This is a genomic window from Rummeliibacillus sp. TYF-LIM-RU47 (genome assembly GCF_008638315.1).
Taxonomy (GTDB): Bacteria; Bacillota; Bacilli; order Bacillales_A; family Planococcaceae; genus Rummeliibacillus; species Rummeliibacillus stabekisii.
Window position 1 is genome coordinate 115344 of the sequence record NZ_VVIR01000002.1, and the last position, 115343, is coordinate 230686.

Annotated in this window: 116 protein-coding genes, 1 other RNA gene and 1 riboswitch (2 of these 118 cut by a window edge); of the genes, 86 read left to right on the forward strand and 31 right to left on the reverse strand. The window is 37.4% G+C overall.

Going from position 1 to position 115343, the window contains the following annotated elements:
* From gpmI to ssrA, 11 genes are all read left to right on the forward strand, one after another.
* A protein-coding gene (gene gpmI / locus F0527_RS11945) for a 2,3-bisphosphoglycerate-independent phosphoglycerate mutase (RefSeq protein WP_150285042.1) crosses the window boundary here: on the forward strand, positions 1-592 show its end. Its footprint begins 935 nt before the window's first position; 592 of the gene's 1527 nt are visible here — the last part of the coding sequence; its start codon lies beyond the left edge, outside the window; it ends in the stop codon at positions 590-592.
* Positions 593-611: 19 nt separating this feature from the next.
* Positions 612-1907, forward strand: coding sequence for a phosphopyruvate hydratase (gene eno, locus F0527_RS11950; protein WP_150285043.1), 1296 nt, complete (start codon positions 612-614; stop codon positions 1905-1907).
* Positions 1908-2045: 138 nt separating this feature from the next.
* On the forward strand, positions 2046-2447 hold the full coding sequence (locus F0527_RS11955; protein ID WP_150285044.1) for a VOC family protein: 402 nt from the start codon (positions 2046-2048) through the stop codon (positions 2445-2447).
* A 199-nt stretch (positions 2448-2646) separates the two neighbouring features.
* On the forward strand, positions 2647-2931 hold the full coding sequence (locus tag F0527_RS11960; RefSeq protein ID WP_150285045.1) for a DUF3219 family protein: 285 nt from the start codon (positions 2647-2649) through the stop codon (positions 2929-2931).
* A 6-nt stretch (positions 2932-2937) separates the two neighbouring features.
* Positions 2938-3960 carry an LLM class flavin-dependent oxidoreductase gene (locus tag F0527_RS11965; protein WP_150285046.1) on the forward strand — a complete coding sequence of 341 codons (1023 nt, stop codon included), beginning with the start codon at positions 2938-2940 and terminating at the stop codon, positions 3958-3960.
* A gap of 518 nt (positions 3961-4478) precedes the next feature.
* Positions 4479-5759 (forward strand): hypothetical protein, encoded by a 1281-nt coding sequence (locus F0527_RS11970; RefSeq protein ID WP_150285047.1) that lies wholly within the window; start codon positions 4479-4481, stop codon positions 5757-5759.
* A gap of 323 nt (positions 5760-6082) precedes the next feature.
* On the forward strand, positions 6083-6307 hold the full coding sequence (gene secG / locus F0527_RS11975) for a preprotein translocase subunit SecG (protein ID WP_066789434.1): 225 nt from the start codon (positions 6083-6085) through the stop codon (positions 6305-6307).
* A 118-nt stretch (positions 6308-6425) separates the two neighbouring features.
* Positions 6426-7172: an alpha/beta hydrolase gene (locus F0527_RS11980; RefSeq protein WP_150285048.1), complete on the forward strand. Its 747-nt coding sequence runs from the start codon at positions 6426-6428 to the stop codon at positions 7170-7172.
* Positions 7173-7214: 42 nt separating this feature from the next.
* Positions 7215-9593: a ribonuclease R gene (gene rnr / locus F0527_RS11985; RefSeq protein ID WP_150285049.1), complete on the forward strand. Its 2379-nt coding sequence runs from the start codon at positions 7215-7217 to the stop codon at positions 9591-9593.
* 52 nt (positions 9594-9645) lie between these two features.
* On the forward strand, positions 9646-10113 hold the full coding sequence (smpB, locus tag F0527_RS11990; protein ID WP_066789429.1) for an SsrA-binding protein SmpB: 468 nt from the start codon (positions 9646-9648) through the stop codon (positions 10111-10113).
* A 249-nt stretch (positions 10114-10362) separates the two neighbouring features.
* Positions 10363-10722, forward strand: a transfer-messenger RNA (tmRNA) gene (gene ssrA / locus F0527_RS11995).
* 127 nt (positions 10723-10849) lie between these two features.
* Here the strand turns inward: ssrA and F0527_RS12000 are convergent.
* Positions 10850-12016: a site-specific integrase gene (locus tag F0527_RS12000; RefSeq protein ID WP_150285050.1), complete on the reverse strand. Its 1167-nt coding sequence runs from the start codon at positions 12014-12016 to the stop codon at positions 10850-10852.
* Between the two features lie 1182 nt (positions 12017-13198).
* Between F0527_RS12000 and F0527_RS12005 the strand changes: the two genes are divergently transcribed.
* The 3 genes from F0527_RS12005 to F0527_RS12015 are packed head-to-tail and all read left to right on the forward strand — an operon-like array spanning position 13199 to position 15626.
* Positions 13199-14116 (forward strand): MvdC/MvdD family ATP grasp protein, encoded by a 918-nt coding sequence (locus F0527_RS12005; RefSeq protein WP_223823595.1) that lies wholly within the window; start codon positions 13199-13201, stop codon positions 14114-14116.
* Positions 14117-14120: 4 nt separating this feature from the next.
* The gene (locus F0527_RS12010) at positions 14121-15176 is read left to right on the forward strand and encodes a hypothetical protein (protein WP_150285051.1); all 1056 of its coding nucleotides are present in this window, start codon (positions 14121-14123) and stop codon (positions 15174-15176) included.
* Positions 15177-15182: 6 nt separating this feature from the next.
* The gene (locus F0527_RS12015) at positions 15183-15626 is read left to right on the forward strand and encodes a hypothetical protein (protein ID WP_150285052.1); all 444 of its coding nucleotides are present in this window, start codon (positions 15183-15185) and stop codon (positions 15624-15626) included.
* 768 nt (positions 15627-16394) lie between these two features.
* On the opposite strand, the gene F0527_RS12020 is transcribed toward F0527_RS12015, so the two are convergent.
* The 3 genes from F0527_RS12020 to F0527_RS12030 all read right to left on the reverse strand — a co-directional run bounded on the left by F0527_RS12020 (position 16395) and on the right by F0527_RS12030 (position 19291).
* On the reverse strand, positions 16395-17534 hold the full coding sequence (locus tag F0527_RS12020; RefSeq protein ID WP_190323462.1) for a tyrosine-type recombinase/integrase: 1140 nt from the start codon (positions 17532-17534) through the stop codon (positions 16395-16397).
* A gap of 24 nt (positions 17535-17558) precedes the next feature.
* Entirely contained in the window at positions 17559-17804 is a 246-nt protein-coding gene (locus tag F0527_RS12025) for a DNA-binding protein (RefSeq protein WP_223823596.1), read from the reverse strand.
* Between the two features lie 1205 nt (positions 17805-19009).
* On the reverse strand, positions 19010-19291 hold the full coding sequence (locus tag F0527_RS12030) for a hypothetical protein (protein WP_150285054.1): 282 nt from the start codon (positions 19289-19291) through the stop codon (positions 19010-19012).
* Positions 19292-19851: 560 nt separating this feature from the next.
* On the opposite strand from F0527_RS12030, the gene F0527_RS12035 reads away from it, so the two are divergent.
* Positions 19852-21873 (forward strand): S8 family peptidase, encoded by a 2022-nt coding sequence (locus tag F0527_RS12035; protein WP_190323464.1) that lies wholly within the window; start codon positions 19852-19854, stop codon positions 21871-21873.
* A gap of 1634 nt (positions 21874-23507) precedes the next feature.
* On the opposite strand, the gene F0527_RS17095 is transcribed toward F0527_RS12035, so the two are convergent.
* Both F0527_RS17095 and F0527_RS12040 read right to left on the reverse strand, forming a co-directional pair.
* Positions 23508-23660 (reverse strand): hypothetical protein, encoded by a 153-nt coding sequence (locus F0527_RS17095; RefSeq protein WP_190323466.1) that lies wholly within the window; start codon positions 23658-23660, stop codon positions 23508-23510.
* Between the two features lie 252 nt (positions 23661-23912).
* Entirely contained in the window at positions 23913-25514 is a 1602-nt protein-coding gene (locus F0527_RS12040) for a YfjI family protein (RefSeq protein WP_150285056.1), read from the reverse strand.
* A gap of 471 nt (positions 25515-25985) precedes the next feature.
* Here F0527_RS12040 and F0527_RS12045 point away from each other — a divergent pair, with 471 nt between their 5' ends.
* Both F0527_RS12045 and F0527_RS12050 read left to right on the forward strand, forming a co-directional pair.
* The gene (locus F0527_RS12045; RefSeq protein WP_150285057.1) at positions 25986-26198 is read left to right on the forward strand and encodes a helix-turn-helix domain-containing protein; all 213 of its coding nucleotides are present in this window, start codon (positions 25986-25988) and stop codon (positions 26196-26198) included.
* 171 nt (positions 26199-26369) lie between these two features.
* Entirely contained in the window at positions 26370-28145 is a 1776-nt protein-coding gene (locus F0527_RS12050) for a hypothetical protein (RefSeq protein WP_150285058.1), read from the forward strand.
* 273 nt (positions 28146-28418) lie between these two features.
* On the opposite strand, the gene F0527_RS17100 is transcribed toward F0527_RS12050, so the two are convergent.
* Entirely contained in the window at positions 28419-28595 is a 177-nt protein-coding gene (locus F0527_RS17100; RefSeq protein WP_190323468.1) for a hypothetical protein, read from the reverse strand.
* 988 nt (positions 28596-29583) lie between these two features.
* Between F0527_RS17100 and F0527_RS12055 the strand changes: the two genes are divergently transcribed.
* From F0527_RS12055 to F0527_RS12070, 4 genes are all read left to right on the forward strand, one after another.
* Positions 29584-31173, forward strand: coding sequence for a type I restriction-modification system subunit M (locus tag F0527_RS12055; RefSeq protein WP_150285059.1), 1590 nt, complete (start codon positions 29584-29586; stop codon positions 31171-31173).
* The gene (locus tag F0527_RS12060) at positions 31166-32416 is read left to right on the forward strand and encodes a restriction endonuclease subunit S (protein ID WP_150285060.1); all 1251 of its coding nucleotides are present in this window, start codon (positions 31166-31168) and stop codon (positions 32414-32416) included. The genes F0527_RS12055 and F0527_RS12060 overlap by 8 nt, the downstream gene beginning before the upstream one ends.
* Positions 32417-32439: 23 nt before the next feature.
* Complete coding sequence (locus tag F0527_RS12065; RefSeq protein ID WP_150285061.1) at positions 32440-35604, forward strand: type I restriction endonuclease subunit R; 3165 nt, start codon at positions 32440-32442, stop codon at positions 35602-35604.
* Between the two features lie 482 nt (positions 35605-36086).
* Positions 36087-37202, forward strand: a complete 1116-nt coding sequence (locus F0527_RS12070; RefSeq protein WP_150285062.1) for an RES family NAD+ phosphorylase — start codon at positions 36087-36089, stop codon at positions 37200-37202.
* Between the two features lie 434 nt (positions 37203-37636).
* Here the strand turns inward: F0527_RS12070 and F0527_RS17335 are convergent, their stop codons facing one another.
* Positions 37637-37858 (reverse strand): SMI1/KNR4 family protein, encoded by a 222-nt coding sequence (locus F0527_RS17335; RefSeq protein WP_370454680.1) that lies wholly within the window; start codon positions 37856-37858, stop codon positions 37637-37639.
* Positions 37807-38112, reverse strand: a complete 306-nt coding sequence (locus F0527_RS17340) for an SMI1/KNR4 family protein (protein WP_255476107.1) — start codon at positions 38110-38112, stop codon at positions 37807-37809. Before F0527_RS17340 ends, F0527_RS17335 begins: the two co-directional genes overlap by 52 nt.
* Positions 38113-38683: 571 nt before the next feature.
* Here F0527_RS17340 and F0527_RS12080 point away from each other — a divergent pair.
* Complete coding sequence (locus F0527_RS12080; protein ID WP_150285063.1) at positions 38684-40372, forward strand: hypothetical protein; 1689 nt, start codon at positions 38684-38686, stop codon at positions 40370-40372.
* A gap of 116 nt (positions 40373-40488) precedes the next feature.
* Here F0527_RS12080 and F0527_RS12085 read toward each other — a convergent pair whose 3' ends face one another.
* Together F0527_RS12085 and F0527_RS12090 are read right to left on the reverse strand one after the other, a co-directional pair.
* Positions 40489-41970 (reverse strand): PH domain-containing protein, encoded by a 1482-nt coding sequence (locus F0527_RS12085; protein WP_150285064.1) that lies wholly within the window; start codon positions 41968-41970, stop codon positions 40489-40491.
* Positions 41970-42467, reverse strand: coding sequence for a PH domain-containing protein (locus F0527_RS12090; RefSeq protein ID WP_150285065.1), 498 nt, complete (start codon positions 42465-42467; stop codon positions 41970-41972). Before F0527_RS12090 ends, F0527_RS12085 begins: the two co-directional genes overlap by 1 nt.
* 343 nt (positions 42468-42810) lie before the next feature.
* Between F0527_RS12090 and F0527_RS12095 the strand changes: the two genes are divergently transcribed.
* Entirely contained in the window at positions 42811-44601 is a 1791-nt protein-coding gene (locus F0527_RS12095) for a M3 family oligoendopeptidase (RefSeq protein WP_150285066.1), read from the forward strand.
* A 251-nt stretch (positions 44602-44852) separates the two neighbouring features.
* Positions 44853-45806 (forward strand): restriction endonuclease, encoded by a 954-nt coding sequence (locus F0527_RS12100; RefSeq protein ID WP_150285067.1) that lies wholly within the window; start codon positions 44853-44855, stop codon positions 45804-45806.
* A gap of 120 nt (positions 45807-45926) precedes the next feature.
* Here the strand turns inward: F0527_RS12100 and F0527_RS12105 are convergent, their stop codons facing one another.
* A complete protein-coding gene (locus tag F0527_RS12105; protein WP_150285068.1) occupies positions 45927-46115 on the reverse strand; it encodes a hypothetical protein in 189 nt (62 codons plus the stop codon).
* Positions 46116-46286: 171 nt separating this feature from the next.
* Here F0527_RS12105 and F0527_RS12110 point away from each other — a divergent pair, with 171 nt between their 5' ends.
* Both F0527_RS12110 and F0527_RS12115 read left to right on the forward strand, forming a co-directional pair.
* Entirely contained in the window at positions 46287-46808 is a 522-nt protein-coding gene (locus F0527_RS12110) for a hypothetical protein (RefSeq protein WP_150285069.1), read from the forward strand.
* 53 nt (positions 46809-46861) lie between these two features.
* A complete protein-coding gene (locus tag F0527_RS12115; protein ID WP_150285070.1) occupies positions 46862-47053 on the forward strand; it encodes an acetyltransferase in 192 nt (63 codons plus the stop codon).
* A 43-nt stretch (positions 47054-47096) separates the two neighbouring features.
* Here F0527_RS12115 and gdh read toward each other — a convergent pair whose 3' ends face one another.
* The 3 genes from gdh to F0527_RS12130 form a co-directional block, all read right to left on the reverse strand.
* Positions 47097-47882 carry a glucose 1-dehydrogenase gene (gdh, locus tag F0527_RS12120; RefSeq protein WP_147196344.1) on the reverse strand — a complete coding sequence of 262 codons (786 nt, stop codon included), beginning with the start codon at positions 47880-47882 and terminating at the stop codon, positions 47097-47099.
* A 40-nt stretch (positions 47883-47922) separates the two neighbouring features.
* On the reverse strand, positions 47923-48774 hold the full coding sequence (locus F0527_RS12125) for a GRP family sugar transporter (protein ID WP_147196346.1): 852 nt from the start codon (positions 48772-48774) through the stop codon (positions 47923-47925).
* Between the two features lie 306 nt (positions 48775-49080).
* Positions 49081-49344 (reverse strand): hypothetical protein, encoded by a 264-nt coding sequence (locus tag F0527_RS12130; protein WP_066789349.1) that lies wholly within the window; start codon positions 49342-49344, stop codon positions 49081-49083.
* A gap of 205 nt (positions 49345-49549) precedes the next feature.
* On the opposite strand from F0527_RS12130, the gene F0527_RS12135 reads away from it, so the two are divergent.
* Both F0527_RS12135 and F0527_RS12140 read left to right on the forward strand, forming a co-directional pair.
* Complete coding sequence (locus tag F0527_RS12135) at positions 49550-50275, forward strand: gamma-glutamyl-gamma-aminobutyrate hydrolase family protein (RefSeq protein WP_150285071.1); 726 nt, start codon at positions 49550-49552, stop codon at positions 50273-50275.
* Between the two features lie 369 nt (positions 50276-50644).
* Positions 50645-51784: a zinc-dependent alcohol dehydrogenase gene (locus F0527_RS12140; protein WP_150285072.1), complete on the forward strand. Its 1140-nt coding sequence runs from the start codon at positions 50645-50647 to the stop codon at positions 51782-51784.
* Between the two features lie 18 nt (positions 51785-51802).
* Here F0527_RS12140 and F0527_RS12145 read toward each other — a convergent pair whose 3' ends face one another.
* Positions 51803-52432, reverse strand: coding sequence for a DUF2238 domain-containing protein (locus F0527_RS12145; RefSeq protein ID WP_223823597.1), 630 nt, complete (start codon positions 52430-52432; stop codon positions 51803-51805).
* Between the two features lie 172 nt (positions 52433-52604).
* On the opposite strand from F0527_RS12145, the gene F0527_RS12150 reads away from it, so the two are divergent.
* The 9 genes from F0527_RS12150 (at position 52605) to F0527_RS12185 (ending at position 60736) form a co-directional block, all read left to right on the forward strand.
* Positions 52605-53066, forward strand: a complete 462-nt coding sequence (locus F0527_RS12150; RefSeq protein ID WP_066789338.1) for a hypothetical protein — start codon at positions 52605-52607, stop codon at positions 53064-53066.
* A gap of 20 nt (positions 53067-53086) precedes the next feature.
* Positions 53087-53536 carry an OsmC family protein gene (locus F0527_RS12155; protein WP_150285073.1) on the forward strand — a complete coding sequence of 150 codons (450 nt, stop codon included), beginning with the start codon at positions 53087-53089 and terminating at the stop codon, positions 53534-53536.
* 453 nt (positions 53537-53989) lie between these two features.
* Complete coding sequence (gene hutU, locus F0527_RS12160) at positions 53990-55666, forward strand: urocanate hydratase (protein WP_150285074.1); 1677 nt, start codon at positions 53990-53992, stop codon at positions 55664-55666.
* Positions 55659-56921 carry an imidazolonepropionase gene (gene hutI, locus F0527_RS12165; protein ID WP_150285075.1) on the forward strand — a complete coding sequence of 421 codons (1263 nt, stop codon included), beginning with the start codon at positions 55659-55661 and terminating at the stop codon, positions 56919-56921. Before hutU ends, hutI begins: the two co-directional genes overlap by 8 nt.
* Before the next feature lie 158 nt (positions 56922-57079).
* The gene (gene hutH / locus F0527_RS12170) at positions 57080-58570 is read left to right on the forward strand and encodes a histidine ammonia-lyase (protein WP_150285076.1); all 1491 of its coding nucleotides are present in this window, start codon (positions 57080-57082) and stop codon (positions 58568-58570) included.
* Positions 58571-58858: 288 nt separating this feature from the next.
* Entirely contained in the window at positions 58859-59029 is a 171-nt protein-coding gene (locus tag F0527_RS17105; protein WP_158512595.1) for a hypothetical protein, read from the forward strand.
* Between the two features lie 60 nt (positions 59030-59089).
* Entirely contained in the window at positions 59090-59305 is a 216-nt protein-coding gene (locus F0527_RS12175) for a hypothetical protein (protein WP_150285077.1), read from the forward strand.
* 73 nt (positions 59306-59378) lie between these two features.
* Positions 59379-59687 carry a DUF3784 domain-containing protein gene (locus F0527_RS12180; protein WP_066789320.1) on the forward strand — a complete coding sequence of 103 codons (309 nt, stop codon included), beginning with the start codon at positions 59379-59381 and terminating at the stop codon, positions 59685-59687.
* 152 nt (positions 59688-59839) lie between these two features.
* Positions 59840-60736, forward strand: coding sequence for a 5'-3' exonuclease (locus tag F0527_RS12185; RefSeq protein WP_150285078.1), 897 nt, complete (start codon positions 59840-59842; stop codon positions 60734-60736).
* Here F0527_RS12185 and F0527_RS12190 read toward each other — a convergent pair.
* The 5 genes from F0527_RS12190 to F0527_RS12210 all read right to left on the reverse strand — a co-directional run bounded on the left by F0527_RS12190 (position 60698) and on the right by F0527_RS12210 (position 64418).
* Positions 60698-61237 (reverse strand): C39 family peptidase, encoded by a 540-nt coding sequence (locus tag F0527_RS12190; protein WP_150285079.1) that lies wholly within the window; start codon positions 61235-61237, stop codon positions 60698-60700. The genes F0527_RS12185 and F0527_RS12190 overlap by 39 nt on opposite strands.
* A gap of 76 nt (positions 61238-61313) precedes the next feature.
* The gene (locus F0527_RS12195) at positions 61314-61634 is read right to left on the reverse strand and encodes a thioredoxin family protein (RefSeq protein ID WP_147196371.1); all 321 of its coding nucleotides are present in this window, start codon (positions 61632-61634) and stop codon (positions 61314-61316) included.
* Positions 61635-61833: 199 nt separating this feature from the next.
* Positions 61834-62199, reverse strand: a complete 366-nt coding sequence (locus F0527_RS12200) for a DUF2188 domain-containing protein (protein WP_150285080.1) — start codon at positions 62197-62199, stop codon at positions 61834-61836.
* 84 nt (positions 62200-62283) lie between these two features.
* Positions 62284-63645 carry a magnesium transporter gene (gene mgtE / locus F0527_RS12205; RefSeq protein ID WP_370454677.1) on the reverse strand — a complete coding sequence of 454 codons (1362 nt, stop codon included), beginning with the start codon at positions 63643-63645 and terminating at the stop codon, positions 62284-62286.
* 167 nt (positions 63646-63812) lie between these two features.
* On the reverse strand, positions 63813-64418 hold the full coding sequence (locus tag F0527_RS12210; RefSeq protein WP_150285082.1) for a general stress protein: 606 nt from the start codon (positions 64416-64418) through the stop codon (positions 63813-63815).
* A 451-nt stretch (positions 64419-64869) separates the two neighbouring features.
* Between F0527_RS12210 and F0527_RS12215 the strand changes: the two genes are divergently transcribed.
* The 10 genes from F0527_RS12215 to F0527_RS12260 all read left to right on the forward strand — a co-directional run bounded on the left by F0527_RS12215 (position 64870) and on the right by F0527_RS12260 (position 74798).
* On the forward strand, positions 64870-67260 hold the full coding sequence (locus F0527_RS12215; RefSeq protein WP_150285083.1) for a 3-hydroxyacyl-CoA dehydrogenase/enoyl-CoA hydratase family protein: 2391 nt from the start codon (positions 64870-64872) through the stop codon (positions 67258-67260).
* Positions 67261-67289: 29 nt separating this feature from the next.
* Positions 67290-68462 carry an acetyl-CoA C-acetyltransferase gene (locus F0527_RS12220; RefSeq protein ID WP_150285084.1) on the forward strand — a complete coding sequence of 391 codons (1173 nt, stop codon included), beginning with the start codon at positions 67290-67292 and terminating at the stop codon, positions 68460-68462.
* Positions 68463-68517: 55 nt separating this feature from the next.
* Positions 68518-70302 (forward strand): acyl-CoA dehydrogenase family protein, encoded by a 1785-nt coding sequence (locus F0527_RS12225; protein WP_150285085.1) that lies wholly within the window; start codon positions 68518-68520, stop codon positions 70300-70302.
* A 119-nt stretch (positions 70303-70421) separates the two neighbouring features.
* A complete protein-coding gene (locus F0527_RS12230; protein ID WP_066789288.1) occupies positions 70422-70778 on the forward strand; it encodes an arsenate reductase family protein in 357 nt (118 codons plus the stop codon).
* Positions 70779-70856: 78 nt separating this feature from the next.
* A complete protein-coding gene (gene gcvH / locus F0527_RS12235) occupies positions 70857-71240 on the forward strand; it encodes a glycine cleavage system protein GcvH (protein ID WP_066789285.1) in 384 nt (127 codons plus the stop codon).
* Positions 71241-71328: 88 nt separating this feature from the next.
* The gene (locus tag F0527_RS12240; protein WP_066789282.1) at positions 71329-71670 is read left to right on the forward strand and encodes a toprim domain-containing protein; all 342 of its coding nucleotides are present in this window, start codon (positions 71329-71331) and stop codon (positions 71668-71670) included.
* 14 nt (positions 71671-71684) lie between these two features.
* The gene (locus F0527_RS12245; protein WP_150285086.1) at positions 71685-71993 is read left to right on the forward strand and encodes a thioredoxin family protein; all 309 of its coding nucleotides are present in this window, start codon (positions 71685-71687) and stop codon (positions 71991-71993) included.
* 56 nt (positions 71994-72049) lie between these two features.
* Positions 72050-72155, forward strand: a riboswitch (SAM riboswitch).
* Positions 72156-72244: 89 nt separating this feature from the next.
* A complete protein-coding gene (locus F0527_RS12250) occupies positions 72245-73270 on the forward strand; it encodes a methionine ABC transporter ATP-binding protein (RefSeq protein ID WP_066789276.1) in 1026 nt (341 codons plus the stop codon).
* A complete protein-coding gene (locus tag F0527_RS12255) occupies positions 73260-73928 on the forward strand; it encodes a methionine ABC transporter permease (RefSeq protein WP_147196379.1) in 669 nt (222 codons plus the stop codon). Before F0527_RS12250 ends, F0527_RS12255 begins: the two co-directional genes overlap by 11 nt.
* A gap of 51 nt (positions 73929-73979) precedes the next feature.
* Positions 73980-74798: a MetQ/NlpA family ABC transporter substrate-binding protein gene (locus F0527_RS12260; RefSeq protein ID WP_150285087.1), complete on the forward strand. Its 819-nt coding sequence runs from the start codon at positions 73980-73982 to the stop codon at positions 74796-74798.
* 37 nt (positions 74799-74835) lie between these two features.
* Here F0527_RS12260 and gltC read toward each other — a convergent pair whose 3' ends face one another.
* A complete protein-coding gene (gltC, locus tag F0527_RS12265) occupies positions 74836-75741 on the reverse strand; it encodes a glutamate biosynthesis transcriptional regulator GltC (protein WP_150285088.1) in 906 nt (301 codons plus the stop codon).
* Positions 75742-76243: 502 nt separating this feature from the next.
* On the opposite strand from gltC, the gene sufC reads away from it, so the two are divergent.
* The 5 genes from sufC (at position 76244) to sufB (ending at position 81590) form a co-directional block, all read left to right on the forward strand.
* Positions 76244-77029 carry a Fe-S cluster assembly ATPase SufC gene (gene sufC / locus F0527_RS12270; protein WP_066789265.1) on the forward strand — a complete coding sequence of 262 codons (786 nt, stop codon included), beginning with the start codon at positions 76244-76246 and terminating at the stop codon, positions 77027-77029.
* A gap of 18 nt (positions 77030-77047) precedes the next feature.
* Positions 77048-78355, forward strand: coding sequence for a Fe-S cluster assembly protein SufD (gene sufD / locus F0527_RS12275; RefSeq protein WP_066789262.1), 1308 nt, complete (start codon positions 77048-77050; stop codon positions 78353-78355).
* Positions 78355-79587 (forward strand): aminotransferase class V-fold PLP-dependent enzyme, encoded by a 1233-nt coding sequence (locus F0527_RS12280; protein ID WP_150285089.1) that lies wholly within the window; start codon positions 78355-78357, stop codon positions 79585-79587. The genes sufD and F0527_RS12280 overlap by 1 nt, the downstream gene beginning before the upstream one ends.
* Complete coding sequence (gene sufU / locus F0527_RS12285; RefSeq protein ID WP_173668481.1) at positions 79574-80011, forward strand: Fe-S cluster assembly sulfur transfer protein SufU; 438 nt, start codon at positions 79574-79576, stop codon at positions 80009-80011. The genes F0527_RS12280 and sufU overlap by 14 nt, the downstream gene beginning before the upstream one ends.
* A gap of 181 nt (positions 80012-80192) precedes the next feature.
* The gene (gene sufB, locus F0527_RS12290; RefSeq protein ID WP_066789257.1) at positions 80193-81590 is read left to right on the forward strand and encodes a Fe-S cluster assembly protein SufB; all 1398 of its coding nucleotides are present in this window, start codon (positions 80193-80195) and stop codon (positions 81588-81590) included.
* A gap of 316 nt (positions 81591-81906) precedes the next feature.
* On the opposite strand, the gene F0527_RS12295 is transcribed toward sufB, so the two are convergent.
* Complete coding sequence (locus tag F0527_RS12295) at positions 81907-82473, reverse strand: hypothetical protein (protein ID WP_150285090.1); 567 nt, start codon at positions 82471-82473, stop codon at positions 81907-81909.
* A 558-nt stretch (positions 82474-83031) separates the two neighbouring features.
* Between F0527_RS12295 and F0527_RS12300 the strand changes: the two genes are divergently transcribed.
* Positions 83032-83340 (forward strand): DUF1259 domain-containing protein, encoded by a 309-nt coding sequence (locus F0527_RS12300; protein WP_150285091.1) that lies wholly within the window; start codon positions 83032-83034, stop codon positions 83338-83340.
* Between the two features lie 99 nt (positions 83341-83439).
* Here F0527_RS12300 and F0527_RS12305 read toward each other — a convergent pair whose 3' ends face one another.
* Entirely contained in the window at positions 83440-83952 is a 513-nt protein-coding gene (locus tag F0527_RS12305; protein WP_150285092.1) for a GNAT family N-acetyltransferase, read from the reverse strand.
* Between the two features lie 240 nt (positions 83953-84192).
* Between F0527_RS12305 and F0527_RS12310 the strand changes: the two genes are divergently transcribed.
* The 4 genes from F0527_RS12310 (at position 84193) to F0527_RS12325 (ending at position 88032) form a co-directional block, all read left to right on the forward strand.
* A complete protein-coding gene (locus F0527_RS12310) occupies positions 84193-84657 on the forward strand; it encodes an SMI1/KNR4 family protein (RefSeq protein WP_190323472.1) in 465 nt (154 codons plus the stop codon).
* Between the two features lie 157 nt (positions 84658-84814).
* A complete protein-coding gene (locus F0527_RS12315) occupies positions 84815-86086 on the forward strand; it encodes a helix-turn-helix domain-containing protein (protein ID WP_150285094.1) in 1272 nt (423 codons plus the stop codon).
* Between the two features lie 202 nt (positions 86087-86288).
* Complete coding sequence (locus tag F0527_RS12320) at positions 86289-87305, forward strand: MFS transporter (RefSeq protein ID WP_223823598.1); 1017 nt, start codon at positions 86289-86291, stop codon at positions 87303-87305.
* A gap of 463 nt (positions 87306-87768) precedes the next feature.
* Positions 87769-88032 (forward strand): EamA family transporter, encoded by a 264-nt coding sequence (locus F0527_RS12325; protein WP_223823602.1) that lies wholly within the window; start codon positions 87769-87771, stop codon positions 88030-88032.
* A gap of 44 nt (positions 88033-88076) precedes the next feature.
* Here F0527_RS12325 and F0527_RS12330 read toward each other — a convergent pair whose 3' ends face one another.
* Both F0527_RS12330 and F0527_RS12335 read right to left on the reverse strand, forming a co-directional pair.
* Entirely contained in the window at positions 88077-88484 is a 408-nt protein-coding gene (locus tag F0527_RS12330; RefSeq protein ID WP_150285095.1) for a YndM family protein, read from the reverse strand.
* Between the two features lie 127 nt (positions 88485-88611).
* Complete coding sequence (locus F0527_RS12335; RefSeq protein ID WP_150285096.1) at positions 88612-89178, reverse strand: GNAT family N-acetyltransferase; 567 nt, start codon at positions 89176-89178, stop codon at positions 88612-88614.
* Positions 89179-89434: 256 nt separating this feature from the next.
* Between F0527_RS12335 and F0527_RS12340 the strand changes: the two genes are divergently transcribed.
* The 7 genes from F0527_RS12340 to F0527_RS12370 all read left to right on the forward strand — a co-directional run bounded on the left by F0527_RS12340 (position 89435) and on the right by F0527_RS12370 (position 95951).
* Positions 89435-90289 (forward strand): DUF72 domain-containing protein, encoded by an 855-nt coding sequence (locus tag F0527_RS12340; protein WP_150285097.1) that lies wholly within the window; start codon positions 89435-89437, stop codon positions 90287-90289.
* 3 nt (positions 90290-90292) lie between these two features.
* A complete protein-coding gene (locus F0527_RS12345) occupies positions 90293-91123 on the forward strand; it encodes a sulfite exporter TauE/SafE family protein (RefSeq protein WP_066789239.1) in 831 nt (276 codons plus the stop codon).
* Between the two features lie 12 nt (positions 91124-91135).
* Complete coding sequence (locus F0527_RS12350; RefSeq protein ID WP_150285098.1) at positions 91136-92497, forward strand: bifunctional metallophosphatase/5'-nucleotidase; 1362 nt, start codon at positions 91136-91138, stop codon at positions 92495-92497.
* A 45-nt stretch (positions 92498-92542) separates the two neighbouring features.
* Positions 92543-93646: an HD-GYP domain-containing protein gene (locus F0527_RS12355; protein ID WP_150285099.1), complete on the forward strand. Its 1104-nt coding sequence runs from the start codon at positions 92543-92545 to the stop codon at positions 93644-93646.
* 50 nt (positions 93647-93696) lie between these two features.
* The gene (gene yunB / locus F0527_RS12360) at positions 93697-94494 is read left to right on the forward strand and encodes a sporulation protein YunB (RefSeq protein WP_150285143.1); all 798 of its coding nucleotides are present in this window, start codon (positions 93697-93699) and stop codon (positions 94492-94494) included.
* A 143-nt stretch (positions 94495-94637) separates the two neighbouring features.
* Positions 94638-95555 carry a lipoyl synthase gene (gene lipA / locus F0527_RS12365; protein ID WP_066789228.1) on the forward strand — a complete coding sequence of 306 codons (918 nt, stop codon included), beginning with the start codon at positions 94638-94640 and terminating at the stop codon, positions 95553-95555.
* A 30-nt stretch (positions 95556-95585) separates the two neighbouring features.
* Positions 95586-95951, forward strand: coding sequence for a YutD family protein (locus tag F0527_RS12370; RefSeq protein ID WP_150285100.1), 366 nt, complete (start codon positions 95586-95588; stop codon positions 95949-95951).
* Between the two features lie 20 nt (positions 95952-95971).
* Here F0527_RS12370 and F0527_RS12375 read toward each other — a convergent pair whose 3' ends face one another.
* Entirely contained in the window at positions 95972-96238 is a 267-nt protein-coding gene (locus F0527_RS12375; protein ID WP_066789222.1) for a DUF3055 domain-containing protein, read from the reverse strand.
* A gap of 89 nt (positions 96239-96327) precedes the next feature.
* On the opposite strand from F0527_RS12375, the gene hepT reads away from it, so the two are divergent.
* Complete coding sequence (gene hepT, locus F0527_RS12380) at positions 96328-96780, forward strand: type VII toxin-antitoxin system HepT family RNase toxin (RefSeq protein WP_147196420.1); 453 nt, start codon at positions 96328-96330, stop codon at positions 96778-96780.
* Position 96781: 1 nt separating this feature from the next.
* Complete coding sequence (locus F0527_RS12385; RefSeq protein ID WP_066789219.1) at positions 96782-97549, forward strand: TIGR01457 family HAD-type hydrolase; 768 nt, start codon at positions 96782-96784, stop codon at positions 97547-97549.
* Between the two features lie 294 nt (positions 97550-97843).
* On the opposite strand, the gene F0527_RS12390 is transcribed toward F0527_RS12385, so the two are convergent.
* Positions 97844-98080, reverse strand: a complete 237-nt coding sequence (locus F0527_RS12390) for a YuzB family protein (protein ID WP_066789217.1) — start codon at positions 98078-98080, stop codon at positions 97844-97846.
* 262 nt (positions 98081-98342) lie between these two features.
* Between F0527_RS12390 and F0527_RS12395 the strand changes: the two genes are divergently transcribed.
* The 4 genes from F0527_RS12395 to F0527_RS12410 all read left to right on the forward strand — a co-directional run bounded on the left by F0527_RS12395 (position 98343) and on the right by F0527_RS12410 (position 102182).
* Complete coding sequence (locus F0527_RS12395) at positions 98343-99407, forward strand: NAD(P)/FAD-dependent oxidoreductase (RefSeq protein ID WP_066789215.1); 1065 nt, start codon at positions 98343-98345, stop codon at positions 99405-99407.
* 508 nt (positions 99408-99915) lie between these two features.
* Entirely contained in the window at positions 99916-100116 is a 201-nt protein-coding gene (locus F0527_RS12400; RefSeq protein ID WP_066788929.1) for a cold-shock protein, read from the forward strand.
* A 512-nt stretch (positions 100117-100628) separates the two neighbouring features.
* Positions 100629-101090 (forward strand): CarD family transcriptional regulator, encoded by a 462-nt coding sequence (locus tag F0527_RS12405; protein WP_190323475.1) that lies wholly within the window; start codon positions 100629-100631, stop codon positions 101088-101090.
* Between the two features lie 525 nt (positions 101091-101615).
* Entirely contained in the window at positions 101616-102182 is a 567-nt protein-coding gene (locus tag F0527_RS12410) for a dihydrofolate reductase family protein (RefSeq protein WP_150285145.1), read from the forward strand.
* A gap of 229 nt (positions 102183-102411) precedes the next feature.
* On the opposite strand, the gene F0527_RS12415 is transcribed toward F0527_RS12410, so the two are convergent.
* On the reverse strand, positions 102412-102738 hold the full coding sequence (locus F0527_RS12415) for a YuzD family protein (RefSeq protein WP_150285101.1): 327 nt from the start codon (positions 102736-102738) through the stop codon (positions 102412-102414).
* 82 nt (positions 102739-102820) lie between these two features.
* On the opposite strand from F0527_RS12415, the gene F0527_RS12420 reads away from it, so the two are divergent.
* Complete coding sequence (locus tag F0527_RS12420; protein ID WP_223823599.1) at positions 102821-103069, forward strand: NifU family protein; 249 nt, start codon at positions 102821-102823, stop codon at positions 103067-103069.
* Positions 103070-103130: 61 nt separating this feature from the next.
* Here the strand turns inward: F0527_RS12420 and F0527_RS12425 are convergent, their stop codons facing one another.
* Positions 103131-103814 (reverse strand): DUF2225 domain-containing protein, encoded by a 684-nt coding sequence (locus tag F0527_RS12425; RefSeq protein ID WP_150285102.1) that lies wholly within the window; start codon positions 103812-103814, stop codon positions 103131-103133.
* A 145-nt stretch (positions 103815-103959) separates the two neighbouring features.
* Here F0527_RS12425 and F0527_RS12430 point away from each other — a divergent pair, with 145 nt between their 5' ends.
* From F0527_RS12430 to F0527_RS12445, 4 genes are all read left to right on the forward strand, one after another.
* A complete protein-coding gene (locus F0527_RS12430; protein WP_066789200.1) occupies positions 103960-104322 on the forward strand; it encodes a HesB/IscA family protein in 363 nt (120 codons plus the stop codon).
* Between the two features lie 141 nt (positions 104323-104463).
* On the forward strand, positions 104464-105513 hold the full coding sequence (locus tag F0527_RS12435) for a tyrosine-type recombinase/integrase (protein ID WP_150285103.1): 1050 nt from the start codon (positions 104464-104466) through the stop codon (positions 105511-105513).
* 140 nt (positions 105514-105653) lie between these two features.
* Positions 105654-106568 (forward strand): hypothetical protein, encoded by a 915-nt coding sequence (locus F0527_RS12440; protein WP_150285104.1) that lies wholly within the window; start codon positions 105654-105656, stop codon positions 106566-106568.
* A 29-nt stretch (positions 106569-106597) separates the two neighbouring features.
* Complete coding sequence (locus tag F0527_RS12445; protein ID WP_150285105.1) at positions 106598-106921, forward strand: hypothetical protein; 324 nt, start codon at positions 106598-106600, stop codon at positions 106919-106921.
* Positions 106922-106986: 65 nt separating this feature from the next.
* Here the strand turns inward: F0527_RS12445 and F0527_RS12450 are convergent, their stop codons facing one another.
* A complete protein-coding gene (locus tag F0527_RS12450; protein ID WP_150285106.1) occupies positions 106987-107193 on the reverse strand; it encodes a helix-turn-helix domain-containing protein in 207 nt (68 codons plus the stop codon).
* A gap of 170 nt (positions 107194-107363) precedes the next feature.
* On the opposite strand from F0527_RS12450, the gene F0527_RS12455 reads away from it, so the two are divergent.
* The 11 genes from F0527_RS12455 to F0527_RS12505 all read left to right on the forward strand — a co-directional run.
* Positions 107364-107552: a hypothetical protein gene (locus F0527_RS12455; protein ID WP_150285107.1), complete on the forward strand. Its 189-nt coding sequence runs from the start codon at positions 107364-107366 to the stop codon at positions 107550-107552.
* Between the two features lie 18 nt (positions 107553-107570).
* Positions 107571-107861: a hypothetical protein gene (locus tag F0527_RS12460; protein WP_150285108.1), complete on the forward strand. Its 291-nt coding sequence runs from the start codon at positions 107571-107573 to the stop codon at positions 107859-107861.
* A 172-nt stretch (positions 107862-108033) separates the two neighbouring features.
* On the forward strand, positions 108034-109326 hold the full coding sequence (locus F0527_RS12465; RefSeq protein ID WP_150285109.1) for an FtsK/SpoIIIE domain-containing protein: 1293 nt from the start codon (positions 108034-108036) through the stop codon (positions 109324-109326).
* Complete coding sequence (locus F0527_RS12470; protein WP_223823600.1) at positions 109271-109867, forward strand: replication-relaxation family protein; 597 nt, start codon at positions 109271-109273, stop codon at positions 109865-109867. The genes F0527_RS12465 and F0527_RS12470 overlap by 56 nt, the downstream gene beginning before the upstream one ends.
* A gap of 15 nt (positions 109868-109882) precedes the next feature.
* The gene (locus F0527_RS12475) at positions 109883-110380 is read left to right on the forward strand and encodes a hypothetical protein (protein WP_150285111.1); all 498 of its coding nucleotides are present in this window, start codon (positions 109883-109885) and stop codon (positions 110378-110380) included.
* 384 nt (positions 110381-110764) lie between these two features.
* On the forward strand, positions 110765-111148 hold the full coding sequence (locus F0527_RS12480; protein WP_150285112.1) for a hypothetical protein: 384 nt from the start codon (positions 110765-110767) through the stop codon (positions 111146-111148).
* A gap of 63 nt (positions 111149-111211) precedes the next feature.
* Positions 111212-111754 carry a helix-turn-helix domain-containing protein gene (locus tag F0527_RS12485; RefSeq protein ID WP_150285113.1) on the forward strand — a complete coding sequence of 181 codons (543 nt, stop codon included), beginning with the start codon at positions 111212-111214 and terminating at the stop codon, positions 111752-111754.
* 192 nt (positions 111755-111946) lie between these two features.
* Positions 111947-112453: a hypothetical protein gene (locus F0527_RS12490; RefSeq protein ID WP_150285114.1), complete on the forward strand. Its 507-nt coding sequence runs from the start codon at positions 111947-111949 to the stop codon at positions 112451-112453.
* Between the two features lie 431 nt (positions 112454-112884).
* A complete protein-coding gene (locus tag F0527_RS12495) occupies positions 112885-113679 on the forward strand; it encodes a hypothetical protein (protein ID WP_150285115.1) in 795 nt (264 codons plus the stop codon).
* Between the two features lie 155 nt (positions 113680-113834).
* Positions 113835-114395, forward strand: coding sequence for an HNH endonuclease signature motif containing protein (locus tag F0527_RS12500; protein WP_150285116.1), 561 nt, complete (start codon positions 113835-113837; stop codon positions 114393-114395).
* A 351-nt stretch (positions 114396-114746) separates the two neighbouring features.
* A protein-coding gene (locus tag F0527_RS12505; RefSeq protein WP_150285117.1) for a hypothetical protein crosses the window boundary here: on the forward strand, positions 114747-115343 show its 5' portion. 27 nt of this gene lie beyond the right edge of the window; only the first 597 of its 624 coding nucleotides appear in the window; it begins with the start codon at positions 114747-114749; its stop codon lies beyond the right edge, outside the window.

Below are 115343 nucleotides of genomic sequence, written 5' to 3' on the forward strand. Positions count from 1 at the left end.
GAAAAATACGATTGGTGAAGTATTGTCTAACAACAACCTACGTCAATTGCGTATTGCGGAAACAGAGAAATATCCACATGTTACATTCTTTATGAGCGGCGGCCGGGAAGAGAAATTTGGCCTGGAAGAACGGATTTTAATCAACTCGCCAAAAGTAGCGACATATGATTTGAAACCTGAAATGAGCGCTTATGAGGTAACAGACGCGTTGGTAGAGGCGATTGAAGCTGATCGTTTTGACGGCATCATCTTGAATTTCGCCAATCCAGATATGGTCGGTCATAGTGGTATGCTTGAGCCGACAATCAAAGCGATTGAAGCAGTGGATGAATGCTTAGGACAAGTTGTGGATGCACTTCTTGCCAAAGGTGGCGCTGCGATTATCACAGCAGATCACGGTAATTCAGATGAAGTGGTGACGCTTGAAGGTATGCCAATGACAGCTCATACAACAAATCCAGTCCCTGTGATTGTGACAAAAGAAAATATTGTTGTAAGAAGTGGCGGAATTTTGGCAGATTTGGCTCCGACCATGTTAAAATTACTAGGAGTGGACCAACCACTTGAGATGACAGGAAAACCATTATTTTAAAACCAAGGAGAGTAAAAAAATGCCAATTATTACAGACGTACAAGCTCGTGAAGTATTAGATTCACGCGGTAACCCAACAGTAGAAGTAGAAGTATTTACAGAATCAGGCGCTTTCGGACGTGCAATCGTTCCATCTGGCGCATCTACAGGGGAATATGAAGCAGTAGAATTGCGCGATGGCGACAAAAGCCGCTACCTTGGCAAAGGTGTTTTAAAAGCTGTAGACAACGTAAACAACATCATTGCACCAGAACTAATCGGTAATTATTCAGTGCTTGACCAAGTATCTGTGGATGAGCACATGATCGCTGTAGACGGTACAGAAAATAAAGGTAAATTAGGCGCGAACGCAATCTTAGGCGTGTCTCTAGCTGTAGCACACGCAGCAGCAGATTACCTTGATATGCCTCTATACCAATACATCGGCGGCGTAAATGCAAAACAATTGCCAGTACCAATGATGAACATTGTAAACGGTGGAGAACACGCGGATAATAATGTGGATATTCAAGAATTCATGGTTATGCCTGTTGGCGCTGAATCATTCCGCCACGCATTACGCATGGGTGCTGAAATCTTCCATTCCTTGAAAGCAGTCTTGAAAGAATCAAACTACAGCACATCTGTAGGTGATGAAGGCGGCTTTGCACCAAACCTTTCTTCAAATGAAGAAGCATTATCTACAATCGTGACTGCGATTGAACGTGCTGGCTACAAACCAGGCGAAGAAGTAATGCTTGCGATGGACGTTGCATCATCTGAGCTATATTCAGACGAAGATAACAAATATCACTTAGCTGGTGAAGGCGTGACAAAAACATCAGAAGAAATGGTTGCATGGTATGAAGAATTAACATCTAAATATCCAATCATCTCAATTGAAGATGGTCTTGATGAAAACGACTGGGAAGGTCACAAAATGTTGACTGAACGCATCGGTAACCGCGTTCAATTAGTAGGTGACGATCTATTCGTTACGAATACGAAAAAATTGTCTCGCGGTATTGAAGAAGGCGTAGGCAACTCAATCCTAATCAAAGTAAACCAAATCGGTACATTGACAGAAACTTTAGATGCGATTGAAATGGCGAAACGTGCTGGCTACACAGCTATCATTTCTCACCGTTCAGGCGAATCTGAAGATACAACAATCGCTGACATTGCTGTAGCTACAAATGCAGGACAAATCAAAACAGGCGCACCATCTCGTACAGACCGTGTCGCAAAATACAACCAATTACTTCGCATCGAAGATCAATTGGCTGGTACATCTCAATACAACGGTATTAAATCATTCTATAACTTGAAAAAATAATAGAACGATTATTTAAAGCCTCCTATATTTTTATAGGAGGTTTTTTTATTTATAGTGGCGAAAGATAGCTTATTGTCTTTTTAAGAAGCAATACGGGTTAAGCAGTATGAAACTAATTACAAAGCGAGGTTGATCTAAATGGAAAAGGTGACTCCATTCTTAATGTTCCAAGGTGGCAAAGCAGAGGAAGCAATGAATTACTACACTTCACTTATTGAAGATTCCGTCATTGAAAGTATTGTTAGGTATGGCCCAGGCGAAAATGGGGAAGAGGGAACCGTAATGCAGGCATTATTTTCATTAAAGGGACAAGAGTTCATGTGCATAGACAGTGCGCCTGTCCACAAGTTTACTTTTACACCCTCCTTCTCTATCTTTCTTACGTGTGATTCGGAAGACGAGCTGACTTATCTTTATGAAAATCTCCTTGCAGATGGAGAAGCGTTAATGCCACTAGATAACTATGGCTTCAGTAAGAAGTTTGGCTGGGTGAATGATAAATTTGGTGTATCGTGGCAAATTAATCTTCCAAATGATTAATTGAAATAGAGTTTACAGAAGGGCAATATACAATTTTAAATCTCTCTAAAAGCTAAAAAATCAATCAAAGATTTTTCTTAGTACACATTTCTTTACAGCCTCCTATCATTTGTGGGAGGCTTTTATTATAGGGAGAGGGCAATATACTCTCTGTTAAGATGAGGAATAAAACGTCGAAACTAAAATAGGAGTGATTGAATTGACCATTAAAATGATTTTAGACGATAGAACGATACAATTAACTAATTATGAAGAAGAAAAAGTAAATGGATTATATCAAGTGTTAGTTGAGTTTGATGTGACAAGTGAAGAATATCATGATGTAGCAACACTGCTTTACAAAGGGACGTTTGATGTAAAGATACCGGAGAAAGATATAGCTTTTCGAGGGACCATCCATAACTATTCCACTTCTATTACAAACCTGTATAACGAAGGGGAAGTAGGACAGTATAAATTGACTCTGTTAGAAGTAAAGGATTGAGCTGAAATGAGGTTAAGCATACTAGACCAGTCACCTATTTCTTCAAATCAGACCCCACGTGATGCATTGAATGAATCGATGAAATTAGCACAAACAGGAGAAGAGCTAGGTTATACGCGATACTGGATTTCCGAACATCACGATCTGCCTGGGCTTGCATGTTCTGCGCCCGAAGTGATGCTAAGCTACATTGGCGCACACACGCAACGCATTCGTATTGGGGCGGGGGCAATCTTATTGCCATTTTACCGGCCTTTTAAAGTGGCAGAAACCTTTCATATGCTAGCCACATTATTTCCAAGTCGCATAGACCTCGGTTTAGGACGAGCTCCCGGAGGATCAGCAGAAGCGACGAATGCATTGTCCGATAACTATTTGCAAAGTGTTTATAAATTTCCTACCGCGGTGAAGGAGTTACTTCATTTCTTAGACGACGACTTCCCAGCGGAAGCGGAATACTCTAAAATCTCTGCATCTCCTTTACCTGAACATCCGCCAGTACCTTGGCTTCTTGGTACCAGTAAAAAAAGCGCATTGCTCGCAGCAGAGAATGGCATGCCCTATACGTTCGGCCATTTTATGAGTGACAATGAAGGAGCACCAATCGTCAAAGAATATAGGGAAGCCTTTATACCACGCAAAGAAGGGCAAACGCCACAAGTCATCGTCACCGTCTCTGCGATTTGCGCTGAGAGCACGGAAAAGGCTGAAGAAATGGCACTAAGCTCCCTCATCTGGTCTTTGCAAAAAGACAAAGAAGAAGGGCTGCAGGGTGTTCCATCCATTCAAGAAGCGAAGCAATATCAGCTGACGGAAAAAGAAAAGGAATCGTTAAATAGTACGAGACAAAACATGATCATTGGTAATCCGCATGAAGTGAAACAGAAACTAAACGAATTGAAAGAAATGTATGGAGTAGACGAAATTATGATCAATACCATCACACATTCTCTGGAAGATCGAATTCAATCCTATCAACTCATTGCGAAAGAAGTATTAGGAGAGCTCAATTCTTTCTTTTTAAAATAGTGGGGAAGTCAGGAAGATGTTGCAAGGGTAGATGCTAATTCGTTTGTAGGGGTAATATCCCGCTTTCTTTTATAACTTATAATTAATAAAATATATAAATTTGTGTAAAAGCACTCTATCCCATAGGGAAGAGTGCTTTTTGATTAATTCAAAATAAAATAATTGAATTTTAGGTACAAGAAATAATTAAAAAAAGATATTAGTTTGCTCATTTGTGAGATTTTTGATTGGTGTTCGTTGATTTTGTTATATAGTAAATTCTTGAATTTCTCTTAATTCATTTGCGTGCTGGTGTAAACAACAAGATGCTTTCTATTTATTATTTATTAATAAGCAACATATAGTCAAAAAATAAGAAGTTGATTCAGAATTGCAGCTATCAAATCAAGACTTTACCTAAATCATTTAAGATTAAGAATATTCATATAAACATTAATCTTTACTTCTTTATGCCGATATCTAAAATTGAGGAAAAGCTAAGGAATAACAGAGATAATTAAATAATTGAGGTGAATATATTGAGTTTTCTCGAAGGAGTTTTAAACAAACACACCGTAACTGCACAATCTATCTTTTTCAATGTTAAGTTTATTATATTTTCATTTGGATTAATTTCAGCATTTGGATTTTTAATGGTATATTGCTTTTTATATGGCTATTATTTTAGCGGGAATAAAGTTATGAGTATTTCAAACTTTAATATTATTTCAAACCTTGTCCCATTTAGTCTACAAATGATATCTATGACTATTATTTTTTTTACTTGTATCTATTATATTTTATCTAGTCTTCTTTCTTTAAGCAGGAAAACAAAAGAAAATAAGTGGTGGCTTTATTGCTTATTTTTACTAACAATAATACTATTAAATATATTTATAACTCTCTTTTTTGCAAATGAATTGTCTTTTATTAGTTTTTTAAGTTTTCTTTTAGTTTGGGTATTTATAGGATTAATTGTTTGGTCTTTATATGTATTGATAAATTTTAGTAATAACTTTTATATTATGTTGAAGAGTATGTTTTTTGTTGTGTTTATTTTGTTAGCAATTTTAATTATTTCAATTAGTTTTTTAAAAATAGAATCTAAAATAGTAGATTTAATTATTACTCTACTAATCATTCCTCTATTTCTTTTAACGATTACTATTTTTCATAAATTCTATACCCATAAATTAATTGCATTTTTAAGCTATCTATCTTTTTTCTTTTTTTTATTTCTGGTAATGGGGTATTTTATTAATACATATATAATCAGAATTCCTTTTAAAATTTCTTTTATTTTGATGTTATCCTTGATTTTTAGTCTAATATTTTTAAATTTCTTTTTTAAAAAAGAAATTGATTTTATTCATCCAAAATTTAAAAGTCAAAATAAAGAAGCCGATATTAAATCTAAAGAAGAAATAAATGGAATAGATACTAACGAAAATACAAACATGCTATACCAATCAATTATTATTTTTTATAATTCGGTAACCAATAAAACAGATAAAAGAGACAAATTTATTTTAGCCTTTCTTTTATTCTTAATCTTTGTAAGTATCCCTAGACTTTCATTATTATGTGGCCAAAATATAAGGAATTTAAATGTATCTACGGAAAACACCTTAGAAATATGCTATATATATCAAAATGGAATTGAAAAAGGGATGTTAGGTAAATATATAATTGAGAATAATTCAACACTCTATATTTCAAATAATGATTGGCAATTGGAAATAATTAAACCTATAAATTATCATGTTAAGTCAATAAATTCAAAAAAAGAAAAAGATCTAGAGTGTTTATGTGAGAACTAAAAGCAAAGCAAAGCAATCAGGTTTACAGTTGCTTTATGGCCTTTAATTATTTTAATTTTTAAATTTTCAATCAAAAAATCTAGCAATGGTACTTCAAATTTTTACTTTTTTGTCGTAAAAGCTATAGAAGAATGTTAAAATATAAGATAACTATAGGTTCTCACCGATGATTCATACAACATGACCGGAATAGTGTTTCGTTTTCCAGTAGGCATAGCTTTTGGTGTTGATCCTAAATTATCAAAACATAGTCTTCAAAAACTTAGTTTGCATTACATACAGCCAAAACTGTCGTGATGTTTTATCTGGAGGTGGAACTTTCTATGCATACAGTCATAATGACGCTTCTTCTAATTGTATCATTAGGTTTGATTATTCTTGTGTTGCTGCAATCAAGCAAAAGCGAAGGGCTTTCAGCACTTTCAGGTGGCGCAGAGCAGCTTTTCGGTAAACAAAAAGCACGCGGAATGGATCTAATCCTTGCTCGTATAACAGTCGTGTTAGCTGTTTTATTCTTTGTATTAGCCATCGCCATTGCGAAAATTTAATGCATAAAATCGCCTAGCCGCTTTATGGTTAGGCGTTTTTACATATTTAGCTTATAATTAGTGGAATAGAGTGCGATTTGCGCTAGCAGATGAATGAGTTAGAAGGAGTGGACGCTTAATGAAAATCGTATTACCAGAACCATTCTTTTTCGAAGCAGGCCCACGCGCCGTATTACTATTGCATGGCTTTACAGGGAATTCAGCGGATGTACGGATGCTTGGCCGATACTTGGAAGAGAACGGCTACACATCACTTGCGCCTCAATACAAAGGACATGGCGTACCGCCGGAAGAACTGATACATACCAATCCAGATGAGTGGTGGCAAAGCGTACTGGATGCTTATCATACATTGTTGGATGCAGGCTACAAGGAAATTGCTGTGGCAGGATTGTCTCTTGGAGGCGTTTTTTCGTTAAAATTAGGTTATTCTTTTCCGGTTAAGGGAATTGTGACTATGTGTGCCCCGATGAGTATGAAGACGACCGATTTGATGTTTGAAGGTGTGCTTCAATACGCTGAACGATTCAATCGTTATTTTGAAAAAAATGATGAAGCAGCACAAAAAAGAATAGACTATCTAAAAGAACAAGGAATGCCTTCCTTAAAGGAATTGCGTGAACTCGTGTATGATGTGCGTAAACACGTAGATGAAGTATATGCGCCGATTTTAGTGGTGCAAGGCAGGAAAGATAACGTGATTGATGTCCAATCTGCACCGTATATTTTTGAGACTGTAGAATCAAATGATAAAAAAATCAATTGGTACGAAGAGTCAGGGCATATCATTACATTAGATAAAGAACGTAAACAATTGCAAGAAGATATTCTAGATTTCTTAGAAACGCTTGATTGGTATGAGTAAAAAAAGTGACTTTGCAAATGCTACTTAAAGGAGGGAAGAACGATGAATACAGAATCAGTATTTGAAAAAAAATTATTAGAATTAATGAAAGACGAGGATTATAAGCCGCTGACAGTCTCAGAGCTAGAGGAACAACTCGGCTTACAGGATGCAGTGGACTTCAAAGAACTTGTCAAAACGCTCGTTCAACTAGAACAGCAAGGAATGATTGTACGTACAAGAACCAATCGTTACGGCATGCCTGAACGCATGAACTACCTGCAAGGGAAGTTTATCGGCCATGCAAAAGGATTCGGCTTTGTAGCACCAGCTGAAGAAGGCATGGATGATGTGTTTATCCCGCCAAGCGACATCAACGGTGCTGTCAATGGAGATACTGTGCTAATACGCATTTCTTCAAATTCGTCAGGTGATCGCCGCGAGGGTTCGATTGTAAAAATCCTAGAACGCGGTATCACGAAGGTCGTAGGAACGTTCCAAGCGAATAAAGGATTTGGCTTTGTCGTACCAGACGAGAAGAAATTGCCAATGGACCTGTTTATTTCGAAGAACCATACGCTAGGTGCGATGGATGGTCATAAAGTAGTGGCTGAAATCATCGAATGGCCAGAAGATAATCGTTCTGCCACAGGGATGATTACCAAAATACTAGGCCATAAAAACGATCCAGGCGTTGATATCCTGTCGATTATTCACAAGCACGATATCACTGTAGATTTCCCGCAGGAAGTATTAGATGCAGCGAAGGCTGTACCGGAGGAAATCTCAGACCAAGACCGTGAAGGCCGCCGTGATTTGCGCGACCAAATGATCGTTACGATTGACGGTGAAACAGCGAAGGACTTGGATGACGCCGTAACTGTGACGAAAAACGATGATGGCACATACCGCTTAGGCGTTCATATTGCCGACGTCAGTTATTATGTACAGGATGGCTCAGCTTTAGACCGGGAAGCATATGATCGCGCAACAAGTGTTTATTTAACAGACCGCGTGATTCCAATGATTCCACATCGTTTATCAAATGGGATTTGTTCACTGAACCCGCAAGTGGATCGACTAGCGCTTTCATGCGAAATGACGATCAACAAAAACGGTGAAGTGATTGACCATGAGATCTTCCAAAGTGTCATCAAAACGAGAGAACGTATGACATACACGAATGTGTATAAGATTCTGGAAGAAAATGATGAAGAATTAAAAGAACGCTATGCAGATCTTGTCCCAATGTTTGAAGATATGAGAGACTTAGCCAAAATCCTTAATAACCGTCGTATGCATCGCGGAGCAGTGGACTTTGACTTCAAGGAATCATATGTCACAGTGGATGAAGAAGGCTGGCCAACGGATATTCTGTTACGTGAACGTACAGTCGCTGAGCGCTTGATTGAAGAGTTCATGCTTGTTGCCAATGAAACAGTGGCAGAGCATATTGACCGCATGAATTTGCCGTTCATTTACCGAATTCATGAAGACCCTAAACCAGAGAAATTGCAACGCTTCTTCGAATTTATTACGAACTTTGGCTTAATCGTTCGCGGTACAGGGAATACAGTAGAGCCAAGAGCACTACAAGAAATCCTTGAGTCTGTGAAAGATATGCCGGAATATCCGGTAATTTCAACGATGATGCTCCGTTCCATGCAACAAGCCAAATACAGCCCTGAATGTCTAGGCCACTTTGGTTTATCAACAGAATACTACACGCACTTTACGTCACCAATCCGACGTTATCCTGACTTAATCGTCCACAGATTGCTGCGTACGTATCTGATCAATAATGACAGAAGTCGTGAAACAGTCAGCTACTGGGGCGGACAAATGGATGAAATTGCAGAGCATACATCCAGCAGAGAACGCCGTGCAGTAGATGCAGAGCGCGATACCGAATCGCTTAAAAAAGCACAATATATGGCAGACAAGATTGGCGAGAAATTTACAGGTATCGTCAGCTCGATTACAAACTTCGGTATGTTTATCGAACTTGAAAATACTGTCGAAGGCCTTGTGCATATCAGCAATATGACAGATGATTATTATAACTTTGATGATCGCCAAATGATTATGGTCGGGGAACGAACTGGCCGCATCTTCCATATTGGGGATGAAGTCGAAATCAGCGTCTTGGAAGTTAACGTAGAAGAATCAGCGATTGATTTTGAAATCGTCGGCATGCCAGAAGCCAAACGCCGTACGAGAAAACAAGCGCCTGTAGTGATTCGCGCGAAATCAAAAAGCGGAGAGCAAGGCAGAGAAAAAGGCAGAAACAAGAAAGACAAATATCAACCAAGCGGCGCAAAAGTGAATGGCAAAACCCGCAAGCAAGAACGCAAAGCCTCAGGGAAATCTGGCGGCAAAAAAGCGTACTATGAGGGCATTGCCAAGAAACAACAAAAACGCCGGAGCAAGAAGAAAAAATAAGAGAAGAGCGTTTCGCTCTTCTCGCATCCATATTTTATAGAGGTGAGTTACTATGCCAAAAGGTTCTGGAAAAGTATTAGCACAAAATAAAAAAGCCGGATTCGATTACTTTATTGAAGAAACCATCGAAGCAGGCCTTGTCTTAAACGGCACAGAAATCAAATCCATCCGCCAGGGGAAAGTTCAATTGAAGGATTCCTTTATCCTTATACGTAACGGCGAAGCATGGATTTCTAATATGCATATCAACACCTACGAACAAGGCAATATCTTCAACCATGATCCATTACGCGTCCGCAAATTGCTGTTGCACAAAAAACAGATCAACCAACTGCGTGTCGATGTTAAACGCGATGGCTATACCATTGTACCGCTAAAAATGTACATAAAAGATGGCTATGCTAAACTGTTGATTGGTCTAGGTAAAGGTAAGAAAAACTATGATAAACGTGCAGACCTGAAGAAAAAAGAAGCGAACCGCGAAATGGCTCGTGCCGTGAAAGCCAAAAATCAATTCTAAAATTTACCGCTTGAAGGTTAGCAGAAGCTGTACTATACTCTAATTCCGGCCTTGATCAGAAACAATTCAAGAGCCGTGGCTAAAAGCGTATGACTTGAATTTCAGCACGATTTATCATATACTATCACTATAGCAATGCCAGTTCATAGTATGTCCTCATACTATTCCGAAACAGCTGTTCATTCAGCACCTTAATGGTTTTCCGCCTCTGCAAGATTTACTTGGCAGAATAGACGGAGCCTATATTAAGGGGACGTTACGGATTCGACAGGGATGACTTGGACTTGAGTTGCGCGTCGGAGGTCTCGGCTTCGTCAACAACGGAAGTTATATAATAACTGGCAAAACAAACAACAACTTAGCTTTCGCAGCGTAAGCTCGAAACTGCCTGACTGCTCTATCGCCCATGTAGCGTAGCCGGGCTCAACTTTAGTGGGATACGGTTGCTAGTGCCACTTGAGCTAGCAGCAAGAGACTTCCAAGTTAGCGCACAGGACGCCTGTTTGTCGGCATAATGCTTGCGCGAATCCGCAAATAGACAAACTACACGCGTAGTAGCTTGAGTTACAGTGTCTTTGGACGTGGGTTCGACTCCCACCGTCTCCATAAATGAATTTCATATAGTTTCAAAGAGCGTCAAAATCCTTGATATAAAAGGGTTTTGGCGTTTTTCTATTTCATATAGTTTCAATGAATTTCAAATTAACCTAGTCAAATACCAAGTCAAAAAAATGGTTTAGATTTTTAAATAGTTTTCAAATTTCTCAATCGTTTCAGCTTTTGCTTTTTGGGTAACGTGCGTATAAATATCAAGCGTTGTTTTGATATCTGTATGCCCTAAACGATCTTGAACATTTTTAAGGCCTGCACCCGCTTCAAAAAGTAATGAGCAGTGAGTATGACGTAAACCATGTGTCGTAATTTTCTTTAAGTTATATTTCTTTAGAATGTTCATTAGCCACTTTCTTGTTTTAGTTGGCTGTAAGAATTCATTGTTTTCATTACTAAACACAAGTTGATTTGGTTGTGTTGTGTTATAGCCTAAAAGAAGATAATCCTTTTTCTGTTGTTTTCTCCATGCTTTTAAAAGGGCCATTGTCTTGGAATCTAAATTAATTGTGCGGGATATACCAGTCTTTGTTGTTTTCAAATACAACTGATTATTTTTACCACGTGAAATGGCCTTATTAATGCGAATTTCGTTATCTTTAAAATTAATGTCTTTCCAAGTAAGGGCTAACGCTTCACCTTTTCGCATACCAGAAAACGAAAGTAAATGGAATAGGGCATAAACTTTTATATTACCTTCCTTTTCGAAGCAGGTTAATAATTCAATCAGTTGCTCACGATTATAGAAGTTTTCTTGCTCACTTTCATTTTGATCGATATTTACTTTTTTTATTATAGTTGGAGATTCTACCAATGAAAAAGGGTTGTTTGACAGATAGCTGCGTTTAATCGCAAAGTCTAACACCTTAGCCGCATATGCTTTCACTATACGGAAACGTTTAAGCTTCTTTGCCCATTCATCAACATGCTTTTGGCATATCGCAACATCAATTTTATCAATTTTATATGCACCCATTGCAGGCAAAATATGATTTTTAAAGATGCCAGTTGTTTTAATGAATGTACTTTCCTCAACTGTGTTTTCATAGTGATTAATCCACATATCATATAAATCTTGGTAGGTCTCAAGCTGCTTCTTTTTAAACGTGCCGTTGTTTATTTCGACCTTTATTTGAGCTAAAGCATCCTTCGCTTCTTTCTTTGTTTTAAAACCACGCCGTGTAGTACTTTGCTCTTTACCAGTAAGAGGATCAACGCCGATATAGATCTGAAACATATAACGTGTTTCATTGTTCTTTAATTTATAACTTTTAATTGTTGTCTGTTTACTCATTATGTTCCTCCTAATACTTACGGAGACAAGATTCAGAGGATGTAGTTGTAACACTACAGTGTAATTTTATATTAGTAAATTAATTTTCACAAACTACTTTTTAGGAAATACAAATCATTGGTGTATTTAATGAAAATAATCAAGAGTTCCGAAAATGAACTGTCCCTATAAAGTTAGACAAACAATTTAAGTAGTATCAAGGACCTGTGTTTGAGTTTTTGAAAGATACATGGCAAACTATTATGACCAGAATTCAAGAAACTCAACAAATTGAGGAAGATGCACGTAAATCAAGAGAAGATGGCCGCAAGCGTATTGAACAGCTTCAAAATGAATATCAAAATTGAAAAAAGTATAATTATAAAAGACTCCAGTAAAATACAAATAAGAGTCTATTTCTATTTTGGAAGAAGTTCGTCTAATTTTGATTGCTATGGTTGTTATTTTTATTAGATTAATTATTCATATTCGTTTTACTAACACACAAGGAAAAGTGAAAGAGGACAAGCAATTATAGGCAAGTACAGTCAGTTTACTTTCATTGCAATTTTACTTGGTTTTGTTGGTCATATGATTTATTTTCAATTTAACACACCAATCATAGACGAAGTAAGTTTATTGATAAAAATATGGATGGCTATTGTATTTGGTTTGTATACAATTGGAAATAAATTTTTTCAAAGAGAAATTTAATAAACTGGTTATTGAAGGAACTTAAATATATGAGAGATATTTTAACTTTAGCTTTGACTATTCTATTTTTAATAGTCTTTGCTGGACTCCACTGATTTTTATATGAGTGAATAGTAGAAATGATTGTTAAAGGATGAGTAATTATAATTTGTATTTCAAAAGAAGTATATTTGGTATAGGTAGTATTATGATTTCATAGAGCTTCAATATATAAGGCTTTAAGTTTAAATATGGTAGAATAGTTGCGGGATAGAAGTCTCTCAAAATTTTACTAATGAATTGATGCTTCTCAATGCAGTTGGTGTTAGTAGAAGCAGTAGGAGCTTTCTAAATTAGTAATTAAAGTCACTTGTAATGTGGTTAAACAATCTTTATTATAACAAAAGCATGAACACTTATTTTGAAAATGAAATTAATAAATAGAATAAACTTATAAGTAAATAGGAAGGCTTTTATTATAGCGATGGAAAATAGGGGAGAGTATTATCGATGCATACTGTACTAATCATTACAAATACTATTGATTTAACTGTGGATTATTTAATAGATAAGTATTCAGACCAAGTTCAATTTTTTAGGCTGAATACTGACCGTTTTCAAGACTACGATATACACATTACTTCTGAAGAAACCTTTATTGAATACCAGGATAAGAGTTCTTCCTTACTTCTTTCCGAATGTGATGCATTATATTATAGAAAAATATCTATGCCTTCTTTAGATGAATACCCATCGAGGTACAGACAAATGATGCAGCGTGAAATGATGACTGTGATAGAAGGTATTGCTGAAACAGCTGGTCACTTTGCTTTAACTCGCCCTTCCATTATTCGTAAGGCAGATAATAAGGTAGTACAGCTGAGTATTGCAAAAAAAGTAGGCTTTACTATGCCTAATTCTTTAATTACGAATGCCAATCAAGCTGCAATGTCTTTTTCATCCACTGCTAAATCAATTGTGAAACCAATCTCTGTGGGGAAAATTATATCGTCTGAGACAGTTGGTTTCATACAGACAAATATTGTGGAAGAGCATACAGAAATAACTGGATTAAATAATTCACCTGCTTATTTTCAATTTTATCAGTCAAAGGATTATGAAGTACGATTAACAATTGTTAATTCTGAATTATTCGGTGTGCGCATTGATTCCTCCGATAAAATCGACTGGAGGAAAGAAAGTGCGCAGCTGAAATATAGCAAAATTGAAATCCCGTCAGCCATAGCTGAAAAATGCTTGAAAATGATGTGGCACTTAGGATTACAATTTGCTGCTTTTGATTTTATTGTGAGTCAAGGAGATTATTATTTTCTTGAACTTAATGCTAACGGTCAGTGGCTATGGTTGGAAGAAGAGCTGGACCTTGGAATAGCAGAGATGATTATTCATACGTTGAGGAAAGGTTAACAACATGAAAAAATTACAATTTTGTTTATTTAAAGTTTTGTCATGGTCACCATTTTTACGCGTCACAGACGATTCAAAATACAATAAGATTGGAAAAGAATCTATGAAATTTAGGTTCTCTATTTTCAGTCTTACACTTGGCGTGGTCAGTGTGTATATTCTAACATGGAATACTGAAAGAAAATTTAAGTGGTTTCACAAACTAAATCTATATGATGTGCAAAGATACAAGGAGAATATTGAAGAGTTCGAAACGCTGTATGATGACTATCTTCACGAACTACAAGAAAAAAAGCCAACTAATAAAATTATAGAAAAGGAATTCCTATCCAAAAGAATTGTTGAAACAGAAACTCAAAAAGCAAAAACCTTTAATAAATTTTTAACTTATATTACACTATTCGTCTTTATTGTACCTTTATATGCTCCAAAGCTGACAAAATTGACTCCTTATCTAGACACATATAAAACTGTATATGTTTTAATTATGGGGTGTGTTATTCTTAATTTGGCATTATTAACTTATGAAATCGTCAAAGTAAAGAATAGCAAAAGAGTAAAATTCAACGATATCCGCCAAGCTTCAAAAGAACAAGTTGAAAATAAATTAATCGCAATGCTGTTTTACGAATGGAAACATCTTAATAATGAATCCATATTAGAAATTGCTCTTGTGAAAAACATGGAAAAGTATATGAGTATAATGATATTACTTAGCATAATTATTATTATAAGCTCAAATATAGAAGATGGAGTGAAAGCATCAATAGAAAAGGCTCCTATTGTTCAGGAGAAGGCTCTCGTATTCACGTTCCAGAATGTAGAAGAAGATAACTTTCATACATTATTGCTAGAGAATAATAAGAAAATAGATATGGTGAAGAATCATGTTTTAAGTGGAAAATTTAATCAAGTTATCGTAATCTCAGATAGTGATGAAAAGATGAGTGATGATCTCGTTAAAATAATTAGTCTTTATAAAGATCAAAATATGCGAATAATAAAAGTTAGAAAGAAAAATTATCCAGAACACATAGAAGTTATTTTAACAAAGGAGTGAGTAATAATGAAAATACCTTATATTGTTAATTATATGAAAGAAATCCCTTTGCAACCATCAGCCATATTAATTTATGATAATAAAACCCAAATTAATTATTTAGATGTTGATTTCAAATTTAAGGCAGTTTCAATTAACTATGGTCCTCAAACGACCACCTTAACAGAAACAAGTGAGAATGCAGATAATGAAGGTATTTATGTAGGACCAGAATCTACATTATTTACTGATTCAGTTGAAAACAGTGATTTAAACTATTATGGGCCGGACTCCTCCACAGAAAAAACAACAACTAGGGGAAATTCGGTTAAAATTGGCCGGTTTTTAGGTCCAGATACCACAATACGAACCTTTACAGTAGAACAAGGAGATGAGAATGAAAACGTTATTTTTTTAGGACCAGATACAACAACGGAAACACGTTCTACAGAAAACTCCGACACTCATTAATCCGTATTTGATTTTCGTCACCAACTGAAACTGAACTCTATTATAGTTGGGGGTGTAATAGGCTTTGGTAATGCTGATTGTCTGATTTACGAAATCAACATCTTTCCACTTGTATGCTATTAGTTCGCCATCACAAATTCCTGTATAGGATAGAACTACAAATAAGTAATTCTAGCTCCAGTCCTTAAACCTTAGCCGTATTTAAGAACAGTGCGATTCTTCTTTTTCCAAATATTTCGGGATTACTTTTACATAATCCGGTTTCTCGATACTCTTTTTCGCTTTTATAAGATAAGTAAATTCAGTAGGATCTCTCTTGCTCAGTCCCATTTCCAATCCTTTCCTAAAAATTATTCGCCCGGTTCTATTTATTCCTTACATAGTGTAATCAGAGTAGCCGTGATGCTTTAAATCATTTAAAGCATCACATCTTGATACATTTTCTGTGTAATGACTTCAATTTTAGTTGGCCAAAGTAGGCCGTCATTTTATAGATTTATTGAAATCCCCAAAGCACTTTTATAAATAGGTGAAGATACAAAGCCTGTTTCAATCCAGGCGTAAGGATTAATATAAACAAATCGGTCAAGTAAATTTATTTTCTAAAAATTGGTACAACCTGCACACTTCGAAACGTATTCCATGTGTTCCAAACTTTATAGTCTTTTTCTTAAATCCATAATAGATATAATATAGGTATATGTTAAGCATACTGGCCCGAATAAGAATATCTGGATGTAATTTTTTTATATACTATTACAACCTATTTCAGTATTTAATATAATCAACATATTTCTTAAGTGTTTCAATTTTAATATTTTCTGTATGGTGTGTATAGGTATTCGTTGTCGTATTATTACCCGAATGCCCTAAACGTTGTTGAATACCAACTAAATTAGCCCCAGCTTCTACTAAAAGAGTAGCATGTGTATGTCTAAAACCATGAGTAGTAATATGTTTTAAGTTATACTTATTTTGTATTTTTAAAAGCCATTTCCGAGTAGTGGAAGGATTAATAAAGGTATTTTTTGTGTTGTTGAATACGAGTTGTGAACCTTCTATATCAAAACCTAACAACTTTAACTTTTGAGCTTGTTCATTCTTCCATAATTTTAAAATATGCATCGTTTTTTGATCCATCATAACTTCACGATGATCTCGTGTCTTTGTCGATTTCAGGTATAGGTTACTATATTTGCCGTACGAGATAGCGTTAGTAATATTTACTGAATTTTTATTAAAGTCAATATCTCCCCATGTAAGTGCCAATGCCTCGCCTTTTCTAACTCCAGAAAAACCAAGTAGGCGGAAGAATGCATAGATTTTTAAATTACTTGTATTCTTAAATGCATTTAAGCATTCAATCAACTGTTCACGTGTATAATAATTTTTTCCCTTTTTTAAGGAACGTTTCTTTGGCATGTATACTAATGAAAAAGGATTACTTATGATGTAGCCACGCATAATAGCAAAATCTATTACTTTAGCAGCATAAGATTTTACTACTCTAAATCCCTTTAATTTCTTGATCCAGTCATCTACATGTTTTTGACATACGGTAGCATTTATTTTTTCTATACGATAACTCCCCATATCTGGTAAAATGTGATTTTTGAAAATACCTAATGTTTTAATGAAGGTGCTTTCTTCAACTGTCTTCTCATAATGAACAATCCATTCATTATAGAGGTCCTGAAACGTTTCATATTGTAGCTTTTTATATGTCCCATTATAAATTTCTAATTTTAATCGATTATAAGTTAATTCAGCCTCTCTTTTCTTTTTAAAACCTCGTCGGGTTGTACTATGTTGTCGACCTGTAAGAGGATCAATCCCAACGTAAATTTTAAACATATAGCGTGTATCACCATTTTTTAATTTGTATGGTTTAATAGTAGTCTCTTTCATTAAAATCCCCCCATATTTAATAAATTAAAAGCTATTTTTCTTAAAGAAGTTGTCAATTTCTGTTTTAGATATTCTTTTAATTCCATCGATTTCAAAAACTCTTAATCCGGACAATCGTAACTTCATTAACGTATTATAAGAAACATCTGCATAAGCTGCTCCTTCTTTTAATGTCATCCATTCTTTATTGCATGTTAATTTCTTCTTAAAATCTTCTACTAAATCATTTAGTAGAGTTTGTAGCAGTTGCTTTAATTCTTTTTCTTGCATTATTTATTCTCCTAACTTTCAATAAATGGTTCATTTTTTTGATGATATTTAATTGATTTATGGAAATATAATAGCTTCAAAATTTAAGAGGGTAGATAAAAATATTACTTAAAAATTGAAGTATTGCTAAAGACATAAAACATAATAGCTTCGATTTCTTAAGATTTTAAGAGTAAAATAAAAATTATTTTTAAAAATTTTATGGGATTGTTTAAGTTAAAGTTGTAGTTCATACCCGGGCTTTTTTGTTTATTATCGAATTTCCACTACATCTCCTTTTTAATAGCCCATTAACTTATATTAAATTTAGGGGGGGGTTATCGACCAATAAATATGTCGAATTTTCTCTTGGCGTGAGGTAGGGCGAATATCAATAGGACTTTTCTTGCTATTGTTACACCAATCCAGCCGATATTTAAATCAGAATAAAAGATATGCTAAACCTAATGCAAAAAGAGTGTAACCGGTAGCAGTGATGATTTATTATCTAGCCATTTGGTAGGGATAAAAATATTTTTTGATAACAGATAGGGAAATTCTTGAAATGTTGCTTTATGTCAATTGTGAATTAAAGGATATGCTTGGTTTGCCTTATGAAAAGAAGAAAAGCCCCAGTATGGAGGGAATGAGGTTTGTGTTTAGGAAAGCAAATTTACACAACTTGAACATATTTAAGAAAACCATAATGAAAATAGTACTTATAATTTTCTTGTATCTTTAATAAAAGATAAGAAATTGTCGTAAATAAACTTATTTAAAACTATGTATAAACAGTTTTTTATTTGGTAGTCATTCAACTAAGAACTCTATCGAGGTTAATGGGATTTTTAGAAAACTTGATATCACTTAGTACCTTCTGTTGTTGTACGTTCAGGGGCGATAAGTACAATTGCTGCGGGGTAAAATGTAGTAGTTAAACAACTAAAGCGGATTCTGACTGTAGAACTTACGATTATTGTTATGGGAGTATGCAGGATTATTCAGGTAAACGTGTTGCTTAAGAGTGTTAGACACAGCGGGGATTTGATTGAAATACAGGTAAAGAATGGTTCATATGATGCAATAATACTACAAATAAAATAATTTCGTAATAAGTTAGGATCAAACCAGAGTATAGGTTTAATCCTAATTAAATTCTCAAAAATAAAGTTGCTGTTAACTAAATAAACCTTATTCAATTGAAGCCTCTATAATTGAATAAGGTTTTATTGTGGACTAATTCCCATTGCGAGTATTAATAAAAAAGCACCAATCAATACGAATGCGTTTCCTAATAAGCCAACTATGCTAAAAGGAATGCTTTTTTTAGACAGTATCCAAGAGACTATCGCAAGTGTAATGCCAGTAATTGATAAGACGCTAAAAATGGTGATACCCATGTAAATATCGGCATCAGGTCCTCTTAGCTTAAAGAATATAATAATACTTACTATCACAGGTACTAAGGATGTAAAACTTAAAATTTTTCCTACGCTTTTCTTATCCATTAAGTTTAATATACCTCCTCTCACTAATTTTACATAAATTTTACCATATTTTTAAATTTGTACAATATTTTATAATTTCTATTGAATACTTACTGGATTTCAATCTAAGGTGGTTGAGAAGCTGTTACTTTGCTTGAACTGTTTTAATTATTGGAACAGCGAAGTTATCAATCCTCTTTTCTTCTTATTACTATTTAACAGTATTTTGACCTTACGAATTCAGTGCTTCAGTAGTTTTACTTTTATGAAAATTTGTATTTTCCTTTGAACACAAACGGCAAGTATAGATACAGATTTGATTGAATTAACTTATTAATATGAAACGAAAAAGAAAACTACTTAAAAAGCTTTTCCGATCAAATCAGAAGGATTTTATATAAGGAAATAGAGGGATTTAACGAAGGTTGCTCAAATGGTTTTAATATGTTGAATGTTATTTATATAAAGGTCTTTAATATTGAATATGGGAAGACTATTTGCGAAAAAGGAACTATGTATGTAAAAAGTAACTAAGTAAATATGCTAAAAATAGATGAAGGAAGGCTTAGGAGGTAATGTCTTTGAGTATTGAAAAGAAACACATAAAAGGCGTTGTAGCAACTACTACTCTTACTGTAATGCTAATAGCCAATGGTTTAACTGGAATGAATGTAGAAGCAGCTTTACATTCAAAAATCCATAAACTTCCCACTACAACAAAGAAAGCTCCAAAAGTAATAAATGGAGAGTACGTAATTTCTTTCAAAAAAGGCACTTCTCAATCCGTAATGAAAAAAGAGATTGCTAGTTATGGTGGAAAAGTCAAAGCTAATAACTGGAAGTCTAATTTAGTTACTGTAAAATTATCCAAAGCAAAATATGCGAAGATGAAAAAGAATCGCCATGTAAAAAATCTTGAAAAAAATGTAGAGTTTAGCGCTACTTCTTATGGACCTTTAACTCAATATTCTCATCCACTAACTCATGTATCTAATGCATGGTCTAAAAATATTAAAGGTAAAGGTATCAATATCGCGGTGCTAGACACCGGTATTTCAAACCATCCAGATTTAAAAATAGCTGGTGGAGTTTCTACTGTTAATTACACTAGCTCTTACGCTGATGATAATGGACACGGAACACATGTAGCTGGTGTTATAGCTTCATTGGATAACGGGCAAGGTACTACTGGTGTAGCAAGTGAAGCCAATATTTATGGTGTTAAAGTTCTTGATGAAAAAGGTAAAGGTGAATTAATCGATATAATCGAAGGTATTGATTGGGCTATTAAAAAAGGCGTTGATATTATTAATATCAGTCTAGGCTCAAATACAAATTCCCCTTCTCTTAAAGCTAAAATTGACGCAGCAGAAGCAAAAGGTATTATTGTCGTGGCAGCTGCAGGCAATACAGGTGATTCAGCAATTACATATCCAGCAAAATATGATGATGTTGTCGCTGTAGGAGCTACTGATTCGAACAACAAAATAGCGTCATTCTCTTGTACAGGTACTGCATTGGATATTGTAGCTCCCGGAGCATCAATACTAAGTACATACTTAAATAATGCTTATGCAAGTGGTAGCGGTACTTCACAAGCAGCACCTTATGTTGCAGGTATGTTAGCCCTTTATAAAGAAGCCTATCCTAAAATGAAAACAGATGAACTTATTCAATTGCTTTATAAAAATTCATTAGATTTAGGACCTAAAGGAAAAGATTCTACTTATGGTTATGGATTAGTACAATTCCCTGCTGTTGCTGATGTAGTAGAAGATAATAATACAGCAGACGATGATAAACAAAATGATGAGAAAGATAATACATCAGAAGATAATAAACCAGGAAATGATAATGATAACCAATCAGGTAATGACAACCAATCCGGTGAAACTCCAAATCCAAATACCGTATCTAATGTTGACATTAAATTAAGCGACGATAAAAAATTCATAAATTGGGATAAAGTCGATAAGGCTATTTATTACCGTGTAGAAGTTGAAAGAGAAAGTAAAAATGGTGTTTACCAACCGTATAATATGCCTTATATAGTAGCTGCTGGCAAATTCAACTTGAATGAATTACAAAAGGGTTACAACTACAAAATAAAAGATGTTCCTCGTATTGCAGATAGTTACGCATATAACAAAGCAGCAGAAGTCTATATTTCACTAAAAAATGGTGTAGATGTTTCAGATTCAGAAGATCCAACAAGTCAACCACCATCGAATAATAACAACTCGAATTACGACAGCAACAAAAATGATAACTCTAAAGATGATAGCAACAAAGATGAAGTAAAAATCGAAGTTCTAGAAGGTATTGAATTTAATAATACAAATGAAATGATTTCTTGGAATGCTTTAAGTAACGCTAGTAGATATCGAATCGAAATAAAACAAAAAAATAGCGCAGGTGAATTTGTAGCATACAGTTACAATCGTATTGTTAGTACACCCGAATTGGGATTAGATATCCTTCCTAAAAACAAAGAATATCAGCTGACAATTGTTCCTTATATTAGCGTAGATTATTTTTATAACAGAGCGTTTTCGTTATATGTGAATACAACTGGAGGATACACAATAAAATATGTAGATTAAGATTAATTTTTAGACCAAGCATCAATAAGATGTTTGGTTTTTTGTTTTTACATTTATAAGTAATACGATTGTTGTTAATTTATGAATTATGCCATGCATTTATGTGATTTTGACACAGAGGGAGATTGTCAAAATTGAGTAGTTTTTTCTTTTTTGCTTGGAAGAGTTATAACAAGTGCGGACGGATATGTAAAAGTAATTTTGTTTTGTCTAATGTTATTGGTTTCAACACCAAGTTACCTAAGCAATGTATTTTGTTTCTTTATCTATAAATACTATCTCACATATTCTGTCTAAAGTTTTCAGAATATGTGAGATTTTTAGTGATTAGACATTCTTATCTGCATTTTCTAGAAGTAACTCGATTTCCTGGAACATTCTATAACTGAAATAGATAAAGAGGTTTTAGAATACTTGTATTCTACGCCATATTTGGTTCTAGAAGATGAAATTTCAGCTGAACAATTTAAAAAATTTGTACATTTATCTTTTGATTTATTTTCTGTTGATTTGAAAAAATAAATTATATTAATAATTGGATCCTGATAAATTTTGGAAAATTTAGGGGTTTTTTATATAACTAATGAAGAAATACGTTTCAGAAAGAACTAGACTCATTTTACCCTTATTTAGACTCCTTTTGAGTCGTTGATAAGCACTTAGAAATAAAGCAATTTAAAGGAATAAAGGGTGAAATTAGGTAGGTTTTCAAACTGCATATAATAATCATTTTAGAAGGTATATAGTAGTATTTGTCGTTTTGAAAGCCTCTGGTTTTCTTATGGAGAATGTAGATGTATCAAGGGCTAAGTGGGGTTTAGGGTTATGAAGTCGTTCATAGGGTTAAATGGGTATACCATATTATACCCATTTAACCCTATGAAACTGAATTTGAAAGTATAAAAAACATCGCATAAAAATTAAAAAATTTAGTCTTAATTCTTAACATAAATTCTAATATTTATACGAAGGAATGGCTTAGATATTACATTATATTAAAAGTGCAATAACATTACTGAGCAAAAAATAGGAACAATCGTTAATGCAATTGATGGTGTATAAAATCATAATAGACAAGATTGCAATTGCAACTACACAATGTTGCAGCTTGAAACGGAACCGGCGAGGGACAAAAGCCAGCTATATCCAAGTATTGAATTGTTAGAAGAGGCTATCATGCCCGCCACTCCATCTAAAGTTGCAGCGCCAAGATTGCTTGTAATACTATGTACTTTCTTTTTACACTATACAACTGGTTGATGATGGGAAATAAAAAATATCTAGTATCCAATATAAGGACGGATACTAGTAACTATTATTGGTAACCATTATATACTTTGAAATTAAATAATCTATGAAAATACTATACTTCTAATATGTTAATGTGGTATCTGATATTGGTTACCAGTTGTTCAAAAAACTAATAAAATATGTTGAAAGTGAATATTGGTTACTATTAATAGTTACCATTAATTATACCCTCAGGAAACGTACGTTCGTTCGATTTTTGCCTTTATTCAAAATACGATGATTGAAAATAAATTAGGTTCTACATCCCTACATCCGTAATATTTAATAAACCAAGGAGCCTTCTGTTAGAGAAGACTCTGTGTACAATAAATTATTATTTATTTTTAGAACCAGCGTATTTTCTTTTTCTTCTTTCCCAATTCTTCTAACAATTTTAATGCTTTTATATTCTCTTTCACGATAGGGTTTATCATATCATTAACAGTCATAGGACGCTTTGAAGGGTTTTTTACAGTTTTTTTACGTTGAAATGCCATAATTCTACTCCTTTTATCTTTTTATTACTCTTTACCATCGTTACCAATCTGATCCATGTTTAAATACATACGTAGAAAATTGTATTTTATCTTTTTTTCACAGAATATGTAGTTGTATATGCTTAACAACCATCATGAATTACAAAATAAACAGGTAAGCTTAATGCTTTTCCTTCAGCTCCATAAAATTCAATATCCTCATCATGATTTTGTTTATGAGATTCATGAACTAATATTAAGCAGAACAGGCGGTCATTGTCTTTTAAGTACGTTTGGATTCACCCAGATTAAGCCTTTCTGTCCCGATTTCCCACCTTGCGCTTGCTTAATATAGGAATGGTATTCAAGTATGTCATATGCTCGCTGGATTCGCTCTTTTCCCTTTATTTTTTTCTTCGTAATTTGATGAATCGTTTGCTTTTCCACTATAGGGGTATTTTGATTAAGGATTTTTTCTAATAGATACTCTGCGTCGTCGTAATGCCGGTATTGTTTCATAACCCCGAAAGCTTTTTCGGCATGTAAAATAAGATACTCTTTTAATTGAAGAGCAGAAATTAATGTATCCTTGCTAATGAGTGTGTCTACATCTGTGATGTTTTCTGCGATTGTTGCTTGATAAGATATATGAAGTAGCCCTGCGACTCGAAGTAATTGACCAATTAACTTTCCTGCCCATGATTTTAAATCATCATGGAATGCTCCATTTTCTCGAAATTCGATTTCTACTTCATCCATTGTTTCATATAACAGGTCGAGTGCGTCTTCAGATAGTTTTAATGAGATTGTTTTATCTGTCTCCCAAGCTAGTAATTTTCGAATTAAAGATTCATATAAACGAATAACATCTTCTGGAATCTCTGGCGTTCTTGAATCTCGATTCCCTAAATTGTCATAGGGGACTGAAATAATAAATCGTGCAATTAGTCCACGCTCATGAACAGCAAGGGGAAGACTTTTAATAACACTTGGTTGTGCTGTAATACAAATCGTCATAGTTGGATTTTCAATTATTTCTGTACTCCTTGTCATACGGTCTGTTCGCAAAGAATCCCCAGAATAGGGTTTTAAATACACATCATATTTTACTTGTTCAATGTTCTTATTTTTGAAACGTTCAATCAAGTCTCCTTCAGCTGATAAAATTGATATTTTTCCTTTATTCTCATGCATTAAAGAAACTAAAGCTTCTGGCGTAGCGTCATCAGCCATTAAAGTCGGTAGATATAACTCAGGAATTTCCTGCAAACGTTTATTAATTTCTTTCATTTTCTCTAAAATCTCCGGATTTAGATTTTTAGCATACTCACGTTCTAACACTTCTTTTTGTTTTTCCAAAGCCGATCGTTCTGCTTTTCGAATTTCTAGAGGAATTTTCATTTCCTCTCTATTTTCCTTTTCATATTGGCGGAATGGCTTTGTCATTTTAGAAAAAACAGCAGATTTTCGAGTTGATGGCTCTAATAAAGAGATACTATAAAGGTTTAATGGTTCGCTCCAACCAGATTTCGGGATAATTTCGAACTTATTTTGAATGCAAGCAGATAGTATTCCTAATCCTACGACCGATGGTAAATCGATAGGTGTTTGAATTGATTCGGCAACATGTTTTACCATGCTTTTAATTGGTTCATTATAAATGTTTACTGGAAATGGGGGAACAGGATATTTATCGAAAGTGACTGGTGCTTCCCATTCTGCTTGTGTATAAGCTTGAATATCAGCATTATTATTGTTGTTTACCGCTTCAAAAACGTCTTGTAAAAGTTCCATACTTTCACCAACATTTGTTATTTTCCATTTTTCCTTTTGTTGATTTACATCTGATTTAAATGAATTTTTATGATTGTACATCTTGATTGCTCCTTTTATAACTGGATATATTTTGTACCTTAATTCCCCTAATGTGTCGTATGCTCTTTATGCATGAAGCTAAAGATTAGGGGAGGTTTAGATACATGTAAATCCCTAATGCCCCTAAAGTTGTTTAGATAGTTACATCTCGTATTACTACTATCAATTAATCTTATTGAACGACAGAAAACCCCATTGAATAAACCTATATAATGTATATAGATTTATTCAAATGGGGTTTTCCCTTGTTTGATTATTAATTTAATGCAATCTTAATATAAAGATAGAGATTTGGCAATAAAAAGCGCTTAAAAAATAAAAAATTGGTTGTGTCCCTTAAAATGTGGAAATGTAGTAGATATAATAAGAATAGAAGTAAGAAAATAAAAATATTGTTAGGGATAGCCCCAAAGATGAGTAGTTATACGAATCTGATGGTGGCTATCCCTTTTTTAGGGGGTAAGTAGTCTAATGAAGATTGTACTAAAGAATAAGAAAAAGCTGTGCATAACTTTAATTGAAAATGGTTATTCTCAGCGAGCTTTTTCAAATATGTTAGGGATGAGTGAAAACTATCTAAATCAAATCATGAATGAAAAGAAGAATCCTAGTCCAGCAGTTGCTAAGAAAATTCTCTCTGCGCTAAAACTTAATTTTAATGATGTTTTCGAAATAAGGAAGTGACTCCCTGGACTAACCATGAATTAGAGTATAAAAGTGAAAAATCCCCTAGAGAATAGAAAATCTCTATAGGGGCTTTTTTCATTTTTAACTACTTTTTTTATATTGTCTATATAACGTATTAAAATTATAATTCACGCCAATAATATTGAAAACATTAATGGTGGTGAAGTTTTGGTATTAGTGATAAATTGTGGCTTAATAAATTGGACTGATTCAAATAAAGATTACTATATATCACTGGGCTATAACTATACAGATTTAGGTGATCGCTTCGAGGTTGCGGAACAACATCTAGTGCAAGGTCAATCTACGTATACCAAGCTATATCTAACAAAGTGGATTGGTAGAAAAAAATATAATAATTATTATATAGAAAAGGGTTATACCTTCACAAAAATTTTTGATGAGTTTTTGGTAAATCCTTTAGACTTGCTTCCGAACTCAAGAATTGAGGTACTAAGTGTTTGTGATGTATGCAATAAAGCATTTAATAACGCCTACTATATGCATTACCAGAGAAAAATTAACAATAAGCCTGATGTTTGTGACAAATGCAGAATAACTCAAAAAGTTAATTGTATTGATTATCTAAATAAACTAAAGAAGGCGTATGATGAGGGGATGTTCGTAATTGATGGTGATTCCATAAGGGTGAAGGGTAAGTCTAGTTATGTTGAGATGCCTCCAAATAGGAATAACCAAATATACTTACCACTTCTTAATAAAAGCAGGATTTCAAAAGAAATCTTATTGTTTATATCTAAGTTAGAATATGATGTGGTTACCGAAGAAGCTTTGGCAAATTATTGGTATGAAAATAAATTGCCTAGTGTGAAAATGAATGGATATTGGACTTTGGAACAATGTAAAGAATGTATTCATTTAATAAAAAGTAAGGGAGAATCACTATCAACATTAAATATTAGAAAAAAATATAATGATTTATACACAGCAATACGAAAACATCTTCCATATTATGACTTTTTACTTTGCTGCGGAGAGGATCCAATTCATTATTATTATGATTTTAAAAAAACGAAGGATAGAAGGCTATTAGGTATCTATGTTGAGCAAAGTATAAGAAAAATGATAGAAGATCATAGCAACTATTTTGATTTTCAACAAAAGGATCGGAATAATCGACTAGATATAGTAAATAAAACAGATAAATATGTAACTGAATTTAAGCTCAGTATCAATACTAAATTGAGTAAGGAAAAAAACAAATATAAAGACTATAATTTATATATTATTTTCCTAATGGGTGAAGAAGAGTTTATTGAAGTAACCCCTGAAGGTTATAAGCTAATGAGCATTTTTCAATGGATTCATTACAACGAAGAATATCTAATTAATAAGGAATTATTGGTAGAAAAATTACGAGAATTCAAAATTAAGCTTCAAGATCCTATAACTGTTTTTAAAGAAATGCATAATTATTATACAAAACTTTGTGAAAAGGTCTTTAGTTTGAGTAAAAGTGGTGAATCGCAACAAGAAATTTCCGAAAAGGTAGATCTTAGTAGAAGGCAAATAGGAAGAATATTGAACAACCAGACTTTAAAATCATATGTAGATAATGATTTGAGCATAGATTATAAAGAAATGAAAAAGAAAGAAAGAGAAAGGAAGGTTGAGCGAAACAAAGTAATTATCGAGCTACATAGCAATGGTATTAAAGTAAAAGAAATACAAGAACGATTATCTAAAAGGTTTGGGTCTATTTCAATAAATAGAATTGAACAAATTATATATAAAAGTAAAATAAAGAAAGGTACAACTAAGGGGGAAATTGTAGCAACAGACTTTGATGGGAACATATTGGGTATTTTCTCCTCTTCTGTTGAAGCAGCGAGAGAGCTTAATTTATCAAGCTATAGAAATATTTGTACAGTTCTCAGGAATGAGATACCACATTATAAAAAGATAAAGTTCGGTTATGCATAGGATTCTCAGTGTAAAAGTAAAATTCCTGATAAATAGGAAGATATAAAAACATTTGCTATTACTGATTTAAATACTTTGATATGGCATATATACTTGCCCCTCCGGTCAGCGTTGATAAGATAAGGTTAGTTTTATTCATTTTTGAGTTATCGTTTAATTCATTAAAAAATAAATCTATATGGTGTCAAGGAAGCTATTTAATCAGATTCAACTGGTTTTTGGAGTTTTTCAACTAAACAATTTTGATTGAATTTATTTTTGTTGGATTCATTTTTATTTTCCTCCTGTGTTTAATGTTAATTCTTTTGGGATGTATAGTGCAAAATGAAAGTACATAGATAGTATTACAATCAAATTTGGCGTTGCAACTTTATATGGAGTGGCGGGCATGATAGCCTCAGCAGGCAAAGCTAGTCCTTGGTATAGCTGGCTTCTTTGCTTGGTACTCATGCCCGCAGAGGCTCCATGTCAAGTGCCACATTGTGTAGATGTAATTACCATATTATGTATTATGATTCTGCAAAATACACGGTTCACCGGCAGGAAGAAATATAATTATTTCATGAAAAATTAATATGAAGTTTTGGGGCGTAAGAGATTAAAACTATAACAATATAAATATATATAGAAGGTAAATTGGAACTTGGACATGAATAAAAAAAGAAGCTTATCTTTTCATCTTCTTAAAGTCACACAAAGCTTTTTATTATCCACTAAAAATCCACATCACCAAAATCGTTGAAGACTTCTAAACGAGATAGAATATTTGAATTAGCCGTTTCATCAAGAAAGTAATTTCAGCAAAGCTTCTGTTCTAGCGCAAATCTTTCTCCCTCTAAATTTCTTCTTTGTAAATCGATTGTTTCTTCACGTACTACATCCCTGTTCAGAGTAACTAAAAAGGTTGATTTAGCCTATTTCACATCAACAAAAAAACGTTTATTAACAGTTGCTGATTTTACTATAATAACCTCCCGTACTTCTTGGAATATAATACAGGTAAAAAACTTAACATTGCCTTTCGAATATATCATTATCCACATTTTTGTAATAATCAAACCACGATCTTTACATACTTCTTTTCTTTTTATCATACCAAATAGCTTTTTTCAGTATCCAAGATTTCGGATTATCCTTTATGATTCTATGAAATTTTATATTATAGTTATAGTTAACTTCACTTTAAGACCTCCACGATCTTTTAAATACAATTTTTATGTTTCTGTATGAATAAAATTTTGTGCTTTTGTGTTTACTTATATATTTTAAAGTGAACAACCAATATCGTTTGTTATAATAGGTGTAGATAAAAAGGTTGGATAAAGTTAAGAGTGAGTTATGAAAACACCCATCCTAGTTTGCTAATGGTAAAGAATAAATTTATACAACAACGTAAACAACCAATTAGAACAATCATAGAAGAAGTGAGGAACGCAATATGGCTGATTTAAACTCAAAATTATTTAGCGCCGCAGACAATTTGCGAAGCAAGATGGATGCGTCAGAATATAAAAACTACTTGTTAGGATTAATCTTTTACAAGTACTTGTCTGATAAGTTATTAGAAAAAGTAGTTGAAATAGCAGATGAATCGCTCGAAGAATACAATACCCAAGAAACACAAACGGGGTTGTATAGGGATTTATTAGTAGATGAAGAAATTAAAAATGACTTGATTGAAACGTTAGCGGATACATTGGGCTATGATATTGAACCAGCGTATTTATTTAACGTACTAACCAGTCAAGCGAAACAAAACACGTTTCAGTTGAATGACTTGAATAAAGCCTTTACCGATTTATCTACGAAATATGATCAATTCAACGGGTTATTTGATGATGTGGATTTGACATCAAAAAAACTTGGCTCAGATGATCAACAACGAAATATTACCATTACGGAAGTCTTGAAGAAACTAAATGATATCGATGTAATCGGACATGATGGTGATGTGATTGGCGATGCCTATGAGTTCTTGATTGGCCAATTTGCCTCAGAAGCTGGTAAGAAAGCAGGAGAGTTTTATACCCCTCATGAAGTATCAGACATGATGGCTCGTATTGCCGCCATTGGTCAAGAAGACAAAAAACTGTTTAGCGTATTTGACCCAACCATGGGATCCGGTTCCTTGATGTTGAATGTTAGAAACTATCTTCACCATCCAGATAGTGTCAAGTATCATGGACAAGAAATCAATACAACGACCTATAATCTAGCGAAGATGAACTTAATTTTGCATGGTGTGGATAAAGAAGATATGCGTTTACGCAATGGGGATACATTGAATAAAGATTGGCCGACAGATGAGCCTTATACTTTTGATGCTGTTCTGATGAATCCGCCGTACTCCGCCCAATGGTCTTCAGATGCTACATTCTTAGATGATTCTCGTTTTAATCGTTACGGAAAGTTAGCACCAAAGTCAAAAGCAGACTTCGCTTTTCTTTTACACGGCTTCTATCATTTGAAAGATTCAGGAACAATGGCCATCGTGTTACCGCACGGCGTACTGTTCCGCGGAGCTGCAGAAGGTGTGATCCGGAAAAAATTATTAGAAGATGGCAGTATAGATGCCGTCATTGGCATGCCAGCAAACTTGTTCTTTGGGACATCCATCCCAACCACCGTCATCATCTTGAAGAAAAATCGTACCACTCGTGATGTGTTATTTATTGATGCCAGTCATGCGTTTATCAAAGGAAAAAATCAAAATAAACTTTCCCCAAAACATATTGATACGATTGTACAAACGTATAAAAAGCGAGAAGATGTGGAGAAATATGCGCACCTTGCCACTTTTGAAGAAATTAAAGAAAATGAGTTCAATTTGAATATCCCTCGATACGTTGATACCTTTGAGGAAGAAGAACCTGTTGACATGGCTGCCATTGGCGCGACCGTTCAAGACATTCGAAAAGAAAAAGCAGAACTAGAATCGAATCTTTTTGACATGATTTCCTCGCTACAATTTGATGAAGAAAATGCTGAATGGATTAAAGGTGCATTAGAGGTGTTTCATCATGAATAGTAAGATTACACCTGTGGTTCGTTTTCCAGGGTTTACTGATACTTGGGAACAGCGCAAGTTTGAAAAAGTGTTTGATGTTCATACAGATTTCGTTTCAAATGGTAGTTTTCAAGCATTAAAGGATAACGTAAAACTTTATCATACGGAGAATTATGCTTATATGATAAGACTCCAAGATGCGAGTAATAATTGGAAAGGCCCCTGGCTTTATACTGATAAAAAGGGGTTTGAATTTCTAGATAAATCGACAGTGTACGAGAACGATATATTAATGTCAGATAGGGGTACAATCGGTAAGTTCTTCCTAGTACCCAAACTGGGTAAGCCAATGACTTTATCATCAAATGCGGTCTTGTTAAGAAGTTCAAAAAATGATAATTACTTTATCTATTATTTGTTGAATACAAAAGAAGTTGGAAATCAGATTAAGATGCGAACTACTCCAGGTGTCCAACCTATGATAAGTAAGACGGAATTCAAGCAAATAACTGCGAAATTTCCAAGGCTAAATGAACAAATAATAATCGGTTCTTTCTTCAAACAACTCGACAATACTATCACCCTTCATCAGCGTAAGTTGGAACTGCTGAAGGATACGAAAAAGGGTTTACTTCAAAAAATATTTCCGAAAGATGGGGCCAATGTTCCTGAAATCCGCTTTGAAGGATTCACTGATGCTTGGGAACAGCGGAAGGTTTCGGAATTTGCTGAAGAAACGTATGGTGGCGGAACTCCAAAGACTTCTGTTGATGAATATTGGGATGGTAACTTATCTTGGATACAGTCTTCGGATTTGTCTGAACATAAAGTGTCAGACATTCAAGCTAAGAAGAAAATTACTGAACAGGGTCTAAAAAATTCTGCTGCAAAATTAGTACCCGCAAATTCTATTGCAATTGTCACACGGGTAGGCGTTGGAAAACTAGCATTAATGCCGTTTGAATACGCTACTAGCCAAGATTTTCTCTCGCTTAGTAAATTGAAAGTTGATGAATGGTTTGCGGTTTATTCGCTCTATAAGAAATTACAAAGTGGTTTACACGCAGTTCAAGGTACGTCAATCAAAGGGATTACAAAGGAAGAATTGTTGAGCAAGGAAATAATGGTTCCTGTCGATATAGATGAGCAGTCTAAAATTGGTTCATTCTTCAAGCAAATAGACGATACTATCACCCTTCATCAGCGTGAATTAGATCTCTTAAAAGAAACAAAGAAAGCATTCCTACAAAAAATGCTTGTCTAAGCGAATAGAAAGGAGGAAGAAACATGACAAAGATATCACATCATGATGAAGCTGAAGTGGAACGTCGCCTAATTGAAGTGTTAGGGGAAGGGCATAATCAGTGGAATTATCGTCCGGATTTAAAATCTGAAGAAGACCTATGGAGGAACTTGCGTCAAAAGATTACTCAAAATAACTTATCAGAAATTGGGGAACACCCCATTTCCGATCAAGAATTTGACAATATTCAAACAGAAATCCTATCGAAAACAAAAACCCCCTTTGATGCTGCGAGATGGCTTAAAGGGGAGAATGGTATCTCTCGCATTACCATTGAACGTGAGGATGTTTCCCTGGGTACGATGTCGTTGGTGTTATATTCCAATCAAGATATTGGTGGTGGGATTTCCACTTACGAAGTTGTCCATCAAATTGCGAAAAAGAAGGCAAATATTGATGATCGCGATCGACGATTTGACGTAACACTTTTAATCAACGGGCTACCCATTGTTCAAATTGAATTGAAACAAGCTAGTGCCAAGGACGGCGTATTCCAAGCGTTCAATCAAATCAAGAAATACGCGGAGGAAGGGATGTTTCGAAATAATATCTTTTCGACTCTACAGTTATTTGTCATTTCCAATGAACAAACGACTCGCTATTTTGCGAATGCGATGCCAAAAGATATGCATAAGAAGCTTATCTTTAGTTGGCGAACAAAAGATAATCGAAAAGTAGAAAATCTTTATGAATTCGTAAAACAAGTTTTAAATATTCCAGATGCACATCGTTTGATTGCCAATTATACGATTGTGAGTGAAGAGCAAGACAACAAAATCTTAATGGTGCTACACCCTTATCAAATTCATGCCATTGAAGCCTTGTTCACTTCTGCGATGAAACATCAATCTGGATACGTTTGGCATGCAACTGGTTCAGGAAAAACATTGACTAGTTTTGTATCGACCAAGTTATTGGCGCGCAAACCAGGTGTCGATCGTACCATTATGCTCGTCGACCGAAAAGACTTGGACAATCAAACAACGTCTGAATTCACGAAATTCGCTTCTGAGTTTAATACCGGTATTTCTTCTGGTAATAACAGGGCTAACAGCTTGATTGTCGGTACTGGGAGTGCAAAAGAATTAAGTGCTACGCTACTAGCCGATGCCAATTCGAATACAGTGATTATTACCACTCGTCAAAAATTAGATGCTGCCTTACGCCATGCGCAAAAACAAGAAAAGCAAAATGGTTCTCAGCGCTATCAAAAACTGTTGGGACAACATATTGTGTTTGTCGTAGATGAATGTCATCGTGCATTAAGTGCAGAAGGCATGGAAGCCATTAAGGGATTCTTTCCAAATTCTACATGGTTCGGGTTTACAGGTACCCCGATCTTTGATGTAAATAAGAAACAAGCTAAAGGCCAACGGGCTCGCACCACTCGTGATCAATATGGAGATGTTTTACATAGTTATACCATTAAAAACGCGTTAGATGATGGGGCTGTTTTAGGCTTTCAAGTAGAACATGAAGATACCATAGAGCCAACATCACTAAATAATTATATATTTAATCAACTACGTCAAAGTGAAAAATACGCTAATCTTAATGACGATGAGATTAACGATACAATTGATCAAATGGATGGAATGGAAAAGGAAGCATACCTTCCCCCCTCCTCTTTTGAAAATGATGAGCATGTTCAAAAAGTTATCCATAAGATTTTCCGGCCAGATAATGCCTATACAAAATTTGATTTCCAAAATGGTCGTCCTCAAAAGTCTGCCATTCTAACAACAAGTTCCATAGATATGGCGAAACGCTACTATCATGCAATAAAAGAATTGACTAAAAGCCCTGAATGGCTAGAAAAAGAATTTGCCGGACACCCTATTCGTACAGGGCGATCAATCGAAGACCCTGATTTTCCGCGGATAGCTATTACCTATTCGATGCAAGAAAACGAAGAAAACTCTAGATTAAGCCAAGACGAAATGAAGGATATAATTAAGGACTATAACGAGTATTATCACACTGCTTGGTCGTTAGAGGATATTGAACGTTATAACGGTGATATCAATAATCGTTTAGCTCGTAAAAAGGCAGAATTCAAAGAGTTTGGGAAACATATTGATCTCGTTATTGTTGTAGATCGATTATTAACAGGATTTGATGCTCCAACTATACAAACGTTATTTGTGGACCGGAAATTAAGTTATGCTAATTTAATCCAGGCCTTTTCTAGAACTAATCGTACCTATCCTGAAAAGAAAAAAGGGTTAATCGTGACATTCCGTAAACCGGGGACTATGGAGCATAATGTAAAAGAAGCAACCAAATTATATTCACAAGAACAAGAGGAATCGAAACTTGTTTATCCTACTTATGATGATTCAAAAAAACGTTTCAAAAAGGCTTACAAAGCACTTACGAAATTAGTACCAAATCCTTTGGATATTAACGAGCACTCGCCTATTGAAACGCGTGTTGAATTTGTAAAAGCTTTTCAAGAGATAAACAATGCCTATGAGGCTCTAGTTACGTATGATAATTATAATGATGAGATGGAAAAATCAAAAGAACTGCAAGAACAGGTGAAGACCTTAGAAGAATACATTGGCGTCTACAACACGGTTAAGGGTTCATTAGTAGATGGAAATGGAGGTGGTCCAGAGAGACCAAGTCCTGATTTATCAGACATTGAATTCTATGGAGAAAATACGATAAAGGTTTATGATATTGATTCAACATATATCGACCGACTATTAGAGACATACTCAGCCAATAACCAGGATATCCGAGACGAGATCGAAAAGGCACTTCAGAAGTTAAAAAAATCAGAGTTTGTTAAAGATGTTTACCGTGCGATGTTAAACGCAATTGATACAAAAGAAATCGATTCCGAGGAAGATATTCTTGTAGTAAAACGGCGTTTCTTCACTGATTCCTATAACAATTCGATTAAAGAATTTGCTGATACTTGGTTTGTAGAAGAAAATGAGCTGCATTTATCTGCAATCCAATATGTAATAGGAACGGTACCTATTCCTAATATAGGAGGAATCATTAATAGCAAACAATTTGATAAATATAAAGCTGTACATCCTGATGCTAAACCATTGAAATATGGTCCAGAATTGAAGCGCCAGTGGAGAAAGGCATTAGATGAAATCATTGTTCCTTTGAAAGAAGAGTTAAGATGAGCAGAATGTTATTATATGCAATATAATCAGAGGTGATATATTTTCACTTCTCCTAGTGGGGTAACTTTTATTCCCTCTTCCTAAAACGAAATACGTAAGCAAAGTTATTTGATTCTTTCAGAGGTAGCCACTCATCGTAGAATATTTAATGAGGAAAATAATCACATTTTACAAAACTTGACGGGACAAAATTATGTACACTGGAATAAATGTTACTTTGTTGATGCTGACCACTTGGGAGGAGTCGCTATTACTTTATAGTCAACTCCTTGCTTTGCTTCAGAAATCTATCGATGTTATAAATTAATATTCAAAAAGACTATTTGGTGTTCACTGTTTAGATAATTCATAAATAAAAAAGATGTTGATGCTCTATTTGAGGTTTTAAGTCTTTACTTAAATTAACACTTAGATAGTTAATTCAATTAAACAATCTTAAAATCTTTTTTGTAGATAAAAAAAGATATCAGGCCAATTAAAAAATGGCTTTAATAAGAGAGGTGTATGGCATGATATGTTGCGAAAAATGCTTCGATGATATTTTTTTAAAAGAAAAAATTATAGTGCAAAATAAGAAGGGTGATTGCTATTATTGTGGCGGAAAAGATGTTTTCATAACGGACGTTAAACAACTAAGCCCCTACTTTTTAAGATTAATAAATCTATATAATCGTACAGAAGCATACGAACATTATAATCCAGAAGTAGATCATCCATTAGAAGTTGGCAATGCATTAATTGCATTAATTAACGAAGACTGGTCAATATTTTCGAAAGATATCCAGGATTATGAAATTGACTTCAAATTACTATATGATATTCTAAATGAAAATAATCAAGGAAAATATTATGATCCTAAATATATATACTCAAAAATAACAGATGGAAAGTCATATAATGATCCATTAGCTGTTTGGAAAATTTATTGGGATAAGTTAAAAAGTGAATTAAAACACGAAAATAGGTTCTTCCCATTCTTTGATATTAACACAAAAATATTAGAAGTCTTAAAGTATCGTAATCATAATTTAAAGGTCGGCGATGTTCTGTTTAGAGCCAGGATTGGAGAACAAGTTAAAGAAAATATGTTGGCGCCTCCTTCTAAAATTGCAAAATCAGGTCGAGCTAATCCAAATGGAATAAGTTATTTGTATTGTGCCGATGACAAGGAAACATGTATAGCAGAAATTAGGCCTTGGAAAGGTGCTGTAATTACGGTTGCCTCGATGGAAGTTAACAAAAATTTAAAACTAGTAGACTTAAGTGATAATAAATTTACTCCACTGATATTTGAAGATTTTAACGAGATATTGGCACTGGATACATTAATTACTCGTTTTTCTTCAGAACTAAGTACCCCAGTTGATCCATCAAGTTCCGAAATTGATTATCTTCCAACACAGTATTTAACAGAGCTTATTAAAGTCAAAGGATATGATGGAATATATTTTAAAAGTGCAATGGGTCCTAAATATAATCTAGTTATATTTAATGAAGAGAATGTAACAGTAAAAGATGTGGAAAACGTGCAGATAAAAGAAATTTTATATAAGACTTCGATTGACGATTTTAATGGTTTATTAGAACTTTTCGATTGAGGAAATTATTAAATGATTTGGCATAGAATAATATAAAGATACATAAATTATATGATTCTTAAAACCCACCAACCATCTCAGGCGTTGCCACATACACTCTACGCATGTGGAGTGTATGGTATGACTTGGATTGTTAAAAGCCTTGTCTCCGTAAGGAATTTTTAAAAACATAGTCAAAATCGTAGTCAAAGAATAAAAAGGGAAACGAAAAGCCCTTCAAAAACCTGATATAACTGACTTTCTTGGAGAAGTAGGTTCGACTCCCACCGTCTCCATACTTAAAATACCGACATTTGTGGTATATTATGTGATGTAAAGCATAAATTTTCCTTTTAGAATGTTTATGCTTTACTTTTTTGGGGGGGAATTATATGGTTGATTTTAATTAATAGTCTTATTATCCATCTATTTTTTGTTCTTTACTCTTTTAGAACTTATCGAAATAGTTGATTTAAAAAGTCATCAAAACTGTCAGCGATTTTATGAAATGCCCATTCTTCTTCATCTGAAAAATAGTTCTTAACTATATTTACGACAGTTGGAAGTTCCTTTTCTTCTCGATAATCTAGAACGAGCCATTCATGAAAATCTGTCCAAAGAATAATTAATCCTTGTGTGGAAGTTCTGCTTCTTCTAGAAGCTCTTTGGAAGATAATATACTTAAATCATCTTTTTCAAAATGAATTGGCTCTATGCTAGGAAGTGCGTCTTTGTATTCCGTGTAATAAGGAAAGTTTAATTCGCCACCATTTTGCTCTTTCATCAGTTGAATAAATGATGATGGGAAGCGAACATCCAAACTATTTTCAGCTCTTCTTATTATTTCAACGTTAATCGGATATTCGATACGATTATTTTTCGGTTTCTTACTCCAAAAATTCTCGCCTCTATAAAAATCTTTATTCAACATATGAATCACCTTCCATTTAATATTTCTACTGATTATAACGCACTATAAGTTCTTAACCCATTGCAAAAACAGCTGTTGTATGTCTAATTCTTCAGTGCCAGACATCAAAACAAACGTGAATGTTATAACAATCATGTTTGTATTAACAATCAGTACAATTTAAATATCTTGAATCAAAATAGATGAGAGAAGAAATGCATACTCAAAGGTGTATAGTAAATAACAAAAAAAGATGGATAAAATATTTTATGAATCCATCTTTGCTGATTCTTTTGAAATAGTATAGTTTGGGATCAAACGAGTTACACCACCCATTTGATAGATCGTTCATGGTTAAAGAGCCTTGAGCTAGAGGGATTCGGTTGGCAGTGCCACTTGAACTTCGGCAATAGGCTCTCACGTTGCGTAATAATGCCTTCATATCGTGTTTTTTTGCTAAATATAAAACGCTAAAGTTGTCGAAAAAAACCATAATCTAGTATATATTTAGCACTATTTTGGTATTTTTCAATTACATAGAAAGGATTTTTCTTTATAATGAATGGTAATAAATGAGAGAGGGTGTAAAAAGGTGAAGTATATTAAATATGTATTAGGTTTAACCAGTCTCCTAGTAATACTTTTCATCGAAGCACAACTGCCAGCTTCCGCAGCAACTTTCCCTGCCCAAGGATTAATTGCCGATACAGACGGTGATATGGGTGAAATATCAGGAAACTTTATTTTTAATTGGAACAAGTCGGACTGGTATGATGAGGAAGATAATCCAGGAAACGATCCGATGCAATTTTCGCTCTTCTTAAATAATGGGTCCACAAAACCATTCAAAACGTATACTGGCTACCGCCACAATGATTACCGTTTTGTCTATACCATTCCTAAAAATACAAAGCTCCCAAAAAATGAAACATTATATTTTAGGACTTATTACGCTCGTGATAACTCAGGGAAATACTACGAAACTAGTTATGACCCTTATAAATACCCGGTTATTGACAATATCAACAATGAGAAGTTAACACGCAGCGCTTCCGTAAAATTTCCTGAGGGGTTCAATGTCAGAATTAATCCGCGAAAAACGATTTCGATGATTTCACATAATCGCTCCTTTAAAGTGTTCATATCTTATGCCGATAAAAACGGAAAAACGATTAAAAAACTAGGCGTCATGTCAGTTACATTCAAAAACAAAGTGATTCGAATGCCAAAACTTCCGGCAAAAGCCAAATCATTAAAAATCTTTGCGATTGAAGGAAACAGGATTTCGAAAGATCCAATCGTTGTACCACTTTCTAATACAGCCAAAATAATGGAGAATTACCCAAAGAACCGTTCCTTCAAAGATATCAATAAAGAAGCAGGTATCTATGCGGGAAAACTCAAATGGGATGGCATGGGCAATGAAGACAAATTCTCAAAGTACACTATTTATTCATTTGAGCCACCACGTGTAACTACTAATCTTTGGAGGGCTGCCGCTAATAACCTAGTTAAATTAGGAGAAGTGAAAGCAACGGGGAAAAAACGTTATCAGTTTACATTGCCTCCAACAAAAAAGCCTTATTTAAAACTGGTGATTCTCCCCGAGATTAAAGGACAATATATATCAGCACTAGATGTGGATATCCATGAAACGAATAAATATTATAATCAAAGAATCCGGCGCTATAAAGTAACAGATAACTACTCTTCAACAAAGGAAAATCTAACCTTAACAAAGAACATGTTGTATTACCTTGATAAGACAAATTTCCTTGGATTTCAAATACCGGAAGACCAATACTTCCCTATTACGTTAAAATTATATGACTCAAAAGAGGGTACCAAGCCATTCCAAACATTTACTCAAAAGCCAAAAGATAAATATTATTTGGGGTCCACTCGATTTCCGCTAGCGATCAAATCGAAAGACCTATATGTCGAATTTACAAATAAATTGGGACATACTAGTAACCGAATTCACTATAAAGTCGATCCAAAAGAAACCCAGGTCACGCCAAAATTAACAAGTAAAGACGTTATATTCTTTAACAGAAAAAACCAAAGCGATTATATTCTTGTAAAGAATGTGACACGCGGAGATGTCATTTACGCTGGGTATGGCAGGGCAGAGGTGAGAAGAGAGCAAATCCGCAAAGATGGCTCTTTTAAAATTACAACAAGCCTAGACGATAATGGCGGCACACTCAATATTAAGTATCAAAGAAATGGTTACTTTACCTCTGAGGAAGCAGCGATTCCTTATGGAAAAGCGAAATAATAAAGAAGGATAGCCGCTTAAGTGGCTATCCTTTTTTTGCATAGTTGGAAAACAATCATAGCTTTTCAATAGCTATAATCCCAGGTGTCCCCGCGATATCTCATGTGATTAAACGTTTATTTTAAGAGAACTTCTGTAACTCTTTTCGCATACCATTGGTAAAATCGTTCTGCATCTTGGATTGGTATGTCTGAAAGTGATTCGTATCGCACGGGTTTCGCTCGGTTGATAAAGCCGATTGTGGCAAGACCCATCCATTGCTGCAATTTTGATCGTTTCACTGACACTTCAGCAATTTTGTCACGCCGGGTGATGAACGTTATTTTTTCGAACATTCCTTGGCTTAGTTGAATTTGACTGCCGGTAAGCGCATAACGTGTGTTGTGATAAACAATCAACCGTCTGGCTACGATTAAAGCTAGCAAAACGGAAGATGCGATTGCCCAACCAAATGTAAAGTCCAACAATGCAGGTTTGAAATACACAAGAAGGATAGTCGCAATCAGCCAGAACCAATACGGTTTTAGGAGACGGGCGGCCAATGATTTGCGCGGCAGCTTCTTCATGTGTTGGCACACTTCATAGTCTGGCAGCAATTCGGAAATGATCGAATAGGTTCGCTGCATAGGCAAAAACGGATAGAGCGTGCTGACTTCGTTGTCATCATCCCCGAGGTCTCCTATGCTAATCAACTTCACTTCTGCTAGTCCGAGCAAGCGTTTCATAAAGGATTGTGTAATTTCCACAGCTTGCACACGGTCTTTCGCAATCGAAAAAGCTGTTTCATCCAATACCCCTTTTGAAATATAAATCCGTTTGTCATCAGAAGCAATTTCATACTTTCCATACTTCACGAACGTGATAAGAATGCCCACACTGATAGATAGCATGATTACGATCGCTAGGAATCCTGCAATCATCCATCCAGATGATAGAATTGACTCGAACCAACCTTCTGCCGTGTCTTCAAGATGAAAAAGTGAACCGATTTTTGCTAATAATGAAGAAGCAATGGCGATGAAGAATAGGAAACTGAGTGAGGTAAATGATGCTTTGACAAGATCTTGGTGTGTCGGCGTAAAATGAATTACTCGCTCCGTTTCGTTCCAACGGCCACCATCGGGCTGTGGTTCATCATTCATAATTTGGGAATCCGGATGGCTAGTCCTTTTCACCAAACTTTCTAATCGATCTGCTTCTGACCGGGTCAGCACGGGAAAGGGAACATTCGCATTCACACCTGACGTGCCTGTTTCAAAAGTGATGGAAGTCATACGCAATAGTTTATGCAAAAAGGATGTATATCGTTGTACGTTCTGGATTTTTTCATAATTGACCGTGCGTTCTGTCTTTTCAAATATGCCCGATTTCAGATGAAACGCCCGTTCATCTGTGCCGTATCGATTCGTAAACAGCTTCCATATGCTTGCGACTACTGTGTAGACAAAAGAGACAAGCAAAACCCAACCCATAATATGGAAAAATGTAGAATCTGAGCCTTTATTTAAAAAGAGAATCACAGCAAGAATTCCAAAGTTCTTAAAAAAACCAATGATATCAAAAAGTACTGTCAGTGGGTGGTAGTGTTTCATATCCATTAATCATCCACTTCCCTGATTTTTGCCATCCGTGCAATCTGGTTTCGAACTTCAACTGCTGTATCCTTTGGCAGAGCCGGAATTTCATGGCTCGATCCCATCGTCTCAATAGCCAGTGAATACAGGCCAAATTTACGTAAAATGGGTCCCTGATTCATTGAAACAGCTTGAATCTTTGCCATCGGTACCAATTCATGGCTCTCGTAAAATGCTCCTGCTTTTAGCTGCAAAAAGTCCTCGTCGATGCCATAGCGGAAATGGCGCACTAAGAAAACAGGACGTAGCCCCACAGACCAAATCGCAGACAACAGAATCAATTCTGCTAATACAAATAGTACCCAACTCACCCAATTCCACCACGAGAAATAGGTTGCTATACCATACAAAAAGGCAACTACACCAAGCGAAATCGTATGTGAAACCGCCGATCCCCAGCGCAGGGCGGGCACGGCTTCTTTTATTAACCGCATTTCTGGTGCCTGAATTTCATTTTCCATTGTAACCCCTCCAAGCGGTCGTTTCTCCTTATTACAACAAATTTCGTACTTGTTTTCAAGGTGTGTTGGAGAATGGAAGGATTTCCAGGATTCCGTTTCCCTAACAAGTCTTGCTGCAAATTATGAAGCTAGCGTAGCGGGGGCACAACTTCATTTTGCGATTGTAAATAGAGGGGGAAGAGTTGTAAAACTTGTGAGAACGGTTGTAAATATGTGCTGAGCGGTGGTAAATATCCCGAATTCGGCTGAAAGCATACGCTGGCATATCGAAATGAGCTGACTTTTAGTAGTTTACCAGAAATTTCTGTATAATTAGAATGTATATTCAAAGGAGGAGAATGAAATGGAGCAAACAAAAGAATACATACCAACTTGGGATTTGGATCAGATTTTTACTGGGGGAAGTCAATCTCAGAGTTTAAAAGAGACCATATCACAATTAACGAAAGAAATATCGCAGTTAGATGAAAGTATCGAACGCTTTAATCCTGAAAAAGCTTCGGCAAATGATTTGGCTGGAATCATCAATCAGTTGGGACCATTACAGAAACAATTGCGTGATGTCTTTGCCTACATTGGCTGCCTTAGCGCACAAGATGTAAATGATTCAGATGCAGCAGTATTAGTAGCGAAGTCTGGGGATTTAGCTGCGAAAATGGGGACAGTAAGCTCTAAACTGAATCAAAAGCTAAAAGAAATTAAAGACGAGGCTTGGACGGAAATGATGCAGTCTCAAGAATTAAAAGAGATTGCTTTTTCACTTAGCGAAGCAAGACGTAAGGCAAAAGAAATGTTGCCGATAGATCAAGAAGTATTAATCAATGATTTGGCTGTTGATGGCTATCATGCATGGAACCAGATGTACGATACGATTGTTGGCAGTATGTTTGTTACTGTGGAGGAGAAGGGTGAAAGTAAACAGTATTCTATGGGACAAGCATCCAATATGATGTCTAATTCTGACCGCAATGTGCGTAAAAAGACATTTGATTTAATCCAACAGGAGTGGCAGAGAAATGCTCCATTGTTTGGGCAATCATTAAATCATCTGGCTGGATTCCGACTACAAGTGTATAAACATCGTGGATGGGAGGATGTATTAAGAGAACCACTTGAAAATAATCGAATGCAAAAAGAAACGCTGGATGCCATGTGGACTGCGATTGAGCAGAATAAAGAACCATTTGTAGCATTTTTAAGTAGAAAAGCAAAGTTACTTGGTGTTGAAAAATTGAGTGTGTATGATATTGGCGCCCCTCTCGGAAAAAGTGAAACAAAAGTATCTTATACTCAAGGTTCTAATCGAATTATCGAGCAGTTCCAGAAGTTTAGCCCACAAATGGCCGATTTTGCGAAAATGGCATTTGAAAATCGCTGGATTGAAGCAGAAGACCGAGCTGGGAAACGTCCAGGCGGTTTTTGCACAAGCTTTCCAAATAAAAAGCAGACTCGAATTTTTATGACTTATTCAGGAACAGAATCTAATATCGCAACACTGGCACATGAACTTGGACATGGTTTCCACCAACATGTGATGAACGATTTGCCAATTCAAAATCAACGGTACGCCATGAATGTGGCAGAAACTGCCTCGACTTTTGCGGAAATGATTCTAGCAGATGCAGCGGTCCGACAAGCAACGTCAAAAGAAGAAAAAGTTGCACTGTTGGAAGATAAAGTACGCCGAGGCATTACATTCTTTATGAATATTCATGCTCGTTTCTTATTTGAAACAAACTTTTATGAGGAACGTAAAAATGGCATGGTTCCAGTAGAAAGGCTCAATGAATTAATGGTCAATGCACAGAAAGAAGCATATTGTGATGCGCTTGATGAATATGATCCAATGTTTTGGGCTTCCAAGTTACATTTCCATAAGACGGGTACGCCATTTTATAACTTCCCGTATACATTCGGTTATTTGTTCAGCCTTGGAATCTATGCACATGCTTTGGAACAGGGCAATGATTTTGAAGATGAATATATCGCCCTTTTGCAAGACACTGGCCGTATGACGGTGGAAGACCTGGCGAAAAAGCATTTAAATGTCGACCTAACGAAACCAGACTTCTGGGAAAAGGCAATTCATTTATGTATTGAGGATATCAATGAGTTTATGCAACTGACGGAATAATGGGAGTAAATATTGTGAAACAAAAGGAGTAACTAGAAAATTCGAGTTACTCCTTTTTGATAATGGTATTTAAAAATTCTCAGTTTTTTCATATGAAACGGCAGAAGAGTTATTTTCTAATGGCATGATTAATGGAAAGAAGTTTACTGATAGAGTTCCAGACTTAGAGTGGTAAAATAATACATGTAACTAGCTCGACTAGAACTTACTTATAGAAAAGAGAAATGAGCTATTAAATCAAGGAGGTAACTATGAATAATGATTGGTCTAAATTAAAACGCTCTTCAAATGGAATTCCTACGTATGATTCATTAATTCCTTATATTTTAGAAGTTATAAAAAATGGGGAAGAAGCGACCAACGTCGTTATTAAAGAGAGGGTATGTGATTATTTAAATGTACCTCAACACATTGTGGAAGAGAAATATCCTAATTACCCAAATAGCGAAAGTATATTACATAACCGATTTAGCTTTGCCTTTAGTGATCTATCTAAAGCAAATGCAGTTGACCGTGTTAGAAGAGGCGTTTATAAAATAAATAAAAATGGGGAATTTTTATTAGATAACTATGGAGATCAATTAACTAAAAAAGTCTTAGAAGAACGTCCTGAATATATGCAATATATGAATGAATTGAAATTGCGTAATGAAAGAACGGGAGGAGCTACAATTGAAAATGTGGAGGAAAATGATGAGACGAAAATTGAAATTGGAAGCCTAGTTCAGACTATAAACAATGAAATCGCGATTGAACTTCTGGATATTGTTCGTGGGAGCGATCCTATATTTTTTGAAAAGCTAGTAGTGGATTTACTAGTAGCCATGGGGTATAGCGGAGAAAATGGAAAAGCTAAAGTAACCAGCCAATCAAATGATGGAGGGATAGACGGTATTATCAATCAAGACCCCCTAGGAACAAGCACTGTATACATACAGGCAAAGAGATATAAAGAAGATAATGTAGTTGGAAGATCAGCTATCCAAGCATTTTATGGAGCTCTTGCAGGAGTAAATGCAGATAGAGGGGTGTTTATTACAACTTCTCGTTATACTAAAAATGCAAAAGAGTTTGCCAAGAACCAAGGGATTGTATTAATTGATGGCATTCAGTTAACCGATTTAATGCTGAAATATCGAGTGGGGGTAGAGGTAGCTCACCAATATACAGTATTTAAGATAGATGGAGACTATTTTGAGGAATAAACCTGCCTAGTTTTTTTAAAATGTGTACACACGAAATTGCTTATATAAAACAGCCTGATTATATATTATGATTAGGCTTTTTTAATAGGCAATATAGTTAAACTTTTTAGTTTGGTTTAACTACTTCTCATTTTTTGACGTTATGTATAAATAGACATAAATGATAAGATCTATTGTTAAAAATGATAAACCTATGATCAACGTATAGTATTTGAAGAAATCTCCAGTAGAATAGCCACCTGCATAGAATACATAGAGAAAGATGAAAACAATTCCTAATACAGCACAAGCCCTTTGAATTTTTTCCATGGTGTGTTCTCCTTTAGGTTAATAATTGAAAAGTGAGTATTATTTATAGATATTGGTAAATCAACCACCTTTATTATATATCACCTCTAACCATAAGAAGTACCTAAAAATTTGCAATAGCATGTGATAGAATGAAGCGATAAATGAAATTACATCTTAAGGAGCATACGAATGATGCGAGAATTAATTTATCCATGCACTGAGGATACGAATGAGGAAATTGATGATGCTCTAGAAAGAGAAAAGGTTAATTACGAAGTAGGGATTGCCCTTTTTGACACGGGAAAAGATATACTGGCGTATTGTACATTGCACGTGTCGGAAGAAGAATACAATAAAGCAGCCAGTATTATTGAACGCTATTTTTCTCTCGAACAATCAGTAATTGAATATACGCATGCTGAGAAACTGGATCGTCGTCATAATAAATTGGTCAGTTTTAAACTATACGGTAATTTTTTCCTTTTATGGTTTGGAGTTATATTTACTATCAGCGGATTATCAGGCGATCCGAACGTATTATCATATGCAGGAGCCCTAACAATTTTGATTTGGTCTGTTCTGGTTGGATGGTGTGCGATTAAGAAACGTTCAAAATATCATCTTCTCTGGAACATTCTAATAGGAATAATTGTAGTAATTGGTCTTTCGTTTAGCTTGTTCACACTTTATGCCATGTTATTTATGTCTTAATTGTTTTTGTCTCTTATTTTGGCCTATGAATATATTCTGAGGAGGTTATCAAAATGGAAACTCAATGTTGTCCAAAGTGTAAGGGAGAAGATATAAAAAATGGATTTCTTGGTGCAGGTGTTCAAATGGTACGAATGTTTCCTGAAGAAAGAAGAGGAGCCTCATCACCTATATCAGCGGAATACTGCAATGACTGCGGATATATAGTGTCCCTTTTTGTTGATCAGCCAAAGAATGTGAGATAGAAAAAAGGACATGGCTTAAGACCATGTCCTACATACATATAGTTTAGCCTCGTCCAGCTTGGAATGAAGGATATTTCGTCATACCGCCATCCACAAATAGGGTAATCCCTGTTACATAGCTTGCTTCTGAGGATGCTAAGAATGCAGCTACAGATGCTACTTCCTCTGGCTTACCGATGTAACCCATTGGAATCATGCTTTCAACGTCAGCACGTTGTACAGGATCAGCAAATTTTTCTGCGTTGATTGGCGTATTCATGGCACCTGGTCCAATGTTATTAACGCGGATTCCTTTTGGCGCGTATTCAAGAGCTAATGTTTCAGACATTAATTTAATACCGCCTTTACTTGCTGCATAGTGAACAAATAATGGCCAAGGAATCATTTCATGCACACTAGACATGTTAATAACGTTCCCTTTAATATCATTTTCAACAAAATACTTGATGGCTTCACGGCTTCCTAAGAAAGCGCCTGTTAAATTTGTATCTAATACTTTGTTCCAGTTATCTAAGGATAACTCGTGCGAAGGTGATGGATTTTCAACACCTGCGTTATTAATCATAACGTCCAATGTACCGAACTCTTTGATAGCCGTTTGCACAAGATTCACGACGTCTTCTTCTTTTGTAACGTCTCCTTGAACAGTAATGGCTTGTCCGCCTGCTGCTTCTATTTCTTTTTTGACCTCTAATGCTTCATCTTTACTTTTGTAATAGTTAATTACGACTTTTGATTGCTCTTGACCAAAACGAACGGCCATAGCGCGTCCTAAACCTGTTGATCCACCTGTGATGACAACTACTTTACCTTTTAAATCAGTATACAAAATAATTCCTCCTCGTGTTAATTTGATTCTTATTCCATCCTTAACTTTTCGCTAATCCTAGGAAGACTCCACCTAAAACAATGAGTACAATCCCGATATAAATAGCAATCAGCTGGGTTCTTGTCTTTTTTTCTCCTAGTAAGAAAATACCACCAAGCGTTGATATAACTATTCCCATTTGGGACAATGAGAAACTTGTGGCAACACCAACTTTAGGTTGTGAAATGAATAAGAACATATTTCCTGCCGCCCAGATTAGACCGGGGATAATATTGCGAATGGCATATTTATTAAAGGGTTTATGCTTGTACGTCAGGATTAATCCACCAATAACCATACCGATGGCTTGTGGGAATAAGGCCGACCAACCGCTGACATCAAATAAGCGAGCAACTACTACATAAACCAGATATCCGATGGTTGAAACAATCAGTGTCAAAACACCTTTTTTAAATTGTCCTGATTGTTCTTCATTTTTTCCTGATTCTAGTGACGTTAACACGATACCAATCACAATGAAGATAAGGGCTAGAACACCTAAGATAATCGTTTTTGCCGTTGACCATTCATGAAAAACGATGACGCCAAACAAAGCTGTGGATACTAACTGCATACCAGTCGAAATAGGCATTGTTTTGGAAACGCCGATATAGTCAATCGATTTTAGCTGATTACTTTGTCCCAGTGCCCAAAAGAGACCGGAAACAACTCCTACAATAAAAATAAGAGGCGTCAATTCGGGCCGGACTACTAGATAAATCACAGCTGAAAAAATCAGTGCGCCTAGTGTAGTCCCTAGTGTTTGCGTGTATGGGCCTCCACCTAACTTAACATTGAACAAAACGATGCTTCCCCAGAAAATAGCGGGAAGTATGGCTAAAAAGATATCCATTTGATAGTAACCTCCTTTCCCAAACGAATTATTATCTTTTCCTAGAATAGACACCGTTATGTATCTGGTGTTTAAATTCTTTTAACGTGCGGGACATATTTACAGGAATCAGATTCTACTTTCGTATTATTTGATGCATACAAAGAAACAATACAAATATGAGAAGTAAATGTTTCTGATTCTATAAAAAAAGAAGCACTCCTATTGATTGCCCATAAAGCCATATCCTAAAACCTTAGTCTTAGGCTTAAACAGGAAATCAATTCGAGTGCTGTAAATTCATTCATATTTTTAGTGGGGTAAACTCTACGTATATAATGCTTTGTGAATGACATATTTGGCTTCTTCCACATTTTTTTTATTGACCAAGATGGCATACTGCGTTTGATATTTCGAGTTAATCCCGAAATTTCCAAAGCTTCCTCGACTCGATCCAAGGCCAAACCAGCCAGAGGACAAGTCTTTTATCTTATACGTATATTTGATGCCTCCTGTTGCTAAGGCACCTCTTACCTTCGCTAAATCTTCTAGAGAATATGTAGCATAAACTTCTTCTTTGAAGAACGCCATATAATCCCTCCTTCTAGTAAAGATTATTCGTTGCAGTTTTTAAAGATACCTCTCCATTTTCCAGCTAAGTTCAACTAATCTGCAAAAAATTATAAGAGCTGCGCATGATAAAAAAGGAATTCTCCATTTTCTTAGAGAATATATAGTACTAATGTTTTCAGCAATACACTGAAACAAATTCCATCAGCTTTCGAGGAGGTTCACCATGACAAAACCAATTATCGGTATCACTAGCTCATACATAAAACAGGGGATGTATATGGAAGGTACTTATGTACATCACGATTATCAAAAGGCCATAGTGGAAGCGGGAGGCGTGCCGATCGTTTTGCCTGTTGCGCCTTCTGATGTACTGGATCGTTATGTGGATATGTGCGACGGCTTTATTTTTAGCGGCGGGGAAGACGTGGATCCACGATTTTATAATGAAGATCCTCATCCTAAACTGGGCTTCTTTTATACAGAACGCGATGAGTCGGAGCTTTATTTGATCAAAAAGGTGTTAGAAAAGAAGAAGCCTGTATTTGCCATTTGTCGCGGAATTCAGCTGCTGAATGTAGCGTTAGGCGGGACTGTCATTCAAGACATTCCTTCTCAAAGAAAAAGTGCCATGCAGCATTCTCAAACAATCCAACGTGATAAAACGAGCCATGTGGTTCAGATCAATGAAGACAGTAAGCTGCATCAGCTGTTAAACAGGGAAACTGTAATGGTCAACAGCCTGCACCATCAGGCGATCAATCAGCTAGCCGATGGATTGATTACTACAGCGACTGCCCGTGATGGCATGATTGAAGCGGTAGAACTTGAGGGTAATCCATTTGTGATGGGGATTCAGTGGCATCCTGAATCTATGGTGCGGAAAGATAAAACCATGATGGTGTTATTTGAGGAATTCGTTCGTGAAGCAAATACGTCTACTAAATCTTAAGTCAGAAGGAGAAGATCATGGACTGGATTGTAGGGATAGCACTCACCGTCCTCGTCTTCTTTTAAAGTAGTATTAGAAACAAAATAACGAATTGATCAAACTTTTATAAGAAAAGAATAGTGAAAAGTCATAAGCCTTTCCGCTTTAGCGGAAGGCTTTTTTATTGAAAGTTGCATCGCTTATATAAAAATCAAATGTTTATCTCTGCATACAAAGAGGCTATAGAAGGAATAATAGGGATAATGTATTCTTTATGCTACATTAACGGACAGTGAATCGAAGAGATAAACTTCCCGTAAGCCCGATTGGTTCAACTAACACTCTATAGAGTGTAGTTTCACTTTATACAAATTGTGAGGAGATGATTTTTTGAAGGCTGTAACGTTTCAAGGAATAGAAGATGTGAAAGTAAAAGAAGTTCAGGATCCGACTATCCACAAAAAAGATGATATTATTGTTCGCATTACTTCCACGGCAATTTGCGGCTCTGACCTACATATCTACAAAGGGTCAATGCCAGCTCAAAAAGATATGGTGATTGGACATGAGCCAATGGGAATCGTGGAAGAAGTGGGGCCTGACGTGACACGCGTGAAAAAAGGCGACCGGATAATCTTGCCCTTCAACGTATCATGCGGTGAGTGCTACTATTGTAAAAATGAAATGGAGAGCCAATGCGACCATGCCAACGAAAATCCAGAAGTAGACGCGGGTGCTTACTTCGGCTATACAGAGCGGTATGGTAACTATCCAGGCGGACAAGCGGAATATTTACATGTACCATACGGGAACTTCATGCCGTTCGTCATTCCTGAATCATGCGAACTTCCTGATGAAGCATTGCTATTTTTATCTGATGTCATTCCAACAGCTTGGTGGAGTGTTGAATCAGGTGGTGTAAAAAAAGGTGACACTGTCGTCGTATTAGGCTGCGGACCTGTTGGCTTAATGACGCAAAAGTTTGCATGGATGAAAGGTGCTAAGCGAGTAATCGCAGTCGATCATGTACCGTACCGCCTGCAGCACGCGAAAAAAATGAACAATGTAGAAATTGTCAATTTTGATGAACAAGACGAAGCTGGATTATATATTCGTGAAATTACGAAAGGCGGAGCGGATGTAGTCATCGACTGTGTCGGCATGGATGGAAAGAAAAACGCTCTTGAAGCAGTTGGGCAAAAGCTGAAAATCCAAGGTGGTACGACGAGCGCATTGAAGATTGCGAAGGAAGCCATCCGTAAATTTGGTACACTGCAAGTAACTGGCGTGTACGGCGCGAAGTACAATCAATTCCCACTCGGCAATCTATTTGAACGTAACATCATTATGAAAATGGGCCAAGCACCTGTCATTCATATGATGCCAATGCTGTTTGATATGATCACGAAAGGTGAGTTCGACCCGACTGAAATCATCACGCATAAGATTGCATTGGATGAAGCAGATAAAGCATACAAGATTTTCAATGACCATGAAGATGAATGTATTAAAGTTATCTTACAACCATAAGAAAAACAAAAAGGGATCTCACATTGATCCCTTTTTCTTTTGGAGAAATTTATTATGCCATTTGGTGAAAATAAGGAGTGCTAAAATAGTGCCGATAAGCGCCATGGTCATATCCCATTCCGAATCCCACTTGTCACCCTGTAAGCCAAGGAAGCCTTTGGCGAATGATTTTCCTAGAACCATCTTATAGGTAAGCATTTCCACGGTTTCATATAGTGCAGAAATCATCATCAGAATGCTAAAGCAGTAAAAAGTGAGCCAAAACCCTTTTCGAATATGAGCAATACGTATTAAGACTTCACGAAAGATGATGGCTGATAATCCCATCATCAAGTGGCCTAAGCGATCATAGTAGTTGCGCTTTAAATCATACTTCTCTTTTAACCAATGAAAGAACGGCTCGTCCTGAAAGGTGTAATGTCCGCCGATGAATTCTAGGATGGCAAGAATAGCCAGAAAGGTATAGGAAAGAGAAGTAAAGGTAAATTTTTTATATGTAAAAAGAGCAACAATGACAATAATCGCAAAAGGACCAGCATCCGCAGCCCAGCCGCCATAGGATTTTGGATTAATTAAGGACCAAACCATAAAGCCAAGAACAATAATAGCTAAAAAAAGGTGATAATAATTCCTTTTGTTTTCTTGCAAGGTGATCCCTCCTCTTTTCTTTCAGTATGCCCATATTCACATAGGGTAAGTCATTTAGTTGGAACAATGGGGAGGTCACAGCGTCTTATAGAAATAGCTAAACTTCTGTCTGAATAGCCCCAAGGTACTCCTTATGGCATAATAAAGTTAACTAGTTGTAAGAGGTGGAAATGTGGAAAAAAGAAAACGATTATTACAAGGTATTTTAGTGATAGCAATTATAGAGATTTTAAGTTTTTATTTTATTGGCAGAGACTATCTGTTTATCAACGGTTTAGATAATATGATTGCCTATGTGGTGGCAGGCGGTATATTCTTTGCGGTGAGTTATTTTTTATTAGTAGAAGTGAGCAACTTCCGTAAAAAGTATATATTGATTGGGATTGCTTATGTATTATTAGTGATCGCTCCGTTTGTCTATAAAAATCATCTCCCGCACTTCAAAGTGGAGGATGCTGAGCAAATCATTCTGCGTACAGAAGGTGGACGTGTAGTGAAAGACCGAGAGCTGGGACAAACCATGTTGAATTACGCAGGCGAAGAAGTATACATTATTGCATTGAAGAAAGACGGCAAATTGAAACGCTTTGCCTTTAACCCAACAACAGAAAAGTACTTTTCAATTACGGATTAGATTAGAGAGGGGAACATCTAATGGCAGAACATCTATTTAAATTAAAGGCAAACTGGCCAGGAGGACGAAACGAGGTAGGCGAGATTGAAGCGGGACAACTGAAAACCCAAATCTCAATCCCACCTGAGATGGACGGACCTGGCATTGGCACCAATCCAGACGAAATGCTGCTGGGTGCTGCTGCTACATGTTATATCATCTCACTAGCAGCCATGATTGAACGAGCAAACCTCAAAACCATCTCGCTCACCATGGAATCAGATGGTGTGGTGGACGTCACAAATGGCGTATTCACCTATAAAAAAATCACCCACAAACCCAGAATCATCATCCCAAGCTCCTACACAGCAAAAGAAGAGCGCCATATCGTAAAACTAGCAGAAAAAGCAGAAAAAACCTGCATGATCAGCAAAGCCATCCAAGGAAACGTAGAATTGGCATTGGAAGTTACGATAGAGGTAGAACAATAACAGCAATTAAATAAAACGAAAACATAGCATGGCCATTTTTCGTGATGAGCCATGCTATTTTTGTGATTGAAAGCCGCGAAATAGCATTTATCATTTGGAAATGAATTGAAGTGGAAACAACGTAGACTCCTGCGGGATGGCGAGATAGGTGAGACCCCGCAGCGCAGCGAGGAGGCTCAACGCTCGCCCGTGGAAAGCGAAGTTGTTACCACTTCTTCTCTAACCATTTTTTAGTTGCCTTCAACTTAGAGGCTTACGCCATGCTCGCGGAAAGCGACCGCCTGTAGCGGAAATCAACATCACATAGCCAACAAACCCTTCCAATTCTTCATTTCACCCCTTTAACACATTAAAAAAGCAGTCTGCTAGCATGCGACAAATTTTGCCTATTTCCATAGAAAAAGCAGAAAATTTGTGTAATGATAGGGTTAACAATACAAAGGGGGTACTGTTATGGGAATATCAGATGAAAAAGTAATTCGTTACAGAGGGAAAGAACTACATACAAAAGGGTGGCTACAAGAAGCAGCACTTCGCATGCTCATGAACAACCTAGATCATGAAGTAGCAGAGCATCCAGACGAGCTAGTTGTCTACGGGGGCATTGGGAAAGCCGCTCGTAACTGGGAAGCATTCGACGCTATCGTCAAATCACTGAAAGAATTAGAAAACGATGAAACACTACTTGTACAATCAGGCAAGCCAGTAGCCATTTTCAAATCACACGAAAATGCACCGCGCGTTTTAATTGCCAATTCAAACATCGTGCCAGCCTATGCGAACTGGGAAACATTCCATGAGCTAGATAAAAAAGGCTTGATGATGTATGGCCAAATGACAGCGGGAAGCTGGATTTACATCGGCTCACAAGGAATTGTACAAGGCACATACGAAACATTCGCAGAGCTTGCAAAACAACACTTCAATGGATCGCTTGCACATACGATTACAGTAACAGCAGGCCTTGGCGGAATGGGTGGAGCACAACCACTAGCAGTCACAATGAATGGCGGGGTATGTATCGCAATTGATGTCGACGAAACAAGAATTGACCGTCGTATCGAAACACGTTACACAGATGTGAAAGTCAAAACATTAGATGAAGCTATTGAAATGGCTGAAAAAGCAAAAGCAGAAGGTAAAGCGCTTTCAATTGGTTTGCTAGGAAATGCTGCTGAGATTCTGCCAGAAATGATTGCACGCGGCTTCAAACCGGACGTGTTAACAGACCAGACTTCTGCGCATGACCCATTAAATGGCTATACACCTGTAGGCTATACACAGGAAGAAGCAAGTAAATTGCGTAAAGAAAATCCAGATGAATACGTGAAGAAGTCAAAAGATTCAATGAAAAAACATGTAGAAGCTATGGTTAACATGATGGACATTGGTTCTATCACATTTGACTATGGTAACAACATTCGTCAGGTTGCTTTTGATGAAGGATTTGAAAGAGCATTCGACTTCCCAGGCTTTGTACCGGCGTATATCCGTCCACAATTCTGCGAAGGAAAGGGACCATTCCGCTGGGCTGCCTTATCAGGAGATCCAGAAGATATTTACAAATTAGATGAAGTCTTATTACGTGAATTCAGCGATAACGAGCATTTGTGCAATTGGATTCGTATGGCACGCGAAAAAATCGAATTCCAAGGCCTACCATCACGTATCTGCTGGTTAGGATACGGAGACCGTGCGAAATTTGGTCGCATTATCAATGATATGGTGGCATCAGGAGAAATCTCAGCGCCAATCGTTATTGGCCGCGATCATTTAGACTCTGGATCTGTTGCTTCACCGAACCGCGAAACAGAAGCAATGAAAGACGGCTCTGATGTGGTAGCGGACTGGCCAATTCTAAATGCACTAATCAATGCCGTTGGCGGTGCGACTTGGGTATCTGTCCATCATGGCGGCGGTGTCGGCATGGGCTATTCATTGCATGCGGGCATGGTAATCGTAGCAGATGGAACAAAAGAAGCTGAAGAACGTATCCAACGTGTATTAACAACAGACCCGGGTATGGGTGTTGTAAGACATGTGGATGCTGGCTATGAATTAGCAGAAAAAACAGCAAAAGAAAAAAATATCAAAATACCAATGATGAATAGGAAGGGTTTAAATGTCTAAAGCAGTTTGGATTCAACACGCAGCACAGCTAGTGACGATGCATTTGCCGGAGCATGTCGGACCACGGACTAAAGGGGATATGTCTGAGTTGGGCTTGATAGAAGATGGCTCCGTATGGCTTGAAGATGGAGTTATTCAAGCAGTCGGTACGACATCAGAATTGAAAGAAATCTATGAATCTAGAGCACAAGAAGCAGAGATTGTAGATGCAACAGGACACCTTATTACACCAGGACTTGTGGACCCGCATACACATGTGGCATTTGGCGGCAGCCGTGAACGTGAATTTGAAATGCGTTTAGAAGGCGCTACGTATATGGATATTATGAATGCTGGCGGCGGTATTCATGCCACAACAAGAATGACAAGAGAAGCAAGTGAAGAAGAATTGATTGAGCAAACTTCAAAACGTCTTGATTCATTCCTAGCGCACGGTGTCACAACAGTCGAAGGGAAAAGCGGCTATGGCCTGGATTTAGAAACAGAAATGAAGCAATTGCGCGTTATGAAATATTTGCAAGAGCATCATGCTATCGACTTGGTTCCTACATTCATGGGTGCACACGCAGTCCCGGCAGAATATAAGGGCAAAGAGGAAGAGTATGTCAACCTCATCATTGAAACGATGCTACCAAAAGTAGCGGAGGAAAAGTTGGCTGTATTCAACGATGTGTTCTGTGAAGTAGATGTATTTACACCAGAACAATCAAAAAGAATCTTAGAAGCTGGCAAGGAGCTTGGACTTACTCCGAAAATTCATGCAGATGAAATTAAACCGTATGGCGGTGCTGAATTGGCAGCGGAAGTGGGCGCAATTTCAGCTGAACATTTATTAAAAGCATCTGACGAAGGAATCGAAAAGATGGCTGAAGCAGGAGTCATCGCATGCTTGCTACCAGCAACAGCTCTTTATTTACGAGAAGAAGCCGCTCGTGGCAGAGTAATGGTAGACCGTGGAGTGCCTGTGGCCATTTCAACAGATTGTAATCCAGGCTCTTCTCCAACGACTTCAATGCCTTTAGTCATGAACCTAGCTTGCATTTCAATGCGCATGACGCCTGCAGAAAGTCTTTGTGCTGCTACTTATAACGCAGCCTGCGCTATTGGCATGGAAGATAAAGTCGGTTCGATTGAAGTAGGCAAACAAGCGGATATCGTACTTTGGGACGTAGAAAATTATCAAAAATTACAATACCTATTTGGTGTAAACCACGTACAACAAGTATGGAAAAAAGGCGTACAGGTAGTAGGATAATTATTTCAGGAGGAGATGTAGAGCATCTCCTCTGATTCTGAATCAGACCTAGAATCACTGCTGTAATCTCGCAACACTTTGCAGTTAAAAAGAAATTCTCATTGGCTGATACAAGATTCATAGATCATCAGAGGTAGACATGAAGGGAGCAAGGAGCAATGGTAGTATTAAACGGCAGCCAATTAACAATTGAACAAATGAAAGCTATTCTTTTTGAAAATGAAGGCGTTGAAATCGCTGAATCTGCTCGAGAAGCCGTAATCAAAAGTAGAACGGCTGTAGATCAAATTGTACAACAAAATAAAACGGTTTATGGCATTAACACAGGGTTTGGTAAGTTCAGCGATGTGAGTATAGCAGAAGAGGATACGAGACTTTTACAGCTTCACTTAATCCGTTCGCATGCATGTGGTGTTGGTGAACCATTCAGCGAAGTAGTATCGCGTGCTATGGTCGTTCTTCGATTGAACGCATTATTGAAAGGGTTCTCAGGTATCCGCTTAGAAGTACTAGAGCGCTTAGCTTACATGGTTAACCATCGCATCCACCCAGTCATTCCACAGCAAGGCTCTCTTGGGGCATCTGGCGATTTGGCGCCATTGTCACACCTTGCGCTTGTGCTAGTAGGAGAAGGCCTAGTATTCCAAAGCGGAAGACATGTGCCGTCTGCAGAAGTATGGCGCGATGAGCTTCTATTGCCAATAGAGCTAGAAGCAAAAGAAGGCTTGGCGTTAATCAATGGTACGCAAGCAATGACAGCTCAAGGGGTAGTCGGTTATATTGAGGCAGAAAAGCTTGCTTACGATGCAGAGTGGATTGCAGCTATGACTGTCGAAGCTTTGCGCGGTATTACTGACGCTTTCCATCCAGCAATTCATGAAGCAAGAGGCTATAAAGAGCAAATCGAAGTAGCAGAAAGAATGCTAGAGTGGTTGAAAGACAGCAAGCTTACAACCGTGCAAGGTGAATTGCGAGTGCAAGATGCATATTCACTACGCTGCATCCCGCAAATCCATGGTGCAAGCTGGCAGGTGCTAAACTATGTTAAAGAAAAACTAGAAATTGAAATGAATGCAGCAACAGATAACCCGCTTATCTTTGATGATGGAGAAACAGTTATCTCAGGTGGTAACTTCCATGGACAACCGGTTGCATTTGCGATGGATTTCTTGAAAATAGGCATTGCTGAATTAGCGAATGTATCAGAAAGAAGAATCGAAAGACTTGTAAATCCGCATCTAAATGATGGTTTACCACCTTTCTTAAGCCCTCAGCCAGGTATGCAATCAGGTGCGATGATTATGCAATATGCAGCAGCCAGCCTTGTTTCTGAAAATAAAACATTGGCACATCCGGCTTCAGTGGACTCTATTCCATCATCAGGCAACCAAGAAGATCATGTAAGTATGGGAACAATTGGATCAAGACACGCATACCAAATTATTCAAAACAGCCGTCGCGTACTAGCAATCGAAGCCATCTGTGCAGCGCAAGCAGTTGAATATAGAGGCGTTGAAATGATGTCACCAAAATTGGGTGGCAAATGGCAAGACGTGCGAAATGTTGTGTCTAGTTTTAATAGAGACCGTAACTTCAGCGTAGACATTGAAAGTGTTGCGAGTTATTTGGGACGTATTACTGTACAATAATATAAAGTGTTAGATAAATAGAAGAGACGATTTTGCATATGTGTTATGCAAGCCGTCTCTTTATTTATGTTTATTGAAATACCCAATTGAATTGAAATATCACCTATATTGAGTGATAATCTTGACGTTATCCATCAACCATATGTAGGATAGAGTAAAAGTATGGTAGAAGAAACTAATTATATCCAATTGCTCTTAGGTTAAAGTGCAATAATATAGAGAATGAAAAATAATAAATTACATAGCGATGACAAATGAAGAAATATCCTGAATGAGGAGGTTTTGTAAATGTTTAAACGTACGCTATATTGCTCTATTTGCAACCGAGAAGTTCGTGATGGGGAAGAAATTTACGCGAAGATGAAAGCTCCGAAGCATTCAATTATGGTCGAAATTAAATCTTATTTAAAAAAAGAAAGTATGATTTTTTGTACAAATTGTATTAATAAAGTGAATTAATGAATTGATGTGTACAGAAAGTTTCTTAGTTTTATGGCGGTACAGCAAGGTGGTGTTGCAATGAAGAATATTAAGAATGCTTTAAGTATAGCTTTAGGGTTAATTATTATTAAGTTAGTTTTCAGACTGATTCCGCCCTGGGATGGGTTTACAATGCTCTTTGAAGATGGTATCTGGATGGGGATAGGAATTATTTTAACTTCTTACATTGTTCTATTCCTTATCGTATACATAATAATTAGTATTAGAAGACGTAAAAAAGCTGATGGAAATTAACTTATGCTTGTTTCTCAATAATAATAAAAGGTTTTAAAGTAATAAAAGCTTACTTTTAAAGTGAGGGATAAATATGATTGTAATGATAATTGTCATCGCATTATTCATAGGGATCGGTATTATATTCATCAATGGCAAAGGTTCCTCTTTGATTGCAGGCTTCAATACAATGTCACCTGAAGAAAAAGAAAACTACGATACGGTTGCACTTTGCAAGTTTATGGGGAAAATGATGTTTGTATTATCATTCTGTATGTTGTTCTGGCTTCTCAGCGAGGTGTATGCATCAGATTGGCTATTCACCGTAGGAATCGTTTTATTCATTGGTGTTGTAGCATTTATGCTCATTTACGCTAATACGGGAAATAGGTTTAAGAAGTAAAGGATATTGTTTTTGAAGCATCTTAGAGTGGCGGTCTCGTCACTCTATTTATTTTTCAAAGAATGATGAATGTATTCTATTAGGCTTAGAAGTTATCAGAGGTAAACGTTCAAAACGATTTTTGTTATAATAATAGTATACTTGTATTTAGAATGGAGATTTTTATTTTGGACAAGCAACCACATTTATTGCTCATTGATGGAATGGCGCTATTGTTTCGTTCGTTCTTTGCGACAGCACCCATGCATCAATTTTTTAGAAAAAGTGATGGCACGCCGACTAATGGTGTCCAAGGATTTGCCAGGCATGTACTAAGTGCACAGTCAATTATGCGGCCAACACATATTGCTGTTTGCTGGGACATGGGGGTCCATACATTCCGTAATGAATTGTTTGATGGATATAAAGCGAATCGCCCAGCTCCTCCGGACGAACTTAAGCCGCAGTTTGATATGGCAAAGGATGTATCCGAGATGATCGGTTGGCAAAACTTCGGTATTGTCGGCATGGAAGCGGATGATACGATAGGTTCAATTATCGACCAATGGAGCGACAAAGCTAGAATCACAGTCATAAGCGGGGATAAGGATTTACTTCAATTATTGAATCCTTCCACTACCATTGCATTAACTAAAAAGGGCTATACAGAATATAACATTTATAATGAAGAACGATTTATGGAAGAGTATGCTATTGATCCGCCACTTTTTGCGGATGTTAAAGCATTCATGGGAGATCCGAGCGATGGGTATCCAGGTGTGAAAGGAATTGGTCCAAAGACAGCATTGAAACTGATTCAAACATACGGTTCTGTAGACGGTGTGTTAGCATCTATCGATGATTTGAAGCCAGCACAACGCTCTAAAATCCAAGAGCATGAAGAAATCCTGAAACTGTCGCTACAATTAGCCAGAATTAATAAAAATGTACCGATAGATGGTACACTTGATGATTGTGAACTGCCTATTTGGGATCATTCAAAATTAGAGCAGCTTACAATGGAAGGCTATTCACTCATTTCTCGTCATGCTCGTTCCCTCATGTTTTAGGGGAATTATCTTAAAGAAACGAAGAATAGCGCGGTTCTTATGATAAGAGATTTCACGGATTTGGCTATCCTGATAAGGGCTGCCATTATCATGGATGATTAAAATTAAATCATCCTTTTTCTTTTCGAAACCTATCATTGGCACATAATGATAATCAAACTCGCCTTTCGTAAAAAAATGAAGGCTAAAGTAGCGATCAAATTTCAGAATTACAGGACGTCCTTCATTTATTTCATTTAAAGCATCATCAACACTACATTTGCGCACGTCATAGGATGGGCTCAGCAACTTCCGTAAGTTTCGGGTCAAGCGATGGGAGAACAAGCCAATCGGCGTGCATCCTAGCAATTGATAGAGTTCGTTGATGCTTTTATATTCTTCTTGAGAAAGGTAGCGAAGAATCACAAATACGGTAGTAGGTCCGCATGCGGAGTTACGGTACTTCTCAAGGATGGATGGTGCATATTGTGATTGGCCAACTAGCGGCAACTGTATTCGCATTTTTTTACCTCCATTAAAATAATTAGAGAACGATTGAAAAAAAGGCCTACTGTTAGAAGTAGGCCTTTTTTGTGTCTTAAGCTTGTTGTGCGTCTAAGAATGCCATTACATCAGTTGGCGTTTTTGCATTTGCTGAGTGTAAGTGAGCTAATTTTTCGCCGTCTTTGAAAATCAATAGGCTTGGAATGCCCATTACTTGATATTTTTCAGCAAGCTCAGGGAAATCATCACGATTGATTTCATACCATGTATATTGGTTGTAGTCTGAGATTATTGGATCAATAAACATATTCATTCGTGTGCAATCTGGGCACCAGCCTGCAAAGAATTTCACCACAACGGGTTGTGCGGATGAAATGATTTCGTTAAATTGTTCTGCTGTTGTAATTGGTTGCATTATTTACACCTCATAGTCTTTATTATATAAACTCTTTGCCATTTGAGTAAGCCAAAAGGAAAAGTCTCATTTATATCTAGTATGTTATCACAAAATGCTCGTATACAGGTAATTACCTGTTTCGCAAAAGAATTGCTTGAGGTGCAAGGTTTTCCTTCAATAAAAAAGCCGCCATTATCATAAATAAAGGCGGCTAGTCTTATTCGTATAACGTATGTTCAAGTTTCCCATCAGCATAATAGACATCAAGTATACCGTCATGTTTATTTACATAAGGCTTCCCTTTAGCAAGTAAATCTTCTTTGGAGCTTTCAGTAAAAATGGCATGCTCACTGTCTGATTTTTTCAAGACCCAATCATGGTCGATCGGCTTTGCTTCGAAGCGAGGGCGGTCATTGCTGCTTCCTTCCACATATTCATGTGCTTTTGCAGTTGCAATGGCAATCGCACGTCCTTCTTCATAACCTTCATCCAGCAGGGCATTGGCGATCTCAATCGCTTTGTTTCGGACATCTGTTTCTAAATTTTTCATGGAAGCGGGATAATCCTTTTTAGTCCATGGCATATAAAACACCTCCTGCTGGCTAAATTCCCGTTATAACAAAGTGATAAACGCTGGAGGCTTACTAAACGAATGACAGCCTATTTTTTACGTTAACTTGGAAAGAAACATTGTAGCAATACCAAAGTAAATAAGCAGCGACAAGATATCGTTGATTGTCGTAATCAGAGGTCCTGACGCCACTGCGGGATCTACCTTAAATTTATTCAAGATAAGTGGAATTACTGTACCCGCTATTGTGCCGATGATTAAAGTACATAAGAGTGAGGAGCCGACAACAAGTCCAAGGATCATACTTCCTTGCCAAATAAACGCGATGATAGATATGATTACTCCGCAAATAATGCCAAGGCTCACCCCAACAATTAATTCTCGGAGAATAAGCTTTAATGCGGCCCTAAATGTTATATCCTCAGAAGCAAGTCCGCGAACTACTACGGCAAGCGACTGTGTCCCCGTATTGCCCGTCATACCTGCGATAAGTGGCATGAAAAAAGCGAGTGCTACAACTGCTTCTAGTGTTGCTTCGAAACGAGAAATGATACTTCCTGAAACTAAACCAATGAATAATAGCAATATAAGCCATGGAAGCCGTCGGTAAGTAGCGACAAATGGCTTCGTGCGAAAGTCAATTTCTTTTCCTGAAGCAAACAGCATTTCAATATCACGATTAGCTTCACTCACTACAATATCAAACACTTCATCTGCACGAATGATGCCTACTAATATATTATCCTCATTTACCACTGGCAGTGAGACAAAATCATAGCGGCCGATCATTCTAGCAACCTCCGCTTGAGTTGTTGTATCAAGCACTTTGGCGATGGATGTCTCCATCACATCTGCAATACATTCGTCTGGCTGCGCTAAAAGAAGATCGCGGTAGGAGATAACGCCAATGAGCTGCTTTTCATCATTAATAATATACACGTAGTTCAAGTAATGGGCGAAATCCTTATAATGCTTTAATTTATCGATAGTTTGCGAAACAGAATATGATTGATGTACCCACACATAGTTAGTGACCATAATACGGCCCGCTGCATCCTTAGGATATTTCATCCTTTTACGTATATTTCTTTTTTCTTCTTGCCTCAATTCAGCGATTAACTTTTCTACTTGCTTATCAGGAAGATCAGAAAGCAAATAGGATAAATCCTCGCTTTTCATTTTATCCAGCAGTTCTGTTGACCGGATAGGAACGACAACTTTTAATACATGCAGCTGTTCTTTTTTATTTAAGAAAGCCAGCATTGAAATTAGTTTTTCGGTTTCGATTGTTTCTAAAAAAAGCGGGATTCGCTTTCGAGGTAGCCTTCGATACTGTGCTGAAAGTTCTCTTGGTTCCATTGAATCAATTGCCTTTGACAACGATTCAATGTTTCCATCGCGCAATAATTGGATAAGCGCTCTCGCGATATGGTCGCGGCTTTGTGGTTGTTTTTCCATTGCCATATACACCTCGCTTGTCATTCATTCTTTAAATAGTTTTCAACTCTCTATGCCCTCTCAGGGGAGAATGAAAACAATAGGAAAGAAACCTGTAACGAACATAAAAAAGAGCCATTCCTATTCACGGAAGAATAGAAACGGCTCTCAATGTCGAATAGATTATCCTAGAAAGAATTTTTACGGATTCTATCTGTAATGATTGTTTCCCTTTCACCAACTGGACGTACTGTTTCATTGGTTACGTTAGGATCATTTGTTAGGTTAGGGTTATTAGTTACAGTAGGATCATTAGTCACATCAGTCGTACGACGGACTGTTGTATTTGTTGGAGTATAATGATCAGAATCCACAAGGACTAAGATTTTACCGTTTTCGAAATCCTCATTATAACGTTGTGCTTCATCATCCGGAATACCCATACCGATTAATGCACCTGCCAAACCACCAACACCTGCACCAGCTGCGGCACCTGTAATACCGGCGATAATTGGGCCTGCTGCTACGATAGGTCCAATCCCAGGGATAGCTAATGCACCAAGACCTGTCAAAATACCGCCTAGACCGCCTAGCACACCACCTGTCGCTGCGCCTGTTGCAGCTCCTTCGCCTGCCATCGTATCTGTTTCTTCTGTTACATTTTCCATTTGTTGAGTATCTTGACTGATAACGGATATTTCATCAGCTGTATAACCTTGTCTTTTTAATTCTTGAATTGCTTCGATTGCTTCATTGTCTGTGTCATATACACCTACGACTTGTCTTTTTACCATTATGAAAAATCCTCCTTTATTTTTGTAAGAACTAACTCTATTGAATAAATACCCCCTTAACTTGAGAGTAAAACGTCTTTAAAAGTTATTAGTAAATCGTTCAATTTCAATTCCTTAAAAATGTGAACACACCTTTACTTTACAGCGTAGCGGAAGACGGCGACTCCTGCGGGAAAAGCTTGAGTTGAAAGCCCCGCAAGAATGAAGTAATGAGGAGATTGAAGCCAAGCCCGCGGAAAGCGCCGTCTGGAGCGAAGCGAATTATCAGTAGACTTTAAGAAAGTAGAAAAAGTAAAAACTACTTATCTATACATTTTTTATAAAAGTCAGATTTTTTCATTGCGAAAATTCAATAAATAGTCTAAAATAAATGACAGATAAGGAAGTTTTATTTTTTTTGATTATAAAATGAATGAGTATTCATTCAAAAGGGGAAAGGGAGGATTCGCTCATGGCTTATCATATTAGAAAAGCGGCTGTTATTGGTTCGGGGGTAATGGGGTCAGGCATTGCGGCTCATTTAGCCAATGTTGGCATTCCTACATTATTGCTTGATATCGTGCCAAGAGAGCTTACAAAAGAAGAAGAAGCAAAGGGGCTAACATTAGACCAACCAGCAGTCCGCAATCGATTTGCTTCTACAGCTGTACAAAAGCTGTTAAAACAAAAGCCAGCGCCACTAACTTCAAAAAAGAACCTTCAATTAATTTCAGTCGGCAATATAGAAGATGATTTATCAGCATTAAGCGAGGTTGACTGGGTCATTGAAGTTGTCGTTGAAAACTTAGCAATCAAAAAAGATTTATATAAAAAAATCGATGAAGCCAGAAAACAAGGCAGCATCATCAGTTCAAATACATCAGGCATCAGCATCAATGCAATGGCAGAGGGGCGCTCAGAGGACTTCAAACAACATTTCCTTGGTACACACTTCTTCAATCCGCCACGCTACTTAAAATTGCTTGAGGTGATACCAGCACAGGATACATTACCGGAAGTGGTTTCATTTATGAAGGAATTCGGTGAAGACCGCTTAGGCAAAGGCGTTGTTATTGCGAAGGATACGCCTAACTTTGTCGGCAACCGTATCGGTACATACGGCTTAATGAAAACCTTGCAAGTCATGAAGGAAAAAGGATATTCAGTGGGTGAGGTTGATTCGGTAACTGGTACATTAATCGGCCGTCCGAAATCGGCTACTCTTCGCACACTAGATGTTGTGGGGTTAGATACATTCGTCCATGTGGCGAACAACGTACACGAAAACACAACAGGGGAAGAGCAAAAAGTATTCGAAGTGCCTTCTTATCTACAACAAATGGTTGAAAAAGGCTGGTTAGGCGCTAAATCAGGCCAAGGCTTCTTTGTGAAAAAAGGTAAAGAAATCTTAGAGCTGAACTTAGACACATTTGAATACGAGCCTGTGAAGAAGCTAAAAACTCCTTCTATTGAAATGGCGAAGCAACAAAAAGGTTTGGCAGCTAAAGTAAAAACATTAACTTATGCAAATGACCGTACAGGTGAATTGTTATGGAGTGTCTTTGCTCCAACCTTAGTCTATTCCGCAGAATTAGTAGACGAAATCGCTGATGATATTGTGGCTATCGACAATGCAATGAAATGGGGCTTTGGCTGGTCACAGGGACCATTCGAAATGTGGGATGCCATCGGCGTAGCAGAGTCAGTAGAGAAAATGAAAGCGGAAGGCTACGAAATCCCTTCATTTGTAAAATCTCTATTAGATGCAGGTTATACAACATTCTATTCAGAGATTGATGGAGATCTGGCATACTTTGACGGCCAGGAATACAAATTAGTGCCCGTTAATGAAAAATCAATCGATCTAAAACGCTACAAGAAAAAACACGGCGTTTTGAAAAGCAATTCTGGCGCTAGTTTAATAGATTTTGGCGATGGCGTATTATTGCTAGAATTCCATTCCAAGTCAAATGCGCTTGGTCTCGATATTATGCAAATCTTAAATCACGGATTAGATCTTCTAAATCAATCAGATCAGTACAAAGGGATGGTCATTGGGAACCAAGGCAAAAACTTCTCAGTTGGCGCAAATCTGGCGATGATTTTGATGGAAGCTCAAGACGACAACTTGTTTGAACTTGATTATATTGTGAATACATTCCAACAAGGAACGCTTCGCATCAAGTATTCAGAAAAACCGATTGTAGTAGCTCCATTCGGCATGACGCTTGGCGGCGGAAGTGAAGTTTGCTTACCGGCACCTCATATTCAAGCAACGATGGAAACATACATGGGCTTAGTGGAAGCAGGCGTTGGGTTAATTCCTGGCGGTGGCGGAAATAAAGAGTTATATATCAAACATCTAAAAGGATTGCCAAAAGGCGTGGATGTTGATTTACAAGCGATCGCATCAAAAGTATTCGAAACAATTGCAATGGCTAAAACTTCAACTTCTGGCGAAGAGGCAAGAGAAAACAATTTCTTAGATTTCGCAGATGGCATTAGCGTGAATGCTGATCACCAATTATATGATGCAAAACAAGCTGTATTGGCGATGGCAGAAGCAGGCTACACAGCACCGATTCGCGAAAAAGTACCGGTGACAGGTAAACCGGGCTATGCGACATTGCTGCTAGGTGCTCAAAACCTATTGCAGTCAGGTTATATCAGTGAACATGATCTCTATATTGCTAAAAAATTGGCTTATGTTCTATCCGGCGGAAATGTCCCATACGGTACATTGGTGGATGAACAGTACCTGTTGAATTTGGAAAGAGAGGCATTTATCAGCCTTGTAAGTCATCCAAAATCACAAGCGAGAATGCAATATATGTTAATGAAAGGCAAACCGCTGCGTAACTAATCGTTACCATGCACGAAGGGGGAAAACACATGCGTGAAGCCGTAATAGTAGCAGGTGCGAGAACACCGATCGGAAAAGCAAAGAAAGGGTCTTTAGCAACTGTAAGACCCGATGATTTAGGCGCATTAGTAGTGAAAGAAACTTTGAAGCGTTCGGGATACGAAGGTCCAATAGATGACTTAATTATAGGCTGTGCGATGCCGGAAGCAGAGCAAGGAATGAATGTTGCTCGCATGGTAGGTGCACTGGCAGGGCTTCCTGATACAACGCCGGCCGTGACCGTCAACCGTTTTTGTTCTTCCGGATTGCAGTCGATTGCTTACGCAGCTGAACGAATTATGCTTGGCCATGCAACAGCAATCATTGCAGGCGGTACGGAGTCGATGAGCATGGTGCCAATGATGGGGCATGTCATTCGACCAAATCTTAAACTAGCAGAAGAGGCGCCAGAGTATTATATGAGCATGGGCCATACTGCGGAAGAAGTAGCTAAGAAATACGAAGTCAGCCGAGAAGATCAAGATGCATTTGCTGTACGCTCACATGAAAGAGCTGCAAAAGCTATTGCTGAAGGTAAATTTTCAGATGAAATTGTGCCGGTTGAAGTAGAGCAGCACTATGTAGATGAAAATAATAAACCGCAAGTCAAAACATTTATCTTTGATAAGGATGAAGGTGTTCGTGTTGGCACGTCTGCTGAAACATTAGCCAAATTACGCCCTGCCTTTTCTATCAAAGGGTCAGTAACAGCTGGTAATGCTTCGCAAACATCAGATGGAGCTGGGGCTGTGCTAGTCATGGACCGTGAAGAAGCAGAAAAGCAAGGTCTAAAGCCAATGGCAAAATTCCTTGGCTTCGCAGTAGGTGGAGTGCCTCCTGAAGTTATGGGGATTGGTCCGATTGTGGCCGTACCAAAAGCATTGAAGATTGCAGGTTTATCAATAGAGGATATTGATTTATGGGAGATCAATGAAGCGTTTGCTTCACAATCAATCCAAGTCGTTCGTGAATTGGGCATTGATTTAGAAAAGGTAAACGTAAATGGAGGAGCTATTGCTCTTGGTCATCCATTAGGTGCAACAGGCACAGTGCTTACCTTAAAGCTAATTCATGAGTTAAAACGCCAAGGTAAAAAATACGGAGTTGTTACCATGTGTATCGGCGGCGGTATGGGCGCAGCTGGCGTCTTCGAAATATTATAGAGTAGAAATACAACTTGTACTTAAAGAAAAATTTAAATAAAGGGAGAGATTCAGAATGGCAGAAAATACATTAAACCTAATTAAAGGCGGCAGTTTTTTAACAGAGGATTTGGAAGCAAATCGTGTATTCACTCCGGAAGATTTCACTGATGAACAAAAAATGATTGCTAAAACAACAGAAGACTATGTTCACAATGAAGTACTACCTGTTGTGGAAAATCTAGAAAATCATGAATTTGAACATTCCGTGCGTTTATTAAAGCAAGCTGGCGAATTAGGCTTGTTGGCAGCCGATGTACCAGAAGAATATGAAGGCCTTGGTCTTGATAAGATTTCATCTGCGTTAATTGCAGAAAAAATGGCGCGAGTAGGCGGCTTCTCAATTACACATGGTGCACATGTAGGAATCGGTTCACTGCCAATCGTATTATTCGGCAATGAGGACCAAAAGCAAAAATACTTGCCAAAACTAGCTTCTGGCGCATTGATTGCTGCTTATGCATTAACAGAACCAGGATCAGGCTCTGACGCATTGGGTGCTAAAACAACTGCCAAGTTAAACGAAGAAGGAACTCATTACATTCTGAACGGTGAAAAACAATGGATTACAAACGCTGGTTTTGCTGATGTATTTGTTGTATATGCAAAAGTAGATGGCGATAAATTCTCAGCATTTATTGTTGAGCGCAACTACCCTGGCGTATCAACAGGCGCAGAAGAAAAGAAAATGGGGATCAAGTCTTCTTCAACTCGTACTCTAATTTTAGAAGATGCGAAAGTGCCTGTTGAAAACTTGCTTGGTGAAGTAGGACGCGGCCATGTGATCGCATTCAACATTTTAAATATCGGCCGTTACAAATTGGGCGTAGGTTCAATTGGTGCTTCAAAACGCGCGCTTGAATTGGCAATCGCTTATACAAACCAACGCCAACAATTTGGCACACCAATCTCTTCCTTTAACTTAACAAAAGAAAAATTATCGACAATGGCTTCAAGATTGTATGCATCAGAATCGCTAATTTACCGTACAGTTGGTTACTTTGAAGAACGCATGAGCCACTTAAGCCCTGAAGAGCAAAAAGACGGTAAAAAAGTAGCTGCAGCAATCGCAGAATATGCAATCGAATGTTCAATCAATAAAGTATTTGGTTCTGAAACATTAGATTATATCGCGGATGAAGCTGTACAATTGCATGGTGGTTATGGTTATATGCAAGAATACGAAGTAGAACGCATCTACCGTGACTCACGTATCAACCGTATCTTTGAAGGTACGAATGAGATTAACAGATTGATTGTACCAGGCACATTTGTGAAAAAAGCAATGAAAGGCGAACTACCTTTATTGCAACAAGCACAAAGCCTGCAAGCTGAATTGTTGTCAATGATGCCAGAAGAAATCGGTGATGAGCCATTAGCACAAGAAAAACACCTTGTAAAAATGGCGAAGAAGATTGCTCTATTGGCTGCTGGTACAGCAGTACAACGCTTTGGTGCAAAATTAGAGCAAGAACAAGAAGTCCTTGTGAATATTGCCAACATCGCAAACCAGCTATTTGCAATGGAATCTGTTGTATTACGTTCTGAAAAAGCGCTTAACCGTGATGGGTTTGATAAAGCGGCACAAAAAGTTTTGTATACAGAAATCTTCTGCCAAGAAGCATTTGCTGAAATTGAAAAAGAAGCAAAAGAAACTATTTTGGCATCAGTCGAAGGTGATGAATCACGCATGCTATTATCTGCATTGCGCAAATTAACTCGCTATACACCTTACAACCTGATTTCTAAAAAACGCCATGCATCTGTTAAATTAATCTCAGCTGAAAAATATACAGTCTAATCATAAGTAAATAAACCTTTGGAATCCGGTCATACTAATCATGTGGCCGGATTCCTTGCGTATAAATAAGTGTCGCTCTACAATAGTAGGAGTATTTGTAGAGGAAAGAAGGAATGTTTATGCCAATCAATTTAATACAATATCCTAACTGTACAACCTGCAAAAAAGCGAAAGCTTGGCTGCTGAATCACAATATTCCATTTACGGAGCGTCACATTGTTGAAAGTACGCCTTCTGCGGAAGAAATTAAATCGTTTTGGAAGCTTAGTGGCTTGCCGCTGAAAAAGTTCTTTAACACCTCTGGGAAGAAATATCGTGAACTTGAGCTGAAAGATCGTCTAAAGGATATGAGCGAGGAAGACCAGCTTGCATTGCTTGCGTCAGACGGTATGCTTCTAAAGAGACCTATCGTTACAGATGGTCAAAAAATCACCTTAGGTTTTAAAGAAGAAGATTTTGAAAATACATGGAAGTAGCTTATAGAATTGCTTGTTTTTAGATAAGGATTATGTCAAAATTAATATGAATATAAATACATATTTGGAGGGGTAGAAATGAGTAATATTCCAGCAAGTTTGCGTTATTCAGAAGAGCATGAATGGGTGAAAACAGAAGACGGTAAAGTACGCATCGGCATTACAGAGTTCGCACAATCTGAACTTGGCGATATCGTATTCGTAGAACTTCCAGAAGTAGGCGACGAAATCGTAGCAGACGAACCATTTGGTAGTGTTGAATCTGTTAAAACAGTTTCAGAATTATACGCGCCAATCTCAGGTAAAGTAGTTGAAATCAATGGAGAGTTAGAAGACAGCCCTGAATTCGTTAACGAATCACCATATGAAAAAGCATGGATGGTTGTTGTAGAACCTTCAGATTCATCTCAAATCGATGCGCTATTATCTGCTGAACAATACGGCGAATTAATCGAAGAATAATCTTATTCAAGCGCCTCACTATTCTGTGTTGGCGCTTTTTATATCAACTGAGAATATCGTCTGACTATCCAATGAGGAGGTGCGGGCATTGCCTGATAAAGTGCTTATAGTAGAGGGAAGGCAGGATAAGCTTCAAATAGCACCTCTATTGACAGAAAGCATTCCAATTATATGCACCAATGGAACGATTAGCGCAAGCAAGCTAGAAGAGTTGCTAACCCCTTACGAACAATATGATTTATACACATTATTCGATGAAGATTACTCAGGCGACCGCTTGCGGGCACTGATGAAAAAAGAGTATCCAGAGGCATATCATTTGCGTACACTCTCCTTATATAGACAGGTAGAAACGACTCCAAGAAAATATTTGGCAAGGGTCTTGTTAGCAGCAGATTTCGAAATTGACCCTGCTTATTTTATAGAATAGGGATGATCCAATCGATGCAAGAATGGTCAATTGAAGAATGGGAAAACACGAAAAAAAGCGGCCAATTGTGCGCTTTTTATCTCTATACGCCCATGTGTGGTACATGCATGGTTGCCTCTAAAATGATGGAGGTCATCCAGCAGACATTCCCACAAATCCCAATGGGCAAAATCAATTTGAATTATGCTGAAGAACTGGCATATGAATATCAGGTGGAAAGTGTTCCTTGCCTGTTAATCGCTGAAGCTGGCGAAGTGCATGACAAAATATACGCTTTTCAGTCTGTGTCATATTTGTTTGAAAAGTTTCAAAAAAAGGATTGACGAACAAAATTCAGCATGTTAAAGTAACTAGCATAACCTAATTAAATATTGCGTTGCTCTTATTAAGAGAGGTGGAGGGAAGTGCCCTATGAAGCCCGGCAACCGTCACAGTTTGTGATATGGTGCCAATTCACACAAAGTGTAAACTTTGGAAGATGAGAGAACGGTTTTCGTATAAATACAATACGTAAGGCCTTTCTGTTTATCTTTAACAGAAAGGCCTTATTTTTTTTGATGAAAGGGGTTTGGCTATGATTCTCTTAAAGAATGTACTAAAAAAATATAAAACAGCAAGTGGATCCCTTACAGCTGTCCAAGATGCCAATTTGACGATCGGAAAAGGTGAAATATTTGGAATTATCGGTTACAGCGGTGCTGGTAAGAGTACAATGATTCGTTTGTTAAACGGGTTGGAAAAACCGACTTCAGGCACCGTACAAGTGAGCGGGTACGATATATCCACCATTAAAGGAAAAGAGCTGAGACAGGCAAGACAGAAGATCAGCATGATATTCCAGCATTTCAACCTGCTATGGTCGCGGACTGTGGAAGAAAATATCGCCTTCCCTCTTGAAATAGCGGGCGTTGGAAAAGAGGCACGCCAAAAGCGAGTAAGCGAATTAGTTGAAATGGTTGGCTTAAAGGGAAGAGAGAAAGCTTATCCATCCCAATTGTCAGGTGGGCAAAAACAGCGCGTAGGCATTGCAAGGGCATTAGCCAATAATCCAGAAGTGTTGCTTTGTGACGAAGCAACCTCAGCGCTTGATCCGGAAACAACAGATGCGATCCTAGATTTGCTTTTAGACATTAATGAAAAGCTGGGCATTACAGTTGTGCTTATCACACACGAAATGCATGTTATCCGCAAAATCTGTCATCGAGTGGCCGTGATGGAGGCTGGACAAATCGTAGAGCAAGGTAATGTTCTAGAAGTGTTCCAATCGCCAAAAGCAGACATCACAAAAAAATTCGTTTCTCAGGTAACAGAGTCGGCAGAACATAAAGAATCGATTTCACAAATGCTGGATGATCCAAACAGCCAATTAATTCAGCTGACATTTGTCGGCAAGAAAGCTGAGCAGCCAGTGATTTCACATCTGATTCGCACATTCGATGTGGATGTAAATATTGTGCACGGAAATATTTCCGCTACCAAAAGCGGTCCATATGGCACACTGATCGTTCGCATTGCAGGCAATGAAGAAAATATAAATAAAGCCATTCAATACTTAGATGGGGAAGACGTTAAATCGGAGGTGATCCAACATGCTAACTAAGTTATTTCCAAATGTGGATTGGCTAGCAATGTGGGAAGCAACACAGGAAACTATTTATATGACAGTAGTCTCAACTGTGTTCACCTTTGTCATTGGACTTTTATTAGGAATTATCCTATTTTTGAGCAGTCCCAATCAATTATGGGCAAATAAGCTAGTCAATTGGCTGACAGGATCAGTCGTGAATATTTTCCGCTCTATTCCATTTATTATCCTGGTCATCCTCCTTATCCCATTTACTAACATGCTATTGGGAACGATTCGAGGAGCGAACGCAGCATTGCCGGCATTAATTATCGGCGCTGCACCTTTCTACGCGAGACTAGTATTGATTTCTTTCCGGGAGATTGATAAAGGGGTGATCGAGGCAGTCAGATCTATGGGCGCTAAAACAAGCACATTGATTTGGAAAGTCTTAATCCCAGAATCATGGCCAGCTTTAATCTCTGGCATTACAGTGACAGCTGTAGCATTAGTCGGCTATACAGCAATGGCGGGCATCATTGGAGCAGGAGGCCTAGGCGACTTAGCCTTTTTAGATGGATTCCAACGTAGCCGTACCGACGTCGTATTCGTTGCCACTGTGTTTATATTAGTCATCGTGTTTGTTATCCAAATAGTGGGTGACTTTATTACAGCAAGGCTTGATAAACGATAATTTGGTTGAACCGTTCAGACGTTCACATAAAACGAAAGGGAGTTATGAAAAATGAAGAAACTTGTAGCAGGAATTCTTACCGCATCGTTGGCACTTAGCCTAGCAGCATGCGGAAACAAAGACAAAGCAGGATCAGACAAAGAATTGGTAGTGGGTGCATCTAATACACCACATGCTATCATTTTGGAAAAAGCGAAGCCTATTCTTAAAAAAGAAGGCATTGATTTGAAGATTGAAAAATATCAAGATTATGTTTTACCGAACAAAGATTTAAATTCGGACGATCTGGATGCCAACTACTTCCAGCACATTCCGTATCTTGAAGAACAAATGAAAGACAATAACTATGATTTTGCGATTGCCGGCAAGATTCACATCGAACCAATCGGCGTCTATTCACAAAAATATAAATCACTTGATAAGTTGCCAGATGGAGCGACTATTCTAATCTCCAACTCTGTGACTGACCAAGGTCGTACACTTCAATTGCTTCAAGCAAACAAGTTGATTACGCTTAAAAAAGGTGTAGATCCTACTAAAGCAGTCATTAAAGATATTGATGAAAATCCGAAACACTTAAAAATCGATGGCGGCACTGCACCTGAAATGCTAGTGCAAATGTACAAAAACGGGGAAGGCGATGCAGTTGTCATCAACTCTAATTTCGCCATTGATGCTGGTTTAGTCCCAACAAAAGATGCTATTGCTATTGAAAGCTCTGATTCACCATATGTAAACGTAGTAGCAGTGAAGAAGAAAAATAAAGACAACAAAGCAGTGAAAAAACTAGTAGATGCCCTTCATTCAAAAGAAATCCAAGACTTCATTACGAAAGAATGGAAAGGGTCAGTTGTACCGGTTTCTAAATAAAACAAAAAGGTGTAAGCATTTAATGCATACACCTTTTTTATAATTTAAATTGCGATAGTCGTGAGAATAGTTGGCATACAAAGTCTAAAAAGATTTTTTCAGAAGGAGCCAGGTCACGATTGCGTGGATAGATAACCCCAACATTACGTGTGAATGGCGGATTGGTGAGCGTCAACTTAGCTGTACGACGAGGTGTAGCATCGTAAAATGCACTTTCCGGTAGTAAGCTTACGCCGATTCCTGCGGCAACCAAGCCCTTTAAAGCATCTAAATCTTCACCCATCGTTGTGATATGTGGTGTAAAACCGACGGATTTGCAAGCTTCTACAGCAACCTGGTGTAGTATGTAATCTCTAGGAAACACAACAAAAGGATCTTTGTGAAGGTCGGCCAATTGGATTTCCTTTTTATTTGCCAGACGATGATTTTCAGGGACCAAAGCGGCGATGTTTTCAGTAAAAAGTATTTTCATATCAATCGATTCTTCGTTTGCTGGAACGGGCCCTAAGAAAGCTAAGTTTAATTCACGATCCTTTACAGCCTGAATCAGATAGCGATAAGACCCTTGGCGTAATTGAAAGGAAACCGTCGGATGTTCTTTCTTGAAGGCTGATATGATGGTCGGCAGCAAAAAACTAGCCAGGCTTGTAGGAAAGCCGATTTTAATCGTTCCTTCTTCAGGGTTCAAGTATTCTTCAATCTGTTTTTGTGCAAAGTCGATGGCTTTCAATGATTCCAGTGTGTGTTCATAAAATACTTTGCCTATAGGCGTAAGCTTCACATTTCGACCAATGCGTTCAAATAGTTTAACACCTAGTTCATCCTCTAAATTGGCGATTTGCCTGCTGACTGCTGATTGTGCCACTTGCAGTTTTTCAGCAGCAATCGAAATATGCTCTCTTTCTGCTACTGCGACAAAATATCGTAATTGGCGTAATTCCAAACCGACACTCACTCCTTTCTATCTAATTTTTCGATTAATTCTAATTGAATTATATATGTTTTGGATGTTTTTTAAAATGGAAAGCCAGTTTCCAATAAAAAAAGAATGCATTGCCTTAATAGTGAATGAGGATTCTGGGTAGAATAGGGCGAGGAGATTCTTTGAAAACGAAATATTTTATTTTGATTGTTTTAAAAGAAATGCGTGTCGGAACGGGAGAGGATATGTGGATGAAACTAGAATAGTAAAGGGGTTAACACAGTTTTCATAGTGAAATCAATTCTCAATTAGAATCCTTCTATTGAAAATCATTTGATTTTCATTTAAGCTGATAGATAGTGAGCCCAAAATGTTTTGAAATAATGTATACCAACTATCTTTGATTAGGATGAGAAACATTTTCAAATGATTTGCAAAGGGCTTTTTTTTGAGATAAAATTAGAATGATATTAAATTAGAAATGACAGCAAACATTTCATTGAAAATAAATGGGGGTAATACAATGTCAACTTTAGTCATTAAAGATCTTCACGTCGAAATTGAAGGCAAAGAGATTTTAAAGGGTGTTAATTTATCACTCAATACAAACGAAGTACATGCAATCATGGGTCCAAACGGTACAGGTAAATCTACATTAGCTTCTGCTATTATGGGCCATCCAAAATATGAAGTAACATCTGGTTCTATTACTTTAGATGGCGAAGATGTACTAGCTATGGAAGTAGACGAACGTGCGAAAGCAGGTCTATTCCTAGCAATGCAATATCCTTCAGAAATTAGCGGTGTTACTAACGCAGACTTTATGCGTTCTGCAATCAACGCAAAACGCGGCGAAGGCAACGAAATTTCACTTATGAAATTCATCCGCGAATTAGATGAAAAAATGGACTACCTTGAAATGCCTGAAGAAATGGGCCAACGTTACTTAAATGAAGGATTCTCTGGCGGTGAGAAAAAACGTAATGAAATTCTTCAATTAATGATGTTAAAACCTAAATTCGGTATCTTAGATGAAATCGACTCTGGTTTAGATATCGATGCATTAAAAGTTGTATCTAAAGGAATCAATGCAATGCGCGGCGAAGGTTTTGGTTGCTTAATGATTACCCACTATCAACGTCTATTAAACTACATCACACCTGATCATGTACACGTAATGATGCAAGGTCGCGTAGTTAAATCTGGTGGCGAAGAGCTAGCTCAAAAACTTGAAGCTGAAGGCTATGACTGGGTTAAACAAGAATTAGGAATCGAAGACGAAGAAGAAACTACAGGACAAGAAGCATAAGAGGGAGGATGAGCCAACATGACGGTTGAAACAAAATTAACAGTAACCGCCGAAGATGTACGCTCTTTCTCTGAAGCCCAAAGCGAACCTAGCTGGTTGACTGAGCTTCGTGAACGTGCACTAGCGGATGTAGAGAACTTGCCAATGGCAAAACCAGATAAAACAAATATCGAAAAATGGAACTTCACTGAATTTCCATCACTTTTAGTGGAGAGCGCTCCATTTGCTTCTTTGGAAGATTTGCCAGCAGAAGTAAAGGCAATCGTAGACATTGAAGGTCAACAAAACATTTATATTCAACGCAATAACACGCCAGCTTTCTTACAATTATCAGAAGATCTAGCAGCTCAAGGCGTTATTCTTACAGATATTCATACAGCAGCACGCGAACATAGCGAGCTTGTACAAAAGTACTTCATGACTGAAGGCGTAGAAGTGAATCAGCACAAACTGACATCTTTACACGCAGCTTTAGTTAATGGCGGTGTGTTTGTCTATGTACCAAAGAATGTGGTTGTAGAAGAACCAATCCAAGCTATTTTCCTTCATGATAATGAAGATGCTTCATTATTCAACCATGTATTGGTTGTAGCAGAAGCAAACAGCTCTGTCACTTATGTTGAAAACTATCTTTCTACTATGGAAGAAGCAAAAGGACAAGCTAACATTATCTCAGAAGTAATCGTAAACGATAATGCAAAAGTTACGTATGGCGCTGTAGATGTGCTTGCAAAAGGTTTGACAACTTACGTGAACCGCCGAGGCATTTTACATCGTGATGCGACAATTGATTGGGCACTTGGCTTGATGAATGACAGCGATACTATTTCTGAAAACATCACATACCTAAAAGGTGATGGCTCACATGCAGATGCTAAATCAGTGGTTGTAGGTCGCGGCGAACAAAGCCAAAACTTTACAACAGAAGTAAGACATTGGGGTAAAGCATCTAACGGTTATATTTTGACTCATGCTGTAATGAAAGATGCGGCTCGCGCTATTTTCAACGGTATTGGCAAAATCGAGCATGGTGCTACCAAAGCGGATGCAGAACAAGAATCACGCGTTCTTATGTTAAGCAAAGATGCTCGAGGCGATGCTAACCCAATCCTATTGATTGAGGAAGATGATGTAACTGCTGGACACGCAGCTTCAGTTGGTCGCGTTGACCCAGTTCAGTTGTACTACCTAATGAGCCGAGGCATTTCTAAAAACGAAGCAGAACGGTTAGTAATTCACGGATTCTTAGCCCCTGTCGTTAACAAATTGCCAATCGAAGGCGTTAAAAAACAATTGACGGAGGTCATTGAAAGGAAAGTTCGCTAATGATTAATGAAGATATTCGAAGCTATTTTCCAGTATTAAACCAAGAAGTAAATGGTCATCCTCTAGTCTATTTAGATAGTGCAGCTACAACTCAAAAGCCTATTCAAGTGCTTGAGGCTGTGAAGCGCTACTATGAATACGAAAACTCAAACGTCCACCGTGGCGTTCATACATTGGGCAATCGTGCAACAGACTCCTATGAAGGAGCGCGCGAGAAAGTCCGCAAATTTATCAATGCTAAGTCAACGGAAGAAATCATCTTTACACGGGGTACTACTGAAAGCTTAAATATGATTGCAGCAAGTTATGGCCGCGAAAATGTAGGTGAGGGCGATGAAATCGTCATCACCTACATGGAGCACCACTCCAACTTGATTCCTTGGCAACAGCTTGCTAAAGAAAAAAATGCAACACTTAAATACGTCGAGTTGAATCCTGATGGTACCATTTCAATGGATACAGTCAAAGATGCAATTACAGATCGTACTAAAATCGTTGCGATGTCTTCAGCATCTAATGTACTGGGCACAATCAACCCGATCAAAGAAATCACAGCTGTTGCTCATTCACATGGGGCAGTTATGGTAGTAGATGGGGCACAAGGTGTACCTCATTTTAAAACAGATGTACAAGACTTAGATTGTGATTTTCTAGCATTCTCCGGCCATAAAATGTGCGGCCCAACTGGTATTGGTGTATTATATGGTAAAAAAGAGCACCTAGAAAACATGACGCCAATATCCTTCGGGGGCGAAATGATCAGCACAGTTGATTTGTATGAATCTACATGGGCAGACCTTCCTTGGAAATTTGAAGGCGGCACACCAAACATCGCCGGTGCGATTGGACTTGGTGCTGCGATTGATTTCCTTGAAGAAATCGGCATGGACAGAATCGTGGAACATGAACGTAGATTAACTCAATATGCATTTGAACAAATGGCAAAGATTGAGGGCATTTCAATTTATGGTCCAACAGATCCTGCAAAACGTTCAGGGCTGATAACATTCAACCTAGAAGGCGTACACCCGCATGATTTAGCGACAGCGCTAGATATGGAAGGCATTGCAGTACGTGCTGGCCATCACTGTGCACAACCATTGATGAGATGGCTCTCCTGTGCAGCGACAGCCCGTGCAAGCTTCTATATTTATAATAATGAAGAGGATATTGACCGACTTGTTGAAGGGTTGCGTAATGCAAAGGAGTATTTTGCTGATGTCAATGAATAAACTTGATCAACTTTATCGTTCTGTCATTATGGATCACTATAAAAAGCCACGCAACAAAGGCGTGATCGATGACTCAAACATTTCTATCGATATGAATAACCCTACATGTGGTGACCGTATCCATTTGTCACTACAAGTTGAAGATAACATCGTAAAAGATGCGAAATTTGACGGAGAAGGCTGTTCAATTTCAATGTCTTCCGCTTCCATGATGACACAAACTATCATCGGGAAAACAACGGAAGAAGCAGTAGAACTAGCACATGTCTTCTCTGAAATGATGCTTGGCCATGAGCATGATGAATCATTGGACCTCGGCGATGTAGAAGCACTATCCGGCGTCTCTCAATTCCCAGCTCGAATCAAATGCGCAACACTTTCTTGGAAAGCGATGGAAAAAGGTATTAAAGAATTAGAATCATAATTTCATTTGTGAAGCGGAAGATGACGACTCCAACGGGAAATGCTTGAACTGAAAGCCCGCAGGAACGTAATGACGAGATTGAAGTCAAGCCCCTGTAAAGCGTCGTCTGAAGCGGAACATTTACACTACATCTAAAAGTAACTTGCAGTGCAAGTTAGGGATAATAAGAGGAGGAGAAATAATGGCTAAACAAATGCCTGAAATTGGCGATTACGAGTACGGCTTCCATGACAAAGACGTATCCATTTTCCGTACAGAACGTGGGCTAACTCCTGAAATCGTAAAAGAGATCTCAAAAATGAAAAATGAGCCAGAGTGGATGCTTGACTTCCGCTTGAAATCATTAGATATTTTTTATTCAAAACCAATGCCTCAATGGGGCGGCGACTTATCTGGTTTAAACTTCGATGAAATTACGTACTACGTAAAACCATCTGAAGCAACTCAAAAATCATGGGATGAAGTACCTGCTGAAATCAAAGCAACATTTGATAAACTAGGTATCCCTGAAGCAGAGCAAAAATACCTTGCCGGTGTATCTGCACAATACGAATCAGAAGTGGTATACCACAACATGAAAGAAGAGCTTGAAAATTTAGGCGTTGTCTTCAAAGATACAGACTCAGCTCTTCGTGAAAACGAAGATCTTTTCAAAGAATACTTCGGTAAAGCAATCCCGCCAAATGACAACAAATTTGCGGCATTGAATTCAGCTGTATGGTCAGGTGGTTCATTCATCTATGTACCAAAAGGCGTTGAACTTGAAACACCACTTCAAGCTTATTTCCGTATCAACTCTGAAAACATGGGCCAATTCGAGCGTACTTTAATCATCGTGGATGAAGGCGCAAGCGTGCACTATGTTGAAGGATGTACAGCACCTGTTTATACAACAAGTTCATTGCACAGTGCGGTTGTAGAAATCTTCATCAAAAAAGATGCATACTGCCGTTATACAACAATCCAAAACTGGGCAAACAACGTGTACAACTTGGTAACAAAACGTGCAACATGTGAAGAAAATGCAACAATGGAATGGATCGATGGTAATATCGGTTCAAAACTTACAATGAAATACCCAGCATGTATCTTAAAAGGCGAAGGCGCACGTGGTATGACTTTATCTATTGCGATTGCTGGACGCGGCCAAAACCAAGATACAGGCGCTAAAATGATTCACTTAGCACCAAACACATCATCAACAATTGTTTCTAAATCCATCTCAAAACACGGTGGTAACGTAACATACCGTGGACAAGTAAAATTCGGTAAACGCGCAACAAATGCTCGTGCCAATATCGAATGTGATACATTGATTATGGATAACGAATCTACTTCAGATACAATTCCTTACAATGAAGTAATGAATGATCAAATCGCTCTAGAACACGAAGCGAAAGTATCAAAAGTATCTGAAGAACAATTATTCTACTTGATGAGCCGTGGTGTTTCTGAACAAGAAGCAACAGAAATGATCGTAATGGGCTTCATCGAACCATTCACAAAAGAACTTCCAATGGAATATGCGGTTGAAATGAACCGTCTAATCAAATTCGAAATGGAAGGTTCTATCGGTTAATTTATCATAACCATTACTAAAAGAGACGAACTATTGTAGTTCGTCTCTTTTTTTCCTATTCGGAGTTATTTCCCAGATTGTTTGGCGTGTTCAGTTCTAATTGATAGAAGGCTAAATTATGCCACTTGTTCTGCTTTAACGTTAATTATCTCTAACTCAGCTTTTAAAAAAATCGTGGTGTATATTTAGCTTTATGTCCAATCAAATTTGCCTTATCTTCCAATTGGAGTGAATAATTGCTCAACATAGCATTTAACAATAGGCCCATTACCTAAATTGGTAGTGGGTTTATTAATTGTGACTTGCAATAAAAATATTATGCTATTTTGTCAATGATAATAGAAGCGCTGATAACAGGAATTCCCGCATTAGTTATATTAAATAAAGCAATTGATGAACTAAGGGCTCTTAACGTAAGAACATCCCCTGCATTTAATATTGTGATTACTTGACCACTCATTGTTACATTAGAATTATTAATTCCATAGTTCGAACCGGCTATTTGGTTGTCGCCATTAAACAGAGCAAATGCAAAACTAAATGGTCCAGTTCCAAAAGCAAACACCTCATAGGTAATTTGATAAGTACCTCTTTGATTTATAGTGATAGGTGCAGTTCCTGGGACATGTGTGACAAACCCTGCAGGTGTAATAACGCCATTTGTATTGAAAGTAACTGGATCATTAGCCATTAGATTTTGGATTGTCGTATCATAGATATAAGCAAACCCTGGAAGCCCGGTGCCTAGAGTCTCTTCTGGGACCGGTACTCCATGATCAACTTTTTTATTATTACAACAATTTTCTTCACAACCATCCTGAATTCTGCTAATTCTTTTGATAATTGAACCATTTTCACTTCTTTTGATACTGTCAAAACTCATTTTATCACCTCCTTACTCTCTTATTTATTCAATGTTTATTTAGTCAGGAAGGTGACTTAATGGTGAAAATTCTGAATCAATAGAGAATACAGCATATGAGATATCATTAGCTTTATCTATGGCAATGGATATGTTGAGTCATTTGCGTGTGTCTTCCACAGTAAGAACAGTAGTAGTAGAAGCTTCCTATTTATAAGGTGAAAAAACGACGTGACAGCCATTCTAATTTAATTAGGTGTAATTGGCTTCGTATGCAGACAAAGCTCCCTGTTGGGGAAGAAAAGGTTAGTGTGAAGCCTTCCTTTGATGTAAGCAAATACAATTGACTAGGGAAATAAAAAGGACAACCTTTCGTGGAGGTCTTCCTGTTTATTATTATTATTGATCCTTCTAAAGCTTTATCCATTTGTCTTTCGTTAAGAAGTAACTGCTGAGCTTCCAATTGTATCCACTCCATGGTATACGTATTTTGAGTTTTGATAGAAGTCAAATACAAAATCTCGATACGGCTTACTTTGTTCGTTTTTATAGTAGACAAGATAGAAAGGAGGGCTGAATTTGTCTACTTGCCAAAAAATAGCAGATATTATCGTTGGTGAAGTCGTACAATCAAACCCTTGTGTAGTGTTATCTTTTGAAAAAAATGGTCTTAATCTAGGTGAAAGTGTACTTCTTGAAAGAGAAGTTAATCCGATGCTTGATGCATTACGAAAAAGAGGGCTGAAAGTAACTGCAATTCATAACCATTGGCTGTTTGAAGAGCCAAGGTTAATGTATATGCATTGGGAAAACGTTGGAATGGATCCATTTGAGTTTGCTAAAAGAAGTTTTGAGGCTGCGCGTGAAGCTGGCTTGAAATTTATCTAGTGATTAAAGAGAATGTGAATCTGGAACATCGGAAGATTTGAATTTCGTCAAGGAGACGAACTATGATAGTTCATCTCCTTTTTTAATCCAAATTCGAATTTATTCCTCTGTAGGATTGCTGGGTCCATTCAGTTCTAATTGATAAAAGGCTAAATCAAGCCACTTGTTGAATTTAAAACCCGCTTTTTGTATGGTGCCAGAATACACAAAGCCAAAGTTTTTGTGCATCGCAATACTTTTTTCATTCGTTGCATCAATACCAGCGATGAGGGTCATATACTCCCGTTCCTTAGCAATTGCAATAATTTCCTTTAATAAAGAGGATCCAATTCCTTTTTTCCTGTATTGTGTATCTACATAAACAGAATGTTCAATGGAATATTTATAGGCGGGCCAGGCTCTAAAAGGGCCGAATGTCGCAAAACCAACTACTTTATCGTCTTCTTCACATACGACTATTGGATAACCTTCTGCTCTCTTTTGTTCAAACCAAGCTTGCCTACTTTCAAGTGTTTGGGGTGTATAGGAATAAACGGCCGTTGTATGAAGTATGGCGTCATTATAAATATGCAAAATGTCGACTAAATCTTTTTTAGTGGCTTCTCTGATCATTTTTCTCTTCCTTTCAAATGGTCTTTTCTTTTCATTGTAGAATGTTCCATGCAAAACGTAAAATTGTACTTATGAGTCGTTTGCTATAATATAAAGTTCAACTACAGATAAGACACTTGCATTATCAACATTTAAAAGAAAAGGAGGGTTTAACATTACTAGAATTGAATTAAAGACGTTTTAGATGAACTAAAAAGTCAGTTAGATGAGAATTTTACAAGACTTGAACCTACTGGATTATTGGACATAGATGACAAAGAAATTCTGCGTGAGGTATGTACTTTTAACGAGGCAGCATCAGAAGATGAGATTAATTTAGTAGAAAAGGAATTGGGTATTACAATGCCTAATGACTATCGAGATTTTTTACTACTTCATAATGGCATGACATTGTTTAGTTCTTACCTTACTAGCTATACTTTTTTTAGTTTAGATGAAATCCGCACAAATTTTTTGATTGTACAAAAGGATTTTAAAGAAGAAGATCTTGAACCTACTAAGGATTATCCTATTGGGGAGTACCCGGATGTTGGCTATATTATGATAAGTGACGCATTAGTTACAAAATATTCTTCACAAGGTGCAATCTATGTGGGCCATATCATGCCTGAAGAAACAGAAGAATCATTTGTTTCTTTTGTAGAAAATGTGATTAAAAAAACAGGGGAGTTCTTTTGGGAGGATCAAAGCCTTACAGAATATTAAACGATTAGGGACCACCTCAGTATGTGGTCTTTTTTATTTTCTATTACGATTGTGTAAGTGGGTCCAGCTTTTATGCTTAAGTATCGATTGTAATCTTCATTTACACAATATTTAAATATCTCTTTTTGTTACACTATATTATAAGGGGTGACGACAAATGGATAAAGAGAAATATTGGGGGAAACTCATTAAATATCACAGGCAAATGCAAGGACTAAAGCAAGATGATTTAGCGATTGGGATATGTACAGCTTCTTATTTGAGCCGAATAGAAAATGAAGTTGTGATAGCTGACGAGAATGTTTATAACATGTTATTTGAGCGTCTTGGCATTGATTTTATAACAGAGCAAAAACAAGTAAAACAGGTGAATATACAACTAGAGAATTTTTATGAAAAGCTTCTTTCAAATCAAACATTAACCGATCAAGAATTGAATGACTTAGTATCCTGGCAGTCGAATGAATTGCATCAAACATTGCAATTACGAGCTAAACTTGTCTATATTCGTTATCTCCTTTCATTAGATCATTTAAAAGAAGGGGAGGACCAATTGCAAAAGATCGAAACATTTATTTCCTGGCAGCAGGACAGGGATACCCAAATGTATATTGGAACTTCTACATACTTTTATTTATCGACTATGAATTATAGCGCGATTTTAGAACGAGAAGATAAGCTGCATTTACGTCATTTATTGCTTACCACAAACCAATTTGAATTAGCTAATTATGATTACCATTTAGCATTCGCCGCACACCGAGCTTATGCATTTCAACAAGCTTTAACGTATGTTGAAAGAGCAGATCAATCATTTACTCATTGCTACAAGCCACTCTTTCAATTAAAGCTGTATTCCATGAAAGGTGTAATTTTGAATGCACTTGGCCGCTATGGCGAAGCAATGAAAGAATTTGAGGCTGGTATGAATTTGTTGAGCTATGTACAAGAAATTCAGACAGCACGACAATACAGCTCATTAATGAATAATATTGCATTCTGTTTTGAGAGTCAGGGAGATTATGAGCGTGCCCAGCAACATTACCAGAAAGCCAATGACTATCAAGAAGATTTACATACCGTTGTCAATTGGATGCGGGCGAGTTATAGAGCAAATGATTTTGAGACGCTTAGCTTGCTATTCGATCACTATCCACAAGATCGTTTTTCAATTGGCCATCATCTCTATCAATGGGAGCTATTATCTATGGCATTGCATCCAGAAGAGCATACTTTGGAGCGACTGCAAGATGTCGAACGACGTGCCTTTATTTATTTTGATGAACAGAATCATTTAGAGCTAATACTGTTTTATGTCCCCCTTTGGGCAACATTTTATGAGCGTCTACAAGCCTATAAACCTGCAAGTGCTTGTTATCGTAGAGCTTTTAAAGCAAGTGAAAAGTCTCGATGTTTATTGAGTCATTAAGGGGGAGAGGCAATGGCGTTAAACAGAAACTATCTATTAATCTTAACCGGATTTGGAATTTCTAATTTAGGCAACTGGATTTATTTAATTGCTTTAAACTTATCAGTATGGCATCTAACTCATTCACCAGCAGCCGTGTCTGGGCTCTTTATTGTAGGTCCGGTAGCTCGTATCTTTTGTAATTTTTTCGCCGGGACATTTATTGACCGTCATAATAAAAGACGTATCATCATCTGGAGATATTGTGCGAGGCATCATTGTTTGTCTAATGCCTTTTGCACAATCCGTTTGGTTGATCTATCTGTTCATTGGGATTGCTAATATTGCAAGTTGTTTTTTTGCTCCTAGCAGTACAGTCCTCATTGCAAAATTAGTCAATGATCAGGATAAACAACGCTTCAATGCGATTAATAGTACTATCGGTTCTGGCTCTTTTATGCTGGGACCAGCGCTCGCAGGAATCATCATAGGTGCGACGAATACATCAGTTGCCATGTGGATAAATGGCTTATCATTTTTTGTTTGTGCATGGCTTATCTTTTTATTACCTAACACTGAACATGTGACGGATGAAGAACGCGAAAGAATAACAGTGCATCTGATATGGAAAGATTTTAAGCATGTATGGGAATATTGTAGAAAAAAGCTGCCCTATCTTCTATTTTTTATATTCTATTCTCTTGCATTGATGATAGCTTTCGCTCTAGATTCGCAGGAAATGACATTTATTAAACAGTACTTGTTAGCATCTGATAGCCAATATGGCATAACAGTAACGATGGCGGGCGTTGGAGCTATTTTAGGAGGAGGGATGGCAGCAGCTGCTGCAAAACGCTTTTCATACAGCTTGTATATTAGATGCGGCCTGACCCTTACTCTCTTTAGTTATTTTTCTTTTTACGCATCACACTCCATCCGCTTTGCTGTGATTAGCCTTATGGCACTTGGTTTTTCTATGGCATTTAGCAATACAGGGTATGATACATTTTTTCAAAAAACAATACCGACGAATCTGATGGGCCGATTTAGTAGCACATTAAGCCTTGTTCAAAGTATACTTCAAATCACATTTACCTTTTGTATAGGCATGCTTGCCGAGTGGTGGAAAGTACAGGCAGTGGCTTTGATTTTTTCAAGTATAGGTATTATGTTAGCACTTAGTTTATTTTTTATAATTTCACGAAATACATCTCACTTTGCTTTTGAAAAGTCAATATAAAGGCTAGGTAGGAATACATTCAGGCTAATAGGAGGCGATCAAATGAAAGAAGAACAAACATACGATTAAGAAAACGCTACATTCGAAACACTTATGCAACTCCTAGAAATTGGACATGAAATTGAATTTACTTATAAAAATAAAGAATACTTTATTCCAAACTTTCAGGACGGTCGATCATTAATATTAGATTCAGAAGAATTATGTGATTACACACATGATATCAATAAATTTATTAAAATAGCACAAGTCGATGGAATGACAATTGGAGAACTATTTAAAAATCATTGTAATGACATCGAATTCGGGACTGTTTATTAAATAATTAAATAGAATTTAAGAAATATATAAAGAACGCCTAGTATTTAATATGCAATATGTTATTTATATTCCAGTTCGGTTGTGTGATGACTTACCATCAAACTATTAAATATTTAGACTCAATACAAAATTAAGAAGAACGATCGCTTATGTTCTTCAAAACGTTGCACATCAATTTACTACTGCTACAAAAGCAGCTATTATTTTATCTACAGACTCTTTTTTGGGGATGATATTGTCTGTCCTCTTTTTACATGAAGTCCTGACTGGACGCATGATGATTGGTGCAATATTAATTATTACGGCCATTTTAATTGATGAATCTAGAAGCTTGAGTATCTCATTGCTAAATAATGAGGGGACTTATACTGATAATACGCCCATATTAAAACACCCCAAGAATTAGATCTCACTCTAATTTTTGGGGTGCACTTGCATACATAGATTTTTCTATGTTGTTACGTGATGATGTTTCTCTTCAAATACCTGACGATCAAGATATTTATGGAAGAACCATTCACCTACTGCAATAATAATCGCTGAGATAAGAGAAGCTTGTACGATATTTACATCGTTGTTGAAAAGTTCACGTCCCATAAGCCAAACGACCAAGAATGCTAAAACAGCATCTGAAATAGTAGCAATCGTATTTCTTTTTACTTGATCTGCATTAGGTTCATGATTGTCGCTAGCTTTGCGGAAAATAAGCAAATCACCAAGGACATAGGCTACGATTGTAAGGACCACACTAATTAGAATCGTATTGCCAATATCTCCATCGTAAATACCTGAAAGAACAATTCCCAAAACGACTGCAATCATGACGAACTTAATAAAAATTGCTTTAACATGTTCCAAGTGAATCCCTCCTTTGTCTTTAGTCTTCACCATATTCCCTTAGATAGAAATAACAAACCCTTTTTTATCTATTTTGGATATTTATTAATAATATTTTGATGCAAGGACTTTTAAAATAAGATATATGTTATTTTGCTTGGCGATAGTTATCTTCTTTTAATGAGAGAATATCTTCTACAGCTTGAGGGGGTGCACCGTATATTTCCTCAGAATGATAGCTGTGAATCTCTTTGTAAACAGTTTCCATTGTGTCGATAGCCCAACGCGGTGATTTAATTGTTGGAGACCAGTAGAATAGGTCCAAATCAATTACCTCTTTTGTGACGGGATGGATCCGCGTATATTCCACATCATTCATTCTCCTAAATCCAGATTTCTCGTAAAAGCGGACACGTTTTCTAGTATCGGGGGAGTCGGCTGAAACTGGTTCTACTTCGAGGATAATAGGTTTCTTTTTCTGCTTTAGGTGATTTAGTACCTTACTTCCGGTTCCCTTGCTTCTGCCTCCACTGTATACCAAGATAAAATCGACAAATACGAAATCTTCTTTTTCAAAGTATACGAGAACGAAATTAGGACCTTCTTCAACTTTGTAAAACTCTCCTTTATCAGCTAAAAGCTTATCAAAGTGTTCTTTCGACTTTAATTCACTTTCAGGAAAATAATCTTTTAATGCTGTGTACCAATTGTTCATTAGATGAATCGCTCCTCTAGTTTTTTTTCGTACTGTGAACCTCTACTTCTTACATACCTTAAATAATAAAATGTAAACAAAATTGAAGTTTTTATCCCTTTGGAAAAAAGGGTAAATTCATAAAACTACCAGGAGGTGAGGAGCAAGATGGAGTATGCTAGATTGCTTCCAAGATAAATTGGGGCTACTGGTTGAATTAATATAATTCGTAAACAGCCCTATGATATGATAGGAAAGAAAGTTTAGGAGGGGAAATATGATTAAAATTGGTTTAACTGGTTGGGGAGACCACCCAAGTTTGTATCGTTCTAAAGGTTCTTCCAAGGACAAATTATATGATTATAGCAGCCATTTTCCCATTGTTGAAGTGGACACATCTTTTTATGCGATTCCTTCTAAACATAATATCGAAAAATGGATTGCGGAGACACCAGAGCATTTTCAATTTGTGGTGAAGGCATATCAAGGGATGACAGGGCATTTGCGTGACGACATACCTTTTGAAAGCAAGGAGGAGATGTTCAGTGCTTTTAAAGAGGCAGCGCAAACATTTCGAGAGGCAGGGAAATTGGCGCTAGTTTTAGTTCAATTTCCACCATGGTTTGATTGTAAAAAGAGCAATGTTGACTATATCCGCTATGTGAAACAGCAGCTGAAGGACTTTCCTATAGCCATCGAATTTCGAAATCAGACATGGTATAGCGAAAAATGGCGTGATAATACGCTTCAATTTTTAAAACAGGAACATCTTTGCCATACAGTGTGTGATGAGCCGCAAGCAGGCGTAGGTTCTGTTCCTCTCGTTCCTGTCGCTACAGCCGATAAGGTATTGCTACGCATACATGGCAGAAATATTTATGGCTGGAGAAATCCAGGCAATAATGAGCAGTGGAGAAAAGTGCGCTTTCTGTATGATTACAATCAAGAGGAATTGCTTCAATTGAAAGAAGCTGTGGAAGATTTGCAGCAGCAATGCAAAGAAGTGTATGTATTATTTAATAACAACTCAGGCCATCATGCAGCGAAAAATGCGCATACACTAAAGGAGATGCTAGGCATCGAATTTGAAGATCTATCTCCAAAACAATTGGATCTTTTTGAAGGAGAGTAACGAATGGCATATGTATTATTGGCAGTCATTGGTGTTTGTTCAGGAATCATTGGTGCGCTTGTAGGACTTGGCGGCGGTGCTATTTTGGTGCCAGCTGCCTTATTCATCAGTTCCTCAACCGGAATGCTTACAGATTTGACGCCCCAAAAAGTGGTTGGTCTTTCTGTGGTAATGATGATTGCGACCGGATTATCTTCTACTTTGTCGTATATGAAATCAAAAACGGTGGATTATAAAAGTGGGTTAATATTTTTTATAGGAAGTGCGCCCGGTACTATACTAGGTGCGTATGTTAATAAAGGAATCAATCTGCCGTCGTTTAATTTATACTTTGGTATATTGTTGATTGTTTTAGCAGCCATCCTTCTTTTTCGAGACTATATGAAGCCTGTTCAATGGTTTGTACAACATGGCAAGAAGCGGATCTTTGTAGATGAGGTTGATGGTAAAAGCTATGAGTATGGCTATCCATTGTGGTTTGCTGTTTCCTTAACGTTTCTTATTGGCTTTGCCTCGGGGTTATTTGGCATCGGAGGCGGTTCGATGATTGTTCCAGCAATGATTATTTTATTTTTGTTTCCGCCACATGTTGCGATTGCGACTTCCATGTTTATGGTATTTCTTTCATCAATCATTAACTCTGCCAGCCATATTTACCTTGGTCATGTTCCTTGGCTTTACGTGCTGCCAGTGGTTCCGGGCGCCTATATAGGGGCAAAAATAGGAGCAGCATTAAATAAAAAGATTGATTCAAAAATGCTCGTCGTATTATTAAGAATTATATTATTACTTCTCGGAATTCATTCAATTTATGAAGGAATTGTCGGGAATTAGAGAGGTGCTTGCATGTTAGAGACTATTCATATATACCATACAAATGATGTGCATAGCCATCTGGATTATTGGCCAAGAACGGAAGCGTTTTTAACAAAACAAAAGAAGCTACATGAGGAAAAAGGGGAGAGCTGCTTTATCTTAGATATCGGCGATTTTATTGATCGTTCGCATATTTATACTGAAGCTACACTGGGCCAGGGGAATGTCAAACTGTTAAATAATGCTCATTATGATGCAGTAACAATTGGAAATAATGAAGGCATAACTCTCTCAAAGGATGGATTAAATAGTTTATACAATAATGCCCAATTTGATGTTATTGTGGGCAATTTGAAACTCGATGGTCAGACACCTAGCTGGGTAAAGCCATATACCATTTATCAAACAGCACATGGTACAAAAATAGGGGTAGTAGCTGCTACAGCTGAATTTAAAACGTATTATGAGCCGCTTGGATGGTCGATAGATGAGCCATTGAAGTCTTTGCAAGATACGGTTGAGACGATTCATTCAGAAGTGGATCTTGTTCTTTGCATGTCTCACTTAGGCATTCATATGGATGAACAGCTTGCAGTGCTATGCCCTAAAATCGATGTTATTTTTGGCTCACACACCCACCATGTTCTTCAACAAGGAAAAGTAGTGGGCAAAACATTGTTAACGGGCGGCGGAAAGTATGGAACTTATGTAGGTCATACAGAAATCACTTATAATCAAAGCCTTCAAAAAATGGAGAGAAAAGATACTGAACTACAGCCTACAACAGAGCTGACAGCTGTAAAAGATGAGAAATTATTTAATACAAAGCTGATAGAAGAAGGAAAGAGCTTGTTGAATTATCCTGTCTTTGTAGCAGAAAAATATTTAAACAAGGAATGGTTCCATCATTCTGCGCTATCCCGTTATTTTGCAGAAGCTTTATTAGAATTCTCACAAGCAGATTGTGCTTTGTTTAATGCAGGGATTTTTCTACGTGATTTGCCTAAGGGTGAGGTAACTGCATTTGAAGTACATCAATGTTTGCCACATCCCATCAACGCTTGTGTGATCGAAATTAGCGGGAATGAATTAAAACAATCATTAGAGCTGATAGATCAATCTATCCAGTGGCCCTATAATGAGTTGAAAGGCCTAGGGTTTCGAGGAGTCGTTCTTGGCAAAATGTTAACATACGGATGTTCTCTGCAAAATGGCCAATTGTATATAAATGGAGAAAAAGCCAATGATCATCAGGTATACAAGCTGGCAACGTTGGATATGTTTACATTTGGATTTTTCTTTCCGGAGTTCAAAAAGTTGCCTAAAACATACTTGTTACCACAATTCTTACGTGATATTCTGATTTTATATGGAAAAAAAGTAGTCAAATAAGTATTATTTTAATTAGATTGACTTTGAAAGAATGGGGAAAAAGCCATGCGGTTGATAACAACTACAGTTTTAAAAGCAGGTATGATTATTGGCAGAACAATTTGGAATGAGGCGAATAGACCACTATTGCAAAAAGGTGCAAAGGTATCTGAACCTATGATTAAGCGGCTGCAACAGTTGAATATTCACTATGTCTATATTGATGATGAGATTTCCTCCAATATTGAAATAGAAGAAGCTATTCCTATTGATATGCGTTTAAAAGCAGTCACCCAAATCTCCTCCTCATTTAATAAATTGAAAAATGTAAAAGGGAAGGAAATGACCTATTGCTTAGACCAGGAATCGAAGCACTTTGTGGGCATTATTGATGATTTGCTTGATAATATCATGAAAAGTCGCGAGGTTCTTACTGTATTAAGTGATGCTTTCCTCTACGATCATTATATTTACCAGCACTCTATGCAAGTTGCGATCTATTCAATCGCTATTGCAAAAGAGATGAATTACAGTGCAACAGAATTACGCCAAATTGGCATTGGGGCCATTTTGCATGACGTTGGAAAGATGATGATCCCACAGACCATACTTTCAAAACCGGACAGGCTGTCAGATCAAGAATATGAAACAATGAAGCAGCATGCCCAATTTGGGTTTGACTTGCTTCGAAACTTACATACGATTTCCCTGTTATCAGCGCATTGTGCATTTCAGCATCACGAGAGATTGGATGGTAGTGGCTATCCTCGTGGCCTATTAAATTTTGAAATCCATCCCTACGCAAAAATAATAGCTGTAGCAGATGTCTTTGATGCAGTGACCTCCAACCGGGTTTATCGAGAAAAGATGATGCCATCGCATGGCGTAGAGATTATTAAAAAAGGCAGTGGCACATTGTATGATGAACAGGTGGTTGAGGCTTTTCGGCGGTCGGTCGCCTATTATCCAAATGGCACAGTTCTACTTTTGTCAGACGGCAGAAGAGGAATTGTCTGCAAGCAATATAAGGACAATCCTGAACGTCCATGGCTGCGGATTTTTGAAGAAAGCGGCAGGATGGTGAAGGCAACTTATGAGCTACTGCTCGAAGACTGTCCAGAAGTATTTGTCGAATCAATAGACGATGCATTTGTCCCTGATATTGAATAATAAATACCTCCTAGTCATATAAGTGATTAGGAGGTATCTTTTTGCGCTTAATGAAGAAAAGAAAGAAATTATTTGTGGTAAAACGGTCTCGCTTTTTGCCCGTAGTGCTGGGAAGCATTGTAGGCTGTGTGCTTCTTTTCTTTTATATAATAAATGTTCGCCTGATGCCTATCTTTTTACAATATGCGGAAGCTGAGACCAATAGCATTGCGTCTTATGTAATTAGCCAAGCTATTTATGCCGATAAAGATGGTGAACAAAATAATTATGATATTATCGAAAAGGTCGATCCTGATAGTAATGGAGATTCAAGCATGACAGATACAAAATTAGATACTGCAGCTATCAACCGAATCATTTCAGAAAAATATAAACTAGTGCAGTCTTATTTAGAAGAAGCAGAAAGTGGAAATTTAGATCATTTGCCGAAAGCTGACAATATTGAATATGATGTGGATGCCATGCAAAAGGATGGAGGAATTATTTTTTATGTACCCCTTGGGTTAGCCACAGGCATGCCAATGCTTGGCAACTTAGGTCCCAAAATTCCGATTCGTTTTCATATAGTCGGCCATGTAAATGTAGATGTAGAAAGAAATATTAAAGAATTTGGTATAAATAATGCATACGTAGAACTCAGTGTTAAAACGAAAGTCAATGTACAAATCATTGTACCATTTGCCAGCAAATCAGCCATCGTCGAGCAGACAAATCCGGTAGCAGCCACGTTAATTAAAGGTGGTGTTCCGAATGTCTATTCAAAAGACGGCAGCACATCCCCTTCAGTCGAAGTACCTTTACCTACAGAAGGAAACAAAAATAAAGAGCAAAATGAAAATGCACACTAGGGATTAGGATTATGATGACGAATTATAGTTGAATAAATCCAATAAATGCTATATTAACCTAGACGCGGTTGTCTGAATGCACTGGTTATGATAAATTGACAACAGGGATGATTATTTTTTTTATGAAGGGATGGGATTACATCATGACCACATGTAAACCGACAAAGGAAGAGCACATTCGAAAACCGGATTGGCTAAAAATCAAGTTAAATACCAATGATGAATATAAAGGTCTTAAAAAATTAATGCGCGAGAAGAATCTTCACACAGTTTGTGAAGAAGCGAGATGCCCGAACATTCACGAATGCTGGGGAGAACGCCGTACAGCTACATTCATGATCCTAGGAGATGTTTGTACGAGAGCATGCCGTTTTTGCGCTGTTAAAACAGGTCTTCCGAATGAATTAGACTTAGCAGAGCCAGAGCGCGTAGCAGACTCTGTACAGCTGATGAACCTAAAACATGCTGTTATTACAGTGGTAGCACGTGATGATTTGAAAGATGGAGGAGCAGGTGTATTAGCGGAGACGGTAAGAGCAATTCGCCGTAAAAATCCTTTCACCTCTATTGAAGTATTGCCATCTGATATGGGCGGTGTGAAGGAGAACTTGCAAATTCTAATGGATGCAAAGCCAGATATTTTAAATCACAATATCGAAACAGTGCGTCGATTATCTCCAAGAGTTCGTGCCCGTGCTACATATGAACGTTCTTTAGAATTTTTGCGTCGTGCAAAAGAAATGCAACCAGAAATTCCGACAAAATCTTCACTTATGATCGGACTTGGTGAAACAGAAGAAGAAATAATTGAAGTAATGGATGATTTACGTGCCAATGATGTTGATATCATGACAATTGGCCAATATTTGCAGCCGACAAAAAAACATTTGCCTGTGAAGAAGTACTATTCACCAATAGAATTCGGCAAACTACGCAAAATTGCAATGTCTAAAGGATTCAAACATTGTGAGGCTGGCCCGCTTGTACGCAGTAGCTACCATGCAGATGAGCAAGTAAATGCAGCGACAAAGGAAAAACAAGCACTTGGCGAGCAAGCGTAATCACCTTATAAGAATGGAGGGTGAGCTTACATGATTATAGCGGACCAATGGATGTATGATTTAATTGAAAACCATAAAGAAGGATTTAAGCAAGAAGATTTTGATAGCCGCTATAGCGAGATTCTAACCAAATATGATTATATTGTTGGTGATTGGGGCTATGGACAGCTTCGCTTAAAAGGTTTTTACGAAGATAAAAATCAAAAAGCTAATTTTGATACACGCATTAGCACATTGCAGGATTATTTATATGAGTACTGCAACTTTGGCTGTGCTTACTTTGTCTTAAAGAAAATGGGCAAAGCTAAGAAAACGGAAGAAATAGCCAATGCAGAGCCGAATCAAGAAGAGGTAACTATAGAGGAAGAACAACCAAAAACAACGCAGGAGCAGTAAATTGCCCCAGCGTTGTTTTTTTAACCGATTAATTCATATAAATATTCGCGTAGTTCTTGAGCCTCTTCAGGCGGACGGTTATAAACCGCTTCTATATAGCCGGGTTCATCCAAATCATCACTACCCAAAATAGCAAAGCGGCTATATTGCATATCAAGAACGAGCAATTTACCGTAAAAACGTCCGCTTTGCATAATTGCTAAGTCATAACGTTGATTTTCGCCCATAAAGCTGACGAATCTTGTTTGGGTTTCTTCCAAATCATCGTATAAGAAAAATCTTTCCATGTGAACGCAGCCCCTTCCAATCCTAAAAATTATGGTACTATAGAAGAGGACAAACTATCAACCTTAAACATGTGACTGGAGGCTTTACAGTGTATTTTGTTGACCGAAAAAAAATTGTGAAAAACCTAGAATATATGGAAGAGCTAATCACTACTTACGAACAAAGTAATGATTGGCTAGAGGACCGCGTACACCGTTTAGCAGTTGAACGCATTGCCAATATATTGATTGAGGCGATTATCGATGTGGGTAATAGCATGATTGATGGATTTATTATGCGAGATCCAGGCAGTTATGAGGATATTATAGATATTTTAGTGGACGAATCAGTTATTACCTCTGAGATGGACGAGCCGTTGAAAGAACTGATTGGCTTGCGTCGTGGACTTGTACGCGATATTTTAGATGTAATCGACGAAGAAGTAGTCAATGTATTGACAAAGAACTTGGCTGCTATTAAAGAATTTTCTCCAAAGGTGAAAGATTACTTAACAAATGAGTTAGGCCCTGTGACTGCTTTTATCCCGGAAGGTGAAGAGTAAAATGAAATCCTATTTAGCGTATATATTTGACCTTGATGGAACGGTGTACAGAGGAAAAGAGGTAATTGAGGATTCGAAGACCTTTATTTCGTATTTAAAGGAAAAAGGCATTGAGCCTTTTTATGCCACAAATAATGCAAATATGACTGCTGCTCAAGTACAAGAGAAACTTAAAAAAATGGGTATCGAAACAAGCATTGACCGGATTATGACCTCAGCAATTGCGACAGCAAAATACATTGCAACAGCTTATCCCCAAAAAACTGCAAAAGTTTTAGGTGGAGATGGCTTAAAACAAGCCTTACTTGATGAGGGGGTTGAAGTAGTCACTGAACAACCGGATGTAGTTGCACAAGGTATGAATACAGAACTAACCTATCATATGCTGGCAGATATCTGTTTTGATATACAAAATGGCGCATCCTTTGTCGTGACTAACCCTGATGTAAAATATCCAACTGAAAGAGGATTTGCACCAGGAAACGGTGCACTTGCCGAAATGGTGCATACAGTAACTGGCGTCGAACCCCTCTATATAGGTAAACCAGCAAGCAATATGCTTGAGCTCATACGTACTAGTTTTGACCTACAAAAAGAAGATATGATTATGATTGGCGACAATTATGATACAGACATGATGTGTGGCATCCAGTATGGAATCGATACATTACATGTCAATACCGGCGTTTCCCGAACAGACGACGTAAAGAAAAAAGAATTGCGTCCTACATTCACAGTAGACACATTGATTGAATGGGTCGGGAATTAACTAAATTAAAAAAGAAGGGACTTTCTGTGGATAACACCAGAAAGTCCCTTCTTCGTATTGAAATAAAACTGTATTAAGAATAATGGTTAGTGACACTGGCGCTTCTCGCATTAGTTTTAGGTAATGCAATGGTAATTTGAATAAAAGAAGGGGAATTAACGTAGACTCCTGCGGGATAGCGAGACAGACGAGACCCCGCAGCGAAGCGAGGAGGCTCGACGCTCGCCCGCGGAAAGCGAAGTTAATTCCACTTCGATTCATAACCCCTATTTATCCGCCTCACTAGAACATTCCTTAGAATAAAGGATTTTCTTCTATGAATTGATAAATGTTCTTAGTCAGTTCTTCCGGCGTTTCGCCTTCTACCATTTCGCCATTAACAAGCGCATAAAGCGATTCTGAACATCTTGTACAATAGCTTAAACAGCCATATTCCAACACATCTATGTTTGGATCTTTTTCTAACGCTTCAAATGTATCTTGAGAGCCGTTTGCTAAATTGCTCACGCAAAATTCAACAAGGGGATTCATTCTACCTCACCTCATTTCGAATGCTACTATTATTTTGTTTATTCGTCAATGTAGAGCATCATTAATCTCTATTTATTCGACAGCTCTATCGCTTAATAATTTTCACCTTAGTATCACTTACTTGTTCAAAATATAAGGAGAAACCCCATTTTAGTTTTTCAATTTATATTTGTGAAACTTCTCACAAGTGTATTGTGAAAAACATCACAATCAGTTATAATGGGGATGAAAATGTGACGAAATTGTTAAAAGGGAGTTTTCAATGAGACGTTTAGTATTATTGGGCGGAGGATACGGCAACATGCGCGTACTAAGCCGCTTATTACCCAACAACTTACCTGAAGATATTGAAATTATTTTAGTAGACCGCACCCCGTTTCATAGTCTAAAAACGGAATTTTACGCATTAGCCGCAGGTACAACACCTGAAAAGGAAATACGCGTAAATTTCCCACAACACGAACGCCTGTCAAAAGAGTATGGTGAAATCGTGAAAATCGATATTGAAAACAAAGTGGTTGTGCTAGATGAAAATCGTGAAATTGCATATGATGACTTAATCATTGGGCTTGGATGCGAAGATAATTACCACCATGTACCAGGTGCAGACGAATTAACATATAGCATCCAGACAATGGCAAATTCTCGTCTGACTTACAATGCGCTTGGCGGCCTTCCGTCAGGTTCTACTGTAGCTATTGTCGGCGCCGGCCTAAGTGGCATTGAGCTTGCGAGTGAATTGCGCGAAAGTCGAGAGGATTTGACAATCAAATTATTCGACCGTGGACCGCGTATTTTAAAAGATTTCCCAGAGCGATTAAGCAACTATGTAAAAAAATGGTTTGACCGTCATAATGTAGAGGTCATTGCGCAATCAAATATTACAAAAGTAGAAGATAAGATACTTTACAATCACGAAGAGAAAATTGTAGCAGATGCCATTGTATGGACGGCAGGAATCCAGCCAGTAAAAGTTGTCCGCGATACAGGGTTAGAATTAGATAAAGGAAGAATCGCAGTTACTCAATATATGAATGTACCAAATGATGAACATGTCTATATTGTAGGGGATTGCGCGGCATCACAATTTGGCCCTAGTGCTCAGCTTGCAGAAGAACAAGCGGAGCATATCGTCAAAGTCCTTAAACTACGCTGGAGCAATCAGTCTCTTCCAGAAAAAATGCCTGAAATTAAATTAAAAGGATTCATGGGAGCTTTAGGAAAGAAACAAGGCTTTGTTTATATGGCCGACACTACTGTCACAGGCCGTATTGCTCGTTTGATGAAATCTGGATTGCTGTGGATGTATAAGCGTCATAACGGTTAATAATTAGCTAGAAACGTTGCTAACAGCGTTCCTAGCTTTTTATGTTAGCTGAATGAATGAAACATCACATATTTATCACATTCCACTTTGAGAAATGGACAATTTCACCAAATCACCAAACTTATTCGCCATTTTATCCTGAACATTTTTTTCATTTTTTCTGTAACGCGAGCTTCAACGAGTAAAGTAATGTGTGTGTGGCGTAAAATATGCGGTATAAAGCATACTCTATAGATAAATATATGGTATAATCAACCTGTGAGAATTCATTGATACGCTCAAAGCCCTGTCTTCTTGTGGATGATAGGGCTTTTTTTATTACTTGAATCTAAATATTAGACAAATGTGTATTCATGGTATATTATTAAGGTAATAAAAGTTCTTTATAGAAATAACTTGAATTTACATATTACAAAGAGTAATCGTGTTGGTTCGGTACTTTTTGTAATATGTGAATTTTTTCTTTAAAAAGCTTATGTATTAATAATGTTTATTGGAGGTCATTTAAATGACACAAGGTACAGTAAAATGGTTTAACGCAGAAAAAGGTTTCGGATTTATCGAAGTTGAAGGCGGAGCAGACGTATTCGCTCACTTCTCAGCAATCCAAGGCGACGGATTCAAATCTTTAGACGAAGGTCAAAAAGTTGAATTTGAAGTTGAAGAAGGTCAACGCGGACCACAAGCTACAAATATTGTTAAACTTTAATTTTAATTAGCTTGTTATATACAAACTAGAGGGATCTTTTCAATAAGGTTCCTCTTTTTTATTTGGTTCGATTCGAATATCTAAATAAAATGCATGAAGATGAGTAGCTTTGTAGCAGGTAACTTAATTGTTACCTGTTTTTTTACATTTTTAATATTATTATTCGGCGTATGATTTTAGGGGCTCTAATAGAATGAATTGAAGATGGGGAAAGAGATTTTAGAATTTATGCGATAAATGATTGATTTAACTAACGCTTATTATATATTGATAGGGAGGGTAAGCCAAATCACATAAGATATATTGTTTTAAAGCACGGCATTTCCTGGAGAACTAGTGATTTGATTAGCATTGACGGAATTCACTTACCGAAAAGGAATATAGAGTTCTCTTTCGGATTTTTAAATAAAAGGTAGTTGACAATGAAAAAGATTTATGCTAAAATTAAAAAATTTGATAAAAATAATATATATGTTAAGGTTAAGAGGTACTATAACATGGAGGTGGAGGATTTGTTCGAAATTGGCGATAACATTGTTTATCCAATGCACGGAGTAGGTATTATTAAAGCTATAGAAGAAAAGGAAATCTCAGAGGGAAGACAACAGTATTATGTCATAAAAATGTTAATTGGTAATATGCAAGTCATGATTCCTACTGATAAAATATTGAGTTTAAGTATACGCCCTGTTACTGACATAATTACATTAAAACACCTCATAGACATTTTTCAACATGGAGAAACAGATAGACTACTGCCTTGGAAACAAAGATATAAAGTGAACACGGACAAAATAAAAACGGGTAGAATACAAGAAAGTACTGAAGTTGTACGTGATTTAATTAGTCTGAAGAAAGAAAAAGCACTTAATCCAAGCGAAAAAAAAATGTTAGAAAACACACATGAATTTTTGATTAGTGAACTAGAATTAATTAATGGAATTACTGAAAATCAAATAAAAATTTTCTGCTAAGGTGTATTTAATTTAATTTAATATATTATATTACATCTCCCAGAAATATCCTGAACCTTCGGAAAATATCTTTATTATTAAAAGTAAATAATTTCAAAGACATTCATCTTCTACAGCTCACTTTTAGAGCATTAACCTCTTTTGTTATTTCTACAATCTAATCCATTTATATTATTTAAATTCCTTATACAAAGGTTTGAAGTTTCAGCAAATAACTTGATAAATAGTCACTTGATTTTTGCAACCCTAATTCACACTGGCACGGACAAGGCGAGCTGTAAGGATGAAATAGAGGTTTTTTACATCTACTGAGACAGTGAATAGTAATTGTGTATCTTCTTTACATAAAAAAGAAAAACGAATTGGTAACACCATATGGTCAACTGCGAAGAAATAAAACGTCTACTTAATACGGAATATAACACAATAGCAAATGTTAATAAAAAGGTATATCATGATTGATTTTATCCTTTAAAATTAGATGCAGTACAGAAGAAATATATGAATGGAACAGGTGGAAGAGTTATGTTGATTAACGCGAAGCAAAGAAGAATTATTTTAGATTTAGCAGTTACATTAGATAGTTTTATTGAAGGGGTAAATGGAGAAGTTGATTGGTGCATTATGGACCCTGATATGGAGTTCACTAGTTTCTTGAATCAAATTGATACTATTTTATATGGTAGAAAAAGCTACGATTTGTGGGGACAATATATGCCTAAAGTCAATGACTCAGATTCCGAAAAAGAAATTTGGGAAATGATTCATAGCAAAGAGAAATATGTGTTTTCGAGAACAAAAAGAGAAGCTAATAATGAAGTAATGTTTATAAATGAAAATATCGCTGAAGAAGTGAATAAACTGAAGAATGAGCCTGGAAAAGACATCTGGCTATATGGGGGAGCAAGCCTTATTACAACTTTTATAAATTTGGGGCTTGTTGATGAGTTTAGATTATCTATTCATCCAGTTGTCTTAGGTGAAGGAAAACCCATGTTCAGTGAAATAAAACAGATATTGAATTTAAACCTGGTTGACACAAAAACATTCTCTTCTGGTGTGGTACAACTAATTTATCGTTATACTCGATAGTAATTAACGCTTATGATGCCTGTGATTTCTAATTTCATTGGACCAGTTGCAATTTTATAACTTAAAACCTGTTTATTTTACATCGCCATACTTAGAAAGAATGTTATTATCTTTTACGTCTATTGTAGTTTCTTTTTTATTTTCTACAGACACACCGCAAGCACTTAGCAATAGCAACGTGCTAAGTATCGCTATTAAGATTTAGGTATAAAAAAAGAACCCCAACAGCCTAGGCTTGCTGGAATCCTAATCGTTCAAGCTCTTTATAGATTGGTTTTAATTGAATATAACCCTCGCCGATTACTTCATTATTAATTAGCACAAGTGGGTAAAAGAACTCATCATTTAAAATGCGCTCAGCCCATTCTTTGTGGCGTGTATTCTCAATTGGTTTTTCGATATCAATATAGGAGATGGTGTATAGCGGTTGTTCGTACTTGCGATCAATTGCCGCTTGAAGCCATTCATACGTATCCTTGGAAGATGGTGCATTGACACAGCTGGCACATTGGGTGCTTGCACCATACACTTCTATTGCAATAGAATGATTTTCCATAACCATTAAGCCTCGCATTTCTTTATTGGATTTTTTACCTTATAAACATTATAATAATTTTAGGGAAAGGAGTCGATAGTAAATGACAGAACATGTGCAAGAATCAGAAATGTTTAACTCAGTTCAAGAGGTTTTAGATAAATTGCGCCCATTCCTTCTTCGTGACGGCGGGGACTGCCAACTAGTTGATGTAGAAGACGGTATTGTAAAATTACGTCTGCTTGGAGCATGCGGTAGCTGCCCAAGTTCTACCATCACACTAAAAGCAGGCATTGAACGCGCACTTTTAGAGGAAGTACCTGGAGTTGTAGAAGTAGAACAAGTATTCTAATGAATGTATAAGGCTATCCATGAACCGGTCAATACTGGTAATGGATAGCCTGTTATTTTATTTATAAAGTTTCTTTTTCCTCACGCATACGCTGCCACTGGTCTTTGGCCATTTCCAAAATCTTAGGCTCATTAAATAGACGTTGTTTCTCAATAACTTTAGAGAAGTAGCGTATTGCTTGCTCTTTATCGCTCATACGCCTTGATATCTCTGCAATAAGATAGAGTACCCGGAGCTCGTTCATAGATGTTCCCTTATAATCCTCTACAGAATAAGATTCAATATATTGCTCTCTAGCAATTTTCATAAATCTTTTCTCCATCATTTCTTGGCTGGTCATTCGGTATAACCAGGCTATCCGTAAGGCTAACCCCGCTAATGTAATATGCTTCTCTTTTTTATAATTGCCGCAAACAAGACCAAGCTGATAAGCTTGAAGCGCATCGGCAATTGAACGTTCGCCTGAAAAGCTGTGTTTTTTCCAATGTGCTGTGATATGTTGATCAATCGCTTCTTTTACGCCAGGTGCAAAATATTTTGAATAATCTTCCGTAAAAGAAAAGCCGCAATGTTCACATACAAATACATTATAAAATAATGGATTAACGTCATTTTCATAAATGGGGCGAAAATCACTTTCATTTTCTTTTACTTTTATGAAATTAGAACGAACTTTCATCGTCTTAAATTGTTGCTTGCAGTGCAAACACTCTAGTCGCTTTTCGTAATAAGGAGAAAGCTCCATAGCAATAGCCCCATTTCTAATAGTGGATATAGTAGAATTATATCATAAAGGTGTAAAAGAAAATTTGATTTTTTTGTGAGCGTTAGCGTTTTACTGCTACGGCAAAAATTGATATGATGAATATATAAGAAAGAGGTGGATACGGATGACACAAGTTGTGAATATTACAGAAGCAGCAGCATTTCATATTAAAGAAATGATGCGAAACAATAAGGAAGAGGGATCTTTCCTTCGTGTAGCCGTAAAAGGCGGCGGCTGTAGCGGCCTTTCCTATGCAATGGGCTTTGAACGTGACCGTCAAGAGAGTGACCAGCTTCTTGAAATACAAGGACTGCAAGTGATTGTATCAAGTGAAGATGCGCCAATTATTCAAGGAACAACGATTGATTTTAAACAATCGCTTATGGGTGGCGGATTTACCATTGATAACCCGAATGCAATCGCATCATGTGGCTGCGGTTCATCGTTCCGAACAGCAAAAGTTACAGGAACTCCTGAAAATTGTTAAGCGTCTAGTGTGCGGTATGTGTAACGTTAGGGTTACGTATTTCACCGCAATTAGTGTTAGTCGATTACCGGCTATATAACTGTATAAATACCGTATATAAAGCACTTTCAACGTATTTACGCGTTGGAGGTGCTTTTTGTTTTGTCTGAAATACGAAGTATCAAACGTAGACGGACCAAAGTGGAATCACGCATAAATGAGTCTGAAACTATTCGCCTAATGACGATTGACGATGCGTGGGAGTATTTTATTACCGCAAAGTTGGGAGAAGGCATACGAAAGAGAACTCACGATGACTACTCGAATACTTGGCGCTACTTAAACGAATGGCTAATGGAGAAAGGTTACGAAGTTAAACATGTAAGCGATATAACGCCAACGATGTGTCGTGATTATATCAAGTATTTAGCGTATGATGCTCCACGATTTAAAGGCCACATCTATATACACAATGATCAAGGCGTAGGTTTGTCATCTGCAACGATTAACATGCGAATACGTTCGCTAAAGGTTGCCTTCAATTTTTGGAAACGAGAGAAAATGATACGCGAAAGTCCAATGGACAACGTGAGGATTCAGAAAGTAGACGTCGATAAAATCGAATCATTTACGGATGAACAGATCGAGGCAATGCTTGGCGCTTGCGACCAGCGAAAGTATGTAGGCTTTCGGGACTATGTATTTCAAATCTGTTTACTAGATACCGGTATGCGAATGAATGAGCTTTTATCGCTTGAAATGGAATCTATCGACATTAAATCGCGTTCTATCCATCTTTCAGCAGAGTTTAATAAGAATCGTCGATATCGAGTAATTCCAATATCGCCCATAACGTTGAAACTGTTATATGAACTTGCAGACGAGAATAAGGCACATTTTCCGGAGCAAAAGAAAATCTTTTTATCTTGTTACGGTGAGCCGGTGAAAGATACGCAGATGAATAAGCGATTAAAACATTACGGAGATATGACCGGAGTAGGTAAGGAGATTCGTAGCACTGCGCATACGTATCGACATACATTTGCGCGAAATTACATTCTCAACGGGGGAGATCCGTATACACTCATGCGAATTTTAGGACACTCTTCGTTGAATATGACGCGCCGTTATATACAGATGACGGACAGTGATGTAATAAAACAACATAACAACTTTTCGCCTGTAAGTAAGATTCGAACGAAACTACGTTAAAAAGAACATAAAAAAAGAAGCTCCCCTCGACGGCAATCGAGAGTGCGCTCCCCACAAAACTTCTACTAATATTATATCGCCTTTGCGGTATTAATGCAATTGGGAGAGCCGCGGAGCTTCTTAGTGAAGGAGCTTATCTAATGACGTTATTAGCTTATAACGAAAAAGTACAACAATACAACGCAGCGCCCGATAGGAAATACAAAAAGAATCGTTTAACTTCGTTAATCAGCATAGTACAATCTGCTGGCTACGTGTTCGAGCGACTATTCACAAACGCAAAGCAACGTGTATTGGACGAAATCATATATTTATTAAGCGGTAGTGGTATTTGCAAAGTAGGTGGTGAACATCTTGCGAAGAAGTGCGGAGTATCTATCCGAACAGTACGAGCTACCATTTCCGCAATCAAAAAGACGGGGGAGTTTGAAGTTGGCCGTATTGCGAACCGACATGCCGGGAAATATATTTTCGTAGATAAAGCACATGCCGATTATGACTGGATCATGCACGATGTATTTGGAGTAAATGCACCTCTCGATGCACGTCAAGATGCACCTCTTCAAAACGCTGAAAGCCTTGCGAGAGTAAGCGTCGAGGACGAAAATGACGCCCTTAACGGTTTTAACTCTCTTAATCTTTTAAAACAAGCAAATAAAAATAATAATATATATGACGCCTTTGAAAAAGAAAATAACAATGTAGAATATGTAGATCAATACGCGACTAATCCATTGCAACACCGTTTTTACAAGCTAATGGACATGCTACCACTGCCTGCGTTAATCAGAGATAATATGGCTCTTTTAGCATTGAGATTAGGCGCTGATGCCACTACTAAGACGCTTAAGAAGGCGAATTCACTTATTATGCACATGGCGTTAAGATTACGTGATGGATACGTATATAACAACGTAGTAGCTGCATTTAGTGAGGGCTTACGTAAAGCTATGCTGTACGACGAAAAACCATATGGCAATCAACCGCCCGTATTATATAATTGGCTTAGGCAGGAGAATCCACCGATTCACTATGATTGGATTCTGAATAAATAATGCCTAATTAATAAAAAAGGCGGATTAAAATGGAATTAACTCTGAATGAAGCAAACGTGTTGAAATTATTAGAATCATACTCAACAGGATTTGCAACAGTAGAAACTGTAAGAGCATATGTGTTTCCTAGTACAAATTTAGAAGCTACAAATACTATTCATAGTTTAATGGGCAAAGGAGCTCCAATTCGCGACGTCGGTCTTGAAAAAGGTGGTTGGCGATTAGAATCTCCACACGCTATGGTAAACCACTATCTTGATCTAATAAAGGAATCGCAGAAACGTATTGAGAAAATAATGGAGTACTCAAATGAGAGATATGAGAAGTTTATTGAAAGCGAAGTTAAAAAATAATCGTTGAAAATCCGGAAAAGCGTATGGAGATATTAATACAACAAAAAAAGACTAACAATAACGCGCTAGTCTTCTTCGAGTTTCAATATATCGCAAATGCCAACGTTTAAACCTTCACACAGTTTTGCTAAAGAATCACGTTGATATTGCATTGTTGAATCATTATACATTCGTCTCACTGTCTCGGGTTGAAGATCGCATTTTCTAGCACATTCGCGTATTGTCCAGCCACGTTTATCCACCAATTCTTTTAGGTTGCTACGTATGTACATATGGCCACCGCCTTTCTGTAAGCTAAGTATATATAATTTATTTTAAAATGTCACGCTTTGTAGTTGACTACGTATCGTGACGGTGTTATAGTTAGTTTATCAAATAAAGGCGGAGCGCCCATATTTATGTATATGTGTCACGTTCCGTAGTTAAAACAGGGGGAATTAATATGCAAATTCGCTATATTTTTACGGTAGTCGGCTGGGTAAATGTTTATCACATCGGAACGGGAGAAGTTGTCAATATCAATCCGCAACAATTCGCAGAGCTATGCCCAACAGTTAGTAAAAAGGCTCGATTAGGTTGTACAGAAATCACATTGTCTCAAGCCGCTAAACTTTTTAAGCAAGTAGCCTAAAAATGGGAGGTTAGCTAGATGAAAAAGCATCGCTATGATGATTTAGAAAAAACAGACTTCGTTGATCCGGCAGTAGGCGTAGTATGGCGAGATAAAATCGTCAAGTTGCCAGGAACTGCTCGTATCTTTTACACATTTGAGAACGGCAATGAAAGTGAACTGCCGGACAGCATAAACATAACTTTCGACATCGACCGGTATGACCGTTTCGACTTGCCAGTAACGGAAAGTGTAATCGAATTTTTAGATGACATCGAGAATAAAACTGTTCGCCAAATGCTTGAGTTTTTTGCAGAATACGCAATTTAAAAGTATTCCCGGTCAACTTCCCAATCAATGTCCACTGCACAATATAAAACGGGAAGTCGATTAATACCGGCATACCAACGCATTGAACACGTTTTCTAACCTTCTCGATCGCCGCAACTCTTACTATGTAAGATAACCCAGTGGCGCAATACTAAACGAAAGGTGTGCAAGTTTGCTATTTGAAATTTTGACGACCGGAATAATGGGCGGAATCGCTGCGAAAGCCTTCGTAAAAAAGAACGGCTTAGCTTCAAATGATAGCGGTAAAATACAACGCATCTTTTCACTTTCCGGCCTAAACGTAAAAGACGGCAAAGATACATTGACCACGCAGCTAGTCCGCAAAAAGCAGTACGACTGGGGCTGGGAGTATAAGTATCGCATACCGCTTGGCCGGAGTTTTGACGATTACCTGGCGAAGTTGAAAACCTTAGAAGATGGCTTAAACAATCGTCGCAAACGGATTACATTCGCAGACTTATCAAAGGTACAGCTTGACCGTGATATCCTCGAAAATCTTAGGACGCTATGGACCAATAAGCTCACAGACCGCAAGGAAATCGAGTTAGCATACGATGGCTTGTTGATCGTCCGCATTTATAATGAGCCGATGCCGAAAGAAGTGCCATTCGTTCCGGGTAGAGGTTGGAAAGTGCCGGTCGGCATAACACGCGATAAAAATACGTTTAAGTATCACGACTTTGAAAAGATACCGCATTTGGTGCTCGGCGGTGCCACTCGCTACGGCAAAAGTAATTTTATTAATACGCTTATAACTAGCTTAATTCAAAGTAAGCCGGATCACGTCAATTTCTTTTTAATTGACCTAAAGGGCGGCGTTGAGCTTTGCGATTATGAAAATATTAAGCAAACGCAATTCATCGCATATGAACCGGAGGAAGCGCTAGCAACGTTACAATTGGCTTATGAAAAAATGAGAGAAATACAGCGTCAATTAAGGACTAAAGGTAAGAAGAATGTGCAAGAAGGCAGTATTAAAGAGCGCTATTTCATCATTATTGACGAGGTAGGCGAGCTCAATCCGCTTGAAGCCGTAACGAAGGAAGAAAAGAAACTAAAACTCGAGTGTCAAACGCTAATGTCGCAAATTGCAAGGCTTGGCGCTGGGCTAGGTTTTAGACAAATACTAGCGACGCAATATCCGACTGGCGACGTAATACCGCGCCAATGTAAGCAGAATAGCGATGCAAAACTATCCTTCCGTGTGCAATCCTCGATTGCTTCGCGTGTCGTGCTTGATGAAACGGGTGCAGAACTTTTGCCGCCAATTAAGGGTCGGGCGATTTATCAGACGGCTGACAGGCGTGAGATTGTGCAAACTACGCTTATTAAATCGGAAGTTATCCGAGAAACAATAGAACCGCATAAGGGGGCGCCAAGAGTTGCGATTGAAAAAGTTGAGTCAGCGCGACGAGCAGATACTGTTACTTTTACGCAAGTTTGACTTTTTGACGCGAGATCAGCTTAACGCTTACTTTTATTTCGGCACAAAGCGCAACACTAATCGAGTAATGGCGAACCTGGCGCCTTTTCTTATGACAATCCGCGAAGGCTATCAATCTATTTACTATTTAAGTAAGCTAGGTCGCGAATATGTCGGCTGCGAGAAGATTCGCAAAAAGGGTGGCAACGTCCATCATACAATCATGCGCAATGAGTTTTGGCTGTACAACAATAGCCCAGAAGATTGGAAGAATGAAATAAAGGTGTCGGACGGCAGCGCGACCATAATCGTAGACAGTATGTTTTATAAGAACAACTTTTGCAATTTTCTCGAAGTTGACCGTCTCCAAACGATGAAAGAGAACGCAAGCAAGGTGCGTCGCTACGAGGAACTGCATAGAAACGGCTTGCTAGAGCAAAAGTTATTTCACTTTCCGCGACTCACATGGCTAACCACAACGGAATTAAGGCGCAAGCAACTAGCAGAGCTATGCGCTAACTTGCCACGCGTGAAAGTCTTTACGTATGACGATATTAAATAGCGAAGGGAAGATGTAATGTTATTTAAACGTAAAAATCGAGTAGAAGTTGTGCCGGAAAGCGAATGGACGGATTATGGCGATCAATATGTAACTAAAAAGGGTCTAGCGCTAGCTGCGTGTGTGCCGGCCGTCGGTAGTGTGGCATTAGTTGCGCAAAGATTCATGACAGAGAGTGCTCCGCAAGTTATAGCCACAAGTGCCACTCCTATTGCGCCGACTGCGGCAACACCCATGCCAATGCCAACGGTTAGTCCGATAGGAGATCCGACAGGCTTCGTCGCAGATAAATCGCTTGAAATGCTCGCTACAGTGCTTAATCCGGTCATTGACATCTTAGTGGCGATTAGCTTTCCGATTGCGTCAGTTATTATGGTCGGCGCTTGCTTCTTCTTTATGATTGGTAATTCCGAAAAAGCGTGGTCCATGATTATGAATGCGGGTCTCGGATATGTGCTAGTCCAGTTATCGCCGTTATTCCTTGAGATATTGCGTAAGGTTGGCGAGACAGTTTAATGAATTTGAAGGCAGACGCTTTTTATGGCGTTTGCTTTTTTTATTTGAAAAATTTCTACGGAAGTGTGAAAAAAGAAAAGTTATTACGTATTGAGAAGTGAAGGCATAAAAAATAAATAAAAATTGTTAAAAAGTGTGCGAAGCGAAAAGATATTACGCATTAGTAAGTGTAAGAGATAAAAATTAAAAAAGTTTTCCAAAATCGTGCACGTTTTTAGATTTCGAGTATATCTATTAGTGAAAGTGTAAGTTTAGAAAAAATTTTAAAAGCATTCGAACCTTAGAGCTATATAGCTTTGCACATTTTTTAGTTGTTCTATGAATTAATGAAGTGGTCCAAATTTTGTTGCCGTAGTGTCTATAAGAAAATGAGGGGGATGAAAAATGATACCAAAACAATTTTTATATTTAAGAAACTGCTTCGAGGATGTTAAGAAGATTAGAGATTTAGTTAGCGATGTCAAATATGGATTGGCTGACATATATGTGGAAGTCGATGACGATTGGGTTGATATTTTAGTTTTCATGGGCAAAGAAGTTGAAGCAAATCTATTCAATACGGTTGAAGAGTGGATTATGCACTATCCAGAGCAAGATTACATCTATGATGCGATTATCTCACGATCTATACAAAAGTATGCAATATCGCCATTGACGGATTTTGATTTTATCGACCTTATGGTTGCAACACGCGAGTATTTTGACGCATTACCTATCAATGAATTGCGTGTGATAAACGAAAGAAAATGGAGTAAACAACAATCATAGTTACCGTTTATATTTTTTTACTTAACTACTACAAAATAATTCAATTATTGGAGGAATTTAAACATGACTAACACTTTACGAGCAATTCGCGACCACTTCTTATTATCACGCAATCAATTAGCAGAAATCGCAAAAGTAGGTAACTCATATATCGCACAAATCGAAACGGGCAGCCACAAACTTTCATACAACCTTAAACGAGTGGTTATGTTGGAGCTTGGAATTTCTGAACTTGAACTTCTCGAAATTGAAAGAAAATATGAAGAGAAGTTACAACGTCATGCGCGTATCCTTCCAATTACTCGTAAACTAATTGAAGCAATCGAGCTTTTACCAATTTACCAAGCTATTGATGATTTTTTAGGAGAGCGTACTTACAATATATCGGTTATATCGAATGGTTTTAATGTGGATTGGCACAAGTTAGTAGTCTATGAACTTTATGACGGTAACTATATATCAAAGCCAATATTCATAGACGAAAATAAAGGCTGGGTGCATTTACAGGGAATTGGTGAAATTTCCTTAGAACAGGCGGTAGAACATTTCCGCTATGGTATGGCGAAGTTCGAAGGAAAAGTAATAGAGAGCGAGGTTTATGCTTAATGAACTTTTACTACTGCTACTCTCCGGAACTCTATCGCATACTCACTGTGAAGGGTTTCCGGTACATATGTACCGGCTTGAATGAACGTACCATGCGCCAGTTTTGGCAATATGAACGAACGAAGGCGCTTGGACAGGCCTTAGCTGAATATACGTTAAATAAACCAATATAAGCGGAAGGGGTTAGGTGGAATGGCGTTAGATCAAACGAAGTTATTACCAGGCAATAAGAAAGCTCTATTAGTTGCAGAAAACTACGAAACTATTAATCGTGATGTTTTTCGGATTGTGTTTCCTCGAATCATAACCGATTTTAAGACGCATAGTCCAAAGGCAAAGCTCGGCGATGCATCTTTATTTTATATCACGCTACTTTTGAATGTTGACGGCAAAGCATTCGATGATTATGGATTACCGCGTGAGCGCTTCGGGGCGTGTTTCCTTTCAATGAATAAAATTAATGAAATGACTGGTATTAGCGTCAAGCGAATGAAGTTCTTGCGTGAGGTGCTACTTGAAAATGGGTTGCTATTCGAAGTCAAAGAAAAGGTTGTAAATATGCGCAGGCAACTTTGGTACTATCCCTCCTGGTGTCCATCGGTTAGTAGCGATGGATATGTCATTAACGAAGATGGCGAGCGGATAGTACCCAATATGGAACGACTCTTAAAAGAGTTCGAAAGTGCTCACAAACGTTGATATGTCGCATACATGACTTATGGGTGCCTTCGATATATACCTTAAGGTATATCCGCAAACAGTCCTTATGGTGTCTTTAAAAAGAGAAAGCGTAAAAGAGAAACGGTAAAAGAGAAAATATTCCGGCGCAATAATTAATGCTAATGATTTCGGATTATTTAACGCTAATAAGAGATTAAAACATCTCAAAATTTTGCAAAGCAAAATGTTTGGATTAGTTAAAGATTAAGCGTTAATACATTCGGATTTAATAATGCGGAAGTTAGAACGCTAAGACATATCCGTTATATTCAACGCAGATTCTTTCGAATCTAAGACACCGCGAATATATACATTATTGATCGCTAATCAAAGATTAAAAGAAAAGGGAAGCGAACCGCTACTAGGCGCGCCGGCCACCAATCACACTAAAATTGGAGCGTGAATACACGATGATGATGAACAAAGCCGAACTGGCTGCACGCAAAGACTTACTAGCATTATTTTATACGCACTATCGCAAGAACTTGCCACAAGACGAGAGGAAAGCGCTCGTTAAGTCCTTTACGAATAAGCATAAAAGTAAAATAAATCTGACTAAGCCGTTTATGAAGCATCCGCTTAACCACATATCGCCCTACGCTAAGACAAGCTCTGCGTTGGATATACTAGCAGATTTCCTGCTTGCACCGAAGCAAACGACTGAAAAGCTCGAAGAATATCCGATACTTTCAGCAGATCGAGCGCATAAAAAAGAATTGAAGAAAGTGAAGGTAGAAAGGTCGCTTATATTTCAGCACGAGATCCCGGATAACGAAGAAGGGCAGGCGACAAAGATTCCGGCTGGTTGTGTAATTGAAGATGATACTATCGCAAGCCCTAGCGTAGAAAACGAAGCAATTTCCGCGAGAGACGAAGAAATCATTTTCGAAGGTGTACCGCGCAAAGTCTATGAGTATCGCAAGCAAATTCACCATGTGAAAAGGAACGCCAATTTTTACGCAGCGACTTATGAAGAGATGGGCTACGATTATGCTTTTGCCTTGCGGAAAATCAAAGGGATGGACGTTAGACGCGTGTATGAGTGCGATATATGTAAAAATGCTGCGTATGCGAGAGATTTACGGAAGTTGAAAAGTCGAGTGAAAGTGTGCGATCAACAAAGGGGAATTGGCGGAAGTAGGTTTTCTTGTTGTGAGCTTGAGAACATGAGACGAACAAAAAGAATTGAGCGAGAAACCGCATAGCGACACGATTTAGCAGACAAAAACGCCTATATAATTAAGGGCGAAAAACTCGCCAACTTTTTTATTTCGATTAATTATCTAAAAAACCATAGAAAAACCCTATTATAATTTTACTACGGATTTTTAATAAAATCAAGCGAATAGGAGCAATGAAAATGACGGATGAACAAATAAAACAATGTATAACTTGCAAAGAAGTAAAGCCACTAGAGAGCTTTCCAAGTCGACCATCATTACCGGACGGCCGCGAAGGTGAGTGCAATTCTTGTAGGAGTTTACGGCGAAAAACTGGTGACGGTTACCTAAAAGAACGCTTGCGCAAACATTATTACAGGAGTGGAGGCAAAGGTGACCTGACATTGGAACAGCTAAGAGAAATCGAATCACAAAAGCGGTGTACTTATTGTGGATGCGTTTTGTATGACGAAATTAGAATGGTCGATCATGTATATTCACTAGGGCAGTTGTGGTCGCTTAATTGCGCTATAAATATGGTTGCTTGTTGTAGGTCATGTAATTCATCTAAACGTGATTCTCATGTCTACGATTTTTACCAACGTAGTGATAAGTTTACCACTGCTCAATGGGAAGAGTTTGTTTATAAGTTTGCTAGAAGAGCCATGAGATGTGAGCCTTCAAAGGAAGAACTCGAACAATGGAGTATAGGTTTTGAGCTCGAAGCGAAGGAGTTGAAGGAATATTTACAAAGAGCATGAATCGTGGGTGGCTGGGAATTTTATTTATCTTTATGTCGGCAGTGGTTATCAGCTCCACAAGCTAAAACGCCGCAAAGGCTTCGAAGTCATGTGCGAATATTACGATACGCATAATCAAAAAGTGGCCGGCGTTCAATTTCGCATACCGAAATCGCAATACAGGGGAGTGGCGAGTGTAGAGCGCAAGCTAGACGAAGGTTTTTATGGATGACATTTTCGAGTGAATTAGCCGTTTTAAGGCGTCTAACACGTTTGGTGATAACTAAGTCATATTTTTAACTGCGACGCACTAGACGGCTAATTTTAACGGGATTTATAACCCTATATGCAATTATGGAAGGAGTGGTAGGGATGACGTTTTATTGCACTTATAAAGTCGAAGAGATTTCTTGTGACTGCACAGTAGGCAAGTACCTAGAGCGCGCAACAGAAGGTGGGAAGGTTGTTCCTTTTTTTCCGAACGGACAAGCAATCGGAATAATGTTTGGTGAGCATTACACCGTCAAAAATAGCGAAGGGGAAACGATTCTGCTCGGATCAAAAGGCATTACGGAGTTGGAAAGTAGACTTGCCAAGTTCCCGCATAAATTCGCAACCATTAATGGGAAGCCGTTAGAATGCTATAAAACAGAGGTAGCACCGCTCATCTATCACCTTTTATCGAAAATCGATCTTGAAACGAACATCTTTTATGCCGTGCTACAGGCTGAAAAGAACAATCACAGCCAAGGATATTGGGAAATTTACGGGTTTTACGATGAAATTGTAGAGCAACTTAGCAGAATTTTAAATGATGCCCGCGAACAACATTACTTAATCTACGAAAATGATCTTAAGTTTGTAGAAATTCCTGAAAATGATGCGGTAAATCAGAGCAATACTTTTGATCGAGCGAAATTAAGCAGAAAATTAACGAAATTTAAAGCTGAAAAAAGGAAGGAGCTACAA

Excerpts from the sequence above, each read along its gene's own strand:
- F0527_RS12340 (WP_150285097.1), top strand. The coding sequence starts at position 89,435 with ATGATTAAAATTGGTTTAACTGGTTGGGGAGACCACCCAAGTTTGTAT.
- F0527_RS17105 (WP_158512595.1), top strand. The coding sequence starts at position 58,859 with ATGTTTAAACGTACGCTATATTGCTCTATTTGCAACCGAGAAGTTCGT.
- F0527_RS12105 (WP_150285068.1), bottom strand. The coding sequence starts at position 46,115 with ATGGAAAAAATTCAAAGGGCTTGTGCTGTATTAGGAATTGTTTTCATC.
- F0527_RS12480 (WP_150285112.1), top strand. The coding sequence starts at position 110,765 with ATGATACCAAAACAATTTTTATATTTAAGAAACTGCTTCGAGGATGTT.
- yunB (WP_150285143.1), top strand. The coding sequence starts at position 93,697 with ATGAAGAAAAGAAAGAAATTATTTGTGGTAAAACGGTCTCGCTTTTTG.
- sufD (WP_066789262.1), top strand. The coding sequence starts at position 77,048 with ATGACGGTTGAAACAAAATTAACAGTAACCGCCGAAGATGTACGCTCT.
- F0527_RS12010 (WP_150285051.1), top strand. The coding sequence starts at position 14,121 with ATGAAAAAATTACAATTTTGTTTATTTAAAGTTTTGTCATGGTCACCA.
- F0527_RS12410 (WP_150285145.1), top strand. The coding sequence starts at position 101,616 with ATGTTGATTAACGCGAAGCAAAGAAGAATTATTTTAGATTTAGCAGTT.
- F0527_RS12440 (WP_150285104.1), top strand. The coding sequence starts at position 105,654 with ATGACGTTATTAGCTTATAACGAAAAAGTACAACAATACAACGCAGCG.
- F0527_RS12185 (WP_150285078.1), top strand. The coding sequence starts at position 59,840 with ATGGAGATTTTTATTTTGGACAAGCAACCACATTTATTGCTCATTGAT.
- F0527_RS12180 (WP_066789320.1), top strand. The coding sequence starts at position 59,379 with ATGATTGTAATGATAATTGTCATCGCATTATTCATAGGGATCGGTATT.
- F0527_RS12200 (WP_150285080.1), bottom strand. The coding sequence starts at position 62,199 with ATGCCATGGACTAAAAAGGATTATCCCGCTTCCATGAAAAATTTAGAA.
- F0527_RS12385 (WP_066789219.1), top strand. The coding sequence starts at position 96,782 with ATGAAATCCTATTTAGCGTATATATTTGACCTTGATGGAACGGTGTAC.
- F0527_RS11965 (WP_150285046.1), top strand. The coding sequence starts at position 2,938 with ATGAGGTTAAGCATACTAGACCAGTCACCTATTTCTTCAAATCAGACC.
- F0527_RS12315 (WP_150285094.1), top strand. The coding sequence starts at position 84,815 with ATGGATAAAGAGAAATATTGGGGGAAACTCATTAAATATCACAGGCAA.
- F0527_RS12015 (WP_150285052.1), top strand. The coding sequence starts at position 15,183 with ATGAAAATACCTTATATTGTTAATTATATGAAAGAAATCCCTTTGCAA.
- F0527_RS11955 (WP_150285044.1), top strand. The coding sequence starts at position 2,046 with ATGGAAAAGGTGACTCCATTCTTAATGTTCCAAGGTGGCAAAGCAGAG.
- F0527_RS12100 (WP_150285067.1), top strand. The coding sequence starts at position 44,853 with ATGAATAATGATTGGTCTAAATTAAAACGCTCTTCAAATGGAATTCCT.
- F0527_RS12250 (WP_066789276.1), top strand. The coding sequence starts at position 72,245 with ATGATTCTCTTAAAGAATGTACTAAAAAAATATAAAACAGCAAGTGGA.
- F0527_RS17100 (WP_190323468.1), bottom strand. The coding sequence starts at position 28,595 with ATGAGTACCAAGCAAAGAAGCCAGCTATACCAAGGACTAGCTTTGCCT.
- F0527_RS12215 (WP_150285083.1), top strand. The coding sequence starts at position 64,870 with ATGGCTTATCATATTAGAAAAGCGGCTGTTATTGGTTCGGGGGTAATG.
- F0527_RS12190 (WP_150285079.1), bottom strand. The coding sequence starts at position 61,237 with ATGCGAATACAGTTGCCGCTAGTTGGCCAATCACAATATGCACCATCC.
- hutI (WP_150285075.1), top strand. The coding sequence starts at position 55,659 with ATGTCTAAAGCAGTTTGGATTCAACACGCAGCACAGCTAGTGACGATG.
- eno (WP_150285043.1), top strand. The coding sequence starts at position 612 with ATGCCAATTATTACAGACGTACAAGCTCGTGAAGTATTAGATTCACGC.
- gcvH (WP_066789285.1), top strand. The coding sequence starts at position 70,857 with ATGAGTAATATTCCAGCAAGTTTGCGTTATTCAGAAGAGCATGAATGG.
- F0527_RS12355 (WP_150285099.1), top strand. The coding sequence starts at position 92,543 with ATGCGGTTGATAACAACTACAGTTTTAAAAGCAGGTATGATTATTGGC.
- F0527_RS12260 (WP_150285087.1), top strand. The coding sequence starts at position 73,980 with ATGAAGAAACTTGTAGCAGGAATTCTTACCGCATCGTTGGCACTTAGC.
- F0527_RS12400 (WP_066788929.1), top strand. The coding sequence starts at position 99,916 with ATGACACAAGGTACAGTAAAATGGTTTAACGCAGAAAAAGGTTTCGGA.
- F0527_RS12495 (WP_150285115.1), top strand. The coding sequence starts at position 112,885 with ATGATGATGAACAAAGCCGAACTGGCTGCACGCAAAGACTTACTAGCA.
- F0527_RS12420 (WP_223823599.1), top strand. The coding sequence starts at position 102,821 with ATGACAGAACATGTGCAAGAATCAGAAATGTTTAACTCAGTTCAAGAG.
- F0527_RS12030 (WP_150285054.1), bottom strand. The coding sequence starts at position 19,291 with ATGGATAAGAAAAGCGTAGGAAAAATTTTAAGTTTTACATCCTTAGTA.
- F0527_RS12125 (WP_147196346.1), bottom strand. The coding sequence starts at position 48,774 with ATGGATATCTTTTTAGCCATACTTCCCGCTATTTTCTGGGGAAGCATC.
- F0527_RS12500 (WP_150285116.1), top strand. The coding sequence starts at position 113,835 with ATGACGGATGAACAAATAAAACAATGTATAACTTGCAAAGAAGTAAAG.
- F0527_RS12195 (WP_147196371.1), bottom strand. The coding sequence starts at position 61,634 with ATGCAACCAATTACAACAGCAGAACAATTTAACGAAATCATTTCATCC.
- F0527_RS12000 (WP_150285050.1), bottom strand. The coding sequence starts at position 12,016 with ATGAGTAAACAGACAACAATTAAAAGTTATAAATTAAAGAACAATGAA.
- F0527_RS12455 (WP_150285107.1), top strand. The coding sequence starts at position 107,364 with ATGCAAATTCGCTATATTTTTACGGTAGTCGGCTGGGTAAATGTTTAT.
- sufC (WP_066789265.1), top strand. The coding sequence starts at position 76,244 with ATGTCAACTTTAGTCATTAAAGATCTTCACGTCGAAATTGAAGGCAAA.
- smpB (WP_066789429.1), top strand. The coding sequence starts at position 9,646 with ATGCCAAAAGGTTCTGGAAAAGTATTAGCACAAAATAAAAAAGCCGGA.
- sufU (WP_173668481.1), top strand. The coding sequence starts at position 79,574 with ATGTCAATGAATAAACTTGATCAACTTTATCGTTCTGTCATTATGGAT.
- F0527_RS12395 (WP_066789215.1), top strand. The coding sequence starts at position 98,343 with ATGAGACGTTTAGTATTATTGGGCGGAGGATACGGCAACATGCGCGTA.
- F0527_RS12375 (WP_066789222.1), bottom strand. The coding sequence starts at position 96,238 with ATGGAAAGATTTTTCTTATACGATGATTTGGAAGAAACCCAAACAAGA.
- F0527_RS12430 (WP_066789200.1), top strand. The coding sequence starts at position 103,960 with ATGACACAAGTTGTGAATATTACAGAAGCAGCAGCATTTCATATTAAA.
- F0527_RS12210 (WP_150285082.1), bottom strand. The coding sequence starts at position 64,418 with ATGGTAAAAAGACAAGTCGTAGGTGTATATGACACAGACAATGAAGCA.
- F0527_RS12295 (WP_150285090.1), bottom strand. The coding sequence starts at position 82,473 with ATGAGTTTTGACAGTATCAAAAGAAGTGAAAATGGTTCAATTATCAAA.
- F0527_RS12025 (WP_223823596.1), bottom strand. The coding sequence starts at position 17,804 with ATGCAAGAAAAAGAATTAAAGCAACTGCTACAAACTCTACTAAATGAT.
- F0527_RS12085 (WP_150285064.1), bottom strand. The coding sequence starts at position 41,970 with ATGGATATGAAACACTACCACCCACTGACAGTACTTTTTGATATCATT.
- F0527_RS12460 (WP_150285108.1), top strand. The coding sequence starts at position 107,571 with ATGAAAAAGCATCGCTATGATGATTTAGAAAAAACAGACTTCGTTGAT.
- F0527_RS17095 (WP_190323466.1), bottom strand. The coding sequence starts at position 23,660 with ATGGCATTTCAACGTAAAAAAACTGTAAAAAACCCTTCAAAGCGTCCT.
- F0527_RS12305 (WP_150285092.1), bottom strand. The coding sequence starts at position 83,952 with ATGATCAGAGAAGCCACTAAAAAAGATTTAGTCGACATTTTGCATATT.
- F0527_RS12280 (WP_150285089.1), top strand. The coding sequence starts at position 78,355 with ATGATTAATGAAGATATTCGAAGCTATTTTCCAGTATTAAACCAAGAA.
- F0527_RS12450 (WP_150285106.1), bottom strand. The coding sequence starts at position 107,193 with ATGTACATACGTAGCAACCTAAAAGAATTGGTGGATAAACGTGGCTGG.
- F0527_RS12225 (WP_150285085.1), top strand. The coding sequence starts at position 68,518 with ATGGCAGAAAATACATTAAACCTAATTAAAGGCGGCAGTTTTTTAACA.
- F0527_RS12055 (WP_150285059.1), top strand. The coding sequence starts at position 29,584 with ATGGCTGATTTAAACTCAAAATTATTTAGCGCCGCAGACAATTTGCGA.
- F0527_RS12045 (WP_150285057.1), top strand. The coding sequence starts at position 25,986 with ATGAAGATTGTACTAAAGAATAAGAAAAAGCTGTGCATAACTTTAATT.
- F0527_RS12445 (WP_150285105.1), top strand. The coding sequence starts at position 106,598 with ATGGAATTAACTCTGAATGAAGCAAACGTGTTGAAATTATTAGAATCA.
- lipA (WP_066789228.1), top strand. The coding sequence starts at position 94,638 with ATGACCACATGTAAACCGACAAAGGAAGAGCACATTCGAAAACCGGAT.
- F0527_RS12095 (WP_150285066.1), top strand. The coding sequence starts at position 42,811 with ATGGAGCAAACAAAAGAATACATACCAACTTGGGATTTGGATCAGATT.
- F0527_RS12415 (WP_150285101.1), bottom strand. The coding sequence starts at position 102,738 with ATGGAAAATCATTCTATTGCAATAGAAGTGTATGGTGCAAGCACCCAA.
- F0527_RS12245 (WP_150285086.1), top strand. The coding sequence starts at position 71,685 with ATGCAAGAATGGTCAATTGAAGAATGGGAAAACACGAAAAAAAGCGGC.
- F0527_RS12335 (WP_150285096.1), bottom strand. The coding sequence starts at position 89,178 with ATGAACAATTGGTACACAGCATTAAAAGATTATTTTCCTGAAAGTGAA.
- F0527_RS12155 (WP_150285073.1), top strand. The coding sequence starts at position 53,087 with ATGGCAGAACATCTATTTAAATTAAAGGCAAACTGGCCAGGAGGACGA.
- F0527_RS12020 (WP_190323462.1), bottom strand. The coding sequence starts at position 17,534 with ATGAAAGAGACTACTATTAAACCATACAAATTAAAAAATGGTGATACA.
- secG (WP_066789434.1), top strand. The coding sequence starts at position 6,083 with ATGCATACAGTCATAATGACGCTTCTTCTAATTGTATCATTAGGTTTG.
- F0527_RS12370 (WP_150285100.1), top strand. The coding sequence starts at position 95,586 with ATGATTATAGCGGACCAATGGATGTATGATTTAATTGAAAACCATAAA.
- F0527_RS12345 (WP_066789239.1), top strand. The coding sequence starts at position 90,293 with ATGGCATATGTATTATTGGCAGTCATTGGTGTTTGTTCAGGAATCATT.
- rnr (WP_150285049.1), top strand. The coding sequence starts at position 7,215 with ATGAATACAGAATCAGTATTTGAAAAAAAATTATTAGAATTAATGAAA.
- F0527_RS12175 (WP_150285077.1), top strand. The coding sequence starts at position 59,090 with ATGAAGAATATTAAGAATGCTTTAAGTATAGCTTTAGGGTTAATTATT.
- F0527_RS17340 (WP_255476107.1), bottom strand. The coding sequence starts at position 38,112 with ATGTTGAATAAAGATTTTTATAGAGGCGAGAATTTTTGGAGTAAGAAA.
- F0527_RS12110 (WP_150285069.1), top strand. The coding sequence starts at position 46,287 with ATGATGCGAGAATTAATTTATCCATGCACTGAGGATACGAATGAGGAA.
- F0527_RS11980 (WP_150285048.1), top strand. The coding sequence starts at position 6,426 with ATGAAAATCGTATTACCAGAACCATTCTTTTTCGAAGCAGGCCCACGC.
- sufB (WP_066789257.1), top strand. The coding sequence starts at position 80,193 with ATGGCTAAACAAATGCCTGAAATTGGCGATTACGAGTACGGCTTCCAT.
- F0527_RS12060 (WP_150285060.1), top strand. The coding sequence starts at position 31,166 with ATGAATAGTAAGATTACACCTGTGGTTCGTTTTCCAGGGTTTACTGAT.
- F0527_RS12090 (WP_150285065.1), bottom strand. The coding sequence starts at position 42,467 with ATGGAAAATGAAATTCAGGCACCAGAAATGCGGTTAATAAAAGAAGCC.
- F0527_RS12115 (WP_150285070.1), top strand. The coding sequence starts at position 46,862 with ATGGAAACTCAATGTTGTCCAAAGTGTAAGGGAGAAGATATAAAAAAT.
- F0527_RS12390 (WP_066789217.1), bottom strand. The coding sequence starts at position 98,080 with ATGAATCCCCTTGTTGAATTTTGCGTGAGCAATTTAGCAAACGGCTCT.
- F0527_RS12485 (WP_150285113.1), top strand. The coding sequence starts at position 111,212 with ATGACTAACACTTTACGAGCAATTCGCGACCACTTCTTATTATCACGC.
- F0527_RS12255 (WP_147196379.1), top strand. The coding sequence starts at position 73,260 with ATGCTAACTAAGTTATTTCCAAATGTGGATTGGCTAGCAATGTGGGAA.
- F0527_RS12040 (WP_150285056.1), bottom strand. The coding sequence starts at position 25,514 with ATGTACAATCATAAAAATTCATTTAAATCAGATGTAAATCAACAAAAG.
- F0527_RS12135 (WP_150285071.1), top strand. The coding sequence starts at position 49,550 with ATGACAAAACCAATTATCGGTATCACTAGCTCATACATAAAACAGGGG.
- hutU (WP_150285074.1), top strand. The coding sequence starts at position 53,990 with ATGGGAATATCAGATGAAAAAGTAATTCGTTACAGAGGGAAAGAACTA.
- F0527_RS12220 (WP_150285084.1), top strand. The coding sequence starts at position 67,290 with ATGCGTGAAGCCGTAATAGTAGCAGGTGCGAGAACACCGATCGGAAAA.
- F0527_RS12425 (WP_150285102.1), bottom strand. The coding sequence starts at position 103,814 with ATGGAGCTTTCTCCTTATTACGAAAAGCGACTAGAGTGTTTGCACTGC.
- F0527_RS12230 (WP_066789288.1), top strand. The coding sequence starts at position 70,422 with ATGCCAATCAATTTAATACAATATCCTAACTGTACAACCTGCAAAAAA.
- F0527_RS12350 (WP_150285098.1), top strand. The coding sequence starts at position 91,136 with ATGTTAGAGACTATTCATATATACCATACAAATGATGTGCATAGCCAT.
- F0527_RS12130 (WP_066789349.1), bottom strand. The coding sequence starts at position 49,344 with ATGGCGTTCTTCAAAGAAGAAGTTTATGCTACATATTCTCTAGAAGAT.
- mgtE (WP_370454677.1), bottom strand. The coding sequence starts at position 63,645 with ATGGAAAAACAACCACAAAGCCGCGACCATATCGCGAGAGCGCTTATC.
- F0527_RS12005 (WP_223823595.1), top strand. The coding sequence starts at position 13,199 with ATGCATACTGTACTAATCATTACAAATACTATTGATTTAACTGTGGAT.
- hutH (WP_150285076.1), top strand. The coding sequence starts at position 57,080 with ATGGTAGTATTAAACGGCAGCCAATTAACAATTGAACAAATGAAAGCT.
- F0527_RS12070 (WP_150285062.1), top strand. The coding sequence starts at position 36,087 with ATGGCTTTAATAAGAGAGGTGTATGGCATGATATGTTGCGAAAAATGC.
- F0527_RS12475 (WP_150285111.1), top strand. The coding sequence starts at position 109,883 with ATGTTATTTAAACGTAAAAATCGAGTAGAAGTTGTGCCGGAAAGCGAA.
- F0527_RS12065 (WP_150285061.1), top strand. The coding sequence starts at position 32,440 with ATGACAAAGATATCACATCATGATGAAGCTGAAGTGGAACGTCGCCTA.
- F0527_RS12490 (WP_150285114.1), top strand. The coding sequence starts at position 111,947 with ATGGCGTTAGATCAAACGAAGTTATTACCAGGCAATAAGAAAGCTCTA.